This is a genomic window from Aliidiomarina sp. (assembly GCF_022565475.1).
In the GTDB taxonomy this organism is placed as follows: domain Bacteria; phylum Pseudomonadota; class Gammaproteobacteria; order Enterobacterales; family Alteromonadaceae; genus Aliidiomarina.
In genome coordinates, this window is the sequence record NZ_JAIUMR010000010.1 from 1 (window position 1) to 107,732 (window position 107,732).

General features: G+C 48.6%; 94 protein-coding genes, 2 tRNA genes, 1 rRNA gene and 1 pseudogene. 56 read left to right on the plus strand and 42 right to left on the minus strand.

Going from position 1 to position 107,732, the window contains the following annotated elements; genetic code table 11:
* The 7 genes from rrf to LAT77_RS09440 all read left to right on the plus strand — a co-directional run.
* Positions 1–104 (plus strand): 5S ribosomal RNA (gene rrf / locus LAT77_RS09410); the annotation flags it as partial.
* 335 nt (positions 105–439) lie between these two features.
* On the plus strand, positions 440–1,780 hold the full coding sequence (locus LAT77_RS09415; protein ID WP_290564310.1) for an FAD/NAD(P)-binding oxidoreductase: 1,341 nt from the start codon (positions 440–442) through the stop codon (positions 1,778–1,780).
* A gap of 8 nt (positions 1,781–1,788) precedes the next feature.
* Complete coding sequence (locus LAT77_RS09420) at positions 1,789–2,130, plus strand: hypothetical protein (protein WP_290564311.1); 342 nt, start codon at positions 1,789–1,791, stop codon at positions 2,128–2,130.
* 85 nt (positions 2,131–2,215) lie between these two features.
* Positions 2,216–2,758, plus strand: coding sequence for a YaeQ family protein (locus LAT77_RS09425; protein WP_290564312.1), 543 nt, complete (start codon positions 2,216–2,218; stop codon positions 2,756–2,758).
* Between the two features lie 18 nt (positions 2,759–2,776).
* Entirely contained in the window at positions 2,777–3,769 is a 993-nt protein-coding gene (murB, locus tag LAT77_RS09430; RefSeq protein WP_290564313.1) for a UDP-N-acetylmuramate dehydrogenase, read from the plus strand.
* Positions 3,766–4,755 carry a bifunctional biotin--[acetyl-CoA-carboxylase] ligase/biotin operon repressor BirA gene (gene birA / locus LAT77_RS09435; protein WP_290564314.1) on the plus strand — a complete coding sequence of 330 codons (990 nt, stop codon included), beginning with the start codon at positions 3,766–3,768 and terminating at the stop codon, positions 4,753–4,755. Before murB ends, birA begins: the two co-directional genes overlap by 4 nt.
* Positions 4,733–5,476 carry a type III pantothenate kinase gene (locus LAT77_RS09440; RefSeq protein ID WP_290564315.1) on the plus strand — a complete coding sequence of 248 codons (744 nt, stop codon included), beginning with the start codon at positions 4,733–4,735 and terminating at the stop codon, positions 5,474–5,476. The genes birA and LAT77_RS09440 overlap by 23 nt, the downstream gene beginning before the upstream one ends.
* A gap of 103 nt (positions 5,477–5,579) precedes the next feature.
* Here LAT77_RS09440 and nspC read toward each other — a convergent pair whose 3' ends face one another.
* The 7 genes from nspC to LAT77_RS09475 all read right to left on the minus strand — a co-directional run bounded on the left by nspC (position 5,580) and on the right by LAT77_RS09475 (position 16,311).
* A complete protein-coding gene (nspC, locus tag LAT77_RS09445) occupies positions 5,580–6,716 on the minus strand; it encodes a carboxynorspermidine decarboxylase (RefSeq protein WP_290564316.1) in 1,137 nt (378 codons plus the stop codon).
* 60 nt (positions 6,717–6,776) lie between these two features.
* On the minus strand, positions 6,777–7,979 hold the full coding sequence (locus tag LAT77_RS09450) for a saccharopine dehydrogenase family protein (RefSeq protein ID WP_290564317.1): 1,203 nt from the start codon (positions 7,977–7,979) through the stop codon (positions 6,777–6,779).
* 93 nt (positions 7,980–8,072) lie between these two features.
* Positions 8,073–10,220, minus strand: a complete 2,148-nt coding sequence (locus LAT77_RS09455) for a prolyl oligopeptidase family serine peptidase (protein ID WP_290564318.1) — start codon at positions 10,218–10,220, stop codon at positions 8,073–8,075.
* 72 nt (positions 10,221–10,292) lie between these two features.
* The gene (locus LAT77_RS09460) at positions 10,293–12,212 is read right to left on the minus strand and encodes a GNAT family N-acetyltransferase (protein ID WP_290564319.1); all 1,920 of its coding nucleotides are present in this window, start codon (positions 12,210–12,212) and stop codon (positions 10,293–10,295) included.
* An 11-nt stretch (positions 12,213–12,223) separates the two neighbouring features.
* The gene (locus LAT77_RS09465; RefSeq protein WP_290564320.1) at positions 12,224–12,697 is read right to left on the minus strand and encodes a hotdog fold domain-containing protein; all 474 of its coding nucleotides are present in this window, start codon (positions 12,695–12,697) and stop codon (positions 12,224–12,226) included.
* A 134-nt stretch (positions 12,698–12,831) separates the two neighbouring features.
* Entirely contained in the window at positions 12,832–15,006 is a 2,175-nt protein-coding gene (locus tag LAT77_RS09470; RefSeq protein WP_290564396.1) for a M3 family metallopeptidase, read from the minus strand.
* Positions 15,007–15,123: 117 nt separating this feature from the next.
* Complete coding sequence (locus tag LAT77_RS09475; protein ID WP_290564321.1) at positions 15,124–16,311, minus strand: multidrug effflux MFS transporter; 1,188 nt, start codon at positions 16,309–16,311, stop codon at positions 15,124–15,126.
* Between the two features lie 153 nt (positions 16,312–16,464).
* On the opposite strand from LAT77_RS09475, the gene LAT77_RS09480 reads away from it, so the two are divergent.
* Positions 16,465–16,803, plus strand: coding sequence for a zinc ribbon domain-containing protein YjdM (locus LAT77_RS09480; protein WP_290564322.1), 339 nt, complete (start codon positions 16,465–16,467; stop codon positions 16,801–16,803).
* A 104-nt stretch (positions 16,804–16,907) separates the two neighbouring features.
* Positions 16,908–17,501, plus strand: coding sequence for an outer membrane beta-barrel protein (locus tag LAT77_RS09485; RefSeq protein ID WP_290564323.1), 594 nt, complete (start codon positions 16,908–16,910; stop codon positions 17,499–17,501).
* Positions 17,502–17,503: 2 nt separating this feature from the next.
* Here the strand turns inward: LAT77_RS09485 and zapE are convergent, their stop codons facing one another.
* The 3 genes from zapE to LAT77_RS09500 all read right to left on the minus strand — a co-directional run bounded on the left by zapE (position 17,504) and on the right by LAT77_RS09500 (position 20,402).
* On the minus strand, positions 17,504–18,607 hold the full coding sequence (gene zapE, locus LAT77_RS09490; RefSeq protein WP_290564324.1) for a cell division protein ZapE: 1,104 nt from the start codon (positions 18,605–18,607) through the stop codon (positions 17,504–17,506).
* 177 nt (positions 18,608–18,784) lie between these two features.
* Positions 18,785–19,918, minus strand: coding sequence for a PQQ-dependent sugar dehydrogenase (locus tag LAT77_RS09495; RefSeq protein ID WP_290564325.1), 1,134 nt, complete (start codon positions 19,916–19,918; stop codon positions 18,785–18,787).
* Between the two features lies 1 nt (position 19,919).
* Positions 19,920–20,402: a hypothetical protein gene (locus LAT77_RS09500; RefSeq protein ID WP_290564326.1), complete on the minus strand. Its 483-nt coding sequence runs from the start codon at positions 20,400–20,402 to the stop codon at positions 19,920–19,922.
* Between the two features lie 203 nt (positions 20,403–20,605).
* Between LAT77_RS09500 and LAT77_RS09505 the strand changes: the two genes are divergently transcribed.
* Positions 20,606–22,624, plus strand: a complete 2,019-nt coding sequence (locus tag LAT77_RS09505) for an NADPH-dependent 2,4-dienoyl-CoA reductase (RefSeq protein ID WP_290564327.1) — start codon at positions 20,606–20,608, stop codon at positions 22,622–22,624.
* 50 nt (positions 22,625–22,674) lie between these two features.
* Complete coding sequence (locus LAT77_RS09510) at positions 22,675–23,964, plus strand: Glu/Leu/Phe/Val dehydrogenase (protein WP_290564328.1); 1,290 nt, start codon at positions 22,675–22,677, stop codon at positions 23,962–23,964.
* A 72-nt stretch (positions 23,965–24,036) separates the two neighbouring features.
* Here the strand turns inward: LAT77_RS09510 and LAT77_RS09515 are convergent, their stop codons facing one another.
* Positions 24,037–25,611 (minus strand): cryptochrome/photolyase family protein, encoded by a 1,575-nt coding sequence (locus LAT77_RS09515; protein WP_290564329.1) that lies wholly within the window; start codon positions 25,609–25,611, stop codon positions 24,037–24,039.
* 116 nt (positions 25,612–25,727) lie between these two features.
* Here LAT77_RS09515 and rsuA point away from each other — a divergent pair, with 116 nt between their 5' ends.
* Complete coding sequence (rsuA, locus tag LAT77_RS09520) at positions 25,728–26,414, plus strand: 16S rRNA pseudouridine(516) synthase RsuA (protein WP_290564330.1); 687 nt, start codon at positions 25,728–25,730, stop codon at positions 26,412–26,414.
* Here rsuA and LAT77_RS09525 read toward each other — a convergent pair.
* From LAT77_RS09525 to LAT77_RS09535, 3 genes are all read right to left on the minus strand, one after another.
* Positions 26,411–27,694, minus strand: coding sequence for an anti-phage deoxyguanosine triphosphatase (locus LAT77_RS09525; protein ID WP_290564331.1), 1,284 nt, complete (start codon positions 27,692–27,694; stop codon positions 26,411–26,413). The genes rsuA and LAT77_RS09525 overlap by 4 nt on opposite strands.
* A 127-nt stretch (positions 27,695–27,821) precedes the next feature.
* Positions 27,822–28,277: an N-acetyltransferase gene (locus LAT77_RS09530; protein ID WP_290564332.1), complete on the minus strand. Its 456-nt coding sequence runs from the start codon at positions 28,275–28,277 to the stop codon at positions 27,822–27,824.
* Positions 28,278–28,332: 55 nt separating this feature from the next.
* Entirely contained in the window at positions 28,333–28,917 is a 585-nt protein-coding gene (locus tag LAT77_RS09535; RefSeq protein ID WP_290564333.1) for a YceI family protein, read from the minus strand.
* Positions 28,918–29,013: 96 nt separating this feature from the next.
* Between LAT77_RS09535 and LAT77_RS09540 the strand changes: the two genes are divergently transcribed.
* The 3 genes from LAT77_RS09540 to LAT77_RS09550 all read left to right on the plus strand — a co-directional run bounded on the left by LAT77_RS09540 (position 29,014) and on the right by LAT77_RS09550 (position 34,204).
* Positions 29,014–29,928 (plus strand): LysR family transcriptional regulator, encoded by a 915-nt coding sequence (locus LAT77_RS09540; protein WP_290564334.1) that lies wholly within the window; start codon positions 29,014–29,016, stop codon positions 29,926–29,928.
* 136 nt (positions 29,929–30,064) lie between these two features.
* On the plus strand, positions 30,065–31,078 hold the full coding sequence (locus LAT77_RS09545; RefSeq protein WP_290564335.1) for a WYL domain-containing protein: 1,014 nt from the start codon (positions 30,065–30,067) through the stop codon (positions 31,076–31,078).
* A 108-nt stretch (positions 31,079–31,186) separates the two neighbouring features.
* The gene (locus LAT77_RS09550) at positions 31,187–34,204 is read left to right on the plus strand and encodes a ligand-binding sensor domain-containing diguanylate cyclase (protein ID WP_290564336.1); all 3,018 of its coding nucleotides are present in this window, start codon (positions 31,187–31,189) and stop codon (positions 34,202–34,204) included.
* Between the two features lie 49 nt (positions 34,205–34,253).
* Here the strand turns inward: LAT77_RS09550 and LAT77_RS09555 are convergent, their stop codons facing one another.
* Together LAT77_RS09555 and LAT77_RS09560 are read right to left on the minus strand one after the other, a co-directional pair.
* A complete protein-coding gene (locus LAT77_RS09555) occupies positions 34,254–35,984 on the minus strand; it encodes a thiamine pyrophosphate-binding protein (RefSeq protein WP_290564337.1) in 1,731 nt (576 codons plus the stop codon).
* A complete protein-coding gene (locus LAT77_RS09560) occupies positions 35,984–37,609 on the minus strand; it encodes an FAD-binding dehydrogenase (protein WP_290564338.1) in 1,626 nt (541 codons plus the stop codon). The genes LAT77_RS09555 and LAT77_RS09560 overlap by 1 nt, the downstream gene beginning before the upstream one ends.
* Before the next feature lie 156 nt (positions 37,610–37,765).
* Here LAT77_RS09560 and LAT77_RS09565 point away from each other — a divergent pair, with 156 nt between their 5' ends.
* Together LAT77_RS09565 and LAT77_RS09570 are read left to right on the plus strand one after the other, a co-directional pair.
* The gene (locus LAT77_RS09565; RefSeq protein ID WP_290564339.1) at positions 37,766–38,491 is read left to right on the plus strand and encodes an SGNH/GDSL hydrolase family protein; all 726 of its coding nucleotides are present in this window, start codon (positions 37,766–37,768) and stop codon (positions 38,489–38,491) included.
* A gap of 2 nt (positions 38,492–38,493) precedes the next feature.
* Positions 38,494–38,940, plus strand: a complete 447-nt coding sequence (locus LAT77_RS09570; RefSeq protein ID WP_290564340.1) for a VOC family protein — start codon at positions 38,494–38,496, stop codon at positions 38,938–38,940.
* Between the two features lie 9 nt (positions 38,941–38,949).
* Here the strand turns inward: LAT77_RS09570 and LAT77_RS09575 are convergent, their stop codons facing one another.
* On the minus strand, positions 38,950–41,400 hold the full coding sequence (locus tag LAT77_RS09575) for a heavy metal translocating P-type ATPase (protein ID WP_290564341.1): 2,451 nt from the start codon (positions 41,398–41,400) through the stop codon (positions 38,950–38,952).
* A gap of 60 nt (positions 41,401–41,460) precedes the next feature.
* Positions 41,461–41,859, minus strand: a complete 399-nt coding sequence (locus LAT77_RS09580) for a MerR family DNA-binding protein (RefSeq protein ID WP_290564342.1) — start codon at positions 41,857–41,859, stop codon at positions 41,461–41,463.
* A gap of 78 nt (positions 41,860–41,937) precedes the next feature.
* Here LAT77_RS09580 and LAT77_RS09585 point away from each other — a divergent pair, with 78 nt between their 5' ends.
* Entirely contained in the window at positions 41,938–42,393 is a 456-nt protein-coding gene (locus LAT77_RS09585; RefSeq protein WP_290564343.1) for an isoprenylcysteine carboxylmethyltransferase family protein, read from the plus strand.
* Between the two features lie 41 nt (positions 42,394–42,434).
* On the opposite strand, the gene LAT77_RS09590 is transcribed toward LAT77_RS09585, so the two are convergent.
* From LAT77_RS09590 to mutY, 6 genes are all read right to left on the minus strand, one after another.
* Positions 42,435–43,052: an outer membrane beta-barrel protein gene (locus LAT77_RS09590; protein WP_290564344.1), complete on the minus strand. Its 618-nt coding sequence runs from the start codon at positions 43,050–43,052 to the stop codon at positions 42,435–42,437.
* 185 nt (positions 43,053–43,237) lie between these two features.
* Positions 43,238–43,313, minus strand: a tRNA-Phe gene (locus LAT77_RS09595).
* 123 nt (positions 43,314–43,436) lie between these two features.
* On the minus strand, positions 43,437–44,693 hold the full coding sequence (locus LAT77_RS09600) for a glutamate-5-semialdehyde dehydrogenase (protein ID WP_290564345.1): 1,257 nt from the start codon (positions 44,691–44,693) through the stop codon (positions 43,437–43,439).
* A complete protein-coding gene (gene proB, locus LAT77_RS09605; RefSeq protein ID WP_290564346.1) occupies positions 44,690–45,805 on the minus strand; it encodes a glutamate 5-kinase in 1,116 nt (371 codons plus the stop codon). The genes LAT77_RS09600 and proB overlap by 4 nt, the downstream gene beginning before the upstream one ends.
* A gap of 288 nt (positions 45,806–46,093) precedes the next feature.
* Entirely contained in the window at positions 46,094–46,366 is a 273-nt protein-coding gene (locus LAT77_RS09610) for an oxidative damage protection protein (protein ID WP_290564347.1), read from the minus strand.
* Positions 46,367–46,506: 140 nt separating this feature from the next.
* Positions 46,507–47,565: an A/G-specific adenine glycosylase gene (gene mutY, locus LAT77_RS09615; protein WP_290564348.1), complete on the minus strand. Its 1,059-nt coding sequence runs from the start codon at positions 47,563–47,565 to the stop codon at positions 46,507–46,509.
* Between the two features lie 86 nt (positions 47,566–47,651).
* Between mutY and trmB the strand changes: the two genes are divergently transcribed.
* Complete coding sequence (gene trmB / locus LAT77_RS09620) at positions 47,652–48,386, plus strand: tRNA (guanosine(46)-N7)-methyltransferase TrmB (RefSeq protein ID WP_290564349.1); 735 nt, start codon at positions 47,652–47,654, stop codon at positions 48,384–48,386.
* A 55-nt stretch (positions 48,387–48,441) separates the two neighbouring features.
* Here trmB and hemW read toward each other — a convergent pair whose 3' ends face one another.
* Both hemW and rdgB read right to left on the minus strand, forming a co-directional pair.
* Positions 48,442–49,590 (minus strand): radical SAM family heme chaperone HemW, encoded by a 1,149-nt coding sequence (gene hemW / locus LAT77_RS09625; RefSeq protein ID WP_290564397.1) that lies wholly within the window; start codon positions 49,588–49,590, stop codon positions 48,442–48,444.
* 8 nt (positions 49,591–49,598) lie between these two features.
* Positions 49,599–50,264 (minus strand): RdgB/HAM1 family non-canonical purine NTP pyrophosphatase, encoded by a 666-nt coding sequence (rdgB, locus tag LAT77_RS09630; RefSeq protein WP_290564350.1) that lies wholly within the window; start codon positions 50,262–50,264, stop codon positions 49,599–49,601.
* A 109-nt stretch (positions 50,265–50,373) separates the two neighbouring features.
* On the opposite strand from rdgB, the gene LAT77_RS09635 reads away from it, so the two are divergent.
* Entirely contained in the window at positions 50,374–52,110 is a 1,737-nt protein-coding gene (locus LAT77_RS09635; protein WP_290564351.1) for a potassium/proton antiporter, read from the plus strand.
* A gap of 33 nt (positions 52,111–52,143) precedes the next feature.
* Here the strand turns inward: LAT77_RS09635 and LAT77_RS09640 are convergent, their stop codons facing one another.
* From LAT77_RS09640 to LAT77_RS09655, 4 genes are all read right to left on the minus strand, one after another.
* Positions 52,144–52,650: a DUF4426 domain-containing protein gene (locus LAT77_RS09640; protein WP_290564352.1), complete on the minus strand. Its 507-nt coding sequence runs from the start codon at positions 52,648–52,650 to the stop codon at positions 52,144–52,146.
* Between the two features lie 7 nt (positions 52,651–52,657).
* On the minus strand, positions 52,658–53,191 hold the full coding sequence (locus LAT77_RS09645) for a YggT family protein (RefSeq protein WP_290564353.1): 534 nt from the start codon (positions 53,189–53,191) through the stop codon (positions 52,658–52,660).
* 30 nt (positions 53,192–53,221) lie between these two features.
* A complete protein-coding gene (proC, locus tag LAT77_RS09650) occupies positions 53,222–54,049 on the minus strand; it encodes a pyrroline-5-carboxylate reductase (protein WP_290564354.1) in 828 nt (275 codons plus the stop codon).
* Positions 54,050–54,147: 98 nt separating this feature from the next.
* Positions 54,148–54,828, minus strand: a complete 681-nt coding sequence (locus LAT77_RS09655) for a YggS family pyridoxal phosphate-dependent enzyme (RefSeq protein WP_290564398.1) — start codon at positions 54,826–54,828, stop codon at positions 54,148–54,150.
* Positions 54,829–54,916: 88 nt separating this feature from the next.
* On the opposite strand from LAT77_RS09655, the gene LAT77_RS09660 reads away from it, so the two are divergent.
* Both LAT77_RS09660 and tsaD read left to right on the plus strand, forming a co-directional pair.
* Positions 54,917–55,945: a type IV pilus twitching motility protein PilT gene (locus LAT77_RS09660; protein ID WP_290564355.1), complete on the plus strand. Its 1,029-nt coding sequence runs from the start codon at positions 54,917–54,919 to the stop codon at positions 55,943–55,945.
* Between the two features lie 62 nt (positions 55,946–56,007).
* Positions 56,008–57,021: a tRNA (adenosine(37)-N6)-threonylcarbamoyltransferase complex transferase subunit TsaD gene (gene tsaD / locus LAT77_RS09665; RefSeq protein ID WP_290564356.1), complete on the plus strand. Its 1,014-nt coding sequence runs from the start codon at positions 56,008–56,010 to the stop codon at positions 57,019–57,021.
* A gap of 1 nt (position 57,022) precedes the next feature.
* Here the strand turns inward: tsaD and plsY are convergent, their stop codons facing one another.
* Positions 57,023–57,628 (minus strand): glycerol-3-phosphate 1-O-acyltransferase PlsY, encoded by a 606-nt coding sequence (gene plsY / locus LAT77_RS09670; protein ID WP_290564357.1) that lies wholly within the window; start codon positions 57,626–57,628, stop codon positions 57,023–57,025.
* 144 nt (positions 57,629–57,772) lie between these two features.
* On the opposite strand from plsY, the gene folB reads away from it, so the two are divergent.
* Together folB and folK are read left to right on the plus strand one after the other, a co-directional pair.
* Positions 57,773–58,156 (plus strand): dihydroneopterin aldolase, encoded by a 384-nt coding sequence (folB, locus tag LAT77_RS09675; protein WP_290564358.1) that lies wholly within the window; start codon positions 57,773–57,775, stop codon positions 58,154–58,156.
* Positions 58,153–58,704: a 2-amino-4-hydroxy-6-hydroxymethyldihydropteridine diphosphokinase gene (folK, locus tag LAT77_RS09680; RefSeq protein ID WP_290564359.1), complete on the plus strand. Its 552-nt coding sequence runs from the start codon at positions 58,153–58,155 to the stop codon at positions 58,702–58,704. Before folB ends, folK begins: the two co-directional genes overlap by 4 nt.
* On the opposite strand, the gene LAT77_RS09685 is transcribed toward folK, so the two are convergent.
* Positions 58,652–59,839, minus strand: coding sequence for a hypothetical protein (locus LAT77_RS09685; RefSeq protein ID WP_290564360.1), 1,188 nt, complete (start codon positions 59,837–59,839; stop codon positions 58,652–58,654). The two genes, folK and LAT77_RS09685, sit on opposite strands and share 53 nt — an antisense overlap.
* 105 nt (positions 59,840–59,944) lie before the next feature.
* Here LAT77_RS09685 and LAT77_RS09690 point away from each other — a divergent pair, with 105 nt between their 5' ends.
* The 3 genes from LAT77_RS09690 to LAT77_RS09700 all read left to right on the plus strand — a co-directional run bounded on the left by LAT77_RS09690 (position 59,945) and on the right by LAT77_RS09700 (position 65,477).
* Positions 59,945–62,056 (plus strand): AAA family ATPase, encoded by a 2,112-nt coding sequence (locus LAT77_RS09690; RefSeq protein WP_290564361.1) that lies wholly within the window; start codon positions 59,945–59,947, stop codon positions 62,054–62,056.
* Positions 62,057–62,156: 100 nt separating this feature from the next.
* Complete coding sequence (locus LAT77_RS09695) at positions 62,157–63,935, plus strand: acyl-CoA dehydrogenase C-terminal domain-containing protein (RefSeq protein WP_290564362.1); 1,779 nt, start codon at positions 62,157–62,159, stop codon at positions 63,933–63,935.
* A gap of 120 nt (positions 63,936–64,055) precedes the next feature.
* Positions 64,056–65,477 (plus strand): diguanylate cyclase, encoded by a 1,422-nt coding sequence (locus LAT77_RS09700; protein ID WP_290564399.1) that lies wholly within the window; start codon positions 64,056–64,058, stop codon positions 65,475–65,477.
* Between the two features lie 24 nt (positions 65,478–65,501).
* On the opposite strand, the gene rlmD is transcribed toward LAT77_RS09700, so the two are convergent.
* Positions 65,502–66,932 carry a 23S rRNA (uracil(1939)-C(5))-methyltransferase RlmD gene (gene rlmD, locus LAT77_RS09705; protein WP_290564363.1) on the minus strand — a complete coding sequence of 477 codons (1,431 nt, stop codon included), beginning with the start codon at positions 66,930–66,932 and terminating at the stop codon, positions 65,502–65,504.
* A 147-nt stretch (positions 66,933–67,079) separates the two neighbouring features.
* Between rlmD and LAT77_RS09710 the strand changes: the two genes are divergently transcribed.
* Positions 67,080–67,259 (plus strand): PLD nuclease N-terminal domain-containing protein, encoded by a 180-nt coding sequence (locus LAT77_RS09710; protein WP_290564364.1) that lies wholly within the window; start codon positions 67,080–67,082, stop codon positions 67,257–67,259.
* 50 nt (positions 67,260–67,309) lie between these two features.
* Here LAT77_RS09710 and putA read toward each other — a convergent pair whose 3' ends face one another.
* Complete coding sequence (gene putA / locus LAT77_RS09715) at positions 67,310–70,474, minus strand: bifunctional proline dehydrogenase/L-glutamate gamma-semialdehyde dehydrogenase PutA (RefSeq protein WP_290564365.1); 3,165 nt, start codon at positions 70,472–70,474, stop codon at positions 67,310–67,312.
* A gap of 233 nt (positions 70,475–70,707) precedes the next feature.
* On the opposite strand from putA, the gene LAT77_RS09720 reads away from it, so the two are divergent.
* Complete coding sequence (locus tag LAT77_RS09720) at positions 70,708–71,337, plus strand: inorganic triphosphatase (protein WP_290564366.1); 630 nt, start codon at positions 70,708–70,710, stop codon at positions 71,335–71,337.
* A 1-nt stretch (position 71,338) separates the two neighbouring features.
* Positions 71,339–74,206 carry a bifunctional [glutamate--ammonia ligase]-adenylyl-L-tyrosine phosphorylase/[glutamate--ammonia-ligase] adenylyltransferase gene (glnE, locus tag LAT77_RS09725; RefSeq protein ID WP_290564367.1) on the plus strand — a complete coding sequence of 956 codons (2,868 nt, stop codon included), beginning with the start codon at positions 71,339–71,341 and terminating at the stop codon, positions 74,204–74,206.
* Positions 74,207–74,220: 14 nt separating this feature from the next.
* Here the strand turns inward: glnE and lpxL are convergent, their stop codons facing one another.
* Entirely contained in the window at positions 74,221–75,201 is a 981-nt protein-coding gene (lpxL, locus tag LAT77_RS09730) for an LpxL/LpxP family Kdo(2)-lipid IV(A) lauroyl/palmitoleoyl acyltransferase (protein WP_290564368.1), read from the minus strand.
* Between the two features lie 98 nt (positions 75,202–75,299).
* Complete coding sequence (gene tolC / locus LAT77_RS09735) at positions 75,300–76,655, minus strand: outer membrane channel protein TolC (RefSeq protein ID WP_290564369.1); 1,356 nt, start codon at positions 76,653–76,655, stop codon at positions 75,300–75,302.
* 321 nt (positions 76,656–76,976) lie between these two features.
* On the opposite strand from tolC, the gene nudF reads away from it, so the two are divergent.
* From nudF to rraB, 6 genes are all read left to right on the plus strand, one after another.
* A complete protein-coding gene (nudF, locus tag LAT77_RS09740) occupies positions 76,977–77,600 on the plus strand; it encodes an ADP-ribose diphosphatase (protein WP_290564370.1) in 624 nt (207 codons plus the stop codon).
* Entirely contained in the window at positions 77,593–78,033 is a 441-nt protein-coding gene (locus LAT77_RS09745; protein ID WP_290564371.1) for a DUF1249 domain-containing protein, read from the plus strand. Before nudF ends, LAT77_RS09745 begins: the two co-directional genes overlap by 8 nt.
* A 97-nt stretch (positions 78,034–78,130) precedes the next feature.
* Entirely contained in the window at positions 78,131–80,020 is a 1,890-nt protein-coding gene (parE, locus tag LAT77_RS09750; protein WP_290564372.1) for a DNA topoisomerase IV subunit B, read from the plus strand.
* Between the two features lie 65 nt (positions 80,021–80,085).
* Positions 80,086–82,365 carry a DNA topoisomerase IV subunit A gene (gene parC, locus LAT77_RS09755; protein WP_290564373.1) on the plus strand — a complete coding sequence of 760 codons (2,280 nt, stop codon included), beginning with the start codon at positions 80,086–80,088 and terminating at the stop codon, positions 82,363–82,365.
* 125 nt (positions 82,366–82,490) lie between these two features.
* The gene (locus LAT77_RS09760; protein WP_290564374.1) at positions 82,491–83,249 is read left to right on the plus strand and encodes a 1-acylglycerol-3-phosphate O-acyltransferase; all 759 of its coding nucleotides are present in this window, start codon (positions 82,491–82,493) and stop codon (positions 83,247–83,249) included.
* Positions 83,246–83,602, plus strand: a complete 357-nt coding sequence (rraB, locus tag LAT77_RS09765; protein ID WP_290564375.1) for a ribonuclease E inhibitor RraB — start codon at positions 83,246–83,248, stop codon at positions 83,600–83,602. The genes LAT77_RS09760 and rraB overlap by 4 nt, the downstream gene beginning before the upstream one ends.
* 86 nt (positions 83,603–83,688) lie before the next feature.
* Here the strand turns inward: rraB and LAT77_RS09770 are convergent, their stop codons facing one another.
* The 3 genes from LAT77_RS09770 to pepA are packed head-to-tail and all read right to left on the minus strand — an operon-like array spanning position 83,689 to position 88,499.
* Positions 83,689–86,529 carry a valine--tRNA ligase gene (locus LAT77_RS09770; protein WP_290564376.1) on the minus strand — a complete coding sequence of 947 codons (2,841 nt, stop codon included), beginning with the start codon at positions 86,527–86,529 and terminating at the stop codon, positions 83,689–83,691.
* A gap of 15 nt (positions 86,530–86,544) precedes the next feature.
* Entirely contained in the window at positions 86,545–86,991 is a 447-nt protein-coding gene (locus tag LAT77_RS09775) for a DNA polymerase III subunit chi (protein ID WP_290564377.1), read from the minus strand.
* Between the two features lie 2 nt (positions 86,992–86,993).
* Positions 86,994–88,499, minus strand: a complete 1,506-nt coding sequence (pepA, locus tag LAT77_RS09780) for a leucyl aminopeptidase (protein WP_290564378.1) — start codon at positions 88,497–88,499, stop codon at positions 86,994–86,996.
* A 223-nt stretch (positions 88,500–88,722) separates the two neighbouring features.
* Between pepA and lptF the strand changes: the two genes are divergently transcribed.
* Both lptF and lptG read left to right on the plus strand, forming a co-directional pair.
* Positions 88,723–89,832 carry an LPS export ABC transporter permease LptF gene (gene lptF, locus LAT77_RS09785; protein ID WP_290564379.1) on the plus strand — a complete coding sequence of 370 codons (1,110 nt, stop codon included), beginning with the start codon at positions 88,723–88,725 and terminating at the stop codon, positions 89,830–89,832.
* Complete coding sequence (gene lptG, locus LAT77_RS09790) at positions 89,832–90,899, plus strand: LPS export ABC transporter permease LptG (RefSeq protein WP_290564380.1); 1,068 nt, start codon at positions 89,832–89,834, stop codon at positions 90,897–90,899. Before lptF ends, lptG begins: the two co-directional genes overlap by 1 nt.
* 44 nt (positions 90,900–90,943) lie before the next feature.
* Here lptG and LAT77_RS09795 read toward each other — a convergent pair whose 3' ends face one another.
* Complete coding sequence (locus LAT77_RS09795; RefSeq protein WP_290564381.1) at positions 90,944–91,474, minus strand: RDD family protein; 531 nt, start codon at positions 91,472–91,474, stop codon at positions 90,944–90,946.
* A 140-nt stretch (positions 91,475–91,614) separates the two neighbouring features.
* On the opposite strand from LAT77_RS09795, the gene LAT77_RS09800 reads away from it, so the two are divergent.
* A tRNA-Leu gene (locus LAT77_RS09800) sits at positions 91,615–91,702 on the plus strand.
* A 114-nt stretch (positions 91,703–91,816) separates the two neighbouring features.
* On the opposite strand, the gene LAT77_RS09805 is transcribed toward LAT77_RS09800, so the two are convergent.
* Complete coding sequence (locus LAT77_RS09805; RefSeq protein ID WP_290564382.1) at positions 91,817–93,679, minus strand: DUF885 family protein; 1,863 nt, start codon at positions 93,677–93,679, stop codon at positions 91,817–91,819.
* A 268-nt stretch (positions 93,680–93,947) separates the two neighbouring features.
* Between LAT77_RS09805 and rnr the strand changes: the two genes are divergently transcribed.
* The 9 genes from rnr (at position 93,948) to alr (ending at position 101,783) form a co-directional block, all read left to right on the plus strand.
* On the plus strand, positions 93,948–96,314 hold the full coding sequence (gene rnr / locus LAT77_RS09810; protein WP_290564383.1) for a ribonuclease R: 2,367 nt from the start codon (positions 93,948–93,950) through the stop codon (positions 96,312–96,314).
* Positions 96,315–96,406: 92 nt separating this feature from the next.
* A complete protein-coding gene (gene rlmB / locus LAT77_RS09815) occupies positions 96,407–97,159 on the plus strand; it encodes a 23S rRNA (guanosine(2251)-2'-O)-methyltransferase RlmB (protein ID WP_290564384.1) in 753 nt (250 codons plus the stop codon).
* 2 nt (positions 97,160–97,161) lie between these two features.
* Positions 97,162–97,563, plus strand: coding sequence for a hypothetical protein (locus tag LAT77_RS09820; RefSeq protein WP_290564385.1), 402 nt, complete (start codon positions 97,162–97,164; stop codon positions 97,561–97,563).
* 196 nt (positions 97,564–97,759) lie between these two features.
* Entirely contained in the window at positions 97,760–98,128 is a 369-nt protein-coding gene (rpsF, locus tag LAT77_RS09825) for a 30S ribosomal protein S6 (protein ID WP_126794476.1), read from the plus strand.
* A complete protein-coding gene (priB, locus tag LAT77_RS09830) occupies positions 98,128–98,454 on the plus strand; it encodes a primosomal replication protein N (protein WP_290564386.1) in 327 nt (108 codons plus the stop codon). Before rpsF ends, priB begins: the two co-directional genes overlap by 1 nt.
* 12 nt (positions 98,455–98,466) lie before the next feature.
* Positions 98,467–98,694 carry a 30S ribosomal protein S18 gene (rpsR, locus tag LAT77_RS09835; RefSeq protein WP_007419241.1) on the plus strand — a complete coding sequence of 76 codons (228 nt, stop codon included), beginning with the start codon at positions 98,467–98,469 and terminating at the stop codon, positions 98,692–98,694.
* A gap of 14 nt (positions 98,695–98,708) precedes the next feature.
* Positions 98,709–99,158: a 50S ribosomal protein L9 gene (gene rplI, locus LAT77_RS09840; protein WP_290564387.1), complete on the plus strand. Its 450-nt coding sequence runs from the start codon at positions 98,709–98,711 to the stop codon at positions 99,156–99,158.
* Positions 99,159–99,268: 110 nt separating this feature from the next.
* A complete protein-coding gene (gene dnaB, locus LAT77_RS09845) occupies positions 99,269–100,666 on the plus strand; it encodes a replicative DNA helicase (protein WP_290564388.1) in 1,398 nt (465 codons plus the stop codon).
* A 25-nt stretch (positions 100,667–100,691) separates the two neighbouring features.
* Positions 100,692–101,783 carry an alanine racemase gene (gene alr, locus LAT77_RS09850; RefSeq protein WP_290564389.1) on the plus strand — a complete coding sequence of 364 codons (1,092 nt, stop codon included), beginning with the start codon at positions 100,692–100,694 and terminating at the stop codon, positions 101,781–101,783.
* Positions 101,784–101,792: 9 nt separating this feature from the next.
* Here alr and zur read toward each other — a convergent pair whose 3' ends face one another.
* Positions 101,793–102,239: a zinc uptake transcriptional repressor Zur gene (gene zur, locus LAT77_RS09855; RefSeq protein ID WP_290564390.1), complete on the minus strand. Its 447-nt coding sequence runs from the start codon at positions 102,237–102,239 to the stop codon at positions 101,793–101,795.
* Between the two features lie 155 nt (positions 102,240–102,394).
* Between zur and dusA the strand changes: the two genes are divergently transcribed.
* From dusA to rplD, 8 genes and pseudogenes are all read left to right on the plus strand, one after another.
* Entirely contained in the window at positions 102,395–103,405 is a 1,011-nt protein-coding gene (gene dusA / locus LAT77_RS09860; RefSeq protein WP_290564391.1) for a tRNA dihydrouridine(20/20a) synthase DusA, read from the plus strand.
* Positions 103,402–103,821, plus strand: coding sequence for a VOC family protein (locus LAT77_RS09865; protein ID WP_290564392.1), 420 nt, complete (start codon positions 103,402–103,404; stop codon positions 103,819–103,821). The genes dusA and LAT77_RS09865 overlap by 4 nt, the downstream gene beginning before the upstream one ends.
* A 202-nt stretch (positions 103,822–104,023) precedes the next feature.
* Positions 104,024–104,317, plus strand: a complete 294-nt coding sequence (locus LAT77_RS09870; protein ID WP_290564393.1) for a hypothetical protein — start codon at positions 104,024–104,026, stop codon at positions 104,315–104,317.
* 62 nt (positions 104,318–104,379) lie between these two features.
* Positions 104,380–105,588 carry a dipeptidase gene (locus LAT77_RS09875; RefSeq protein WP_290564394.1) on the plus strand — a complete coding sequence of 403 codons (1,209 nt, stop codon included), beginning with the start codon at positions 104,380–104,382 and terminating at the stop codon, positions 105,586–105,588.
* Positions 105,589–105,729: 141 nt separating this feature from the next.
* Positions 105,730–106,341, plus strand: coding sequence for a DUF6445 family protein (locus LAT77_RS09880; protein WP_290564395.1), 612 nt, complete (start codon positions 105,730–105,732; stop codon positions 106,339–106,341).
* 293 nt (positions 106,342–106,634) lie between these two features.
* A complete protein-coding gene (gene rpsJ / locus LAT77_RS09885; RefSeq protein ID WP_007419233.1) occupies positions 106,635–106,946 on the plus strand; it encodes a 30S ribosomal protein S10 in 312 nt (103 codons plus the stop codon).
* Between the two features lie 35 nt (positions 106,947–106,981).
* The gene (rplC, locus tag LAT77_RS09890) at positions 106,982–107,620 is read left to right on the plus strand and encodes a 50S ribosomal protein L3 (protein WP_126794499.1); all 639 of its coding nucleotides are present in this window, start codon (positions 106,982–106,984) and stop codon (positions 107,618–107,620) included.
* Between the two features lie 18 nt (positions 107,621–107,638).
* A pseudogene (rplD, locus tag LAT77_RS09895) lies at positions 107,639–107,732 on the plus strand (50S ribosomal protein L4); the annotation flags it as partial.

A 107,732-nucleotide genomic window follows, 5' to 3' on the forward strand; every position in this document is an offset into this window, starting at 1 on the left:
AGCGACGTGGAACCACCTGAATCCATTCCGAACTCAGAAGTGAAACATGTCAGCGCCGATGGTAGTGTGGGGTCTCCCCATGTGAGAGTAGGACACCGCCAGGCACCTAATACGGAAAAGCCCTTCGCTATTATGCGAAGGGCTTTTTTCGTTTGAGCTCGCCGTGTGTCCTACTCTCGCGTAGGGCGAAGCAGAATTCATATGCGAACTCTATAATTTTCCCGATGATTTCTGAACTGCGACAAAACGCCCAAGGACGCCTCCTCTAGCTGTAGGCCTTAAAATGCCTGCTCTTCTTTTCATTTGGTTCTACCACGTCAAGATTCGTCGAAATTAAAACGTCGCAAACTTCAATAACTCTTTTATATTAGTCTATCCTAATAGATGCAAGCTCAGCATGGGTATAGAGTTCATATTTGATTGTCCTGGAGTAACACGAATGTTGCATAAAGATAAGACAGAGCAAGAGTCAATTCGAATTAAGCGACGGCATTTTCTTCAGTTATCGACAGCAGGTTTAATTGGTGCAGGGCTAATAGGTCTTAGTCCATTTACAACGGTTGAGGCAAAGCCAGTAAATACGACATCAAGAATTGTGATATTAGGCGCTGGTGCGGCAGGTATCTCTTTAGCGAATCGACTTACTCGAGAAACTAAGGGGGCATCAATAACCATTATTGATGACCGCGAACGACACTTGTATCAACCTGGCCTGACGTTAGTCGCAACCGGCATTTGGCGAACCGCCGCAATGCTTGATCAAAATAGCCGCTACATACCAAAGGACGTAAATTGGGTAAAATCCGTTGTACAGTCTGTCGATCCTGATCGAAACCAAGTTCTTTTGGTTGGTGGAGAGCTCATTCACTATGACTACTTATTGATTGCCACTGGTCTGGAACTTAATTTCTCTGCGATAGAGGGCATGCGCGCCGATTTAATTGGCCGTCACGGCATTGGTTGTGTCTATGACACCCCGGAGAGCGCTGAAGGCACATGGAAAGCGATTGACGAATTTGCTCACTCTGGTGGTGTCGGTATTTTTACGCGTCCGCCGGGGGCGATTAAATGTGCCGGAGCGCCGCTCAAAATAGCGATGTTAACCGAACACCTCTTACGTCAACGAAAAATGCGCGAGCGTGCCGACTTCTTTTATACAGCGCCAGGAACCGGGATCTTCTCACAACCCGACGTAGATACCTTCTTAAAGGTTAACTTTCCTGAACGCGGAATAGATATTCATTGGAACCAACAGTTGGTATCGATAGAGCCGGAACGGCAGCGTGCTACTTTTTCAACGGAACAAGGTATTGTGCATAAAGATTACGACTTTATTCATGTTGTCCCGCCCATGCAAGCCGTACAACCGATTCGTGAGAGTAATTTGAGCTGGCAGACTGGCCCATTCTCAGGTTGGTTGGAAGTGGATCGTCATACATTACAGCATAAGCGCTATGCGAACGTGTTTGGTGCTGGTGATTGCGTAGGAACGCCGATCGGTAAGACTGCAGCAAGTGTTAAAGCACAAGTACCTGTCGTGGTGCATAACTTGTTGCGAGTCATAAACGATGAAACCCCGGATGCGCATTACAATGGCTACACGTCGTGCCCACTCATTACTGAACGCGGGCAAGCGATGCTTGTTGAGTTTGATTATGACCTCAACATGGTACCGTCCTTTGGATTTATTGATCCACTCAAGGAGCAATGGGTGCCATGGATTATGAAAGACAAAATGTTACGCGGCGCTTATAACGCTATGTTGCGCGGTCGCGTATAGGAGCACGTATGAGCTTTTCATTCTTAGGTATTATTGCCGTAATTCTTGAGGTGCTTCGTCCCTACTGGCCGTTATTTGTGATGTTGGTAATCATTGAGGTGGTTTTATTGATTTCAGCGAGTGCACGCAGTCATAAAACTCATGTCACTGAGGTACGGAAGGAGTTAATCCTGACAGGGTTGGTTAGTTTCATCCTTTTGTTGCTATTGGCTCCTCTGCTCACTGGCGCACGTCATCACAATCTTGGCAGTCTCGTTGACTATGCTGCTCTGTTTGGAGCCTCCTTCGCGGGTGCTATCGTTATCACACTACTCACCGTGCCAGTATGGAAGGTATTCAAAAAGGCGTAACTGGATCCATCGATTGTCTTCGGTCAACATGAGCTTTGGCTAAAAAGGCGCTATAATGCACAATTCACTTTAGAGAACAGGCATTATGGCGCTTTCGGCTACTCCGTATCGATTTTTAGTTTCCTTATCCAATACCGACTCGCATGTATACGCGGAGCTCAAGTTTGTGGTCGCAAGACATCCATCGGAAACTGAAGACCGAATGTTGACACGTTTGCTTGCCTATTTGCTTTGGTATCATGAACAGGTCGAATTTGGTCGCGGGCTGTCCGATAGCGACGAAGCAGCTTTATGGCAAATTGGTCTCGATGGCCAGATTGAACATTGGATTGATGTCGGCTTGCCGGATGCGGAGCGGATGACAAAAGCCGCTAGGAAAGCCAAGAAGTATTCACTGCTTGTTTATGGTAATCGTCGGATTTGGCAAGAAAAAGAGCTACCGAAAGCTATCAAAAGCGAAATGGAAATCTTGGCGGTACCAGAGGACGTTTTTGCGGAGCTTAAGCCTCTGCTCGGCCGCAATATGAAAATCGAATTAACCGTTGCTGATGGTACGTTTTATTTAACGGTTATCGATGGTACGGAACATCACTCGATCGTTTTTCAATTTATCGCTTTGCATTCTTAATTTCCAAAGAGGTTGCTCTTGTTTCCTTTAAAACAAAAACATAGTTTCGCTGTTGATGTGAACGCAAAGCAGGTCATTGAAATTGACTCTATTGGAGCGCTTCAGTCGCTGGTGTGGAAGAATGATACGTATATTCTTGGGGAAGGAACCAATACAATATTCACTGAAGACTTCAATGGACAGTTAATAATCAATCGATTGTCTGGCATAGAGATTAAAGAAAGCGAAACTGGCTGGCATGTTTACGCTGCTGCAGGCGAGAATTGGCATAAGTTGGTGGTGAAACTCATCGGACTCGGTATTTACGGGAGTGAAAATCTAGCGCTGATACCGGGCAGTGTAGGTGCAGCACCAGTGCAAAACATCGGTGCCTACGGTGTTGAAGTTGCAACATTTATTGACCGAGTCGAGGTTTATGATTGTAAGTTGCATGTGCAAACCACTTTAAGTCACGAAGAATGTGAATTTGCTTACCGAGACAGTATTTTCAAGCGGCCAGCGCATTGGCATTGGTTTATCACTGGTGTTCATTTCTTTTTTCCAAAAGCTTGGCAAGCGGTACTGGGTTATCCTGACCTTGCTAGCTTAGCGTCTGATGCTACAGCAGAGCAGATTATGTCGCATGTGATCAAGATTCGCCAACAGAAGCTTCCTGATCCTGCTCGGGTACCCAACGCAGGCAGCTTTTTCAAGAATCCTGTTATTCCTCAGGCTGACTGTCAGCGTTTGCAGGCCGATTTCCCGGGGATACCGGTATTTTTGCAAGCCAATGGAGAATGTAAACTGGCTGCCGCATGGTTAATTGATAAAGCTGGGCTCAAGTCACTGAGCGTTGGCGGTGCGGCCGTTCACGAGCGCCAAGCCTTGGTGTTAGTGAATCGCAACAATGCATCAGGTGCTGATATTCTATCGCTTGCAGAACATATACAAACCAATGTGCGTGAACGCTATGGTGTTGAACTCGAACCCGAAGTGCGTTTATTGAATGACTACGGATTAATATACTCATGAGCTATGATCACAACGAAATCGATTCTTTGCTGATTCAAAAGCTTGCCGATGGTCAATTCCATTCCGGACAACAGTTGGGCGATGAGTTCGGACTCTCGCGTGCAGCAATCAATAACCACATTGAAAAGCTGGCAAGTCTCGGCTTAGATATCTATCGAGTGACGGGAAAGGGCTATAAACTTGCCCACCCGATTCAGCTGCTCGATACCAAGAAGTTTCAATCCCATTTACCGCCTCAAGCCAGTGAAGCTCTGGTCACGCTTAAGCATGTTACTGAATCGACTAATGATGACATCAAGCATCAGCTGACGACGAACAGTACGCTGCAGGCAGGAACCGCGGTCTTGGCGGAAATGCAAACAAAGGGGCGAGGGCGGCGTGGCAAGCAGTGGTTTTCGCCATTTGGCAACAACCTTTATATGTCGGTCTATTGGCCATTGCCTCAAGGCTTAAACAGCGCTATCGGCTTAAGTGTTGTTCTTGGCATTGCTGTCGCTGAAACCATCATCGATGCTGGTGTCGATGGTGTCAGTTTGAAATGGCCGAACGACGTGTATATTCATCGTCAAAAGGTCGCGGGTATCTTGGTTGAACTTGAAGGACAGGCTCAAGGCGAGGGGCACGCGATTGTCGGGATAGGCGTTAATTTAGCACTGGCAACTAACGCGCCGATTGACCAACCCTTTACTGCAATTCAAGAGCATCTTGACAGTGAACTCGACCGCAATCAATGGGCAGCAAAGCTTTACAGCCATTGTCTCCAGTTACTTCATGAACATGACCTACAAGGCCTCGGTCCATTTATTCAGCGTTGGCGAGCGCTTGACCACTTCTATCAACAGCCGATTAAGTTGTTGTTAGGTCAGCATGAACAGGTTGGCATCGGACTCGGTATCGATGATTTGGGCGCGTTCTTGTTGAAGCAAGGCGATGAAGTAAAACGTTATTTTGGGGGCGAAATTAGTGTCCGTGACATTACTGCTTGAAGTCGGCAATACCGCTTGGAAATTGGCTTCTTACCAAGCGGCTAGCAGACCCAAATTTCTCAACCGTGGTCAAGGCTTCGAAGCGCTTGTGGCATTGTTGCAGACTTTAGACTTTGACCACTTAGCGGTCGCGTCAGTTGCTGAAAGTGACTTTATTGAAGCGTTACGGCAGTTTTCTGCTCAGTACAAAAAGCAGTTATCGATTGCCGAGACCCAAACCGGCTTTGATGTAACGCAATGCTATGCGAACCCGAGCACCTATGGCGTCGATCGTTGGTTAACCTTATTAGTCGCTCGTGCCGAACAAACCAATGCGATGATCATTGATGCCGGCACAGCGATTACGCTCGATGTCATTAATGAAGAAGGTCATCATTTAGGTGGTTGGATAAGCCCCGGCTTTCGTCTTATGCAAGAGTCTTTAATTCAGCGCAGTAGCAAACTCCGAATGACTGCTGAAAAGCCAGCAGAGGCACTCGGTACGAGTACGGAATATGCTGTTTACCTCGGCTGTCAGGCGGCACTGCGCGGCTTTGTCGAGCAAGCGTTGCAGCACAGCAAGCACGTGTTTGGCGATCGTGGTTTCACTTGCTATTTAACGGGTGGGGATCATGAACATATCAACGCAGCGCTATTGGACCGCTTTAATTGTCGCGTTGAACGTCGACCGGATTTAGTCTTAGAAGGCCTCGCTCGTTGGTATGAGCAGAAGCCTGTTTAAGAAGCATGTTCAAAAAGACCGTGCTGACAAGCTAGTTACGATCGCTTCGGCGATGATACCTATCCTCACGCTGGACTAATTTGTATTCAACATAAAAGCACGCTTACGATAAGCGTGCTTTAAAGTCTTCGTAGCCAAATTTACGCACCAACTCAAATTCGCCATTGCTGCGTAAGATACCGATAGACGGATGTTCAACCCCATTAAAGAACGACGTTTTCACCATCGTATAGTGAATCATGTCTTCAAAAATGACGCGGTCACCTGGCTTTAACTCATGGTCAAATGAATATTCACCGATGACATCCCCAGCCAAACAACTATTGCCACCTAAACGATAAGTAAATGGTTTAACACCAGCGTCGGCAGCGTCGGTAATCGCTGGGCGATAAGGCATTTCTAAAACGTCTGGCATGTGTGCTGTCGCAGAGATATCGAGGATAGCGATCTGGCCATTATTCTCGACAATATCGACGACTTCAGACACCAGCGGACCGGTTTGCCATGCGACTGCAGAGCCCGGCTCAAGAATAACTTCAATATCGTAGGTTTCGCGCAAGCGTTTGAGCTGGGCAATTAAGTGATCGACGTCATAGCCTTGGCGTGTCATTAAGTGTCCGCCACCAAGGTTTAACCACTTCAATTGCGGCAGATACTTGGCAAAGCGTTTCTCGACAGCCGCCAACGTGCGCTCGAGGGCATAGGAGTCACACTCACATAAATTGTGCACGTGGAAGCCTTCGATTCCAGTCAGATCCACACCTTCTAATTGCGCCGCAGGCACGCCTAAACGTGAACCCGGGGCAGAAGGGTCGTACAATTCAGTTTCTGCTTCACGATGTTCTGGGTTAATCCGCAAGCCCATAGAAACACCCGCTGCAGTGCACTGATCACGATAGCGTTGCCATTGAGTCAGGCTATTGAACGAAATGTGATTACAGTGCTTCAGAATCACTTCGATGTCGTAGTCTTTATACGCTGGCGAATAGGCATGCACTTCGCGGCCGAACGTATCTGCAGCCAGTTCTGCTTCCCAAGCTGAGCTAGCGGTACAGCCTTTCAGGTACTGACGCACCACAGGAAACGAACTCCACATGGAGAAACCTTTCAGTGCCAGAATAATATGTGCACCACTTTCTTTTTGCACGCGCTCCATGAGCTCGAGATTCGCAATAAGCTTATTCTCGTTCAGCACATAACACGGCGACGGAATCGCCGGTGACAGGTATGGATTCGACATACGACTATAACTCCTGACAAAAACCGGCTCCTAAGAGCCGGTTATTTAACTTAAGCAAGATCACTCAGCAAGTGGGTTGCGGTCAACTTCAACAACTTGCCATGGCAAGCCATATTTGTTGAGGCGCTCCATAAACGGGTCTGGATCGAACTGTTCCATATTCCAAACACCCGGTTTCATCCACGCACCTTCCAGCATTAATGAAGCACCGATCATAGCGGGTACGCCTGTGGTGTAAGAAACCGCCTGCGCGCCCACTTCAATATTACAGGCAGCATGGTCACAGTTATTGTAGATAAAGATAGTTTTTTCTTTACCGTCTTTGATACCTGTGATGTAAGTCCCAATACAGGTTAAGCCTTCGTAACCTTCAGCTAGTGAGCCTGGGTTTGGTAACACTGCCTTAAGGAATTCAAGCGGTGCAATTTTCTGACCATTGAAGTCGATTGGCTGAATTGAGGTCATGCCAATGCCTTCTAATACACGTAAATGGTTCAGGTAAGCGTCACCAAACGTCATCCAGAAGCGCGCGCGTTTAATCGTTGGGAAATGCTTCACCAATGACTCAAGCTCTTCGTGGAATAGCAAGTACGATGCGCGAACACCAACGCCTGGGTAGTCGAGGTCTTTGCGTACGCTAATCGGATCGGTCTCAACCCACTCGCCATTCTCCCAGAACTTACCACGTTGGGTGATTTCACGAATATTGATTTCTGGGTTGAAGTTGGTTGCGAATGCTTGACCGTGGTCACCGCCGTTACAATCAACGATATCTAAATAATGAATTTCGTCGAAGTAGTGCTTCGCTGCATAAGCAGTAAAGACGTTGGTCACACCAGGGTCAAAACCAGAACCTAACAGGGCCATTAAACCCGCTTCTTTGAAACGCTCATGATAAGCCCACTGCCAGCTGTATTCGAATTTCGCTTCGTCTTTTGGCTCGTAGTTCGCTGTGTCTAAATAGTGAACGCCAGTCGCAAGACATGCATCCATGATTGGCAAGTCTTGGTAAGGCAGCGCCACGTTAATGACAAGTGCTGGCTGCACTTTCTCGATTAAGGCGACCAGTGCATCGACATTGTCTGCGTCGACAGCATAAACACCGACTACGCGGTCTTTACCAGCTTCTTCTTGTAACTTTTCACACTTAGAAATCGTGCGCGAAGCCAAATGAATTTCGTCGAAATATTCCGGCAACATCGCACATTTTTTTACAACGACGCCGCTAACTCCGCCGGCACCGATAATCAAAACTCGAGACATAATATTCACCCCTTTTTATGCTTGGGTCGTGTATATAAAACGGGCGAGATTTTGCCTACGCCCGTGTTTAAATGCAATGATTATTCGCGAAAACTACTCTTTTTCCGCCTTATCCATTCCTAAATATTTGTGCATGAACGCCCATTGGTCTGCGATCTGTTCAATGGCCATCCAGGTCGGTGTTCCAGCGCCGTGTCCAGCACGGGTTTCAACGCGCAAAAGAACAGGATTATCACAGCCTTGATCGCGTTGCAGCACCGCTGCAAATTTATAACTGTGCCATGGTACCACACGATCATCGTGATCGCCTGTGGTGATTAACGTCGCTGGGTAGCATACGCCAGGCTTGGTATTATGAATCGGAGAATAGGCATACAGAGCCTCGAATTCATCTGCATTTTCACTCAAGCCGAAGTCACTGCTCCAAGCACGAGCGTTGGCACTCGGCGTATGGTAACGGAGCATGTCGAGTACACCCACGGCCGGCAAAGCAACGGCAAAAAGCTCTGGGCGCTGAGTCATCACTGCCGCCACCAATAAGCCGCCATTCGAACCGCCTTGAATAGCAAGTTTTCCTGGTTGTGTGTACTGCGCTTCAATGAGGTATTCGGCGGCAGCGATAAAGTCATCAAAAACGTTTTGTTTGTCCAACTTGGTGCCCGCACGATGCCAAGCATTACCGTACTCACCACCACCACGAAGATTTGGAATTGCAACGATTCCACCTTGTTCGAGCCAAGCGGTTCGGGCGACGCTAAATCCTGGTGTTAAAGAGACGCCAAAGCCGCCATAGCCATAGAGAAGTGCAGGATTGGAGCCATCTCGAGGTGCGTCCTTATGGCGAATGATAAACATGGGCACACGGGTACCGTCTTTGCTTTCGAAAAATACTTGCTCGGTGATCAGTCCTGCTAAATCAGCATTCACTTCAGTTCGGTGATGTAACTTCAAATGCTGATTCGCGATATCATAGTGATAAATATTACTTGGCTGAGTAAAACTGGTCAGACTAAAAAATGTTTCCATATGCTCAGGGTCGCCGGTAAACCCTGAAACTGTGCCAATACCGGGCAAATCTAGGGTACGCAAGTGACGACCATGAGCCGAATAAATTTCAATCTGTGACTGCGCATCTTTCAAATAGTTGGCAAAAAAATGTCCGCCCACGTAACTCACACTATCCAAGGTTTCTTCGCGCGCGGGTATGATTTCTTGCCAATGCTCAGGTTCAGGACGAGTGATATCGACAGCAATAACCCGGCCCGTTGGTGCATTATTCGTTGTATTGACGTAAAAGATATTGCCATCGGTTGCAATGACGCTATACAGCGCATCCCAATCGTCAAACAAAGGCTGCCATTCTGCATCGTCTTGACGGCGATTAAGTACATGAACCGCATTGGCAAAATAACCTTCCCAATGATTCGCAATTAAGAAACGTCCATCGTTGGAGATTTGTGGATACGGATTGATAGGCCGCCCGTCGTCGACGGCATAAACGAGTAAGTCACGATCTTGCGGCGTACCAAGGAGGTGAAAGTAGATTTCTACGGTTTGTTGGTCATCTGGACGCCCATCTTCGCCATCTGGATAACGGCTGTAAAAAAATCCGCTTTCATCCGGTAGCCAAGCGAGATTGGTAAATTTAGTCGCTGAAATCAGCGTTGACAGGTCTTCGCCCGTAGTAATGTTGCGAACTTTAAAGTCCACCCAATCCGAGCCGCCATCAGAGACGCCGTAGGCAATATAATTGGCCCGTGGGCTGATATAAACCCGCGACAGGGAAATGGTTCCGTCGCTGCTAAACTGATTGGGATCGATCAGTTCACGCGCTGGTCGATTGAGATTCTCGCTCACATACAAAACGGCTTGGTTTTGTAGCCCGTCATTCCGGTAATAAAAATAACGTGAACCTTTTCTGAAGGGCGTGCTGACCCGCTCGTAGTTCCAAAGTGCGGTAAGCCGCTCTTTGAAGTGTTCACGACTTGGCAGTGCGTTTAAGTATGGTTGGGTAAATTGATTTTGTGCCTGTATCCAGGCACGAACTTCGCCGCTGTCCATATTTTCTAGCCACCGATAGGGATCCGCAACCTGAACACCGTGATAGTCATCAACTTGGTTAACGGTGCGTGACAGAGGATACTCGAGACTCGTGGTCGGTGTGCTAGTGGTCGTATCAATTTGACTACAGCCAGTCATTGCAAACACTCCTGCGGTCAGTAATAACGATCGTATTTTCATGGACTAAGTTCCTTTTGGAATTACCTGTCGCTGCGTTAGAGGGCAGGCTAAACACTGACGTTAAGAAGAAGACTATATCTTGAGATTCAAATCTCGACAAATGATCCTAAGTTCCGCTTCAAGCTCTTTCTTGCCTTGGAATCCAGTTGTTTTGGCAAGGGCTGCGAGATCTGTTTGGCATGCTTTTGACAGCAGCTCAAAATGTTTTGAGGGTATGACCTGAGGTCGAATGTGTAACAGCGCAGCCAGTAAAGCTTGGATATAATCAAATGGAGTCCAGCCATGGACAAATGCTTGCAGACGCTGTTCAACGATGGGCATGAGTTCATCCCAATAGAATTCAGATGGCGGAGGGACTTGTGCGATTAACTCTGCCTGCAGAGTTGGTAGCGTCTGAAACACCAGAGCATGTTGAAGTGAATACCAAAATATGGTTCGCGCTTGGTCAAGTTCAGCTTGCAGAGCTCTATTTTGTACTCCACTGGCATCGACATAAAGGCCTGCCGGCAATCCTGCTGCTGAGTCGATATGATTGCCCATGCGCACTGGCAAATAATTATTCCGTTGCCAAAATCGATGTAAGTCAGCATTTAACCCGAAACTTGTGCCGCGTAAATGATTCGGATAGTGAAGCTTTATCTGCTGTAAAAGACGAGAGCCCAGACCAAGATCTTGCAACGCGTCGCCAATGGTAATGCGTACAATCCGTACACATGCGCTCATCAACGCTGACTCGACTCGCAGCCCAAATGCTAAAGCCTGCGGTAGCAAAGCCCCTGGTGGACGTCGCTTACCCTGTAGAATAGCGTGATGAATAGACTGCGGCAGCGGCCCCTCTTCGCATAGCCAGCAAACGCCGACAACTTGATCTTGATAAAATTGAATCAGTAGCTTTTGCTTGGCATCGTCGAGCAGCAGTTTGAGATCATTTGGACTGGTCTGATAATGCGCCGCCATAAGCAATTGAAAAGCAGCTTCTATGACTTCCGGTTCGAGCGCGGAGGCGTGACAAAATTGGTAATCAATGGACGGATCGTCATCGTCGAGTTCGAAGGCAGGCGAATTCGATTGTTTTGCAACATAAGTGTATTCCGTCGTAGTCAAACAAAACGACCGATTGATCACCTTTTCTAACGAGTCAGCGCTTGACCAGCGCACGGGTTGTCGCAGGTTAATCGAGTTGATACTTGAATAGTGATCCGGGAGTTGTTTAAGGAATCGAAATAGGAAACCACGACCTGCACTCTCATAGCCTTCAGTCGTTGAGCTAAGCACGAGCCGAGGATGCTTTAAGGCAACATTGAGTAGAACATGAGCGGGAACAGAAGCAGCTTCATCAATCACAAGCCATGTACTCGGATCGAGCTTGACGGTGAGCAGCTGATCAGGGGCAATAAATTTAATGGAACGCTGGTCAAGGTATTGAAACACGCTCTGCGCCTGTTTTCGTGATGGCGCGCACAGTACAAAGCTGGACGTCGCTGGTGCGCTTTTCATCCACAAGCCTAGGACGGTTGATTTTCCCCGTCCCCGTGGTGCTAAGATAACCGCAGCTGCCTGTGGCTGTTCGAGTCCTTGATTTAATGCGTTTAACGCTTGTGTTTGATCGTCAGTGAGTTGAAAAGGCCGAGTCGCTATAGCGCGAGGTGCACCGTCGTGGAATAGGCGATAAGCGGGGTAAATTTGTTTAGCGATCGTTAAGAAACGTTGCATAGCTGGGGTTATCGAGCTTGTCAGCCAAATTACTAACGTGCCACCAGCGATTAATGTTCCCGCCAGTGCCGCAATGGCGTTGGCATGAAAGCTATCGCGACAGTCAAGTTCTACCCAGGCAAACTCGCGGCCCAAGTAGTGTCGGTAATGCGCAATTTGCGTACTGTTCAAACTCAAGCAATGTGCGAGATTTAAAGAGTCAAACCCGAGGTCCGGTCGTTGACAAAATGGCGCGTCGGTCTGGCGAATGATCAGTTGGCGGTCGGCTGCAATTGTCATTAGGTTTGGCTTCAACGCGGACGCGCCGGTTTTTCCGATACATAAACAATAATCTGGCCACGAATGACTGCGCTACCGTCGTCACGGTAACCGGTCACGTCGATGGCGACATCACCCGCAGACCAAGCGTCGGCAGATACTTCAGCAGTAATGCGAATGTCACTATTTGCTTTCGCGGTATACTCGACGTTCATGCCTTTCGGAATCCAGCGCAGATGATTTGGAATCGAGGCTTCTGCGACTGCACCCATGGCCATTTCTAGGCCATTACACAAGGCAATGGCATGGACAGTACCAATATGATTCTCGACCGACTTGCGCTTGCGGAAGGTTAACTCGCAAAAGCCCGGTCGTAACTCGGTGACCAGCGGCCTTATGGTGCGAAAATAAGGCGCCTTGCGGGCAAACATGGCTGAAAAAATCTTCCGGCCGAAAGGCAGCTTTAAAGTCTTCGCATACAGCGAAAGCAGGTAATTATTTGCCATTGAATATCTCATTTAGGTTCAAGTTGCGTGAGTGAATCCTAGCATAATCATCAAGCAAACATGCATCAGCGAGGAAAACAAATAAAAACGCCCTCGTTAGCGAGGGCGTAGTTTCTTTTACGTTAAGAACGCTGTTAATCGACGCTTAATTTGAGGCCACGTCGAATTAACAATGCATCAGTCGTCGGCTCTTGGCCACGGAATTCAATGTAAGATTCCATGGTTGGACGTGAGTTACCTACTTCAAGAATGTTGCGACGATAATGGTTACCGTTCTCACGCGTCAGACCACCTTGGCTTTGCACATAAGCGAACGCGTCTGCAGCCAAAATTTCGCTCCACATATAGGCGTAGTAGCTCGCAGAATAACCGCCGCCCATCGAGTGGCTGAAGAAGGTCGTTTTATAACGCGGAGGAACAGCTTCAAGATCGACACCGTGCTTGGCTAGCGCTGCGGCTTCAAACTCATTGACGTCTTGCAACTCGGAATCAGCAGATAATGAGTGCCATTCCATATCGAGCAACGAAGCAGAGATGTACTCTAAGGTATCGAAACCTTGGTTGAAGCTACGTGATTGAATCACACGCTCAAGTAATTCTGTCGGAATTGGCTCACCAGTTTCGTGGTGTTTAGCGTAGTTACCGATTACTTCAGGGTGAGCAGCCCAGTCTTCTTCGAAGGTTGATGGGAATTCCACGAAGTCACGTGACACCGAAGTACCTGCTAAGGTTGGGTAAGTGACGTTAGAGAACATACCATGAATACCGTGACCTAACTCATGGAAAATGGTGGTTACATGGTCATAGCTCACTAATGTTGGCTCACCTTCCGGTGCTTTTGGAATGTTCATGACGTTAACCACCACTGGTTTGCTGTCGAGCAAATGTGACTGGCCAACGAACGAGCTCATCCAAGCACCACCACGTTTACCTTCGCGAGCGAAATAGTCTGCATAGAAAATCGCCAGACTGGTGCCGTCATGGTCAAATACTTCATAAACTTCCACGTCAGGGTGGTAAGTTGGGAGGTCAGGACGCGGCTCAAACGTAATACCGTAGAAACGGTTCATGGTATAGAACACGCCGTCATGCAAAACGCGATTAAATTCGAAATACTCACGTACTTCGCTTTCATCTAAGTCGTAAAGCTCTTGGCGAACGAATTCAGCGTAGTATTCCCAGTCCCATGGCTGGACTTCAAAATCACCACCACGACGCTCGATCATTTCCTGAATTGCATCTTGTTCGGCTTGCACGTTGGCAACGACCGCTGGCAGCATACTGCCGAGCATCTCGAAGACGGCTTCCGGCTTCTCCGCCATTTGCGTTTCAAGATTGTAGTCTGCCCAACTGTCATAGCCGAGTAAGGCAGCGCGTTGCGCTCGGATTTGTGCTAAACGAGCGGAAATTGGGCGGTTATCATAGTCGCCTGACTGCGCGCGATAGGCTGAAGCTTCCCAAACCCGCTGGCGAAGTTCGCGGTTATTTAATTGAGTCAGAATCGGCTGGCGCGTCGTATTCGTGATGCTAAGTAAGTACTTACCTTCATGACCACGATCAGCAGCAGCGTTGGCTGCCGCTTGAATTTGTGAACGAGATAAGCCATCGAGCTCTTCAACCGTATCGACGACCACAGCGATGTTGCGAGTTTCTGCAAGTAGGTTCTGGGCAAATTGGTTGGTTAACCGCGAATGCTCTTCGTTCAATGCACGAATTTGCTCTTTCTCAGCTTCGGTGAGTAAGGCACCAGCACGAACAAAACGCTGATGATAAACTTCGACTAAGCGTTGCTGTTCACTGTTTAAGCCTAAGTTTTCGCGCTGCTCGTAGATTGATTTGACGCGTTCAAATAATGCTGGGTTGAGGTTGATATTGTCCGAGTGTGCCGCCATTTTCGGCGCTAACTCTGACTGAATCGCGCGGCGCGCTTCATTACTATCGGTACCAACAAGGTTGTAGAAAACGCGTGATACTCGAGTCAGCAACTCCCCACTGCGCTCCATCGCTTCGAGCGTATTCTCAAAAGTTGGTGCTTCTGGATTATTCGCAATCGCTTCAATCTCTGCGATTTGCTCTGCCATACCGCGCTCAAACGCTGGCAGGAAATGCTCGTCTTCAATGATGCGGAAATCAGGTGCTTGGTATTGCAACGCGAAAGGTTGGAAGAATGGGTTTTCCATCGACACGGTGTCGTTCGCAGATTCGCTCACCTGAGCTGATTCAGTTGCGGTCGGCGCCGGCGCTTGTTCAGCACAGCCAGTGATTGCTAAGGCGGCACCGATTAGTGATGCCAGTAAAGTTTTTTGCATGGTATGCACGGGAATATCCTCTCTCAACGATTGTTGTATAAGTGCAGATCGCTTCGAGTATGCAACAAATGGAAGCGAAATGCAGTTGCTTTAGCAGAGCAAAATAGGCATTTGGTCTTATTTTTTTACTTTACCATGAAAAAGTCGTCTTAAGGTTATGCCAATCAATGGACAGCAGGCCATGACGGCGACCATTGCCAATGGTGAGCCATCACTTAAAAATGCACTTATAGCGCCGGTAAAGGCACCCAAGGTGAAACCGCTGGCACTTATTAGCGCGGTTGCTGTGGCTGAGTTGTAAGGAAACTCATCGGTGACTGCGGACATGCCATTGGCGACGACAAAGCCCTGTAAGCCGACAAATATCATGATTTGCGGCACGAGTAACCAAATGGGTAAAGAAAAAAGCAGGACGAGCACTAACATTATCGCGCCGACTATTAATTGTAAGCTTTGGCCACGGCGTAGTATGTTTGCCGGTGAATGATGGCGTAATAGGCGAATATTGACCTGGTTACAAATACTTAAGGTCACAATATTAAGCGCAAACAAAACCGGATAGAGGGTTGGACTAATCTGATAGTAGCCCATGTAAACGCCTGGCGAGCTGGTTAAGAAGGCAAACATGCCGGCATTGCTGAAGGCGACTGCGAATAAGAATCCAGCCGCTCGTTTGTTTTGAATCACACTGCGATAGCGTTGCCAAACCGACTGCTTTTGAGCATGTTGTTGAATTTTGCGTGTTTCAGGGAGATAACGACGCAGTAAAATAAGCAACAAAACCGCATATAGGGCTAAAAACCAAAAAATGCTGCGCCAGTCGCTGACGAGTAAAAGTAGGGCGCCAATAAAGGGAGCCAATAATGGCGCTGCCATCATGATCGTGACGATTTGCGAAAGAATTTTCGCACTCTCGCTACCCGCATAGCGATCACGCACGACTGCCATGGTATTGACCACCCCCATACCGCCGCCGAAGGCTTGCAAAACACGTCCAACCCAAAGCAATTCAATGCGTGAACCAAGCGCAATAAAAACAGAGCCGAGAATGAACAGGCTTAAGCCGACGAGAATGGTCAGGCGTCGCCCAAATCGGTCAGAAAAAGGGCCACCGATTAACTGTCCTGCCGCAAAGCCGACGAGAAAAACGCTTAAGGTGATTTCGATATTGTGTAGTGAAGTGCCGAGATCCTTTGCCATTTCTGGCATGGCAGGCAAATAGGCGTCAATCGCTAAAGGGCCCAAAGCCACCAGTGCAGCGAGTAGCCAAGCAAATCCTCGAATGGGTTGAGTTGATGCGGTCACGATACCTTCTCTAGCTTGCGGTGGTTATAGCATGTCGTTGAAACTTCAGAGTAGACATACAGGAAACACGAACAGTGGCTGTTCGGATGCATGGAGAAAACTAACGATTTCGGGCATTATACGGCACTGGTTAATCGAAAGGATGAAAATGAGATGAGTGGTCTACCGAATTGCCCGAAATGCAGCTCTGCTTATACGTACGAAGATGGACTCATGTTTGTTTGCCCTGAATGTGGTCATGAATGGGCACAAGAGGCAAATGCAGAAACAACTGAAGCGCAAGGGATTCGTGATGCCAACGGCAATGTTTTGCTCGACGGCGACACGGTGACGGTCATTAAGGACTTGAAAGTCAAAGGTTCTTCTTTAGTGGTGAAAGTCGGAACGAAAGTTAAGAATATCCGCCTTGTTGATGGCGATCATGACATTGACTGCAAAATTGACGGTATTGGAGCCATGAAGTTGAAGTCAGAATTTGTCAAAAAAGTCTAATTGTGGTCGATTATTTTGACAACTTTTGACGATGTTCAAGTGGCACTCTCAGTTCTGAGCGGCTAGTTTATTTATTAGATTTTAATGTAACGAAGGAGCGAGTTATGCGTTTTATATCGTTCACATCAGCGTCTTTGTCCGCCCTGACTGGACTTATTTTGGTGGGCGTCACCTATGCCCCAGCTGCAAGTGCTCAAGCTTTCGAAAAAGATTGGATGTTTAGTGCAAACGTAGCGCGCACGTCAATCGACCGTGAGACATCTGGAACCCCGTGGCATGCGGTTACCGATCAAAGTAAAACCAGTTTTATTGGCTCACTTTCCTGGTTCGCGACACCCAATTTAAGTATTCGTGCCAGTTATGAATTTGGCGCTGAAATGCGCAGTTCGAATCGCTGTCCGCCCGATACCGCCTGCACCTTAATTGCAGTTCATGAGCAAGGTGACATGGAGAGTTTGCAGTTGGTGCTGGTGCCCGAGTTCGATTTGACCGATACCACCTTTGTTTTTGCCAATCTCGGTATTGCGCGGACGACGGTCGATACCCAGCAACAACTGCCGCGGTATAGTTCGACAGATTTTATCTACGGTGCTGGTGTTGGCTATCGGTTATCGCGAAACTGGCGTGCTTCGCTGGAATATGTTACCAGCGGCGACGATTATCAGTCAGTACGTTTGGGCTTAGCATTACGCTTTTAAGTTTACTCGGACGGCAACGGCCACGTTTGCATTTCATGTAAACGCGACGCACAGCGAGCGAAGGGTTGGGCTAACTCCTTGCCTTGATACAACTCGTCAATCGCTGTGTCACTACTCACTACAACCAAACACGATTGTTCATAGCACTCATCGACCAAAGCCATGAATCGCCTAGCGGCGTCATCACGTTGACCAAATTGTTGTTGGCTGTCTTCACGCTGATACGTTTCTTCAACACCGTGAACAATGGCTTTAGTCGGAGTGTAGCTAAAACGCGGTACATCGATCACCACCATGACTTTGTATTGCGCTGCGAGCTCCATGTAATCGCGTTGACTGCGCGGACCCATACATAAGGCCTCGAACGAAAGCGCAATCGCAGTCTGCGTACGCCATAGAAAGGGAACTTCGCGACCTAGTAAATCAAGATGTCCGGGCTCTATGGGTGATGATAGTTGCAGGCTCTGGCGAATTTCAGCCATGAGCTCTGTACTGGTTGGTGTTGACGACTGCCAATAATAGTTCAACGTGCTTTCAGTGTTATTTGCACTTCGGCGGTAATCAGTTGGATGATCGAGTGATAACACAGTGCAATGCTGGTTGAGTAAGTGAATCGTGGGTAAAAAACGGTCGCGACCCAGTCCATTTTTATAGAGTTCCTCAGGTCGGCTGTTCGAGGTTGTGACCAAAGTCACCCCGTTGTTAAATAGCGCTTGCCAAAGACGCCCAAGAATCATTGCATCGCCCATATCTTCGACAAAAAACTCATCCAAACAGATTAACCGATAGTCTTCAGCCCATTGTGCGGCGATGACAGTGAGTGGGTTTTCTTGCCCGCTTATCTGATTTAAGGCGAGATGAACGCGCTTCATAAAATGATGGTAATGCAGTCGGATCTTGCGGGGTTCGGAACAATGTTGAAAAAACAAATCCATCAGCATGGTTTTGCCGCGGCCAACTGGCCCATAAAGATATACGCCTTTCTGTGACGCATTCTGTTGATTTAAATTCTGACCAAGCCGATGCAACGACAGCAGAATTAGCGCCTGATGGCCATCAAAGCGCAATGTTTGAGATTTTGAAAGCTGCTGATAAGCATTCAACATCGACGGATTCCTTGCGTGTTTACACGGCGATTAGGCGACGAGGCTAGCATACCCAACCTGTAAAAAAAGAGCCAGCAGGGGATGCTGGCTCAAGCTCGTTGCTAGCGAACCATGAGCCGGCAAACTCATGGTCGTTTTTTAAAACGTGAGCGCGTCATCTTCGGATCAAAAAAAGCTTTACTGACGAGTGACTTTGATTATTTTTCCATCAGGTGCATCGATAAGTAGATAGATATGGCCAGTGCGCGGATGGACTTGAATCGCGCGAATTCGTGCATCGAGGTCAGTAAATAGCGTTGCAACAGACTCGACTGCGTCTGCATCGGCGCGTAATAAGGCCACATGCTTGCCGGCGAGTGCAGGTACCAGTAAATGGTCTTGCCATTGTGGGAACTCAGCGCCGGAATAGATGGCAAGCCCACTTGGTGCAATCGACGGCGTCCACTCAAAATCAGCTTGAATTAGGCCGGGTAAGTCTCGATAGGGAGTGACTTTTGCGCCGGTATAGTCAACACCGCCGGTTAGCAGCGGCCAGCCAAAGTTGCCACCTGCACGCAGGCGATTAACTTCGTCGCCACCGCGAGGCCCATGCTCACTGATAAAAAGTGCTTGTAATTGCGGATGCCAAGCAATGCCTTGTACGTTACGATGGCCGTAACTGTATATTTCCGGTAATGCTTTAGGGTTAGCGACAAATGGATTGTCACTGGGTATATCACCGTCCAACGTTAGACGAATGGTCGTGCCTAAATGGTCGCTCAATGATTGTGCCCGTTCGCGATAATCAAAGCCATCACCTAAGGTTAACACTAAGGTATCGTCGGGTAGAAACGCGATCCGACCACCATAATGTGCGCTCCCTCGTTTTTCCGGATAGGCTTGAAAGAGAAGTTCAGTCTCGACGAGTTCACGACCCGTCCACCGAGCTCTGGCGAGACAAGTATTGTTGTGACGTAAATCCCCACACGCATAAGTTAGGTAAACATAAGGCTGACTGTCAAAGTGAGGGTGAAGGGCAAGATCAAAGAGACCTGCTTGGCCATCGACCCATAAGTTTTCAAGTTCTGGGAGCACGTTCGTCATCTGTTCGTCGGTCGTCTGATAGTGCCACAATGCGCCGCTGCGACTGCTAATCAGATAATCATCGTTGGGTAGAATTGCGATTGCCCAAGGAAATTCAATTTGTTCAACCATGACTTCGTATTGCCAGAGCTTACCGTCCTGTTCTTCAGTGTGACTTTGTACAGCTGCCGAGGAAAAGGAAATTGCAGCGGCTAGCGTCATGAGTAGGCGTTGCCAGGTAACATTCATCCTATGTTCCTTGTCTTGCTCGGGGCAAATAACGGCGTAGGATCCGACTAAGCCACGCATAAAAAAGGCCACCCAGAAAACTACTAAAAATCATCAACAAGGTGCCAGGTGTTGTCCGTGTTGCGGCAATGAGAGTCGGCATCGGGGCAAAATGATCAATGACACGAAGAGCGACCCAAAGGCCAATCGCAGTGGCGACAGCACACCACGCGTAAATCTGCCGCTTCTGCATACGAACCACCAGATGCGCAACCGGCAGGGCGATGAGGTAGACCAAAAAAATAATCGCGGTATAAACTGGGCCAAAATGACGAAGGTCATAGAGCGTTGTTTCTAAACGCGTGGCAAAGTCGATGGCCGGCCCAATGGAGCCGATCGCAAGCAAATTGAATTGGGTTTGAATCACAGAACCGAGCACACCCGCCAGCAGAACAGCAGGTATAAAGGCAAGCAAATAACTTAGCGTTCGCCGCCGAGTCCTCATGTGAACAACCCTTCTATTATTTTTTGCTAAACGTGTTTTTATTTTAAGCCTATTAAACTACCTAATTTCTTTCAAATTAGCCAGTATTCAGCTTGTTTGCCCGCATGATTAAACGCAGCTCAGCGTACAGGTGTGCTTGCTCGAGTTCACAACTGCGGCTACAGTGAGGGTATTCAAGAGGTTAGACCAGAAGGTACATTGGCATGAACAAGCATTACCCAAAATTATTTGAGCCACTCGATTTGGGCTTCACAACGTTGAAGAACCGCGTCTTGATGGGATCAATGCATACCAATTTAGAAGAAGAGCGCGGTGGTTTTGCGAAGTTGGCTGAATTCTATGCAGCTCGCGCGCGCGGCGGTGTTGGTTTAATTGTTACCGGTGGCATTAGCCCGAACGTTCGTGGTCGCCTAGCACCGTTTGCAAGTCAGCTCAGCTATCCTTGGCAGATTGGCAAACACCGACAGGTCACCGATGCTGTCCATGCCGCCGGCGGAAAGATTGCGATGCAGATTCTTCATGCAGGGCGTTACTCCTATCATCCCCTAAGTGTCGCGCCAAGCGCCATAAAAGCACCGATTACCCCCTTTAAACCCTCAGAGTTGAGTGAGCGACAAATTCTGACCACGATTCGCCACTATGCGCGCGCGGCCAAGCTGGCGCAAAAAGCAGGCTATGACGGCGTCGAAATTATGGGGTCAGAAGGTTACTTAATTAATCAATTCATTTGTCAGCGAACCAATAAACGAACGGATCGTTGGGGTGGCAGTTACGAAAACCGTATGCGTTTTCCATTGGAAATTATGAAAGCGGTGAAAGCGGCCGTCGGTGACAACTTCATTGTTATCTACCGGCTCTCCATGCTCGACTTGGTTGAAGATGGTAGTACGCTCGAGGAAGTGATCACGCTTGGCAAACAGATTGAAAGCGCTGGTGCGACGATTATTAACACGGGGATTGGTTGGCATGAAGCGCGGGTACCGACCATTGTCACGTCTGTGCCTCGCGGTGCATTTCGGTGGATTACCGCTCGTCTGAAACAAGAGCTGTCGGTGCCGGTTGTCGCCACAAACCGAATCAACACACCGGAAATTGCCGAGTCGATTCTCGCCAATGACGAGGCCGACATGGTTTCCATGGCGCGACCTTTCCTTGCTGATGCGGATTTTGTGCGCAAGGCCGAGAATGGTCAGGCGGATCGAATTAATACGTGTATCGCTTGTAATCAAGCGTGTTTAGATCATGTGTTCGAGAACAAAAGGGCGAGCTGCTTAGTTAACCCATTAGCTGCATACGAGACTGAGTTGCGTATGACACCAGCAACACAGGTTAAAAAGCTTGCGGTGGTAGGTGCTGGACCCGCTGGTCTATCATTTGCTTGCTTTGCTGCCGAGCGAGGGCATGAAGTGCATCTTTTCGACCGTAGTCATGAAATTGGTGGTCAATTTAATTACGCCAAACAAATTCCCGGAAAAGAGGAGTTTCACGAAACGATTCGATACTTCCAAAATCGCCTCGTGGACGCCGGAGTGCATGTGCATCTTAACACTGAACAAACGGCTGAAAGCCTCGCGAACGGCTTTGATGAAGTGATTCTCGCCACAGGTATTCAACCGCGAAAAATTGATCTTCCAGGCGCGGAGCAGGATAAAGTCTTAGGTTACTTAGATGTCCTGCGGGACCATAAGGAGGTGGGTAAACGTGTCGCCATCATTGGTGCTGGTGGTATCGGCTTCGATGTTGCTGAGTTTTTGACGACGGAACATTCGCCGAGTTTAGATAGCAAAGAGTGGCATGGGATCTGGGGCATCGATACCAATTATCAGAATCGCGGAGCATTGACTCAGCCGCTACCAGACCCGTCGCCTCGACAGGTTTACTTGCTGCAACGGAAAGAGAGCAAAGTCGGAGGTAATCTCGCTAAAACATCCGGGTGGGTTCATCGTTCAACGCTGAAACATAAAGGCGTCAAGATGCTCAATGGTGTCAGTTACAAAGCGGTAACTGAACTTGGACTTGAAATTGAACGTAATGGCAAGTCAGAAACGCTTGAAGTTGATCACATTGTCGTCTGCGCCGGACAAACACCGATGCGTGCCTTGCAAGAGCCATTGCAACAAGCTGGTGTTCGCGTGCATCTCATCGGCGGTTCTGATGTTGCCGCTGAGTTGGATGCAAAACGAGCGATACGTCAGGGAGCAGAGCTGGCGGCACAGATATAATTGGAGAGCGTGAAGGACACGATTTAAAAACAAAACCGAGGAGTTTCGATATGGTGCAACCCAGTGATATCCCGAAGGTCATTCAAGAAGCCCAGCAACGCTTGGACTTAATCTTTGAACGATTGTCCGTGTGCCCAGATACGAAACAACGACTGAGCGTGCCGCATCGCATGGTCGAAGCGGCTATTCCAGTGCGAATGGACGATGGTTCATTGCAAGTATTCCGCGGTTGGCGTGTGCAATTTGATTTGACTCGAGGGCCGGGTAAAGGAGGGATTCGTTTCCATCCGAGCGTCAATCGCGACGAAGTCACCGCACTCAGCTTTTGGATGGCGATTAAATGTGCCGTCGTCGATTTACCTTATGGTGGCGCTAAAGGCGGCGTCCGAGTTGATCCGAAAAAGCTATCATTGCTTGAATTAGAGCGCTTATCACGCGGCTACATGCGTGCGATGGCGGATGTTATTGGTCCAGAAGTGGACATTCCTGGGCCCGATATGAATACCGACGAACGCATCATGGGCTGGATGTCGGATGAATATGACACCTTAATACGCCAACGCCGTCCTGCTGTGATTACTGGAAAACCGGTGGCGATGGGTGGCTCACGCGGACGCACGTCGGCAACGGGAGAGGGGGCAGCGCAAGTCCTGCAGATCTGGACAGAACAACAGAATCAACAACCCGAAGACTTGAACATAGCAATTCAGGGCATTGGTAATGCTGGTTATTATTTTGCCCGTGCAGCCAAGCGTTTAGGTTTTAATGTGGTCGCGGTCTCGGATTCGAGCGGTGCGGTTTATAGTGCAGATGGTTTGGATGTTGATGCCATTTATGAACACAAACGTAAGCATCGTGAGCTCAAAGGCGTGAGTGCGAAAAAGGGCGGTGAAGTTTCATCACTGTCAAATAGCGAGCTACTCGCACTGGACGTGGATATTCTGGCACTTGCTGCCCTTGAGAACCAAATAACTCAAGACAATGCGGGGAATGTGCGGGCGAAGTGGTTGTTAGAAATCGCGAATGGCCCAGTTGCTGCCGATGCTGACTCGATTCTGCTTGATAATGATATCGTTGTCATCCCGGATGTACTGGCGAACACGGGCGGTGTGATTGTCAGTTATTTTGAGTGGCTACAAAATCGCAGTGCTGACTATTGGACTTCGGAGCAAGTCACGGAACGGATGCAAGAGGTAATCCGTACGCAATCTCAGCAGTGTTTCGAATTGGCAGAAAAAGAGCAACTCGATCTGCGCAGCGCCGCCTACATGCAGGGTATTCGACGGATTGCCGAGTCGATGGATGCGCGCGGGACACAGAGTGACTTTAAAAACAAATGAGTTTCACTTGACGCAGTTTGATTGAATGACGCTGAAGAACGCCGAATAGCACTCACTATTCGGCGTTTCGCGTTAAATCTCATCGAGATTGAGTAGCCACGTTGAAGCTTGGGCTAAAATTGCATTTTGCTCGTCTGCGGGGCGCTTATCCCATTGTTTATAGATCACGGCCAGTCGCGGATTGTGTGCTAGCTTGTCTCTTTGTTGGACAAGAAAACTCCAGTAAAGACTATTCAATGGACAGCTCCGAGGACCCGTTTTCAGCTTCACATCATAATAGCAATGTTGACAATAATTACTCATCTTGTTGATGTAATTCCCGGACGACACGTAGGGCTTAGTCGCCAGTAAGCCACCATCTGCGAACTGACTCATGCCCCGCGTGTTTGGCAATTCAACCCATTCGATTGCATCGGCATAAATGCCCAGATACCAAGCGTCGACTTGGTCAGGGTCAATGCCCGCTAGTACGCTGAAATTCCCAGTCACCATGAGTCGCTGAATATGATGTGCGTAGGCGGTCTCGAGTGACTGCTCAATGGTCGCATTGAGACATTTCATTTTCGTTTCTGCATTCCAAAAAAAGCTCGGTAAGTCGTTCTTAAATTTGAAAAAATTAAGCGTTTTGTAGGTGGGCATTTCACGCCAATAGATCAGTCGTACATACTCGCGCCAACCGATTATTTGGCGGACAAAGCCTTCAATTTGCGCCAAAGAAATTACATTCTCTTGCTCCTCAAAGGCACTAATGGCGGCTTCGACAACTTCTTGCGGGCTAATCATTTTGGTGTTCAAACTAAACGACAGGCGGGAATGAAAAAGCAAATAGCCGCGTGTACTCATCGCGTCCTGATAGAGTCCAAAGGCAGGCAAAGCATGTTGAATAAAGTGCTTGAGTAGCTGGCGTGACTGTCGGCGACTAATCGGCCAGTCAAGATAGTCGGCAACTGGCTTGCCAATCGTTTTCGTTTGCATTTGCTCAAGCATTTCGGCAATGTGCGTCACGTCATTTTTAAAACTCACGGGCTCAGGGACGATGACATCATCGGGTAAGCGGTTTCGATTTTCTTGATCAAAGTTCCAGCGATCACCAAGCGGTTTATCTTGCTTCATCAGATAACCGGTTTTGCGTCGAACCTTGCGATAAAAAGTTTCCATTAATGGTTTTTTATCTGTGGGTAGAAACACAGGAATATCCGAGCGCTCGAGCAGAAAATGTTCACTGGAGACCATGGATTTATTGCAGCCTAAATCGCAGTTGAGCAATTGCTGATCCAGCCGGTACTCATCGGGTTGTTGATAGCTAAACTGGGAAACGTTCGGCAATTGAGCAAGGATTGTCTGTATGTTGGTCACGAGGTCATGTTGATTTTCCGCGCTGTCTAAACGGATATAAAGAACGTCGACTAAGGTGCCAAGTACATCGGCAAATGCCCGCATGGCTGCAAAGAAAGCGAGAACTTTCTGTTGATGATGCGTCACGTAATCGATTTCTTGCTGCATCTCAAACATGACATAGAGAACCGGTTGTTCATCATCGAACCATGAGTGACTCAAATTGAGCTGATCGCCAAGGATGAGACGAACTTCTTGGTATTGGTTCTTGATCGCAGCTGGAACGATATCGAGACTTTTCCATAGAGACATACGACGAGTATTCCTTGATTTAGACTACCACGACTGAATTTCATAGGCAGGAGGCGAATGGTTCAGTAGACTAATGAGTACTTACGAAGAAACACTCATTAAGGTTCTCTTATATTATGCGTATTGATCGATATCTATCTGAAACCACGGGTATGAGCCGAAAAGAGGCCAGCAAAGTGTTGCACCGAGGCGAGGTGACCCTCGATGGCGAGGTGGTCAAAAAGGGCGCTGTGCAGGTACCATCGGCGGGGTTGGTGGAGTGGAATGGCGTAACGCTCGAACGTTTAGGTCCTACGTATATTCTGTTTCATAAGCCGTTAGGCTGTATCTGTGCCAATGATGACCCTCGGCATCCGACTGTTTTTGTCTATCTTGATTTACCGAATCCGGAGAAATTTCATACCGTAGGACGCCTCGACCTCGATACCAGCGGACTATTACTGGTCACCAATGACGGGCAGTGGTCGCACCGAATTACGTCGCCGAAACATGCCTGTGAAAAAGTTTACCGCGCGCAGCTCGCGGATCCGATCAGCGAAGAAGCGGTAGAAAAATTTGCTGCGGGGATTAAATTGCATGGCGATGTGGCGCTGACGAAGCCAGCGAAATTGACGATTGTCAACGAACGTGAAGCTTTAGTGACCTTGTCTGAGGGTAGGTATCATCAGGTTCGGCGTATGTTCGCTGCGGTTGGCAATAAAGTTGAAGGCTTGCACCGAGAGCAGGTCGGCGAACTCACACTCGGTGACTTAGAGCCCGGCGAGTATCGTCATTTAAGCGCCGAGGAAGTCGCGCTGTTTTAGCTGAATAATCGGCGATACATATGACTGGCGTAGTCGTCGGTCATCCCGGCGATGTAGTCGCATAAGACGCGGTCGGCAGCGATTTGGCCTTCTCTGTTGAATGCTTCAGTCCAGCGAGCCCGAGTATTTCTCGGCAGTAAGCGCAAGGGTTCCGCATGAAATGCAGAGAAAAGATCTAGCAGCATATTCTGACTGCGATAGCGTAATTGCTGAATAGCTGGATCGTTGATAACGTGCTCAAACACCACGCCTTTTAAGGCGTCTAGCAATGTCCGCTGTTCTTCCGGTAGGATTGCGTTAAAACGAATTAGCGGCTCTTCAGTCTCAGGCAGTACATCCTTCGTTGTGATTGCAGTGACGAAAATGTTCACCAGTGCACCGATCGCGTTTTTCCGTTGATAATGTGTACCGGAAAACAATTGCTCACCGAGCTCAATCATGAGTTGCTGTAAGTCGTTAGATAAATTTGCTAAGACACTATCCATATGGGTATGCCACTGCGAAGACGTTAAGGTTCCAGTGACGACAGCGTCCTCGAGATCGTGAACACCATAGGCGATGTCGTCTGCGAGTTCCATTAATGAGGCATCGAACGATTTATGTAACGACTTCTGCCATGGCGATTGGTTTAGTTGAATGACGCTTTGAAACTGCTCTCTGTCTGAATCACTGAGTGGCTCGAGGACCCAGTCAAGCAGCTCTGCATCAGCCTTAAATATAGCTTTTGCCGGCTTCCAAGCGCTTAAACTTGCTGGCGTACCTTCACTTGGCGACTCGAGATCAGGCATGAGTACTGGATATTTTAATAGCCCTAATAGGGTTCGACGGGTTAAATCCATACCATGAGTTTCATGATAGGATTCGAGTCGACCGACAATGCGGAACGTTTGGCCGTTACCCTCAAAGCCTCCGGAGCCAAGCATTTTATAATTGAGCGCAGTTTCACCACCATGGCCAAAGGGCGGATGACCGATATCATGCGCCAAACATAAGGCTTCCATTAAATTTTCATCAGGGAGGAGTGCTTGTATCGACTCAGAACTGGTGTGCGCTAATTGATTAATGAGTGAGGCGCCGATTTGGGCGGCTTCGAGTGAGTGGGTCAAACGCGTGCGATAAAAATCATTTTCACCAACGTTCATGATCTGAGTTTTTGATTGCAGCCGACGAAATGCAGCGGAATGCAATATACGGGCGCGATCGCGCTGCCAAGGATTACGTCGATCTCCAGGTCTTGCTGGCGCTGCACCTGACCGCCGCGCTTGCCAAATCTTCTCCATGGTTGAGGCTCCGCTCTGAATGATGTAATGCTAATCTAAGGTTATCATTTTTTTATTACAGTACGTTGCTTTCAGAAACAATTCTTCACTTTTTTGTCAACTGCAGTGGTAAAAAGCTTTCGGCGCACTAGTCAGTTAGCGGCAGGCTCATTAAATAACGATCTTGACCGGGACCTAAATAATCTTTTTTCTCAGTGAGAATGCGAAAGCCAAGCTGCTGATACAGTGAAATTGCCGCACGATTCGCAGGTGATACCGTCAACAGTACTTCTGCGTACCCAGCGAGTTGTAATTGCGTGATAATCGCGTCCATGAGGCGGCGACCTAAACCTTGTCCGCGTCCTGCCGGAACGGTTAACAACGACATGATCCATGCTTGGCCGGCAGTCTGGCCAGGAGCAGCAAGAACATAAGCAAGTGGCGCGTTTGCCGAGGATTCATTGCGCGCGATGAGGAGTAGTGATGGCCATTGGGCCAATGCTTGCCAAAAAAACGTTTCGGGATAGCCTTCAGCACCATACTCGTCACGCTCTAGTTTGGCGATTGTGGGGATGTCAAAAATTTGAGCAGAAGAAATTTGCATGGGATTCTCGTCTTAAGTACCACAGGTGTGTTTCACCGGTGGTAGTATACAAGAATTATTGGCGGATGCCTTCGACATGCAGGTCAAGGTACACAGTTTGCGCGGCCGGACCGAGATTAAAGTCCATACCAAAGTCGCCAACATTGATGGCGAGTTCGCCTGTGAAACCTGCGCGATAGCCACCCCAAGGATCTGCACCTTCACCATACTTAGCAACGTCAATGGTCACTTCTCGAGTCTCACCGAAGAGGGTAAGATTACCGATGACTTGCCCTTTACCTTCACCTAAGTCGACATACCGGGTGCTGACGAAGCGTGCTTCGCTCCAGCGTTCGACATCAAGATAGTCACTGCTACGGACATGGTTGTCGCGCTCAGTGTGGTTCGAATCCACGGACGCGGTTTTGACGGTAACTTCGATCCGATTGTTGTCTGGGTTTTCCGAGTCGAAAGTAAATGTACCGGTAAACTCATTGAAACGACCGACAACATAGCTCACGCCTAGGTGATCAATTTTAAAGTTAATTGACGCATGTGCGCCTTCGGTGTCGATGACATAATCGGCAGCATTTGCTGTAGTCACTAACAAGGTTGAGCCGGCAAGAAAACTTGCTAAAGCAATTGATTTAAAAGTACTCATTGTAGGTCTCCAGTCTAAAAGTTGCACAAAGAATAGCGAAAGGGTATATATTCATCCAATGCATGATTTATATAAAAGCTATGCACGGGGCGCATAATGCGAAGTCAAAAATTACGAAACTTAGATTTGAATCTACTTGTCGTGTTAGATGTTTTGCTCGAAGAGCAACACGTGTCGCGAGCTGCAGAGCGTTTGGCGATGAGTCAACCGGCGGTGAGTCGCGCACTTGGGCGGTTACGAGAAATGTTGGGCGATCCGCTCCTCGTGCGAACTTCCCAAGGATTTGCCTTGAGTGCTCGAGCTGAGCTTGTTCGACAAGAGCTGGACACAGCTTTACGCGATATTGAGCGTGTGATTGAACCACCAGAGTTCAATCCTGCGATTGACGATAGCGTCATCCGTATAACCGGGTTAGATATGGAGATCGGCTTGTACGTCCCGAAACTGATTCGGCGAATTCGCCGCGAAGCTCCGCATATGCGATTCGAAATTGTGCGTCAGGAAAACGACTCGTTTCCCATGCTGGAGAACGACATCGTGCATTTTAGCCTTAGCGGTTTGGCACCGATGAGTGCACAGCACAGCTTACATCGCCGGCCAATCGATGACATGGAAGTGGTTTGTTTAATGGCTGAATCGCATCCACTCGCACAGCAGCCGATGACAGCGGAGGATTATGCTGCGGCACCGCACGGACTTGTCTCAATCACTGGTCATGGCCCGGGGAGTATGGAGCAGGTGCTAGCAGGGCACGGCTTAAAACGTACCGTTGCACTGCGTTTAGCTGGATTTACGTCAGTTGCGGATTTTCTTGAAGACAGCAGATTAATCTTTACATTGCCGGCACGCATCGCTGAGAAAATTGCAGCTGGGCGAGCGTTATGTATTCGCAAACTGCCCGCACCGCTAACGGCAGAGCGGGTGAGCTTTTATATGTATTGGCACGACCGCTATCACCGAGATCCGAAGATCAAATGGATTCGCGAACATTTCAAACATGTTGCGACGTAAAATGACGTGACTGTACGATAGGGTTAAATAAGCTTGGCGTCATATAAAAATTTATGCAGAATGGGAATATTGATAATTCATTTAAGTAAGCTTAAATGACATTTGGCTTAGGAAAGCAAACAAAAATGGAGTTTGTATGTCAGCAAATGGAACGCGGATGACTTTAGCTCGGCAGTGGGAGATATTAAAATTCCTGCCGTCGCGGTCGCCGGGATTAACGGTAAAAGAGATTACAAGTCGACTGGACGCGGAAGGTTTCAGTATTAGCAAGAGGAGTGTTGAACGCGACCTCACGGAGCTGAGTCGGATCTTCCCTATCGTCTGTAACGATAAAAGTAAGCCCTTCGGTTGGTACTGGAGTCGCGATGCCGTCGTTGACTTACCAGGTCTGTCGCTGGCCGAAGCACTGTCACTCACTATGGTTGAGAGCTTGATCAAGCCATTGCTTCCGGCGAGTGTACTCACCGCAATTACGCCGCGTTTCCGCCAAGCGCATGCCAAGCTTAAATCCCTACAAGAAGAGCATAAATTAGCCTCTTGGCAAGACAAGGTTGCTGTGGTGAATCAATTGCTGCCGCAAGTGAGTCCAGAGCTTAACCCCTTCGTTCTCGAACAAATTCAATCAGCCTTGCTGCACGAGCGTTGTCTGCAAGCGAGTTATCGTTCGCTCAAAAGTGATGTCGAAAAGCAGCTCAAATTGCACCCTTTAGGTTTGGTGCAGCGGCGGACGATGACATATTTAGTGGCCATCGCAGAGCCTTATAATGAGGCGCGTCAATTTGCGTTGCACCGATTTGTCGAGGCAACGGAGTTGGACGAGCCGCGGCAGAACCCTGTTGGATTCTCATTACAGCGGTACATTCAGGACGGAGCATTTAGTTATGGCAGCGGCCAGAGCTTTGACTTGAAGCTGCGAATTTTCAGCGAGGAAGTTGCTCGTAATTTAGCAGAGTCACCGTTGTCGAATGAGCAAGTGTTGCTCAATGGTGAAATTCCGGCGGAGCTTTCCGCAAAAGTTGATGATTCGTGGCAGTTACGCTGGTGGCTATTGTCGCTTGGAGAATTGGTTGAGGTTGTGCATCCGACGGAGTTGCGGGAAGAGATTTCGAATCGGTTACAAGAGGCGAGTCAACGCTATTTGACTGAGTAAAAAAATAGTCGAGCGAATTGAAATAGTCATTGGTTGTGAACAAAAGGGTTGCTATAGTAAAAATCAACTAATTATTAACAATCGTCGTGTGAACTTTTGCCGAATCAAATGCTTGAATCAACCACAAAGTGTCAATTGCGTGAAGTTGGACATGGGCGATTTTCTTTGCTCTGGCTCATGCTGAGTTTTGTTGTCTTGGTTAATTTGTTTACTTCTTCGGCTCTGGCGAAGGGAGATGTTCAAGCATTTCCGTTTCCAAAATTTCCAGTTATTGAGAAGCCGGTTAAGCAATATACGCTAACCACCTGGAATAGCCGAGATGGACTTCCGCATAACTCGGTCAATAAAATTACGCAAACAAAAGACGGCTATCTGTGGTTGGCAACATGGGAAGGTCCCGTTCGCTTCAACGGCCGCGAATTTCAGGTCTTCGATGATTTAGTCGAACTAGAAATGGAAGAAACGGGCGTCATTGATATTCAGCGCGATGAGTCCGGTTATGGTGTTCTTGCTGCTGGCCCTCGTGGTGGGATTACCCATTATCGTAACGGTCGTTGGCAGGCATTACCGAATGCGCCAGATTTTGTTAATGAGACCGCAACTACAAGTTCAGGTGAGGTTTGGGCCGCTGCTTCGGGCGCGGGTGTGATTCGTTATTTACCCGATGGTACAGTTCGTCAATACACAGTGAATGATGGCTTACCCGATCGCTTCGCTTTTCGCGTTCACGTGCTGCATGGCAATTCAGCAGATAATTATCAGGTTGACCAAGACTATTATGACGATGTTTGGATTGGAACCCAGCGCGGAGTTTCGCGCTATGTACCTGAAATCGATACATTTGTCCGTATTACTCACCTGCCACAAGAAATTTATCGTGACGTCATTCGATTACAGTCCGGGCACATCGCTGCGGCCAGTGCATCCGGCATCTACTTTTGTACGCCAGATGTCCAACAATGCGCTCGCTACCCAGAACAACTCGAGGGGGTGGTAACCTCGTTGCATCAAGGCATGCAAGGTGAGTTATGGTTTGGTACGTTTGCTCATGGCCTTGGCCGTATTAGTGACCATGGTGTGGATTATTTTACCGTTGAACACGGTTTACCAAATCAGCATGTTCTCGATGTATTTCAGGACTCAGAAGCGAATATTTGGGTTTCCACGCACGGCGGTTTAGCGCAATTACGTGATGCATTATTTACCAGTTTCACACGTATCCAAGGCGTGCAAGGTAATTTCATTCGCGCCGTGCAGCAAGCACACGATGGTTCCATCTGGATCGGTTCGAATGAAGGTTTAACTCGGGTGGAAGGAAATAATTTACACCCAGTCATCCCTCCTGATTTTGAAAGCATTTCGACGCTTAGTATTGCACCTTATCGTGATGCGGCCGTGTTGATTGGGTCATACACGGATGGCCTCGTATTACTTGAAGAGGACCGGGTACTGTCTCAGTTTGGCCGCGCCCAAGGTCTATCACTTCCAGAAGTGCGCGCAGTCGTTTATGACCCTGCGCAGGGGCTAGTTTGGGCGGGCTCGCCGGAAGGACTGTTTGCCTTGCGGCTGGTCGACAATGAATTTCAAGTTGAGCAAAAATTTAATGCGGCGAATGGCCTGACAGCTGATTTTGTGTCCGCACTTAAATTAGACAGCTACGGCCAGATTTGGGTCGGTTCAATTACCGGGTTAACGCGCTTGCGCGAAACGGATGCCGGCCAATGGTCTGCCGAAAGTATTGAACTGAGTCAATTTACTGTGGCGCAGAATTTTTTCGCCATTAATGAATTTGCTGGTCGCATTTGGTTTGCTTCGGATCGCGGCGTTCTCGTTCATGAATTAGATACAGAAACTTGGCAGTGGATATCGAGAGCAGATGGCTTGCCTTTTGATAAATACTTTTCAGTGACGTTTAGTGACGACGAATCGCTGTGGCTGGGCAGTAGTCGAGGAATCGTGCGAATCGAAGCAGAACAGTGGCATGGACTTCTTGCTGGTAGGTTGCACTCCCTTAGCTATACCCTGTTCGGCAGTACCGATGGCATGGTGAGCAATCAGATTAATAGCGGTGGTCCGTCGTCGATTCGTGATCAGGCAGGTAACCTATGGTTTGCCAGTGCCGAGGGTGCGGTGCGGCTCGATCCAAGGCAGTTAGTTGATCATGGTATTATGCCGCCACCTGTCGTCATTGATGGTGTGATTGTTGACGGTATACCGATTTCTGCGGCCGCAGATATGCCAGCCCGATTCGCGCGAATTGGCTTTCGTTACAGTGGACTCGGTTACCGAATGACTCGTCAGTTGCAATATCGAGTGCAGTTGCGTGGCTTTGACACGGACTGGATTCGTCGCGATCAGCAAACCTACTCGGAGTACACAGCCTTACCTTCAGGTGAATATGAGTTTATCGTACAAACGCGCTACCCTGGCTCTGAATGGTCTGAGTCAGTCAGTTATAGGTTCACCGTCGCGGCTCGTTTCTATGAATATCCGATGTTTTGGTCTGCTATTGTTATCGGTTTAATAGGCTTCTTTTATGTATTAATGCATGCGCGCTTGAAGTCTCTGGAGCGGTCAAAAAATGAGCTCAAGCGGTTAGTGCGTGAGCAAACGAAAGAGCTACAGCTGCTCGCGCATGAAGATACTTTGACACATCTGCCGAATCGCAGAGCATTTGATTTGCACTTGAAGAACGCACTAACAAAAGCTCGAAAGCTGGATCATCCGCTATGTTTAGCTATTGTCGATCTCGACCATTTTAAACAGATCAATGATGCATATTTACATGCAGCAGGTGATCGTGTGCTCATTCGTGTGGCAAGAATAATTCAAGAGAATATTCGTGAGCAGGACTATGCAGCGCGCTGGGGTGGTGAAGAGTTCGCGATTGTCTTTACGAATACGACTGAAAAAGAAGCGCTGGCAATTTGTGAACGAATTCGTTTGGCGGTAGAAAGCGCTGATTACTCAGATATTGCAAAAGGTATTAAGCCAACCTTAAGTGCTGGTTTAGCGTGTCGACAAGGTCAGCAAGATCATAGTACCTTACTGATTAACGCTGACAAGGCGCTCTATCAAGCGAAAGAGAACGGACGTAATCAGGTGTGTATTTATCGTCGTAATTAATCCTTGCACTGAATAAAGATAGTCGTTCTTCAGTGCAAGGAAGTCCGTGTTAACCGGTTACTTTACGAATCAGTGCACGGCTTATCGCACGAAATTTATCGCGTGGTGTAAACCGCTTCAAGGTACTTTTCACAACACCTTTCGTGAACCGGGTCCGTTTCGAGTAATCAATTTTCACGTCAACAAGGACAGTTTCACCGCTGCGCGCCGCCGCTAATGCTTTGTCGATCACTGAATCGATCGCTTGATTGTTTTCGAGACTGAAAAATGAACAGTCGGTCGTTTCTGCGAGTGCTTTGATGTTTAATGGTTTTAGCACGGTACAGGTTTTTCGGTTATAGGGAATCTGCTGTGCTTGAGCGATTTGTGAAAGTTCACCGTCGTTAAAGACAAAAACAACGACACCAAGACCAAGTTGACTGGCAGTGCTTAACTCTAGTCCTGTCATCTTCAACGCGCCATCACCAACGACACCGATAACTTCTCGATTGGGTTGCGCTAATTTGGCACCAATGACTGCAGGAACACAGTATCCCATCGCATTAAAATCGCTCGGCGAGATGAATTGTCGAGGGCCATGAACGGGCATTAACTCCGCCATCAAAAAGGTATGGTTACCATCGTCGGCAACAAGAATGCTGTCGTCTTCGATTGCTGAGCGGAGTTTATTAAAGAATGCTTTTGGATTGACCCGCCCGTTACTTTTGTGAGCCAGCCATTCCTCATTGTAAGCTCGTTTTTGTTCAAGAATGAGCTGGCTTAGCGCACTATTATCGCGCGCCGTGCTCTGTGTGGTGATGAGTTCTGCAAGTACAGGCAAGGCGTTTGCCGCATCACCTTGTATGGCAATCTGCGCAGGGAAGTTGGCACTAAAAACGTCAGGGTTGATATCGATGTGGATAAGCTTTTCCGGAACCGGCATGCTATAGCTTCCGGTCGGTATTTCGGCGAAGCGAGTGCCGATAGCAAGTAAGCAGTCACACTCTTTGAAAGCTTCGGTTGCTGCTGGTACCGCGTATTCACCAAAGCCCATCCCAGTATGTAACGGATGGTTGCCGGGAAAGGCACTAAGCCCTTGAAGCGTGGTGCAAACCGGCGCAGACAAATGTTCGGCAATCGCCTTGACCGAATCAACCGCATTGATGGCACCCCAACCGACAAAGATGCCGGGCTTCTTGGCTTGCGCTAATAAGTCTGCAGCCTGTTTGAGTAGTGTCTTGTCAACCTGAGCCGATGCAGCGTGGGTATTAAATGCTGGCATACCCTCGATGTCGCCAAGGAAATTACCAATATTATAGGGTAACTCGATAAAAACAGGTCCCGGCTCACCGCTCGTGGCGATACGATAGGCTTCGTAAATGGTCGGAATCACTTCGTCATGTGATTCAATCCGAAATGTTGCTTTGGTAATGGGCGACAATAACGTGTGTTGATCCATATCATGCAATTGATACTTGTGACCACTTTCGCTATGAATTCCACCGGAAATCACCAGCATGGGAATACCATCGAGACCGGCTTCGCCAATCCCACTGGCCGCGTGGGTAACGCCAGCGGCGGGAACAATGACCATAGTTCCAATCGACTCACCCATGCGGCTCACTGCATCCGCCATAAAAGCACCACCGCCTTCATGGGCAACTAATACGGGCTGGATCTGCTCAGATGCATTCAGTTCGTCATAAAGCTCGGTATTATGCACGCCGGGAATCCCAAACGTATGTTTCACGCCGAGTTGCTCGAGTGCGTATCGAGCTAATGCAGCTCCTGATTTTCTCATTATAATGCCTCGCGTTTAATAATGGCCTGTGCAGCTCGACGTCCATTCAATATACAGTTGGATAAAAACGTTCCTTCTAACGAGCGGATACCAGCAATTCCGCCGCCACCAAAACCAGCAGCTTCACCTGCGGCGTACAAGCCAGGAATCGGTTGTTGAGCATGATCCAGGACTTGAGACTCCAAATTGGTCAACATGCCGCCCATACTTTTTCGGCTAACGATGCGCTCGCGAATGGCAATTAAAGGGCCTGCTTTCGGGTCAAGAATAGGTTGAAATTTACAGGTTCTCAATTTGTCGCTGCGCCAATTTCGTAACTGCTGCAGCTTGCGCAATTGCTCATCATTCCAAAACGTTGGGCCGCGCTTAATCATCGCGTCATAAGACTCGACAGCTTGCTCAAGATCACTTTGATTGAGCAGACTATCGCCAGCGACGTGCTGCATTTTCGGCACTAACTCAGCCAAAGAATCAGCACAGACAACGTCTTCACAGTGATCGACAAGCCAGCGGATCAAAGCGTGATTACCACGTAGAGTTTGCCAAATCAGTGGTAAAAGCTTCTTGTCACGAAATAATGGGTTTTCGTCAGTTCCCGAAATTGCTAATTCTTTTGCGGCAATTTTCCAGTTCATGATTTGCCACGTGTATTGGCCGGGCTGTTTGCCGGTGCGTTTACATAAATCGTGAGTATCAAAGCCGGTGACCATGGGTTCAGGGCCAATTCGCTGACCATAAGCGTTGAGCCAGAGCGCTGAGCGCGGCGGTATTAAACTTAAGCCATGGCGTTCAAATTGCGGTTGTGGATGACTAATCCCAGCAGCGTAGTTCCACATTTGATTCAAGTTCACGACTTGACCACCGACGGCCGCAACCTGATCGTGAACACTACCGTCAGCAGCTGGAGAAACGCCATTTAGAATGTTTTCGGGAAAGGGACCGTAACACGGATCCCAATGTTGCTTCACGCGCTCAAGATTACCATTTATACCGCCACTGCAGATGATAGTTGCCTCCGCCTTCACTGCAAATGGTTGATCTAAATAAGAGCCAGTGCAGCCAATAATATGACCACTGGACTCATCGCGGCATAAACCGGTTACGCGGTGCTGAAAACAAATGCGCAGCCGACTCGCATGTTGATGTTGGCGTAATCGTTTGATCAGTGTCTGCACGACACCTCGGCCGCAGCCCCACGCGATGTGGTAGCGTGGCAGCGAATTGCCATTGCCGTGGTTGCCGCGTTCTACCCACTGGACGGCAGGAAAAAAAGAAATGCCGTACTGTCGCAGCCAGTCATAGACGTCCGTTTTACAGTGGTAGGCATATTCTCGCGCCCAGCGCTGTCCCCAGACATCGTCGTCATTAAACTCACCTGCGGTTAACCAGTCGTTCAATAACAACTCAGGTGAGTCATGGATTCTGTTTTTTTTCTGTTCATCGGTATTGATTAACAGCATGCCGCCAAACGCGTTATTCGCTTGTCCGCCGAACGCCTCTGCATGATCAGCGTCGAGCAGTGTGACGGATTTCCCATGGTTTAACAGCTCTAGCGCCGTTACAATGCCGGCGAGGCCACCACCCACGACCAAACAGTCGCTTTCATAATGTCGTTCTGTAGTCATCGTCACGAATCACTTCAATCGAGTTGTGAAGGCATTGGTTTATCTATTGAGTTTAATTTAGCAGATATTGCTAACTCATTTTTAACATTTTGCGCTAGTACGTCAAAATAGTAGGATAAGGACAGCCCCTTTATGTTCCTGAGGAAATGAATACTGATGTTTAATTTTTTCGTCAAGCTCGCGCTGGCGCCAGTGCTTCTCGTGCAAGGCCGTCGCGTGAAAAGAGAAACCCCGCGGTTACCGGAAGCCACTGGGTGTCGTTTGGGTACCATCGCGGCGACGAGCAACGATTCTAAGCACACGAAGTCACTACGTATACTTATTTGTGGTGACTCGGCTGCAGCTGGAGTGGGTGTGGAAAACCAGCAACAAGCACTGGCGGGTTGTCTTGAGCGTGAGTTACAGACTCGCTTCCCACAGTATGATATTCATTGGACTTTATGGGCAACTAACGGTGACACTAGCGCGGTTGCGTTGATTAAATTGCATCTGCGCCAAACACAGGAGTTTGATCTGGTCATTACTTCATTAGGGGTAAATGACGTGACTCGTGGGTTGGCGGACTATCGTTTCTTCCGTCAGCAACAGGCATTAGTACGCTTATTTCGAGAAAAATATTCTGCACGGCAAATACTCCTCACAGCCGTGCCGCCCATGCGTCATTTCCCAGCCTTGCCGCAGCCTCTGCGCTGGTATCTCGGTCGCCAAGCAGAACGCCTCAATGCTCAGTTGCAACGAGTTGCTCAACTTGACAGTATGGTGGAGGTTGTCGATGTTAATTTTCCACTGCAAGCGGATGTGATAGCCAGTGATGGCTTTCATCCCGGGCCGGTTGGTTACCAACTTTGGGCCAAGGCAGTTGCTGATCGAGTGAGGCAGTGAACATGCATAAATTTTCAAATTCAATGAGTTATGTCACGCTTGGTGTTGATGATTTAGAACGAGCAGTGGTCTTCTACCGCGATGGCTTAGGGCTAAAAACGAAAGGGATTGTCGGCTCTGAACTTGACCATGGGGCTGTAGCTTTCTTTGATTTTCAGCCGGGTTTAAAGCTTGCCTTATGGCCACGTAAAAGCATTGCTGAGGAATGCAATGTTTCGGCTTCGAAGCCTGATCCGGCAGCGTTTATGCTAGCGCATAATGTGCCAACGCGTGCACATGTCGATGACATTATTGCCCAAGCTCGAGACGCTGGGGCTGTGATTGTTAGGCCCCCCAAAGGATTCGCTTGGGGTGGTTATGGTGGTGTCTTTCAGGATCCAGACCAACATCTTTGGGAAGTGGTCTGGAATCCTCATGATGGCTCGGGTGAACCGGATGAAGTTTGTTGAACGCTTGCGCTAAGCTCGTTTCAGGCGTAACGCGTTGGTGAGGACAAAAATACTCGATAATGCCATCGCTCCAGCGGCCAACATGGGTGAAAGCAAGATCGCAAAAGTCGGGTAAAGTACGCCTGCGGCAACGGGGATCAAGCTGGTGTTGTAGGCAAACGCCCAAAACAGATTCTGCTTGATATTGCGAATGGTTTTGCGGCTTAAAGTGAAGGCCGTGACAACGCCACGGATGTCACCACGCATGAGCACGACATCGGCCGACTCAATCGCGACATCGGTGCCGCTACCAATAGCAATACCGGTATTCGCTTCTGCAAGCGCGGGTGCATCGTTGATACCATCGCCGACAAAAGCAACGTCGCCAAATTGTTGGCGTAATTGCTGAACGGCGTCAACTTTGCCCGCAGGCATTACTTCAGCAATAACTTCGTCAATACCCAGCTGCCGCGCGATAGCTTTCGCGGTGCGCTGGTTATCGCCGGTAATCATGGCTACTTTCAAGCCTGCGTCATGAAAAGCAGAGATAGCTTCAGCAGTACCTTCACGGATTGTATCCGCAACTGCAATGACGGCAGCGAGGCGACCGTCGATGGCAACATACAAAGGTGATTTTCCTTCGTGACCGAGTCGTTCAGCTTGTTCATTGAATGCAGAGATATCGATTTCCTTCTCAACCATCCACCGATCGGCACCAACAAACACTTCGTGGCCACGAACAGTTGCGGTGACACCCATACCGGTAACACTGACAAACGCATCTGTAACCGGTACCACAATACCTTCGTCGTCGGCCGCGGCAACAATTGCCTGAGCGATCGGATGTTCGGAGTTGCTTTCAACCGCTGCGACTAAAGCCAGCGCATCTTCGCGTTGAAAACTATTCGTGACCACAAAGTCAGTGAGGGTAGGCTTACCCTCGGTCAAGGTACCCGTTTTGTCGAAGGCTATGACGCGGCTATTTCTGAGCGTTTGTAATGCTTCACCTTTGCGAAAGAGAACTCCTTTTTCAGCAGCGCGTCCGGTCCCGACCATAATGGATACCGGAGTAGCAAGGCCCATCGCACACGGGCAGGCGATGATTAATACCGCCACTGCATTGACAATGGCGAAGGTTAAAGCGGGTTCCGGCCCAAAAATCATCCAGACGACAAAAGTGAGGGCGGCGAGACTGATGACAACCGGTACGAATACAGCTGTCACTTTGTCAACCAAAGCCTGCACCGGTAACCGCGCACCTTGTGCTTGCTCCACGAGGGCAATGATTTGTGCCAGCATGGTGTCAGCGCCCACTTTCTCGGCGGCAAACGTCAGTGTTCGGTTGCCATTCAATGTGCCACCAACAACCCTATCACCGACGGCTTTTGCGACCGGTATTGGTTCACCAGTGAGCATGGATTCATCGACAAACGACTCACCTTCACGGACGATACCATCGACCGAGATTTTTTCACCGGGCTTGACGAGAATGACATCGCCAACTTGAATGTCTTCGATGGCAAGGTCAATCCATTGCCCGTCGCGTTGCACTCGAGCTTGTTTGGCTTGTAGTCCAATCAGGCGTTTAATCGCGTCACCAGTGCGGCCTTTGGCACGCGCCTCAAGAAAACGTCCAAGCAGTATGAGCGTTATAATAACAGCAGCGGCTTCATAATAAACATGCTGGGTATTGTCTGGCAGTATGCCGGGCAGATAGGTCGCAACGACGGAGAAACTCCAGGCCGCCGCGGTCCCTAATGCGACTAATGAATTCATGTCGGGTGAACCGCGTAACAGAGCAGGAATACCGACTTGATAAAAACGACGGCCGGGAATTACTAGAACGAGGGTGGTGAGGATAAATTGCAAGTTCCAGTTGATGGTTTGACCGAGGTTATGCTCAACCCAGTGGTGAATTGCAGGAACAAAATGACTGCCCATCTCGAGCACGAATACAGGCAAAGTCAGCAAAAATGCGAACCAAAAAGAGTGTTGTAAGGACTTTAGTTCTTTTGCCTTCTGGCTTTGAACTTGTGACTCGCCGTTCTCATAGCGGTGAACTTCAGCTTGATAACCACTTGCCTTTACTGCGGCAATCAGCTGTTCAGGTGGACATGTGCCGCTAATCATAGTGACGGTTGCGGTTTCACTGGCTAGATTAACCCGAGCAACAAGTACTCCGGGGAGTTTGGCTAAAGACTTTTCGATTTTATTGACACATGAAGCGCAATGCATGCCGATTAGACTTAATTCAATACTTTCGGTGCGGGTCGGGTAACCTGCGGACTTGAGCGCATTCGCCACCGCAGGAAGTGTTGCTGGATCAGTATAACTGAACTGCGCTCGTTCAGTGGCTAGGTTAACCGAGACATTTTCGACGCCAGAGACCTGGTCAATGGCACTCGTCGCTCTTCTGACGCAGCCTGCGCAGGTTAACTTGGTAACGGGAATTTGAATGGTGTTGACTTGATGATCAGACATAAACAATGAGCTCCTGCACAATAGTTTAGATCAACCATAAACCTTGACACTAGGTGAAGGTCAAGCCGATCCATTCAGTTTGTTTAGAATCGGACAACTCGGCGACTGATCGCCGGGGCAGAGCTCAATCAATAGGTTTAATTCTTTCGCAAGCCATTGTAGTTGGTCGATCTGTTGTTGCACCTTCGATAATTGTTGATTTGCGAGTTCTTTGACTTCTCGGCTGGCACGTTGCGGATCCGCACGTAATTGGACGAGTTGCTTGATGTCACTGAGCGAAAACCCAAGGTCACGCGCATGCGCAATAAACCGGTAAGTAGAAATATCACTCTCGCCATAGGTTCGATAATCTGCGGCAGTCCGCTGCGGTGCAGGCACGATTTGATTCGCTTCATAATAACGGATCATTTTGGCAGTCAAACCCGTCGCATTGGCGAGCTGGCTAATGGTTATATTCATAAACTGGTCTGTGTCAATTATTTGTAATTCCGGCCTATACTATAGAACTTATTCGCGAGGAAACCTAGTTGAGGAATAATGAGAGACTTAGAACTAAAGATACCCCCCTTAGTGCTCGTGGTGATCTGTGCTTTGGACATGTGGTTGCTCAGTTGGATTTTTTCGTTCTGGAGTTTCACAGTCGCTAACCTGTGGATCGTGTTGAGCTTTGCCATTGGCACATTGTTCGCATTCTTCGGCGTTGTTGAGTTTAAACGGAAGCAAACTACGGTAAACCCGATGCACCCAGAAGAAACGTCACAAATAGTCGCGACCGGCGTTTATCGTTTGACAAGAAACCCAATGTACTTGGGGATGTTACTTTGGTTGCTGGCTTGCGGTTTGTATTTAGGGAGCTGGGTCGGTTTGCTGATGCTGCCGATTTTTGTTGCTTATATGACGCAGTTTCAAATTAAACCCGAAGAGCGTCAATTAAAGTTTTTATTCGGCGATGAATATCGGCGTTATCAACAACGAGTTCGGCGTTGGCTCTAAAAGAAGAAAAGGGAAGCAGGATTCTGCTTCCCTCAACAAGATTAGAATGCGTAACTAAGACCGATACGCATTGAGGTCTCTTCTGAATCACGCGAAACACCAACCAATCCATGGAAGTTATTGGTGAAGCGATAACGACCTTGAACACCGAATTCAGTCTCTGAGGTGTCAGCGATATCGGTATAGCGAACAAATAGACGCGATTCAAAGTTCGGGGTGAGCATGACATTGATACCGGTGGCGCCAAAGAAGCCGGTATCATCATAGCTTTCGCGGAATGAGCCAACGCCAGTAGCGGAAACTCGAGCTGATGCGTCAATGTAAGCTAAACCACCTTCGACAAACCAATCCATGTTGCTTTGCATTGCGTGACGATAACCAAGGCCGAAGCTCAATAAATCGGCGTCAAACTTCACGCGCACGGTCTCACCGCTAAAGCTTTCAGAATAGCTGTCAGAAACATTGGTGTATGAACCTGACAGGTAAAGGTTTTCGTTGAGAAGCTTGCTGAGTTCAAAATTAAAGCCATCTAAACTATCACTACCGGTGCCAAACTTCACATAGTTGAAATTTGCGTAGTCGTAGGTGAGGTCTGTTGCTAAAGCATTACCTGACAACAATAAGGCGCTCGCTAACGCAGAGATTTTTAATAATTTCATATTAACTTCCTTTTCAATTACTGGGGTTGAGAATGAATCACAGTGTGATTGTGTTGCTTGGCGAGAAATGTAGAGGATTGTTAAATGAACGGCAATAGCGTTTGACAAATGCTGACAAAGTTATGCCGTGAGAAGGAGTGAGAAAGCAAAAAGCCCCGCTATTGCTAGCGGGGCTTTTCAAATAATGGTGCCCAGAGGCGGAATCGAACCACCGACACGGGGATTTTCAATCCCCTGCTCTACCGACTGAGCTATCTGGGCATGCCGTTGCATCTTGCGATGCGGGCGGTATTAGACTCGTTTTCGCTGAAAGAGTCAAGGCTTGAGCAGCAAACAGATAGAAAAACCGAACTGCTTGCTGCAAATTTCGCCAAGCGCTCTGACTTACGGGCGAATTTGTCCATTGCCGGTGACAACGAACTTCTCAGTCGTTAATGACTGCAAGCCCATTGGGCCGTATGCATGTAATTTCGACGTTGAAATACCAATTTCCGCACCGAGGCCAAGCTGGCCGCCATCAGAGAAACGCGATGACGTATTCCACATCGTCACTGCGGAGTCGATATCGGCAATGAAGCGACGGGCGGTTTGCTCATTTTCAGTGCAAATGACATCGGTATGACCACTGGAAAACTGGTCTAAATGCTCGACTGCATGGTCATAGTCCTTGACAGTACGAACTGCAATTTCGAGCGCTAGGTACTCCTCACCAAAGGCATCATCAGCAATGACTTCGGCCCCGTCAAAGTGTGGCATTGACTGAGCACAGGCATGTACTTTGACGTCTTTTTCGGCGAGTGCAGCTGCTGCCATTGGCAGGAAGCGATCGGCAACGTCAGCATGCACCAACAGGCCTTCTAGGGCATTACACACGCCTGTCCGTTGGGTTTTACCATTCAACAGAAGCGCCAGAGCTTTGTCGAGATCCGCATCTTTGTCGACGTATAAATGGCAAACGCCTTTGTAGTGCTGTATCACAGGTATTTTACTGTTGTCGCTGACGTAGTGAATTAAGCCTTCGCCGCCGCGCGGGATCACTAAGTCGATATGGTCACTTTGCTTTAAAAGTTCAGCCATCAAGTCACGGTCTGGCGTCGGCACCACGGTCACTACGTCTTTTGGCAAGCCGCTGGCTTCGATGGCACTATGCATGGCCTCAGCAATGATTTTACTGGTACCGATTGCTTCGCGACCACAACGTAGAATGACGGCATTGCCTGACTTAAAGCACAGGGCACCAGCGTCGGCAGTCACATTTGGGCGCGCTTCGTAAATCATGCAAATCACGCCAAGCGGAATGCGCATTTTGTCGACGCGCATGCCATTTGGACGTTCTTCCAGCAGATAGCTTTCACCAACAGGGTCGGGTAAAGCAATAATCTCTTCAATCGCACTGGCCATGTCTTCGATTCTAGCTTCATCGAGCGCGAGGCGATCCATCATTGCTGCATCAAGACCTTTTTCTTGACCAGCGACGAGATCATCGGCGTTTGCTTTGAGAATCGCCGGAGTATGCTGGCGAATGGCGTCGGCCATTTTTTGTAACACCGCATTTTTTTCGGCTGTTGGTAAAGTAGCGATAGCGCGAGCCGCTTTGGCAGCACGCTGTGAAATTTCTTGGGCTAGTATTTGGTTACTCATTTTTTGCTCCATAACATTAAATCGTCGCGGTGAATGACTTCGCTGATTGGGCTATACCCATAGGCTTCAGCGATGGCGGTGTCGGTCTGTCCTTTAATATGAATCAGCTCATGGGAGCTATAACGACAGATACCTTTTGCGATCGTTTCCATGTTTTCTGCACTACGGATGAGTACTGCATCGCCGCGATCGAAATTTCCTTGTATATCGACGATACCCGGACTGAGTAACGAACTGCCTTCTTCACGCAGGGCTTTAATCGTGTCTGAATCGACTAAAATTTCGCCCTGAGCAATTAAGGTGTGGCGCAGCCAATGTTTCTTATTACTCAATGGGTTTTCTTTGGCTTTAAATAAGGTGCCGGGGTTTTCATTACGCAGCAAGACTTCAAATTTACTGCCTTTCCGGCCGTTGAGGATATAGGTGTCAATGCCATGGGTCGTTGCTTTCTCTGCAGCTTCCACCTTAGTGCGCATGCCACCTGTACCCACTGCACTTGCCGAACCACCGGCGAGTGCGTAGATGTTCTGATCAATTTCATCAACCACAGGGATGAGTGTAGCGTCCTTATGCTTGTTCGGGTCTTTGTCAAACAAACCATCGATATCAGAGCAAATGAAAAGTGCATCAGCGTCAACGACGGTCGCAACCATAGCAGCGAGATTGTCGTTGTCACCGACTTTCAAATCATCCGTTGCAAGTGCATCATTTTCATTGGCAATCGGCATGATGCCATGCTCGAGTAATGCGTTAACGGTATTACGGATGCTGATGTAACGCTCGCGGTCACGAAGATCGTCATGCGTCATGAGGACTTGAGCACAGGGGAAATCAAAAAAGCGCGCCCAGCTTTCCATTACTTGGGTTTGTCCAACAGCCGCCATGGCTTTTTTGAGGACAACCGGAACCGTTTTTTCTTCGTGGTTAAAATGATGTCGGCCTGCTGCAACGGATCCAGAAGAAACCAAGACAATTTCTTGTCCGCGCTCACGGCATTCATTAATGAAGCGAGCGATGGCTAAAAGATATTTTGAACTGCAACCGTTACCATCTGGCGCGATTAGAGCACTGCCGACTTTAATCACTGCTCTTCGCCAGGCTGGGATTTTCATAGGGACTCCCTGTTAGTCAATCGAGCTGTATATACTAGCAAAATTGACCTTTGGCCTCTACCGCAAACGCGGTTAAGAGCAGGTAAACGCCATTTTCATTGCTTATAGGGGGTATTCATCAGATTTTTGCTATGCATAGGCTGGATGTGTTAATGAATCGCCAGTGCCTGAGTAATTAAGCAAGCGAACTGCATAAATGTGATATATGGCTAAAACACGAGTTTTCGTGGCGAGCTGCAATGGTTTGCAGCTCTGACAGTGAATATCGGCTGTGAAGTCGGTGTTACGCTATTTACTTGGCGGCGTGTAACCTTCAATATCGACGTCTTTGCCTTCAAAAAGAAACCCTTCCATTTCTCGCTCAAGGAAAGCCCGTGCATCGGGATCCATAAGGTTAAGCCGTTTTTCATTAATCAACATTGTTTGTTTCTTCTGCCACTCAGCCCATGCTTCTTTAGAGATATTCTCAAAGATTCGCTGCCCTAAATCGCCGGGGTAGAGTTGAAAGTCCAGTCCATCGGCTTCTTTCTGCAAGTATTGACAAAATACGGTACGTGCCATGATTTAATTTCCTCATTACCAAGCGCTGGTGAACGCGGTGGATAATTCGCCGCTGTAATCGAGGCTTGCATCTTAGCATAGCCAAAGCTTCTGAAGCAGCAGTTGTTGGTCAGTTTCTGCGTCTGAGTCGCGCGCTGTTGTTATTCTTGCAACTGTTGCTGAATAAACTTCCGAATCGGTGTGGGCATCCCCACTTGTTCAAGCTGCTCTTGATCAATCGCCTTTAGATCACGTGGCTGCGACAAGGTTTCATTGAGTTCAAGCGCTTGCACTTGCCAAACCTGAGCGCGCAGCTTGTAGTGGCTAAACGTGTGGAGAAATTCGCCAACTAAATTGGCGTTTTCCGGAGCACTCTCAAGTTCAGGGAGGGCCCATAACGTCGCCCAGATGCCTTGTTCTGGACGACGCTCGAGCCACAAACCATCGCGTTCGAGTTGCCAGAGAAAGTGGCCATGACGTGTTGGCAGTGTCTTTTTTGTTTTTGGGTTGGGAAACTCCGCCACCCGATTCTGCAGTTTTGCTTGGCAATGTCGCACGAAAGGACATTTTTCACAGTTTGGACTTTTGGGTTTACAGACTGTTGCGCCTAAATCTAAGAGACCTTGAGCAAAGTTGCGATTGTTTTGGTTTGGTGTGAGATGCTCTGCAAGTTGCCAAAGTGTTTTATTGACAGCGGTACTCAGCGGCTGTCCGGAAATGGTGAAAAGGCGACAAAATAGGCGCCGAACATTGCCGTCGACAATGGGTCCATAGGCGTCGAATGCAAATGCGCGAATGGCGCCTGCAGTATAGCGACCGACGCCGGGGATTTTCTCCAGTTCAGTAAGCTCCTGAGGAAATTGACCGTCGTACTCATTCACCAGATACCGCGCAGCTTTCTGCAGATTTCGCGCCCGCGAGTAATAACCTAGACCTTGCCATAAGGCCATCACCTGATCTTCTTCCGCGGCGGCTAACGTCGGCAAATCAGGAAACGTTTCCATCCAGCGCTGGAAATAGGGAACGACAGTGCTCACCTGTGTTTGCTGCAACATAATTTCGCTTACCAGAACACGGTAGGGTGTCGCGGGTTGCTGCCACGGCAAATCGTGGCGACCATGTTGTTGTTGCCAAGCGAGCACACACTGAGCGAAGCCATCGGCTGTCAGTGAGAATGCTGGTAAAACGGACTTTTCATTACTTTTTTTCGGTGAACTCATGGAATTTGCTTGTTTTTTCGGCAGCGAGTTGGATAATGGCGACCCATTTTAGACTTCATCCGACGAGTGTAACAGGTTCAATGACCATGGCAGAGCAAAAATCACCATTAATGACCAACGACGAACAGCAGTCAACGGGCGAACGCTACATGCGGCAGATTCGCAGCTTTGTTCGCCGCGAAGGCCGCCTCACGAAAGGACAGGCTGGTGCGCTCGAGCGCCAGTGGCCGACTATGGGTATTGAGTTTCATGGTGAAGTGCTTAACCCGTCGACCTTGTTTGGCAATGACCATCCGGTTGTCCTCGAAATCGGTTTTGGCATGGGTAAGTCACTTGTGGCGATGGCGAAAGCAATGCCAGAGAAGAACTTTATTGGTGTTGAAGTGCATCGACCGGGCGTCGGAGCCTGCTTGCTTGAAGCAGAAAGCCAAGGCGTTAGTAACTTAAAAGTGATAGAGCATGACGCGGTTGAAGTGCTGAAAGACTGGCTTCCAGATCATTGTTTAGACGGCGTGCAGATCTTCTTTCCTGACCCATGGCATAAAAAACGTCACCATAAACGCCGCTTAATTCAGCTTGAGTTTGTAGCGTTATTGCGGACTAAATTGAAAGAGGGTGGTGTTCTTCATTTGGCAACAGATTGGGAAAATTATGCGGAGCATATGCTCGAGGTGATGAGCGCAGCGCCGGGCTTCGAAAACCAAGCCGCAGATGGAACCTATATTCCGCGCCCAGATGAGCGCCCGCTGACAAAGTTCGAGCAGCGTGGACACCGGTTAGGCCATGGCGTGTGGGACATGAAGTTTACCGCGACTGTCTGATTAAACTGATTGTATTCTATGGAGTCCCAAGCATGCAGATACAGCTTGGGATTTTTTAATCGTCGAGGAGATCACTCAGGACTTGGTTTAAATACAGTCGACCTAATGCTGTGGTTTCCCAAGACTGCTTATGGCTAACGATAAAGCCACGTTGAATTGCGTCGCTCAATGCATTTTCGGCAGCTTGAATCGGCAGTCCAGTAAAGGCGGTAAAGTCCGACTTTGGCACAGGTTCAAGGAGCCGCAGTCGATTCATGAAAAACTCGAAACACAAGTCGCTGTCACTGACCTGCCAATGCTTATACAGATAAGGTCGCGTTAAGTCTAAGTAACCGCGTGGATGCTTTATTTTTTCGCTGCGCATAATTCGTCCTTCGGCTGGCAGCGTGATCTTGCCATGCGCACCACAACCAATTCCTAAGTAGTCACCAAAGCGCCAATAATTAGTGTTGTGGCGACCTCGATGACCCGGCCAACCATAAGCACTGACTTCGTATTGCTCGTATCCTGCCGCCGCTAGGCGTTGATGCCCTTGTTCATAGATTTCCCACAAGAGATCGTCATGCGGTAACTGCGGCGGTTGACTGGCAAATAATGTATTTGGCTCGATGGTGAGTTGATACCAGGAAATGTGGGGTGGGTTCAGCGCGATAATGCCGTCTAAATCAGCCATTGCTGTCGCCAAAGTTTGATCGGGAAGGCCGTGCATTAAATCGAGATTAAAACTTTTTAATGGCAAGATGCTTGCGTGTCGAGCTGCCACTCGTGCCTGTTCGGGGTCGTGAATTCGACCCAAGCGCTGAAGCTGTTCGGTTTGAAGGCTTTGAACACCAATCGACAAGCGATTAACACCGGCGTCGACAAACCCTGCAAAACGTTCGGTTTCAAAGGTTCCAGGGTTGGCTTCCAATGTGATCTCGATATCATCAGCAAATGGAATTCGTTGTTCGATTCCTTGTAAGAGACGCTGAATGCCGGCCGCAGAAAATAAGCTCGGTGTGCCACCGCCGATAAAAATTGAGTGCAGTTCGCGCCCTTGTACGAAGGCTAGATCTTGCTCGAGATCATCCAGCAAACAAGCAATGTACTCGGCTTCCGGTATCACATTCGGTTGCGCGTGCGAATTAAAATCGCAATATGGGCATTTTTGTACGCACCAAGGAATGTGCACATAAAGACTGAGTGGAGGCAGTTGCAACACCATCGGTGAACTCACACTAAGCTGTTCATGAGCAAGTTAAGTGCTTGCCCACGGTGACTGAGTTGTTTTTTTAAATCGGCAGTAAGCTCAGCTGCGGTGCACTGTTGCTCAGGCACCCAGAAAATGGGGTCGTAGCCAAATCCGCCTGTACCAGCGGCTGCAGTGGTAATATATCCAGGCCAACGACCATGACAAACAATGGGCGTGGGATCATCTGCTGAGCGCATATATACCAAGACACAATGGAATTGAGCTTGCCGTTGTTCCTGAGGAACCCCCGCAAGTGCCGCCAATAATTTCGCAATATTCGCTTGGTCTTTTGTCAGCAGCTGGCCATCTTCGTCGGTTGTCGAAAACTTCACGTTATCATCAAGTTGTGCGTAACGCGCTGAGTAGATGCCGGGAGCACCGGATAAATAGTCAACTGCAAGTCCAGAATCATCCGCGAGTGCTGGTAAACCAGTTGCAGCACAGGCATGACGTGCTTTAATGATGGCATTCTCAATAAAGGTTTTACCGGTTTCCTCGGCATCGCTTACCTTAAACTCGGTTTGTGGGATCACGTCCCAGCCGAAAGGCGCGAGTAAAGCAACCAGTTCCGCTACTTTCCCTGCATTTCCGGTGGCTAGTACCAGTTTTTTTTTAGGTTTATCATTAATATTTTGATTTTCTGGCATAATTTTCATCAATGACGCAAATAAATTTATGCGGCGAATTATAGCGCACTTCTTTGCCTGTGTTATTATCTATTGCCCTGATATTAAGAGAAGGAACGAGTGAGAACCTATGGAAGCCGTGAACTTTCTTATATTAATTGCAGGCGCAATGTTGTTTCTCAGCATCGTTGCCGTGCAATTTTCGGTTCGCATTGGTGCTCCACTGCTTTTAGTGTTTCTTTCCATAGGTATGCTGGCGGGTGAGGAAGGACTGCTTGGTTTAACCTTCAATAATCCCGATATAGCATTACTTATCGGCTCTGTGGCCCTCGTCATTATTCTTTTTGATGGTGGCTTGCGTACCCATCCGGAACGTTTTCGCGTCGCACTTGCACCAGCCGCTATGCTGGCCTCGGTGGGTGTCATTATCACCTGTATCATCACCGGAATTGCTGCCGCTTACTTATTTGGTTTTTCGTGGGTTGAAGGACTCTTACTGGGTGCAATCCTGAGTTCGACTGACGCAGCTGCAGTATTCTCAATTTTCCAGTCGCAAAAACTGCGGATTAAAGAGCGTGTTGCTGCAACCTTGGAAATTGAATCGGGGAGTAATGACCCGATGGCCGTCATTTTGACGGTAACGCTTGTGAGTGTGTTAGCGCAGCCCGAGTTACCGGTTGGTTTCGGCGTTGTCGTTGTCTTTCTGCAACAAGCTATAGTCGGAGCGCTTTTAGGTTATCTCGGCGGGAAACTTTTTGTTTTAACCTGTCGAAAATTACAATTGCATGTCTCGTTTTTCCCTCTCTTAGCGGTTTCCGCAAGTATCTTAGTCTTTGGGCTAGCAGCTAATTTAGGCGGAAGTGGCTTCTTAGCTGTGTATTTGATGGGCTACTTGGTGGGCAATGCGAAGCTACCCCAAGTGATGCATATTTTAAGAGTTCATGACGGTCTCGCTTGGTTGTCACAAATCGTCATGTTCTTGATGCTTGGCTTGTTGATGACGCCAAGTTCAGTATTCAATATTATTCTACCGGCCTTGGGGCTAGCCCTTGTGCTGATTTTTGTTGCTCGTCCAGTTGCGGTGTTTATAAGTTTGGCACCGTTCCGTTTTCCTTGGCGGGATCAGGTTTTTATCAGTTGGGTCGGTTTGCGCGGCGCGGTACCGATCGTACTCGCGTTATTTCCATGGATATCTGGCCTGGAAAACCAACAACTCTACTTTGAAATAGCCTTCGTTGTTGTCCTCGTTTCTCTCGTAGTTCAGGGTTGGAGTATCTCCTATACCGCGAGAAAAATGGGGCTGGAAATTCCACCGGAGGCTGAGCCTGATTCTCGGACACCGATTGAGTCAATCCGTGCCGATGATGTAATGGAAGTAGCCGTGTATCGAATTACCGAAGATTCAGCAGCGGTAGAACATTTCTGGCATGAAATTAACTTACCACGTGACGCTGACTTTGTGGGCTTAGTACGTGACGGTCATTGGCTGCGATCCAGTAATAATCCACAGCTGTTAGCCGGTGATTTTATTATGGTGCTAACGCGCACCTCTGACGTCGCCAAAATTAGTGAAGTACTTGCATCGTCAGGCAGCGATCAACGGGTGAATAAAAAGTCGTTCTTTGGTGATTTTATATTGAATGCAGATATTACCCTTGCTGATTTGGCCGGCTTTTACGCGATTCCTGAGGACAGCGGCGAAGAGTTAGACACGGATATTCGCGAGATCTTTCGGCGTCGCTTCCATCGCCGCGTGGTTATCGGCGATCATATTATTATCGGGAATTTGATGTTTACTGTGCGCGAAGTAAGCGAAGAAGGCACGATTTTGAAGGTTGGTGTGAAGGTGGTTGAACAACGCAAATAAGCGTTGTTCAACCGAGCCGCTTTCAAGTCATGCTTAATCTCGATAGAAGGTGTGTGTGAAGCGCAATTCTCGAGTTTCATCGCCATGGCGGATGGTAATAAAGAAGCGTATCCGATCGTCATCGCTATGGCGGACTTCCGAAATGAAATAAATCGCGGGCTCTTCAATAAACCGGCGGAACTGCAGTTCCTGCCGTTGTCCGGCACTGTTGAGTGCATAGCCTTGAATTTGCGCACGTAAGGCAGGTTTATCTTCTCGGCTGGCGTCCAAAACAGAAATATTCACTAAGCCGCGAGCATTACTGCGACGGATATTGTAGCGGTTGGCAATATCGGCCTGTAAAAAGGTACTCGCGAAAGCAATATAATGAACTTCCCAATCGCCGAGCTCGACAAACTGTCCACCTTGTGGCTCGCTTGTCTGCGTCGTGGTTTGACTATGAGCCTGCCATGATAGCAGCATCAAAACCACGAGAGTCACGATCCAAGCGATGGTGGTTGCCTTGCACAAGAGCGAGCGATAGAGCTTCAATTGGGTCATCGATGACTTAGCCTCCCAATGAAATACGCAGGAATTGGACAATAATAATCAGGACTAAAACCGACAAGTCGAGACCGCCAATGGGTGGGATAATACGGCGAATCGGTGCAAGTAATGGCTCCGTTAATTGCGCCATGACAAACTCCATCGGATGACGCCCTTGGCTAAACCAGCTTAAGATCGCGCGAATCAGTAAGATCCAGAAAACCAACGTTAGCGCTGTCACTATCGTTGCTTGGATGGACGTAACGAGCAGTTCAATAACACCAAAGGGAAAACCGCCTAACTGCAAGTGAACGATAATAAAGAATTTAAGTGCTGACAAGGCCACAGCAAGAAATGCAGCGGCAATGTCAAAACGTCCAAGAGTCGGTAAGATCTTTCGCAACGGAGTTAAAATCGGGCTGGTGATCTTGACGATAAATTGTGACACTGGATTAAAATAGTCCACGCGTGCAAGTTGCATCCACAAGCGCAAGATGACCACCATGATGTACAGGTTAAAAACGGTAACAATTAAAAACTGAGCACCTTCGCCCATAGCTATTTCCTTATCGACCGTTGGTCGTGATTAAAATAGTTTCGCCATTTCTCGATTTCGTGCGACAGCCGCCGCGACTGCTTTTTTCGAAACTTCGTTGAGTTCACCTTGTTGATAGGCTTCGATACCTTTTGCGGTGGAACCGCCTTTACTGGTGACTTGTTTGCGTAAATCGACCAGCGATAGCTCACTTTCACAGGCCATTTTTGCCGCACCTAAGGCAGTTTGCTGAACCATAGCACGTGCTTGTTCTGGACTCACTCCAAACTCTTCGGCAGCGCGTTGCAAACCGTGCATAAACTCGAAAAAGTAAGCCGGTCCACTACCTGCTACAGCACCCAGTACATCAATTGCGTCTTCATCTTCAAGCCATAAGGTAATGCCGACGTAGTCAAAGACTTGCTGCACAAACTCTTTTTCTGCAGCTGTAACTTTATCATCGGCAACAAGACCAGAAACACCTTCACCCACCAACGACGGTGTATTTGGCATAACCCGGATAATGCGGATGTCATCGCCAAGAAAGTCATAATAGCTTTCAAAACGAAGTCCAGCAGCGATGGTAACAATCAATTTGTCAGCGAGATTGCTCACATTTTCTTTTAAATCTTCACAAACCTCCCGCATTAACTGCGGTTTGACCGACAATACGATGACGTCGGCAGCATTTGCGACTTCATGATTATTTTGCGAAGTTCGCAATCCGTATTTTTCAGATAGGAGATCGAGCTTGGGGCGACTCGGGTTGCTAACCAACACAGATTGTGCTGGGAATCCGCCTTTGATCATGCCACCGATAATACTTTGTGGCATATTACCAGCTCCGATGAAGCCAATTGTACGAACGTCATTTTGCATACGAAAAACTTCCTCTAATACGCGCAGAATTTGATTATAGTCTACCGTGAATGGCGATACTTTTCCTGCTTTTCAAGCGTTAACCCGCATGATTCTGGCTATTTCTCTCGTGCACCAAACAAGGCTGTACCAATTCGAACCATGGTAGAGCCATGTCGGACTGCGGCCTCTAAGTCATTACTCATGCCAAGCGATAAGGTGTCGACCGTCGGATGGCTTTGTTGTAATTCAAGAAATGCATCGTATAGGGTTGAGTAGCTTTGTGCTTGCTGTTCCGCTGTCGCGTTGGCAGCTGGAATAGCCATCAAACCACGCAACGTCAGACGCGGAAGATCTTCGACTGTTTGCGCAAGGGCAGCGATATTAGCCAGCGCGACCCCAGACTTACTCTCTTCATCATCAATATTCACTTGGATTAAGACTTGCAGGGGCGGCAGTGACAGTGGCCTTTGGTCATTGAGGCGGCGGGCAATTTTTTCACGGTCGAGACTTTGCATCCAAGTAAAATGTTCGGCGACATCCTTGGTTTTGTTCGATTGCAGAGGGCCAATGAAGTGCCACTCAAGATCCGTGAGCGCGGCTAATTCATTGATTTTCTCAATACCTTCTTGGACGTAGTTTTCGCCGAATGCGCGCTGTCCGTATTGATAAAGCTCAGCAATATCTGTTGCCGGTTTGGTTTTGCTGACAGCAAGCAGCTTTACTGAATTTTGCGGACGCTGGCATTCTTCGCACGCGGCATCGATTTGCGCGGACACCAATTGAAAGCGCGCGCTCATTGAGTTGCTTTTTTCTTGAGTCTCGGGATTCATCAGCGTAACCTCATTAAATCATCTCAATCTGACTTTCGGCCGAAGAGCATATCATATGGATATTAAACAATTATTAGAATATAGCGTAACGAACGGGGCTTCGGATTTACATCTATCGACAGGTACAGTCCCCCTTGTTCGTATTGACGGCGACTTAACACCGGTTCACGACGCAAACCTCGACTCGGAAGCGGTCGCCGCGATGGTGAAATCGGTGATGAATGAGCGTCAGCTGGAACAATTTGAGAAGCAACTCGAAGTTGATTTCTCGTTTGCGGTGAAGGGATTAGCGCGATTCCGTGCCAATGTCTTTATGCAGCAATATGGACCAGCGGGCGTGTTTCGGACGATTCCGGATCGCGTCCTCACCTTAGAAGATATCAATGCACCGGATATTTTTAAGCGTATTTCCGATTATCCTCGTGGTTTGGTGCTTGTTACTGGACCTACCGGCTCAGGGAAATCAACGACGTTAGCGGCAATGGTGGATTATATTAACGCCACTAAGCCGCAACACATTCTTACTATTGAGGATCCGATTGAATTTGTTCATGAGAGTAAAATGAGCTTAGTCAATCAGCGCGAAGTTTTTCGCGATACCTTGAGTTTTAGTAATGCGTTGCGTGTCGCATTACGCGAGGATCCTGATGTCATTCTTGTTGGTGAGTTACGGGACTTAGAAACCATTCGTTTGGCCTTAACCGCTGCAGAAACTGGGCACTTAGTGTTCGCAACCCTTCATACCACATCAGCACCGAAAACCATTGACCGTATTATTGACGTGTTTCCAGGTGATGAGAAGTCGATGGTCCGTTCGATGCTTTCGGAATCGTTACGAGCCGTCATTTCGCAACAACTGGTCAAAAAGAAGGGCGGCGGACGGGTTGCCGCGCATGAAATCATGTTAGCGACACCGGCAATCAAGAACTTGGTTCGCGAAGCGAAAATTGCACAAATGTACTCGGCAATTCAAACCGGCGCTGCGATCGGTATGCAAACACTGGAGCAATCGCTGAATCGACTGGCACAATCGGGACTTATTTCAGAAGAAGTTGTGCGTAGTAAGCTGGGGCAAATTGAATAGTCCTAGGACAGGGTTTTTGCTAGAATACTAGCCCTTTGAATGTGAGTGGATGAAGAATTGTAATGCGTGTACTTGGAATAGAAACGTCCTGTGATGAGACCGGTATTGCTATTTATGATACCGAGCAAGGTCTGCTCTCACACGTCCTTTATAGTCAAGTGAAACTGCATGCTGATTATGGTGGCGTGGTGCCAGAGCTGGCCTCACGCGATCATGTTCGCAAAACCTTACCCTTGATCGAACAAGCACTGCGTGATGCGAATCTCACCGCCACAGATATCGATGGCATCGCCTATACGGCGGGTCCTGGACTCATCGGCGCGCTGTTGGTTGGCGCAACCATTGGTCGCAGTTTAGCCTTTGGTTGGCAGAAACCAGCGATTGGTGTGCATCATATGGAAGGCCATTTGTTGGCACCGATGCTTGAAGCGACACGTCCAGAATTTCCTTTTATCGCGTTACTTGTGTCAGGCGGACACACTCAGTTAGTGCAAGTAAATGGCATTGGCGAATATGAACTTCTTGGTGAGTCGGTTGACGATGCAGCGGGAGAAGCGTTCGATAAAACCGCCAAGCTGTTAGGCTTGGACTACCCTGGCGGACCGCGGCTTGCAAAGCTTGCAGAGCAGGGCGTTGCTGGCCGCTTCATCTTTCCTCGGCCAATGACGGATAAGCCAGGTCTCAACTTCAGCTTTAGTGGGCTAAAAACGGCTGCTGCAATTGCCATTGCGGAAAATGGTAACGACCTGCAGACCCAAGCTGATATTGCTTTGGCTTTCCAAGATGCGGTCGTTGATACACTTTTGATTAAATGTCGTCGTGCATTAGAACAAACTGGCCTCAAGCGTATCGTTATGGCGGGAGGCGTGAGTGCAAACGTTCGGCTGCGTGCAGCGCTGGCTGAAACTATGGCCGAGCTTGGTGGGCAAGTATTCTACCCGCGACCAGAATTCTGTACAGACAATGGCGCTATGATTGCTTTTGCTGGTGCGCAACGATTAGCGGCTGGACAACATGCAGATCCAGAGGTCAAAGTAAGACCGCGATGGCCTCTTACCGAATTGCCGCCGCTTTAAACTATTTCTTCTTACGCTTCGTGGTTGTGCGGAATGCGACTTCGGTACCGTTCCATAAACGAACAATGTTGGTTCGATGACGCCAGATAATCAGCGCCGCAAGCATGATGGCAGGGATGGTATATTGAGGTTTGATCAGAAACGCATACAGCGGTGAAAGGGCAACGGTGATGAGTGCCGCGAGCGAAGACACACGGCTTACCCAAAAAACCAAAAGCCAAGTGATGATCAACAAAATGGCCATTTCTGAGGCGACAGGGAACATGGTGCCCAGCGCGGTGGCGACTGCTTTACCACCTTGGAATTTAAAGTAAAGCGGATATATGTGCCCCAAACAGGCTGCAATCGCAACAAAACCAAGTTCAATCGGTGTCAGTCCTAGAAAGTAACCAGCCCAGACCGGAATCATCCCCTTAAGAACATCGCCAAGTAAGGTCAACCCAGCAGGAACGGGACCACCCAAGCGATAGACATTGGTTGCCCCTGGATTGCCAGAGCCACGGAGGCGAGGGTCGTCGAGGCGAAATGCTTTACAAATTAAAACCGCACTGCTTACCGAACCAAGCAGATAGGCAAGCACGATCATGAGTAGGGCCAGAGCAGACATCGGCTTTTTTGCAGCTTCCTATTACGTTACACTTGTAGCTTGTGAGCATACGTTGTTTTTTCGTTGAATGCTATCCGACCAGAGTCGCCTCAAGGCGTTAGAATTGTTTAAATTTGTAAATATCAAAAGGTGTTAGGTGAAGGTATGCGACAAATTGCCGGGGTCGTGATTAGCGATAGTGTGTTGATAGAGGGCTTGGAAGTGCCAGCAGTGATTGGCATTTATGATTGGGAACAACAGATTACCCAACCATTGTTTATTGATGTTGAGATGGCTTGGGATAATCGTCGACCAGCCGCGAGCGGCGCGATTGGCGATGCGCTTGATTACGAAGCCGTGTCCAATGCTATCCATGACGTGGTTAGTCGCCGGAGTTGGGGGCTGATAGAAGAAGTTGCCGAAGCTTTAGCGACGCTCATTCTAACGGACTTTAAAACCTCGGCAATTCGTCTGAAAGTCGCTAAACCAACAGCGATTGAAACCGCAAGAAGCGTCGCAGTCCTGATCGAAAGGAAAGCTCAAGAATGAGCTCAGCCGCGCAAAAAAACGTGCGTGTGTTCCTCGGGTTGGGGAGTAATCTCAATCGTGAACACAATATCGTGTGCGGCGTAAGGGCGCTAGAGTCTGAGTTTCGTCAGGTTTCATTATCGCCAATTTACGAGAGTGAAGCTTTCGGTTTTGAAGGTCCGGCATTTTTTAATCTTGTCGCCGAAGTGCAGACCCAGGCCTCTTTGTCATCGATCCAGTCGATTTGTAAAGCGATTGAACTTGAATATGGTCGCGTTGAGTCTGATAGCAAATATAGTTCACGAACGCTCGATATTGATATCTTACTCTACGGTGACCTTGTGCAAGCGAAGACAGCGCAAGAGCCTGCGCTACCGCGCGCTGACGTGTTAACCCGTGCTTATGTGCTGAAACCACTGGCAGATTTGATTCCGTTCGCTCACTACCCTCATTCAGACAAGACGTTCCAACAGTTATGGCGCGAGTTTCAGCATACAGATATCGGGCATCAGCAGCCTATTCAGCGGCTGGCGATGAGCTGGTCGCAATTGCTTGCTGCAATCGACTAAGTCGTTGTCGGTTTAATTCTGCACCGATGGCTTGGTGGCTAAAGCCTTGGGCGATGATGCTTTGCACGTCAATATCCACAAACAGTGAATGGGCTGCACGAAATACTTGAAAGTCAGCTCGAGAGACAACGTCTAAGCGACCGCTACTCTGCAAAATCGCCTCAACACAGGCCAATGTCTGGTGATAAATTTCAGGTCGTCGAAAACTATCTAGCTGTTGCAATACAGCAAGCAGAGATGAAGGATCCAAGACCTCGGCGCTCGTTGTAAACGCTTGGTGTACTGCGACGGTGGCATCCGCGATACGTGCGAACTGACTTGGAACGCGCCACATTTGATGGACTGATGTACTGGTCACAAAAGCTTGAAGGATGGCAAAGTGAGCCAAACTGTAGCGCCGAATAAGGTCATTTTGACCCTGTTCTGTAACCAATTCGCGGTGTGTTAATACGGACTTGGCTTGGACGGCAAGCGCTGAGAAATCAGCCGTTGTTTGTGGTTTACGTTGCCCTTGAGTTAATTCCTCTAGGGCTTGGTAATTGATCAGAAACTCGAAATAAAGCGACGGCTTTGCGGTGCAAAGTGCCTTGCGGGTTTCCATCCAAATTCGTTCTGGCGTGAGATGCCTAAGTTCTTGACTGTGCACTATTTTATCGAGGAGCAACTTTGTTTCCGCAGCGACATGAAAATCAAAAGCGGCAAAGCGCGCAGCAAAGCGAGCAAGACGCAGCACGCGCAATGGATCTTCACTAAATGCAGGTGAAACGTGGCGAAAGATACGCTGCTGAATATCTTGCACACCGCCGTAGGGATCGATAATGTTGCCATGCTCGTCTTTGGCTATCGCGTTAATCGTCAGGTCTCGGCGCAGTAAATCTTCTTCTAAGGTTACCTCGGGTGAGGCGTGACATTCAAAGCCTGTGTATCCTTTTCCAGACTTTCTTTCGGTGCGTGCAAGCGCATATTCTTCTTGGGTTTTTGGGTGCAGAAATACCGGAAAGTCACTGCCGACTTGCGTGTAACCATGGGCGAGCATCTGTTCCGGCGTCGCGCCGACAACAACGTAATCACGATCGTAGACAGGTAGACCTAAGAGTTCGTCGCGCACGGCGCCGCCGACCAAGTAGATTTTCATCTCGAATTGAGTACTCCGCTTTCCATGGTGTTTGATTGCACGGTGCTGTGATGCCTGCTAACTTGCAGGTTACTAAAGTATCATAAGCTTAGGTTAAGTGTGCTCATGTATCACGATTATTTTGGTTTTTCCCAAGTCCCATTCTCCATTGCGCCAGATCCTGAATTTCTATTTTTGGGGCCGCGGCATCGTGAGGGGCTTGATCATTTGCGCAGTGGTCTTAGCGGAAGTGGCGGTTTTCTTCTCTTAACGGGAGAAGTGGGAACGGGCAAAACGACACTGTCGCGTGCGGTGATGGCTGAATTTGGCGATAAGCTAAAGGTCGCATTTGTCGTCAATCCACTACTCAGTGAGCGGGAAATGCTCGCTACCGTTTGCGACCAGTTTGGCATACCCGGACGCCATGAAAAAGCATCGCTAAAACGCTTAACGGACCACCTCAGTCGTTTTATTTTGACCTGCAGCGCCGAAGGCTGTCACCCGGTAATTCTGATTGACGAAGCTCAGCATTTATTGCCGTCGGTACTTGAGCAACTGCGACTACTCACCAACTTAGAAACCAATTCGCGCAAACTTCTGAGTATCGTTTTAATTGGTCAACCAGAACTGCAAACCTTGTTGCAGCGCCGCGAGCTTCGTCAGGTCGCCCAGCGTATCGTCGCCCGCTATCATCTCTTGCCGTTAACTGAACGCGAGGCTCATGATTATATTCAACATCGATTACATCGGGTTTCTGATGTCGAGATTAATGTGACTGATGTTTTCACCACTTCAGCATTGAAGGCAATTTATCAATTCAGTCAAGGAACGCCGAGATTAATTAACTTGGCGTGTGATCGTGCGTTACAAATGGCAGCGCGAGCACAGACCAAACAAGTTGATCGTCGACTTGCTCGTGACGCGATACGCTCGCTAAGCTTGGAGCCGATGCAAAGCCACCGACGTGTGGTGGGCACGAGAAAACGAGTGGGGGTAGCGAGTGGCCTTGCGGTTGTATCACTCCTGTTCGCCATTGTCGCGTGGTGGCAGTGGCTAGATCAACAATCACCTGAACCGGTTGCTGATCATCAGAGCGAGCAGGTGCGGTTAGATTTCGCCGGTCTTGCCTTACCAACAGCATTAATGGCGCTGGCGGACCTTTGGCAAGTGACTTCTTTTATGGATGATGAGGCACCCTGCACTAGTATTCGTGACGTTCGACTTGCTTGCGGCCAAGCCCAATTAACACTGGATCAAGTCATTGCGTTTGATTTGCCCGTGGTTCTGAAACTAATACCAGGGGACGACGAGAGTACCGCTGCGGATGGCAATTTTTTGCTTCTCGTTGGCTATCAACAGGACGATCGTGGTTCTCGAATGTGGCGCGTAGTAAGTCGTTCGGGTCAGCAGGAAATGACCGAGATTGATTTGCGTCAGTATTTTCCGAGTGACGTCGTTTTTCTTTGGCAACTACCGGGCCAAGACAGCGATAGATTTTTGCAGTCGAGTCTTGCTGAACGAGCACCGTACTCGCTGAAAGATGAGTCAACAGAGGTACATCGCCGTTGGTTGCGTCGACACCTCGCCGCAATTGCGCGCGCGGAAGAACACCCAGAAGATGCGTTGGATGCGATAGAGTTAGCCTATCTCAGTGCTGCGGCATTTGCGCAAGGGCCACGTTTGAGTCATGGCGGTGGCTCCATCAGTGGGCTGAGCATAGATCGTATTCGTCATCTCGCTGTAGAAGAATTGTCGATGTTGGATATTGAGCCAGTGACGCTTGCATTGCATGGTGCAAACGAGTCAGCATCGGCGAATCGTAATGCCGACGTTGAAGGCGAGCGCTTGCGTCCAGAGGCAGTCGATGAAGAACTCGAATATGTCTCTGATCGTGTTCGGAATCTATTTGATAGTGTCGTTGCGGAGTTAGGTATCGATGATGTTTTGCCTGCGGAAGCGCCCGAGCAAACAGCCGTCAACGCGACTGAAGTGCATTCGTTGCTGACGTTACAGGAACTGACGGCAGAGCAGCGTCGGCGGTTGCCAAGCTTTAGTTATGATTCACATATGTATAGCGGTCGTAATCAAGATCGCTGGGTACGCTTTGACGGCCGCATGCTCCGTGAAGGTGAGCAATTCCGGGAGTTGCGCATCATTTCAATAGAACCGTCGCATGTTGTCCTTGGTTTTGATGATTTTCTTTTTCAACTGGAAGCCCTTGAACATATTCACAATTGAAGACTTGCGAACTCATCCATCCTTTGCGATGATGCGTACAAAGTTAAACGGCTGTTTGAAATTTTCATGCCGCAACAACATTGTGTGACGGGAGTTTGAAATGAGTGAATATCGTGTAGCGCTACAGGACATGAACTTTGTTCTGTTCGATGTACTGAATATTGCCGATGACTGGGCCAATATGGACCAATTAAGCGATGTCATTGATGCTGACACAGCAAAGGCAATCCTTGATGAGGCTGCAAAATTAACCTCGACCTTGATTGCGCCGAACGCGCGAGCAGCTGACGAAGAAGGGATTCATTTTAAAGATGGCGTCGTCACGACTCCACAAGGATATAAAGAACAGTTTAAGCAGCTTGCCGAAGGCGGTTGGGTCGGTGTGACGGCTAATCCTGAATACGGCGGTATGGGCATGCCGAAAATTCTCTCTGCGCAGTACGAAGAAATGATGTGTGCCGCAGATATCTCGTTTTCACTGTATTCTGGTTTAACGGCTGGCGCCATCATGGCGATGGACTTGCACGCCAGTGACGACTTGAAAGACCAATATTTGCCACGCATGGTGTCAGGCGAATGGACAGGCACTATGTGTCTCACCGAACCACATGCAGGTACTGATTTGGGAATTATTCGCACGAAAGCAGTTCCTGCTGAAGACGGTAGCTTCGCTATCACCGGAACCAAAATCTTTATCACCGGCGGCGAACATGACTTGACCGATAACATTATTCACCTAGTCCTCGCGAAATTGCCCGATGCACCAGCCGGAACGAAAGGAATTTCATTGTTTCTAGTGCCGAAATTCCTAGTCAATGCAGACGGCACTCTTGGCGAGCGCAATGCGGCAGTTGCCGGCTCGGTTGAACATAAAATGGGTATTCACGCCTCAGCCACGTGCGTGATGAACTTTGATGGCGCGAAAGGTTGGTTAATTGGTGAGCCACACCGCGGTTTAGCGGCTATGTTTACCATGATGAACTATGAGCGCTTAGGTGTAGGGATTCAGGGCCTCGGAGCAGCTGTTCGCTCCTATGGTACCGCATTGGATTATGCCTTAGACCGTCGCCAAGGTCGCGGAGCGAAGGCGACTGTTGATCAAAGTGCAGAAGCCGATCCACTTTTAGTCCATGGCGACGTTCGTCGGATGCTGCTGACCATGAAAGCTTTTGTTGAAGGTGGTCGCGCTTTTTCTAGCTACGTCGGTCAACAGCTCGATCGGGCAAAATATGCGAACACGGCCGAGGAACGAGCGGCCGCTGAAGCGCAGGTACAATTATTAACTCCGGTGGCGAAAGCATTTTTAACGGATACCGGCTTAGAAGCGACTATTGCTGGACAACAGGTGCTCGGTGGTCATGGCTATGTGCGTGAATGGGGTCAAGAGCAACTCGTTCGAGATTGTCGCATCGCGCAAATCTATGAAGGTACAAATGGTATTCAAGCGCTCGACTTATTGGGGCGTAAAGTCGTTGGTTCGGGTGGTAAATTATTGTTGCCGTTAGGCGCCGAAATCAAACAGTTCCTCGAGCAAGACCCGGGGCAATGGGGAGCAGAGTTTAAGCAGTTGGCGCAGGGTTTATCAGAACTTGAACGCGTCTCGAAAGATGTCATCACTGGTTTCCAGAATGATGAGAATCTCATTAATAGCGTTGCTGTCGATTACTTGAATTTGCTTGGTTACGTGGCGTTTGGTTATTTATGGCTGAGAATGGCGAAAGCTGCGGAAGCTAAACCTGAACTCGGTGTATTTGCAACCGGCAAGGTAAAAACAGCAAAATTCTACTTTGCGAAGCTATTCCCTCGTGTGCAGGGGCACGTTGCTGCAATCGACGCTGGTGCTGATTGCTTATTTGAGTTTGCTCAAGACGAGTTCTAAACGCTGCAGATCGTACCTGATGAAAGAAAACCCCAATTACCCAATAATTGGGGTTTTTTGTTGTTTCACGGTTATAGTTGACGTATGTTGAGATGAAAGAGTTCAGAGTTATTAAAGATGATGGCCGAGAGCGAAAAATCAACTCAACTAGTTAAAAACACTGATGTATTTCAATTAACCTTGCTAAGGGCTCTGGTGCTGAGCGTGGTTTGGGTGTTGCTATGGCGCTTCTCTGCCATACTCGAATATGCCCCATATGCCAGTATCTGGTATCCACCTGCCGGCCTCACGTTTGCGGCACTCATTGTTTACGGTTGGCGGACTATTCTGCTGATTACGCCAATTGCCTTTCTGATGAACTACTGGCTAACCCACATGTATGAGCTCTCGCCACCTGCCGGAGAACTCTTCTATCATAGTGCTTTGTTTGCGATTGCGCACATTTCAGCGTACGCGATAGGCGCTCTGTTTTTGCGTCAGTTTATTCGCTTGCAAGTCATTCAGACCCTTCCAGGGTTTGTCATGGGCTTTGTTTTAATGGGAGCAGTGACCGCATTACTAGCATCGTTCTTCGGTAGCCAAGTGCTGTTGACGACGGGACTTATCACTGTTTTTGATTTATACGAAGTTTGGTTGCCTTGGTGGATTGGCGATTTGGTCGGTGTTTTGGTGCTTTCTCCATTGTTTGTCGGCATTATGTTTTGGCGCAGTGCGCTTTATTCTGTATGGCAACGACGTTTACGTTTTAGTACTTTTGAGTCAAGCGCTTATCAATACGGTTTGAAAGTTGGTTATACCGTTGCCGGTGTTTTCGTTCTATCGCTGTTCATTTGGTGGTTTCAACGCCCAGAAATTGCATTTTTATTTTTCTTTTTTGTGTTGCCGCAAATGTGGATTGCCTACACCGAATCGGCATTTCGCTCGGCGCTGAGTTTAGCGATTTTAAGTCTGGCGATGGCTCTTGGTTTGTTTTTATTCCGCATCGGTGAAAGCGCACTCATCGTTCAGTTCGCTATTTCGGTCATTGCCGCCAGTGTCTACTTCAGCATTGCGGTGCCAGCGATGTTAGCCGAGCGTGAGCGCTCGCAATATCAGCCTTATTTAGATCATTTGACGAAAGTAGCGAGCCGAACTTACTTTCTTGAAGTAGGGCGCGATGAAATAGATCGTGCGTCGTATCATGGATATCCGGTTGCTTTAGCCATTGTCGATATCGATAACTTTCGGAATATTCAATATTCAGCAGGCCATGAAGTCGCAGACAGGCTATTGCAGAAAGTCTCCGAAAGTCTGCAAGGACATTTGCGGCACTCGGATATCTTAGCCCGCGGACGGGGTGCTACTTTTCTGCTTTTAATGCCGGATACAACCAAGGAACATGCTGAACGAGCGCTCAATCAAATGCTAACCAGCTTGCACTACTTGAACATACCGCAGCTCACCTTTGCTATGGAGTTGCAGTCGGCGACGGTTGAGATTGACACGGATGAGAGCATCGAAGGCGCTCTTGATCGCGCAGCGAGTCAACTCAACCCGCGCTGAGCGTGTAAATGCTGAATGTCTAAATTAACTGCGCTTAAATAAAATCATCGTTTCGCTATGTGCTGTTTGCGGAAACATATCCATAACACCATAACGTTCGATTTCATAGCCTTGTGCAACTAACTCAGCAGCATCCCGAGCGAGGGTAGCAGGGTTGCACGACACATAGAGAATCCGCTTTGTATTTAATTCGGTGATTTGACGGCAAATATCGATGGCGCCCGTGCGCGGCGGATCGAGGAGAATAAAGTCATAACTTTGACTTGCCCAGCGCGCTTTACTGAGCGGCTGCTGGAGGTCACTGGCAATAAACTCAGCATTACTTATTCGATTCAGTGCTGCGTTACTTGTTGCTCGGTGAACTTGTTCGGTTACACCTTCTACGCCGGTCATCTTTTTTACATGTCGTGCTAATGGCAAGGTGAAGTTACCGAAGCCACAAAATAAGTCTAAACCAACTTCATCGGGTTGCGGTTGCAACCAGTCCATCGCTTGCGCGACCATTTGTTGATTAATCACCGCATTGACTTGGAGAAAGTCGTGCGCCTGAAACTCCAATTTAATGTCGCTGATTGAATACATGAGCGGGAGCAACTGAGCTGAGTCCAACTGTCGATAACGCAATGACTTCTTGCTCTTATCTGTACTTTCAGCGAAAACAACCGTCACGCGATGTTGTTGTGAAAACTCGCGCCAAGATCTTTCATCATGGGCGCTGAGAGCTCGCAATAGCCTGACCAGAATCCGAGGCTGTGGCTCTGCTGCGATAAGCTCAACATGGCCAATATGGGCGCGTCCTTGTAATTGCGGCAAGAATGCTTGCAACTGTGGTAACAAAGGTTGCAGCTCTGCGCACAAAACAGGGCAATGATGAATCGCAATTATTTGCTTTGAGTCGCGCGCGCGAAACCCAGCGGAAAATTTTTGCGAACGTGTTTCCGTCAATGCGAGTCGAGCTTTGCGTCGATAGCCATATTCAGCGGCAACTAATGGCGTGTCTTGCTCTGGCAGAGGAAGTACCGCACGGGTTTCAGTCTGATGTTGTAGTTGTTCTTGGGTGATTTTTTGCTTGAATTTGACTTGCTCATCGGCAGCAAGATGCTGCAACGAACAACCTCCACAGACAGAAAAGTATTCGCAATGTGGCGGACGGCGATGTGGTGAAGCGACTTTTATGGTGCTTGCCAGTCCTTCATTGAACCGACTATGACTGGCACTAATTTGGACATTCACTTGTTCGCCTGGTAAAGCACCTGCAATAAACGTGACTTTACCATGCTGATCTTTTGCAACGCCGCGACCGTCGTGACTTAAGCGCTCGACAGTTAGTGTGGATATACTGTCTGGATTGCTTTCAACAGAAGAACGTGACTGCTCTATGGGTTGGCGCTCACGCTTTTTCGCTTTTGCTTTTTCACGTTTTTCTTTCAAATGACGGTCGAACAAGGATGCCATAACAAGCTCTCATACAAAGACGTAAGCTTCTAGTTTACCATTAATTAACCTTTCGGTTTCCAATTCTTGTGCTATCTTTAATAACGTATTAGAAACAAGCATTTCCTTTATTCGAATAAACGTTTAATTCTTAACAAGGAGTAGACAATGGGGGTCGAAGTGAGCGGATTACTAGGACTGATTGTTTTAATTTTAAATATTTATGCGATTGTTAAAACGGTTCAAAGTGGTGCAGGAACAGGCTCGAAGGTACTGTGGATTGTTTTAATTATTTTACTGCCAGTTATTGGTTTTATTCTTTGGTTTTTACTCGGGCCGAAAGGCTGACATTGCTCGTGATAAAAAGGCCGCTTCACTTGAAGCGGCCTTTTTGTTGGTTAGTCACCCAGTGACAAGAGTGTCGCATTACCGCCAACGGCAGTAATATTGTCGGTAAATGTCTTTTCGGTCATGAACGCATAGAGGTAGTGTGGACCACCGGCTTTCGGCCCGGTACCAGACAATCCTCGGCCACCGAACGGTTGCACACCAACGACAGCACCCACTTGGTTGCGATTGATGTAAACGTTACCAACTTGAATGCGCTTAGCGATATCGTAGGCAAATGATTCATTCCGGCTATGAATACCAAACGTTAAGCCAAAGCCGGTATTATTGATATCGGCCACCACTTGATCCAAGTTATCACGCTGGAAGCGAATAACATGCAGGATTGGTCCGAAGTTTTCACGGTGTAACTGGTTAATTGAATCGATTTCGATCGCTGTTGGCGTGACGAACGTGCCGCCATTGGTATAGTCCGGCATTGGCGCTTCGGCAAGTAATTTACCAACATGCTGAATATCAATAATGTGCTGCTCTAGGTTGGTCTTGGCAACACCGTCAATGACTGGACCAACATCGGTTTTGTGATCAATCGGGTCACCAACTAATAGTTCTTGCATCGCACCTTTGAGCAATTCAATGACGCGGTCGGCAACATCATCCTGAATATACAGAACACGCAATGCAGAACAGCGTTGACCGGCGCTCTTGAATGCGCTGCCAACGATGTCGGTGACGGCTTGTTCAGGTAATGCGGTCGAGTCAACCAGCATTGCGTTCTGGCCGCCAGTCTCGGCGATCAATGGCACCAAAGCACCAGTGCGCGCAGCTAGAGCGCGGTTAATGGCTTGTGCAGTGTTGGTCGAACCGGTGAAACACACACCAGCAATTTCATCTTGGCTGACTAAGAAGGAGCCGACTTCCGCACCTTTACCCGGCAGGAATTGCAATACATCGCCAGGAATACCCGCTTCAAGCGCAAGTTGCACCGCACGATAAGCGACTAAACCGGTTTGCTCCGCCGGTTTAGCGATGACGCAGTTACCGGTGGCTAATGCTGCAGTCACTTGGCCTAAGAAAATCGCCAATGGGAAGTTCCAAGGACTGATACAAATAAATGTACCGCGGCCCTGAACAAACAGCTCATTAGTTTCACCTGTTGGACCCGGTAGTTTCTCGCCGGCACCCATTAGCTTGCGTGCTTGAATGGCGTAGTAGCGACAGAAATCAACCGCTTCGCGCACTTCGTCGATACCATCTTGCAAGGTTTTTCCGGCTTCGAGAGTACAAAGCGCGATTAATTCGTGCAGATTTTCTTCGAGCAAGTCAGCGAGTTTTTCTAGTGCTTCGGCACGGATATTGACGTCCGTATTCGTCCACCGCGAATAGGCTTGGTTCGCCGTTTGCAAGGCTTGAGCGGCAAGCTCTGTATCGGCCCAGCCGATTGTACCGATTTGATGCGTACTTTGTTGTGGTGAGGTCACACCGACACGTTGAATCGTTTCAACGAGTTTCCCGTTAACAATTGGACCACCTTGCCACTGATTATTCTGGAAGCTGCGAACCTTATGGAAGAATTCAGCACCCTGAGACTCAATATTCATGTTTAACCCCAGTGAATTTTTGCGTTGGCCGAAGATCTGTGTCGGCAATGGAATTTGGTCATTGGCTAAGCTCGGCTTTTTGCGCAGGTTTAGCAATGGATACTCGACCAGACTTTCAATGGGCACCGAAGGGTCAAGTAATTTGTGAACGAACGAGCTATTTGCACCATTCTCGAGGAGTCGGCGAACCAAGTAGGGCAGTAACTCTTTATGGGCACCAACAGGTGCATAAATCCGTACGGTCTTACCTGGATTCTTCAATAAGAACTCATCGTATAAGTCTTTGCCCATGCCGTGTAAGCGCTGGAACTCATAGCGACGATCGCCCGCTAAATGTTGAATGCTGACAATCGTTTGCGCATTGTGAGTGGCAAACTGAGGATAAATCTGGCCATTGGTATCGGCGCTTAACAAGTACCGTGCGCAGGCCATATAGGACACATCTGTGCTGGCCTTGCGGGTAAAGACTGGATAGCCGGGTAAACCGAGCTGCTGGCAATGTTTTATTTCGGTATCCCAGTAAGCACCTTTCACCAGACGCACCGGAATCTCGTCGCCGCCATCTTTGGCCAGAGCATTAATCCAACATAAAACTGGTAGCGCGCGTTTTGAATAGGCTTGGACCACTAAACCAAAATAGGGCCAATCTTTGCAGACACCGCTGCGATAAACTTTCTCAAATAATTCGAGCGAGAGTTCAAGGCGATCCATTTCTTCAGCGTCGATACTGACACCAACATTGGCTTGTTTTGCCAACGTAATAAGGTCAGTCAATGTCGCTGCAAGTTCACTCAGTACACGCTCTCGATTTGCAACTTCATAACGAGGGTGCAAAGCCGACAGTTTGATCGAGATAGTCGGACGCGGGACATTTGGGTTGTTGAACGACTCTCGACCCACACGCTGAATTGAATTTACATAGGCTTGCTTATAGCGCTCGGCGTCTTTGCTCGTTAATGCGGCCTCGCCAAGCATATCGTAGGAGTGGGTATAACCGTCGTCACGGTTTTTGCGACTATTCTTTAACGCTTCATCAATCGTGCGGCCAAGAACGAATTGCTTACCCATCAGCTTCATCGCTTGATAGGTTGCTGTGCGCACCATTGGTTCGCCGATGCGCTTGACCAATCGACGGAAACGGGAAACGGCGGTGTCGCGTTGGCGGCCATGCGGATTAATCACGTTATTCGCGAGATTGAGTCCCCAAGTGCCGGTGTTGACCAAAATCGACTCGCTCTTTTTGCGATAGTCGCTCCAAGCACCTTTACCCAGTTTGTCTTGAATTAATGAGTCTGCGGTGAAACTGTCAGGAATCCGCAGGAGTGCTTCGGCGAGGCACATCAAAATAATGCCTTCTTCGGTGTCGAGGCTATATTGTTGCAGGAATGCATCAACACCATCGCCACCCTGGGTCTTTTCGCGCACGCGATGGACCAAGTCATGAGCCGAATGAGTTAATGCGTCAATGGTTTCCTGGTCTTCTGGAACCAATTGAATTAACTCCTCCAAATAGGCATTTTCATCGACTGAATAATTCTCAGTAATTGCCTTGCGCAGCTCAGCTAACTGGCTCGCCTGATAGTGTGTCGACAACACTTGACTGGCTTTAAACATTGCCTCTCCTGTAACCTAAAATCCGGAGTTAACCGGTACTGCGGATCCCCTCGGGACATGGCCGCCATTGTATGATTATTTTGCGCCGCGTAAACCCTTGTGTGCACGATTTTTCGACTTTTTCCGGGCACAATGCGGTGAATGCTTGATAACCATCAAGAAACTTTGTTGACCTAGGTTCAAACGAAGCCGCAGAATAGAACTTTGTTAGGACTGAAATTGGGATGTATTCGATGTCGCAGGACTTCGCTGAAATTGAGCTTAAGTATCTAATAGAGAAGAATAAAATAAATGACTTGCAGAGCTATCTGAACACCCATTTGTTGCCGCAAACGACATTGCAACTGGCTAATATTTACTTTGATACCCGTACTACTGATCTGGGTAACGCCAAAATAGGTTTGCGTATTCGGCGCTGGAATGACCAGTGCGAACAAACGATAAAATTTGCGGGACGTTCCGCTGGGGCGTTGAGTGAGCGGCCAGAGTATACGGTTCCTTGCACGACTAAAATTCCAAATTTAGCGCTATTCCCGACCGCTATTTGGCCGGAGAATTGGAACCTAGATTCGCTGCAAGAAGAATTAATTGAACAGTTCCGTACCGACTTTACGCGCCAAAGGTGGTTATTAACGCGTGGCGATTCAGTCGCGGAGGTGGCCTTAGATCGCGGCATGATTCTGGCGGCTGAGCAAGCTGAAGAAATTGCTGAGCTTGAGGTTGAAATGCAACGCGGTCACCTTGCCGAACTGTTACCTGCGATTGAACATATTCGTGCCGAATTTTCGCTGTTACCGGGTAGCAAAAGCAAAGCCCAACGTGGCTATGCCTTGTTAGCGCGGAGTCAACGCAAGGAACTTTGAAATGCTCTTAATGCCAACTATCGATTTGAGCCCAGACCAAGGCTTTAAGCTGGATCAGAGTATTGCAGCCGATAGCCAACGCGATCTTGAGCGACTAGGTGCCTTGCTGTCCGACTCTGAGCAACAACAGCAGCTTAAATGGCTGGTGCAGGTTAGCCCCTTTCTTGCCCGCACGATAATGCGTTATCAAACCTTGGCGCTCGACCGAATCTTGGCTCCTTCTGCCGCAAATCGTCAAGACCTGCGTGAGCAATTACAGGCCGCAGATAGTGAACAAATGGTCATGAAGGTTTTGCGACAGTTTCGCCATGTCGAAATGGGCCGAATCGCGGCACTCGACTTGCTTGGCTTAATGCCTTTGGCACGGGTACTCAATGAATGCTCGGCAATGGCCGACATGATGATTGAAGAAACAATGGAGCATGTGCAGGAAGCACTTGCACCGAGGTACGGTCGCGCCCTAAATGCGCATGGCGAGATCTTGCCACTTGTCGTTTTTGCGATGGGCAAGTTGGGAGGCCAAGAGCTTAATTTTTCTTCCGACATTGATTTGATTTTTTGCTTTCCTGAACACGGCGAAACTCAACAAGGTCGTCAAGTAGTCGCCTTTGATGTCTATTATCAGAAGGTTGCGCAGTTGTTTTTAAAGCTGCTCGGTCAGCAGACCGCTGATGGTCAGCCATTTCGAATTGACATGCGGTTGCGGCCATTTGGTCAATCCGGTCCTATGGTTGCGAGTTTAGATGCGCTCGAGGACTATTATCACGAACAAGGACGAATGTGGGAGCGTTATGCACTGATAAAAGCGCGTGTGCTTAATGCGTCAGCTGATTTGGTCGAGAAAGTGAATCGTACGCTGCGACCTTTTATATATCGCCGTTATCTGGATTACAGTGCGATTGACGCGCTGCGAAAAATGAAGTTGTTGATCAATCAGGAAGCTCGCCGCAAAGGAGTGGCGGATAATATAAAACTGGGTCAAGGCGGAATTCGCGAAGTCGAGTTCGTTACGCAAGTGTTTCAACTGATTCGCGGTGGCCGTGAAAGCGAACTACAAACGCGCTCGTTATTGGCCGCTTTGTCGGTCTGCGAAGAACAGCAACACCTTGATGCTCAGGCAGTGGCCGAACTGCTTCAAGGTTATGCCTGGTTACGCAAGCTCGAGCATACGTTGCAAGAGATCAATGACGAGCAAACACAAACTTTACCGCAAGATGAGCTTGGGCGATGTCGGGTTTTAGCCATTTGTGGATTTCCGCAAACGGCTGCAGGCTGGGATGAACTAATTGCAAAGACCCAACAACACATGAACAAAATCCATCAACATTTTCTTGATGCGATTGGTGGTGAAGACGATCTCCGCGCAATGGATGAAAGTGAGTTTGCGATCTTATGGCAAGACTTGCTGGCGGACGAGACCGCGCTCGATGTTCTTACTGAGGCTGGCGCTGCGGATCCGCAAGCGTGCTGGGATGCAATTCAAGCATTTCGTATTCAATTGCGCAAACGACCCTCCGGTCCCCGTGGTCGAGAGCTACAAGCAAATCTTGTCCCGGCGTTAATCGAGGGGGTACTCAAATATCCTAATGCCGATCGGGTACTGCAACGCGTGTTCGAAATCGTCGGGCAAATCGCTTCGCGGACGACGTATCTTGAGTTGCTGGCAGAAAACCGTGATGCGCGCAAACAATTAACCTTTCTTTGTCAGGCGAGTCCGTGGATTGCCCATTTATTGGCGAAATTCCCGCTGCTACTCGATGAGCTAATCGATCCAGTACAGCTCTACCAATTACCTGAAGTAGAAAGTTACCGTCGTCGTGTAAGTGACTACTTGCTCCGGTTACCAACCGATGATGCCGAGGCACAGATGGATGCTTTGCGCCAGGTCAAGCAGATTTTCCAGCTCAAAGTCGCTGCCGCAGATCTCAATGAAGGCGTGCACTTGATGCGCGTCAGTGACCACCTCACCTTTTTAGCTGAAGCCATTATCGAACAAGTGGTCTTGCTGGCTTGGCGGCAATTAACGGCCGTTCATGGTTGCCCACCGGGACGGGATGAAAGCGATACCGGATTTGCAGTCATAGCGTATGGCAAACTCGGTGGCTATGAGCTCGGCTATGGCTCCGACTTAGACTTGGTTTTCATGAGTGCGGATGATAATCAAGGAGAGACTGACGGCAAGAAGCCCCTTGATGTCCAGCAGTTTTATCTGCGCTTGGCTCAGCGTGTATTGCATCTATTTACGACGAGAACCCTCAGTGGTGTTTTGTATGATGTCGATATGCGCCTACGTCCTTCCGGTCAGGCCGGATTGCTCGTCGTTCGCGCCAGCACTTATCGTGAGTACTTGCGCAATGATGCCTGGACTTGGGAGCTGCAAGCATTAGTCCGAGCCCGAATGGTGTTTGGCCACCCCTCGTTGTATGAACAATTTTCAGCAATACGCAAGAACACCCTTTGCCGCAAGCGCGACCACGATTCACTGCGTGCTGACGTCATCGCCATGCGGGAAAAAATGCGGGGACACTTGTGGCAGAAAAACAATGGGCGCTGGGATGTGAAGCAAATGCCCGGGGGTATTGCTGATATTGAATTTATCACTCAGTATTTAGTGCTTGCGTATAGTGAAAGCTATGAAGATTTGGCGATATGGACCGATAATATTCGAATTCTTGAGATTGCCGCGGGTAATAAGCTACTCAGTGAAGCTGATGTTATTCAGTTGATTGACGCCTATCAACAATACCGAGTTGAGTTGCATCGACTCGCCTTAGCCGAGCAGGGACGCATGAGTGAGCGCGACTTTGCCGAGCCTGCTGCGCAAGTGACACGTATTTGGCAGCAGGTCTTTGCTGATAGCGTACATTAAGTGACTACGATTGTTTATGCTGAGGTTTTGTTGCTGTCGTAATAGCTTGGCAGATCGTCAGTCGGACGTGTTTTGAAGCGCCGGTGCATCCACATATACATTTCGGGATCGGCTTTTACCGCGCGTTCGACCTCGAGATTAACGCGACGCGCATCTTCTTCCTCACTGCCACTCGGAATGTCCGCCATTGTCGGATGAATTCTCAGAACATACCCTTGCGTTCCGGGCAGCCGCTCGCAGGTACTAATGAGCGTGATACAGTTCGCGCTATTCGCAAACAAGCTTGTGCCAGTTGTGGTTGCTGCGTCTGGTACCTCGAACAGTGGCACGTAGACCGCTCGGTTGCGGCCATAGTCTTGATCCGGGAGATAGCCACAGACTTCGCCTTGGTCCAAAGCGGCGATCATGCCGCGTACATCTTTTTTGCGCAGCATGTACTTATTACTGCGACTGCGGCCACGGGTCTGAAGATATTCCATTAAGGGATTATTATGGGGTCGGTAGAGTCCCACTGAAGGTCGAATTAAACCAAACACGCGGGCATGCACTTCTAAACACAAAAAATGAAAGAGCAGCAGAAACACGCCTTTACCTTCTTTTTCTGCAGCCTCAATATGTTCCCAGCCTTCGACTTTGAGTTTTCGGCGCATACGCCAGTCAGGCCACCACCAAGCCATTCCTGTTTCCAACAACGCAATGCCGGTGTTTTTAAAATTTTCTCGAATCAGACGCTCGCGCTCCGCGGCTGGCATGTTGGGAAAACAGAGCTCTATATTGCGTCGAGCAACTCGAACGCGTTTCGGGAACAGACGATAAAACAAGCGTCCAATCAGGCGGCCTAAGGCTAATTGCAGCCGAAAGGGTAGCCATGACAATAGATACATGAAGCCAATGCCCAACCAGGTTGGCCAAAACTTTGGATGCAGATAGAAGGCGCGAAAGCGCGGCAGCTCGACAGAATGCTTGGTCTTGTGCTGGGATGATTGCTGGGTCACGCAAGTTACCTTTTAGTTTTGCTTGATTGTAACTGAGCAGTACCAGAAAAAGCAAAGCCGACCAATGGCCGGCTTTATCGATATACGGAAGGGATCATTTACTGTTGCGGTGCAACAAGACCGTCGTTAATAGTGAGTAAGTCGCCTTCAGAAATAATACCAGCAGCTTGATACAGTGCCAAAATTCGATTGACGTATGTATAACGGGCTTCTGACAGGTTCCGACGCGCATTAAACAGGTTCCGCGTACTTTGCAGTACATCGACGATTGTCCGCGTACCCACTTCTAAACCGACTTGGGTCGCGTTTAAAGCGCTTTCAGCAGAAATAACTGCTTGTTCGAACGCACGAATACTCGAAATGCTGGCGACCACGTCAAAATAAGCACTGCGAACTTCACGCTCTACTGCACGACGATTTTCTTCCAACGTTTGACTGACTGAGACATAGTCGGCGCGCGCTTGCTCAGTGCTTGCCACTGTACGGCCACCGGAATACAAGGGTAAGGTCAGTTGCAAACCAATGTTCCGTGAGTTTAAGCCACTAACACTGCGGCTTCCTGCAGCACTACTGGTGTCCTGATCACGATTGGAGTAGCTTGCGTTTAAACTGACGCGTGGATAATGGCCTGCCCGCGCTAGCTCGATGCGCTGCTCGGCGATTTCTAAACCGCTGCGGCTAATCAGCAACTGAAGGTTACGATCGTGGGCGAGTTGAATCCAACGCTCTACGCCTTGTGGGTCAGGGCGTACTGGATCAAAACGGTCGGTGTTTAAACGGTGGATGTCTGCATGCTGACGACCGGTGATTTCACGTAGCCCTTCAAGGGTGATTTCAACTCGGTTCTGCGCTTGGATTTCTTGAGCGACGGCATTGTCAAATTGCGCTTGCGCTTCATGAACATCTGTAATTGCCGTCAAACCAACTGAAAATCGATGCTTGGTTTGCTCTAGCTGCCGTTCAATTGCTCGCTTTTCTGCTTGCACAAACTCGAGATTATCCTGGGCTTGTAATACCGCAAAGTAAGCATTGGTCACGCGTAACATGAGTTGCTGACGAGCCAACAAATAGTTTACTTCGGCTTGATAAGCTTGCTTTTCAACAATGCCAGTACCGCGCCAAGTGCCAAGGTTAAATACCGTTTGCGACAATGACACTTCTTGACTAAACGACGTGCTATTGGTGGTGCGTACCACGAAACCGTCATCTGTTGTATTAACACCATCAGACTTACTGTCCGAGTAGTTCATGCCAAAATTAATTTGTGGCCACCAATCTGCTCGAGAAACGTCTACCCCAGCTTTTGCGGAGTCACGGTCAGAAGCAGCACGCAATAGGCGGGGATCGTTTTCTAAAGCGAGACGATAGATGTCGGTAAGGTCAGTTGCTTGGGTCGGAACAATGGCTAGGCCCAAGCCTAGGGAGAGTGCGACAGCTAAACATTTAATCTTCATCGGTTGTCGATTCCTTTATTAAAAAGGTACAGCTATGAGTACAAATCGGGTTCATGCGGCCAGTGTAGCCCGAGAGCATACAGGAGGTCATCTTTTAAACACGCATTTTTGATGCGCTAAGTGTAACAGAATATTAGCTCATGTATATTAGGCGTGTCTAATACAGGCCCATCCTGCGACATATGGCTTCAGCATTGAGATAACTTGCAGCTTTTCTGCTCGGCAGGTAGGCTTTCGCACAGATAGAACGGCGTGAGCACCGATCTTATTCCTCGTGCCAGCGTAAATGACGATGGAATAAGTACAACGTAGGAGTGAGATGTGGATCAGTTCAATTATGAAGATGTAGAAATTCGCGAAACGCATGAAGTTTATCGCGGTTTCTTTCGTGTCAACGTAGCAACCCTTCGCCACCGGTTATTTGCTGGGGGCTGGAGTGACTGGATGAAACGTGAAATCATGGATCGCGGTCATGCGGTTGTGGTGATCCCCTATGACCCGGTGAGTGATCAAATCGTCATGCTTGAGCAATTTCGAGTCGGAGCTATGGCCACGAGCACTACGCCTTGGCTGCATGAATTAGTGGCAGGCATGGTCGACGAGGGCGAAACCCATGAACAAGTCGCCCGTCGGGAGTTGCAAGAAGAAGCTGGCTTAGCTGCGAATTCATTACATTATGCTTTAAGTTACTTATCGAGCCCTGGCGGCATGACTGAACGTATCTACATTTACTTAGCCCAAGTTGACGCAGACTCAGCTTCGAAGTTTGGTGGCTTGGCCAGTGAACATGAGGATATCAAAGTGACCCCGTTAGCGCGCACGCAAGTCATGAGCATGTTAGAAGCCGGTCGGATGGATAACGCAGCGACCGTAATTGGGTTACAATGGTTGGCAATTCACTTAAACCGATTCCGCCACCAATGGGGGTTTTCTGACGTTGAATAAAAAGCGCTACGTACCAGATTTACAACGTCTACATAGCTTGGCGGAGCGCAACTATGCCGCGCTGCAACGCTTGTTAACGCAGAGCCCAGACGAACCCTTACAACGAGAAATTTTGGTGGGTGACCAGTTGCGTTTCCAGATTGCAGAGAAGACGTCTGCACGTTACACCACGGATTTGGCCATCGCGCAAACCGCGCCAGACACGCATGATTTTGTCAAAGCGTCATTTATTGTGCGTTTATATCACGACGCTCGGATGGCTGAAATCATTGATTGCCAGGGTCAAGAGCGTTTAACCGCTTTAACTTTAACGGCAGAAAATCCAGCATATCCGCGCGATGAGAAGCTGCAATTGAATCAGCATCTGGCGGATTGGCTCAAGCTCTGTTTTCAAACTGGACGGATACAATACGAATTTAACTATGCTGGCTAGTGACATCCGCACCTAGTATCTGTATTAATAAGATCTACAGCGTTGTGACCACACGAATTCGCGTACAACTATAACAACAGTCGAGCTTTAACTACCTATGACAACTGATTACAAAGCGGACTCGATAGAAGTTCTTAACGGCCTCGAGCCAGTTAAACGTCGTCCCGGCATGTATACCGACACGACACGCCCGAACCATCTTGGTCAAGAAGTTATTGATAACTCAGTCGACGAGGCGCTCGCCGGACATGCGCGGACAATTACCGTGATACTTCATGCCGACCAATCGCTTGAAGTTCTTGATGACGGTCGTGGTATGCCGGTCGATATTCACCCGGAAGAAGGTATTCCGGGCGTCGAGTTGATTATGACGAAACTCCATGCCGGCGGTAAATTCTCGAACAAAAACTACCAATTTTCCGGAGGTTTACACGGTGTCGGTATTAGCGTTGTTAACGCGCTTTCGACGCGCTTGGATGTGACGGTAAAGCGCGATGGTCAAATTTATGAAATGGCTTTCGAGCATGGTGACAAGGTCACTGATCTTGCGGTGACAGGCACTGTTGGCAAGCGCAATACGGGAACACGGGTGCGTTTTTGGCCGGATGCTAAATATTTTGATTCAGCTAAATTTTCTGTGAGCCGTCTGCGCTATCAATTGCGTGCAAAAGCGGTGCTCTGTCCAGGGCTGACCATTACCTTTAAAGATCATGTGAACAGTGAAGAAACGACGTGGTTTTATGAAGACGGTTTGCGTGATTATTTAACTGAAGCGTTACGCGATCTCCCGCGCTTACCCGATGACCCATTTATTGGCCAGTTTCATGCGGCTGAAGAAGGCGCTGAATGGGCGGTCACTTGGCTGCCGGAAGGTGGTGATGGGATTGGTGAGTCGTATGTGAACTTAATTCCAACCCCGCAAGGAGGAACGCACGTAAATGGCTTGCGTCAAGGTATGTTGGAAGCATTGCGTGATTTTTGTGAGTTCCGCAACCTGCTGCCGCGCGGCGTGCGTTTGACGCCGGAAGATATCTGGGACCGCTGCAGCTACATCTTGTCAGTGAAGATGAGTGATCCGCAATTTTCCGGACAAACCAAAGAACGCTTAAGCTCACGGCAAATGGCAGCATTTGTTAGCGGTGTCGTTAAAGACGCCTTCAGTTTGTGGTTGAATGAACACACGGATTTAGCCGAGCAAATTGCTGAACTCTGTATTTCAAGTGCTCAGCGGCGGATGCGCGCTGCGAAAAAGGTGGTTCGCAAGCGTGTCACGCAAGGACCAGCACTGCCTGGTAAACTGGCCGATTGCGCTAGTCAAGATCCGGATCGCAGTGAGTTATTTTTGGTCGAGGGTGACTCGGCCGGAGGCTCGGCGAAACAAGCGCGCGATCGTCAATTTCAAGCGGTAATGCCACTGCGTGGGAAAATCTTAAACACGTGGGAAGTCGATCCGGATCAGATCCTCGCATCGCAGGAAATTCATGATATTTCGGTTGCGCTGGGTGTCGACCCCGGAGCCCTCGATTTAAGTAATTTGCGCTATGGAAAAATCTGCATCCTTGCCGATGCCGACTCCGATGGACTGCATATAGCGACGCTGCTCTGCGCCTTGTTTGTGAAACACTTTTTACCCTTGGTAGCGGCAGGGCACGTGTATGTCGCGATGCCACCTTTATATCGAATTGACGTTGGCAAAGAAGTTTATTACGCGTTGGACGATAGTGAAAAACAGGGCATTCTTGATCGTATTGAAGCTGAGAAAAAACGCGGAAAAGTCAACGTTCAGCGGTTCAAAGGACTCGGTGAGATGAATCCGTTGCAGTTACGCGAAACGACGATGGATCCGAACACACGCCGTCTTGTGCAATTGACCGTTGATGATCCGCAGCAGACCGACATTCTGATGGATATGTTACTGGCTAAAAAGCGCTCGAGTGACCGCCGCGACTGGTTGGAAAGCAAAGGCAACCTTGTCGAGTTAGCGTAACTTAGCAAGCACCGAAATGTTGCGTGAATGAAACTGGATAATAATAAAGTGAAACAGGACTGGCTATGAGTACGGCATTGGAAAATATTGAACAGCAGCCATTACATGCATTTACCGAGCAAGCGTATCTCAATTATTCGATGTACGTGATTATGGATCGTGCTTTACCACACATTGGTGATGGCCTTAAGCCGGTTCAGCGCCGCATTATCTACGCCATGTCAGAGCTTGGTTTGTCTGCGTTGGCAAAATATAAAAAATCAGCCCGCACGGTCGGTGATGTGTTGGGTAAATTCCACCCACATGGTGACTCTGCTTGCTACGAAGCCATGGTATTAATGGCACAACCATTTTCGTATCGTTATCCGTTAGTCGATGGGCAAGGGAACTGGGGTTCCGCCGATGATCCTAAGTCGTTTGCTGCCATGCGGTATACCGAAGCTCGCTTGTCTCGTTTTAGTGAGGTATTGCTCGCTGAATTAGCCCAAGGAACGTCAGACTGGGTGCCGAACTTCGATGGAACCATGGACGAGCCGAAGATCCTACCGGCGCGCCTACCGCATATTTTATTAAATGGTGTGACCGGTATTGCTGTCGGCATGGCGACTGATATTCCACCGCATAACGCTCGCGAAGTCGCTAATGCGTGTGCATTGCTACTCGATCAGCCCAAAGCCACGCTAAGCGATATTATGGCGCATGTGCGCGGACCAGATTATCCGACTGATGCGGAAGTGATTACCGCGGCAGACGATATCGAGAAAATATATGAAACTGGGCGTGGCAGCATCAAAATGCGCGCTCGCTATGTGATGGAAGATGGCGAGGTTGTCATCGACGCTTTGCCACATCAAGCCTCTGGTGCGCGCATACTTGAGCAAATTGCCGCGCAGATGCAAGCCAAAAAGCTGCCGATGGTTTCTGACTTGCGGGATGAGTCAGATCATGAAAATCCGACGCGTTTAGTCATTGTTCCGCGTTCGAATCGAGTTGATGTTGAACAACTCATGGCGCACTTATTTGCCACCACGGATCTTGAGAAGAACTATCGCGTCAATTTAAACATGCTCGGACTTGACGGGCGTCCGCAGGTTAAACCGTTAGTCTCTATTCTCCAAGAGTGGCTTGATTACCGTCTGCAAACCGTGACACGCCGGCTGCAGTTTCGTTTAGACAAAGTTGAACGCCGCCTGCATATCCTTGACGGTCTCCTTATCGCGTTTCTGAATATCGATGAAGTGATTGAAATCATTCGTCACGAAGAACAGCCGAAAGTGGAGTTGATGCGTCGGTTTGAGCTCTCAGACACGCAAGCGGAAGCAATTCTCGAACTGAAATTACGCCACTTGGCGAAGCTCGAAGAAATAAAGTTGCGTGCTGAACAAGATGAGCTCGCTAAAGAACGTGATCAATTGCAAACGTTACTGAGCTCTGAGCGGCGAATGAAAACGCTCATTAAGAAAGAATTGTTAGCGGATGCGGAAAAATACGGTGATGACCGTCGCTCGCCTCTGGTCGAACGGAAAGAGGCCAAAGCGTTGTCTGAGCGTGAGTTAACGCCGTCAGAAGCCGTGACTGTTGTGCTCTCGCAAAAAGGTTGGGTACGCGCAGCAAAAGGGCATGATATTGATGGCGCCGCGCTTGGCTACAAAGCAGGGGACAGTTTCCTTGCCCAAGCTTCCGGTCGCAGCAACCAGCCGGTCGTGTTTATTGATACATCAGGCCGCAGTTATAGCTGTGAAGCGCATACATTGCCTTCAGCACGCACGCAAGGTGAGCCGTTGTCAGGTCGCTTTAGTTTAGTGGCGGGCGAGAGTGTTTCCCAAGTTCTGATGAGTAAAGACGAGCAATTATGGTTGCTTGCATCCGATGCTGGTTATGGATTTGTGGCCAAGTTTAGCGATATGCAAAGTCGCGTGAAGAATGGTAAAGCCTTACTTTCTTTGCCAAGCTCTGCACGAGTACTTGCACCGCAGCGAGTAAATGCAGTTGAATCAGATTTGATCGTGGCTGTGTCCAATGAGGGACGACTACTAGCGTTTCCAGTGGCTGATCTTCCGCAATTAGCCAAAGGTAAAGGCAACAAGATTATTAGCATTCCATCTAGTCGAGCTAAACTGCGTGAAGAGTATGTGCAAGCAGTGACGGTAATGCCAGCAGATGCGACCTTAGTGGTTCATGCAGGTAAGCGGAAGTTACAACTCAAACCCTCTGATCTTGAGCATTATCGAGGCGAACGCGGACGACGTGGGAATAAGTTACCGAGAGGCTTGCAGCGCGTTGACGCGCTCGATTTTGAATTATCGGAAAAACCTCAAGAAATTCAGGAAAATGACGCAGAATAGCTAATTTTTAATACAGCTGTACGCTAAAAGGGACTTACTCGTTAAAGGTAAGTCCCTTATTTTTATTGGTCAAAATAAGACCTTTCAGGTTATACTGCGAGCCTAATTTTCGATTGAGAGTACACATGTTAGCTGTAATTAGATTACTGATTCTGGGTGTTTTTGTTGTGTTAGCGGGTGTTTTGGGCTCGTTATTTTGCCTAGTTAGGCCGTTTCATCGCAATAATACGGCGCTTTTTGCGCATTTGTTTGGACGGATGCACAAATTACTCGGTGTTGACTTGGAGATCCGGGTGCCAGAAGAGGTGAAGCAAGGCGGTCCTTTTGTGTATATTGCTAATCACCAAAACAGTTACGACATTTTCACCATGAGTCGAAGTTTATTGCCGGGTACCGTTACAATTGGTAAAAAGAGCCTAAAATGGGTTCCTTTTTTCGGTCAGCTGTATTGGCTGTCTGGAAATATCTTGATTGATCGCAAAAATAGTTCACGGGCACACGGAACAATAGGGACTGCTGTAAACGCAATTCAGCAGCGTAATTTATCGATCTGGATGTTCCCAGAAGGAACGCGCAGTTACGGCCGCGGTTTGTTGCCATTCAAGACCGGTGCCTTTCATACAGCGGTGCAGGCTAAGGTTCCGCTTGTTCCCGTGTGTATGTCGACAACCCATGAAAAGATCAAGCTCAATCGTTGGAATAATGGTAAAGTAATTATCGAAATGATGCCGCCGATTGATACGCTAGGTTACTCGCGCGAGCGCATTCGCGAGCTGATGGCGACAAGTTATGAGCAAATGCTTGCTAAAATTAATCGCCTCGATGAAGAAGTTAAATCTGTCAATTCTCGGATTAAGTCGAGAGAGGGAGTACGTTCGTCGTGAATGATTTAGAAGCCTTATTAGCCCAAAGTGATGAGACGATTGATATTTTGTTAGAAGCTGGACTTGAAGCTGATGAGGAATTAGAAATTGAACATCACTTGGTTTCATCAGACTTTAGCAAGTTAGAGAAGGCAGCCGTGGAGCTTGTGAAGCTTGGCTATCATGTCGAGGACGCTGAAGAGTTCGAGCTCGATGATGGACAACCGGCGTTTTACTTTGCAGCGTTAACTTATTGCACTGTTGAACGCGCGAAGCTCGCTGCACAAACTCGTGAAATTACTGAAATTGCTGACCATTGTGGTGTTGAGTATGATGGTTGGGGTACATTTATTGGTGACGAAGAAGAAGAGTAAATCTCTGCTTCAAGCGTCAAAAAAACAGCCGTGGGTGGAAACCGACGGCTGTTTTGTTAGCGGGCAACGAACGCTGCAGATCAAGATTAAATGGCGGCGATCCGAGCTCGTTGTTGCTGCAGTTGCTGGAGGAGTTCTTCAGCTTCTGCTAATTTTTCACGCTCTTTGGCAATGACTTCAGCAGGTGCTTTGCTGACAAAGTTGTCATTACTAAGCTTGCCAGCTAAGCGCTGTTTGTCCTTTTCAGCTTTATCAATCGTTTTGTCTAAACGTGCAAGTTCAGCGTCCTTGTCGATTAACCCAGCCATCGGGATATGTATTTCCGTACGACCGACAAGTGCTGTAGCACTTGCTGGCGCGTCTTCTCCGGCAGCTAGGAAGGTCACACTTTCAAGTTTCGCAAGTGCGCTGAGGAAACTTTCGTTTTGCTGCAAACGACGCGTTGCTTGCTCGTCCGCATTAACAATGATGACTGGTAACGCTTTATTTGGTGATAAATCCATTTCACCACGGATATTGCGGATCCCGATAATGACTTGTTTGAGCCACTCCATGTCGTCAGAAGCGGCGGCAAAACGAGTTTCCTTAACCTGCGGATACGGCTGCAGCATTATTGTGTCTGCGCTAACGCCGGTCAGTGGTGCAACGCGCTGCCAAATTTCCTCGGTAATAAACGGAAGTAGCGGATGCAACAAGCGTAAAAGTTGCTCCAGCACGTGCACAAGTGTGTGACGCGTACCGCGTTGCTGTGCTTCGCTACCATTTTGCAATACCGGCTTGGTCAACTCGAGATACCAGTCGCAGAATTGATTCCAGCTAAATTCATAGGCAATTGCAGCAGCTTGGTCGAAACGGTACTGGTCGAGTGCGCGGCGGAAGTCTTTGACGGTCGCGTTCATGCGCTCAATAATCCATTGATCCGCAAGTGAGAGCTCCATATCGCCAGCGGATAAGCCGCAATCTTTCTCTTCCGTATTCATAAGGACATAACGACTGGCGTTCCAGAGTTTATTGCAGAAATTCCGGTAGCCTTCGAGGCGCTTCATGTCCCAGTTGATATCGCGACCAGTGGAAGCCAGAGCAGCTAATGTAAAACGCAGAGCATCAGTACCATGCGCGCTAATTCCCTCTGGAAATTCTTTGCGCGTACGCTTGCTAATCTGCTCTGCGAGCTTTTCTTGCATCAAATTACTAGTGCGTTTTTCGACTAAGGTATCCAGTTCAATACCGTCAATCATGTCGAGCGGATCGATAACATTACCTTTCGATTTCGACATTTTATTACCCTGTTCGTCACGAATGAGGCCAGTGACATACACGGTTTTAAAAGGAACTTGTGGTTTACCATCTTCGTCTTTGAGGAAATGCATGGTCATCATGATCATGCGAGCAACCCAGAAGAAAATAATATCGAAACCTGTAACCAAGACATCGGTCGGATGGAAAGTCTTTAACGCTTCGGTATCTTCCGGCCAGCCTAGGGTTGAGAAGGTCCATAACGCGGAAGAGAACCACGTATCCAGAACGTCATTATCTTGGTGTAAAGGACGATCCGCAAGATTGTGTTTTGCACGTACTTCGTCTTCGCTGCGACCGACATAGATATTACCGGAATCGTCATACCAAGCTGGAATTCGATGACCCCACCACAATTGACGAGAAATACACCAGTCCTGAATGTCACGCATCCAGCTGAAATACATATTCTCATATTGTTTTGGCACGAACTGAATATCACCGTCCTCGACGGCCTTGGTGGCGGTTTCAGCAAGTGGGGCAACGCGAACATACCATTGATCGGTTAAGAATGGTTCTATCACCACGCCAGAGCGGTCACCGTAGGGGACTTTGTTGGCATGTGTTTCAATTTTATCCAGTAAGCCCGCCGCCTCGAAGGCAGCAACAATTGCTTTGCGCGCAGCAAAACGTTCTAAACCGGCAAACTCAGTTGGCAGGCTGGTCGAAATGTCATGACGTGGTTGACCTTTCAAATCAAACACCTCAGCAGCAGCCAAAATATGCGCATCGTCACTGAGGATATTAATTAAAGGTAAGTTGTGGCGTTTGCCAATTTCATAGTCATTAAAGTCATGAGCAGGTGTGATTTTCACACAGCCAGAGCCAAACTCTTGATCAACGTAGTCGTCGACAATTATGGGTATCCGACGACCGGTCAGTGGCAATTCAATGAATTGACCGTGCAAAGAGGCATAACGCGCATCGTCTGGATGTACCGCGACAGCCGCGTCACCGAGCATCGTTTCAGGCCGGGTAGTCGCGACAATGACATACGCTTTGCCATCGGCAGTTGTGGCACCATCAGCAAGTGGGTAACGCAAATGCCAAAGACTGCCTTGGCTTTCTTTGTTTTCGACCTCTAAATCCGAAATTGCTGTTTTGAGCTTCGGATCCCAATTGACTAACCGTTTGCCACGATAAATCAGGTTATCTTCATATAAACGCACGAAGACTTCCTGAACCGCAGCCGACAAGCCGTCGTCCATGGTGAAACGCTCACGTTGCCAATCCACGGAATCACCTAACCGACGCATCTGTTGGGTGATCGTGCCACCTGACTCTGCTTTCCATTCCCAAACTTTGTCGATGAAGGTTTCTCGGCCGAGACTATGGCGGTCAATCCCCTGGGCAGCAAGTTTACGTTCGACAACCATTTGTGTGGCAATACCGGCGTGGTCTGTGCCCACTTGCCAAAGTGTATTAAAACCGTCCATTCGCTTATAACGAACGAGCGTATCCATTAATGTGTGCTGGAATGCGTGGCCCATGTGCAGGCTACCAGTAACATTGGGTGGAGGAATCATAATACAATAAGAGTCACCCTCACCGGATGGACGGAAGTAACCCGACTGCTCCCAATGCTGGTACAGACGCTGCTCAATATTCTGTGGGGAATAGGTTTTATCCATAATGTCCTTCAATGCTTAGGAAAGAGGCTGAGTGTCTATATTCGCCCCAGTCCGTCGATAGGTTCGAAAACGTTCACGTGCAAGCTCTTTTTCGTCGTCTTGCAACGGAACAAAGTCAATAATTCGTTGTACACCGCGAACAAACGGCGCACAGTCACTGGCTAAGTTGATGACCAGTTGTCGACCGCTGCCATAATTCTCGAGCGGCTGATCCCAACCGATAACGACCGGCGCGCCGCCGTTCGGCCCTTCGCCAACTAAATTATGCGGAATAAAGCGTTCCGGAGGCTGTTGCCAGAGCAGCTCGTCAAAGCGTTCAGCTTGCTCTTGTGATTGGGCACGTATGGCAATTTTGCGGCGTTGTGAAAACTGCTCAGCAACAAGCTGACACACCTGAGACAACCAAGCGGACTCTTCCGCTTGGTTGAGCAAATAAAAAGTGACCTCAGGCGCTCTAGCCATAGTTATTCACCTGCCGCAGAGCCAGCTTTCGCCAATAGGTATTGGGTCAGCATTGGCACAGGGCGTCCGGTTGCCCCTTTATCTTTGCCACTTTTCCAAGCGGTACCGGCGATATCTAAATGCGCCCAATGGTATTTCTTGGTGAAGCGTGACAAGAAACAGGCCGCTGTAATTGTACCGGCTGGACGGCCGCCTAAGTTGGTCATGTCAGCAAATGGGCTGTCTAACATTTCCTGATAATCGTCCCACAAAGGTAACTGCCAAGCGCGGTCGCCACTTTGTTTTGAAACGTTCAGTAATTCATGAGCAAGTGGATTATGGTTGCTCATTAGGCCGGTCGCATGTGCGCCGAGTGCGATTACACAGGCGCCAGTTAAGGTGGCAATATCAATGACCGCCTCAGGGTTAAAACGCTCAACATAGGTTAATGCGTCACAAAGTACCAAGCGTCCTTCCGCGTCAGTATTGAGCACTTCAACGGTTTGTCCTGACATCGTGGTTAAAATGTCGCCTGGACGATACGCTCGGCCGTCAGGCATGTTTTCACAACCGGCGAGAATACCAATGACATTGATCGGCAGCTGCAATTCTGCCAGTGCTTGCATTGTACCTAAGACGCCGGCCGCACCGCCCATGTCATATTTCATTTCGTCCATGGCCTCGCCAGGCTTGATTGAAATACCGCCGGAGTCGAACGTTAGGCCTTTACCAACTAAAACAATTGGCGCGCGGTCGTCTTGGCTGCCACGGTAGTGCATGACTGTCATCACTGCAGGGTTTTCTGAACCACGGCTTACGGCTAAGTAAGAATTCATGCCAAGCTCGGCCATGTCCGATTCATTGACACGTTCGACAGTAAGGTTTTCATAACGCTCAGCGACTTGCTCTGCCTGTTCGGCAAGCCAAACCGGCGTACAAATATTTGGCGGCATATTGGCCGCGTCACGACATAATTTGACGCCTTTGGCGACGGCGAGACCATGTTGAACCGATTTTTCACCAATCGGTAGCTCGCGACGCGTAGGAACATTGAAGACCATTTTACGCAGAGGGCGACGAGGCTCTTCTTTGTGTGTTTTTAATTGGTCAAAGACATATAAGCTTGCCTGCGCAGCTTCAATTGCGTGGCGCACTTTCCAATAGGTATCGCGACCTTTAACGTGCAATTCGCTAAGGAAACAAACTGCTTCCATCGCACCCGTTTCATTCAAGGTTGCAATGGTTTTGCTGATAATTTGGCGGTACTGACGCTCATCGAGTTCGCGCTCTTTACCACAACCAACCAACAGAACACGTTCACTTAAAACATTGGGAATATTATGGAGCAATAAAACTTGTCCTGCTTTGCCCTCGATATCGCCGCGGCGCAGTAAGTTACTTAAATAACCATCACTGATTTTATCGATTTGTTCAGCAGCGGGGGATAAACGACGAGGCTCGAACACGCCCACGACAATACATGCTGAACGCTGTTTCTCAGGACTGCCACTTTTTACATTAAACTCCATGCCTGCTCCCATTTCTGGTTTATTAGGTCTGCTCATGGCATCATGAAAATATGATGCCAAGTTACTCGGCTTAGAACGAGCGTCTGTTAGGGTGACGATCGCTTAAAAATGGCTCGAAAACTTCTCGCCAAAACCTAGTAATAGCGATTAAACTTACTAAAATACAGAGTTTACTGAAATATTCACTGATTTCCAGTGAAAAACGAAGTTAAAGGTTCAAATAGTGCGCATTTTTCGTTACATAATTCGTGAAACATTCAAAGCGCAAATTGCCGTTTTCCTAGTCTTATTGACGATTTTTGTCAGTCAACAGTTCGTTCAAGTACTTGCACAGGCATCTGAGGGGCAATTGCCTGCGCAGCTCATCATTCAAGTTCTTGGCCTACAATTACCTAGCTTGGCTTCGTTAATTTTACCGATTAGTATTTTTCTCGGCATCCTTCTTGCCCAAGGGCGCTTGTATGCGGACCATGAAATGGCAGTTTTGCATGCCTGTGGGGTCAGTGAGTGGTATATCGCCCGCGTTACCCTCGTGTTTGCTGTGGTGTTGGCGATTCTTACCGCATTGCTTACCCTCTGGCTGGGGCCTTGGGCATTGTCGCAAGAGCAAGCCATTGCGGATCGCGCGCGCTCAGAAGCGGGCGTCTCAGTCATTCAAACCGGGCGTTTTCAGCAAGTTGCGCAACAGCGTGCGGTGATCTTTGTCGAAAGCCAGAATCGGGATGGTCTCCTTGAAGAGATTTTCGTTGCGCAATTACCCGCACGCAGTGAATTCAATGAAGACTCGCGGGCTAGTGTGGTTATGGCCGCACTGGGTCGCATTGAAACGCTCTCCAATGGCGCTCAGCAACTGGTGCTTGAGGATGGCCGTCGCTATTCTCAGTCGCTGGTTAATCTTGATCATCACGTCATGAGTTTTGACCAGTATCAGATGCAAATTCGTGAACAGGAGCTCGAAGAAGAGCGCCGTCGGCTGGAAGCAGTGTCAACGCTTGAACTTATGCAAACTCAGGGCAGCGAGGCTGCGGCTGAGTTGCAATGGCGACTGGCGATTCCTTTAGCGATTCCTTTATTGGCATTGATTGCTGTCCCCCTCAGTCGCGTTAACCCGCGGCAAGGCAAGTTCGCTCGAATGGCGCCGGCGGTGCTGATTTATCTCGGATATTTTATGGTGTTGATGGCGAGTAAACGCGCACTTGGTGATGGCTCATTACCGCAATCATTGGGACTCTGGTGGATTCATGCGGCGTTATTGCTGATCGGCGTTTCCTTGTTGATTCGAGAGCGACCGAGCGGCTATCGTCTGCGTGCAATGCTGCGGAGGCGCTCATAATGTTTAGTATTCTCGATCGTTACATCGGTAAAACGGTACTGATGACAACGCTGTTGAGCTTGTTGGTGCTGACTGGTTTAAGCGCGCTCATTCGTTTTGTTGAGCAAATACGGGCGATTGGTCGTGGTACCTACGATATGACCGACGTCATTGCTTTTGTATTATTAAGTTTACCGCGCGATATTGAGTTGTTTTTCCCCATGGCTGCGTTACTCGGCGGGTTGATTGGCATGGGACTGCTTGCAAGCAACAGTGAGTTGACAGTGATGATGGCGGCGGGACGCTCGCGATTGAATCTGATCGGTTCAGTGATGAAATCTGCAATTGTCATGATGATTGCCGTCCTCGTCATTGGCGAATGGATTGCACCGAATCTCGAGTCGCAAGCTCGGCAGCTGCGTGCCCAAGCCATCTCCGGAGGGAGCTTAATTAGCGGCGATCATGGTATCTGGGCGAAAGATGGCAATCACTATATTCATATTGGTGAAGTTGCTGATACTGGGCGACTGCACAACGTTACGATTTACCAGTTTAATGATCGGGTGTTGGAAAAAGTAGTGCACGGTGGCCGAGCAACCTATATCGGCCCTGAGTGGCGTGTACATGATGCGCAATACACGGAATTGCTGGATGACGAAGTTCGCAATTATCAGTTGGCAAGCTGGAGCTGGACCTCAACCTTAACTCCAGAAAAACTCGCGGTCGTGACCGTTCGTCCAGAGTCGCTTTCTATTAGTGGTTTGTATGGCTATGTCGCCTACTTACAGTCGAATCGACAGGATGCTAGCCGTTATGAGTTAGCCTTCTGGCGCAAGGTGTTAGTGCCCTTCACTGTCGCGGTGATGTTGCTCGTTGCGCTCTCGTTTATTTTCGGCCCATTGCGGTCGGTGACGATGGGCGCACGGATTTTGCTTGGGGTTATTACTGGCTTTGTCTTCCACGTTTTTAACGAAGTGTTTGGCCCAATTTCACAAGTGTATAATCTAACCCCTGTGCTTGGCGCTTTGCTGCCGGGGATCGTGTTTGCAACTGCGGCTCTGTATATCTTGACGCGGAATCGGACCTAGCGGAGCCGCTCGGGTGCCCAACCGCGCGGCTACAGTTCCTGTGATTATTTCCAATTTTTAAATTGATTGGCTTCTTTACTGAGGACAATGACTTCACACTTGGCGAGACGATCTTGCAGCGCAAGTTTTTGTTGACCGAATAGTACAGCAAAGTTACCCAAGCCGAGGACGGCGGTGAAGGCACGAATCAGTGCTTGCTTTTTACTGATGCGGCTGCCGTCTTCATTCTGTACTCGTAATCGCCACGTCCGCATTCCTAAGGTTTGCCCACCTCGCACCCAAAACCCTGTATAAAACCAGATAACCACAGCTATGAGATACAAGGTGTAGAGCCAGTTTCCTTGCAGCAAGCTCGCATGGTCTTGGCCTTCCACTAAGGTCACCAGCCCGACCATCGTCAACAAACCGACAAACCCAAGGGCAAGACCGCTTGCAAGCATGACGACAGCGGTTACGACTAGAATATCGTAGACAATAGCGCCAATTCGTCGCCAGAATCCAGCGCGGGGTGCTTTGATAAATTCAACATCGGAGTTTTGTGACGGAGAAGTAGACGATTGTTCAGTTGCGGACATAGATGCGTTCTTTTTATGGTTCAAATAACAAGCAAACAGTTTACCATGACTAAAAGTTTTTGTTCAGCCTACTTGCAACGAAATCAAGCTTAAGTATAATGCGCTGCGTTCGGTTCAAAACCGTAACGTTCGCACCTAATGCCTGGGTGGCGAAATTGGTAGACGCAGCGGATTCAAAATCCGCCGGGCTAATCCCCCGTGACGGTTCGAGTCCGTCCCCAGGCACCATTACTTCTTTCCATATAGCCCTGTCTATTTATCTGTTCTGTCGTTTTTTATTCAATGTTTTGTTGATATCAGCAAGCAGCTTCCCTGCATAGGCTTACTGATATTCGATTAAGATTAGCCTTGTACATCCGCAATCCATTGCTGGACACGGCGTTCAAGAATCGGTAATGGCAGTGAACCGCCACCCAAGACCGTATCGTGGAACGCGCGAATGTCGAACTGTTCGCCTAACGCTTCTTCCGCTTCCGCACGCAGCTCTTGGATGCGCATCATGCCGATCTTGTACGCTGTGGCTTGACCCGGCCAGACTAAATACCGTTGAATTTCGGAGCGAACAGAGCCCTCAGTAATGGGCGTGTTGACTAAGAAATAATCAACTGCCTGCTCTTCAGTCCAACCGAGCGCATGCATGCCGGTGTCGACAACGAGACGTGCAGCCCGCCAAATTTCGGCGGTTAAGCGTCCGAAGTCGGAATAATCGTCACGATAGCCGCCCATTTCTTTGGCCAGTAGTTCTGAATAAAGCGCCCAACCTTCAACATACACAGTATGGCGATCTAAGGTTCGAAATTGAGGAAGGCCAGTTAATTCTTGGGCAATTGAAATTTGCATATGATGGCCAGGATTACCTTCGTGGTAGGCAACTGACTCCATATCGACTTTCGGCATGGAACTCATGTCGGACAGGTGAGCGTAATAAATCCCGGGACGCGAGCCGTCAGGGGTGCCCGGGAAATAATGTTGAGCAGCGCCATCTTCTTCGCGGAAGGCTTCAACGCGACGGACGACTAAGTCGGCTTTTGGCAAGATACCGAAAAAGTTTGGCAACTCATCCGCAATCGCATCGAGATAGGCTTTACTATCGTCGAGATAGGCTTGTCGGCCGGCGTCTGTATTCGGGTAGAAAAACTGCTCATCGGTACGAATAAACGCAAAGAAATCTTGCAAGTCACCGTCAAATTCCACGCGTTGCTTAATTTCGATCATCTCGCCTTGGATGCGGGCAACTTCGTCGAGACCAATTTGGTGAATTTCTTCGGCGCTCAGATCAGTCGTGGTGTGATACCACAACATAAATTGATAATAATCGTCACCTCCTGGATATTTACTGACGCCGGTTGGGTTACTCTCGGCGTTCGCTTGATCAACCTCGAGCCAAGCAATTAGCTGTTGATAGGCCGGCCCGACATGGCGAGTGAGCGCTTGTTGCACTGCTTGGTGAAGTTCATCGGCTTGTTCAGCGTTTATCGCGTCGTTAGCGCGTAATTGTTCAATTTTAGCTTGCGCGTCAGCATAGAGCGGAGCGGATTCGTCACTTTCGCTGAAAGGTTGCCCAGTAACTAAAGCTTGTGACTGACGTAACGCGCCTTGATAGCCAAAGTCGGGAACGCGGATACCATTATCCGCTTTCTCTTTCGCTTGGTTTAGCAGAACCTGAATGGCACTGCCGAGTTGTTCAAGTCGACTAATATACGCTTGCATGTCAGCCAGAGAATCGACGCGATGAAATGAAATCAAAAATTGTGGTAAGTAAGCGTGCACGCTCGACATTTGGTGAAACACATAGCTCATGTGCTGGTACTCGAACGCACGGACGTCACGTTCGACTTGATACATCCATAAGTCATACGATGTTTGTGCTTCAGTGTCGAGCTCATCATAGTCAAAGTTGGCCGCTAGTTCTGCAGCAGTTTGCTGTAACCAGCGCACCATTTCGCGTTGACTTGCGAGGCTCATGTCATCAAGTTGGTCGTAGCGATCCTTGCGACCGAGCATGGTCATCTGCATTGGGCTCATTTGCAGGCGCTCTTCGAAGCGCTCGTCAAACCATTGATTGAGTCGTTCGCTGGTCGATGTCGCTAATTCGGCACTGGTGGTGCGTAGGTCTGCAGGACTTTCCTGTGTAGCGGGCGGCGCTTCACTACAGCCGGTAAGGGCTAAACTAAGCGCGCAAGCGAGAAGAGTATAGCGAATCATGAGTGGCTCCAAGAATGTTGTCAGTATTTTATTGTTGAACTATTAAACATACGCGGTGATCAGAAAATCAACAACTTTCTTCATTTTGAATGAGCATTATCCGTGGATGTTATCTATACACCCAAGTCAGTGGTATACTGACAATTGTCAAGCAATGGCGTGACAATGCGCCACTTGTCTGAATCACTAGGAGCGTCGAACATTGACCGACCTAGTTTTAAATAAAGGCCCATAGGCCGCAGAATAAAAGAGAAAGATTATTACTAAAATGAATGAAAAAAACGCTTCTGAGCAACCTCAATATGACGTGCAGATCCCGTCGCGCGAAGACATGCTTGAAGTTATTAAAAAGGCTTTAAAGCCAGTCGCATTTAGCGATATTTTAGCCCATTTCGGTTTACGTGATGAACGCGAGCATATTGGTGTAAAACGCCGCTTGCGGGCGATGGAACGTGACGGGCAGTTGGTGTATACGCGCAATGACTCCTATGGCATTCCAGAGCGTATGGATTTGAAAAAAGGCACCGTCATTGGCCATCGTGATGGTTTCGGGTTCGTTCAATTAGACGAAGGCGGTCAGGATCTGTTTTTGCCGTTTCATCAGATGCAACTTGTTATGCACGGTGACCGAGTCTTAGTTAAAGCGGGATCGAGTGACTCGCGCGGACGCCGTGAAGGCCGAATTGTTCGCACCATTGCTGAAGAGCCTCGGGAAATTGTGGGGCGCTACTTCGTTGAACAAGGTGTGTCGCTGGTTGTGCCTGACGACACGCGTTTAGCCCAAGACTTAATTATTCCTCCGGAGTTGGTCAATGGTGCGCGCCACGGTCAAATCGTCGTCGCAGAAATTGTCTCGCGGCCGAGTCGACGTAGTTCACCCGTTGCGCGCATTAAAGAAGTGCTTGGCGACCATATGGCTCCGGGAATGGAAATTGAAATTGCCATTCGCGAGCACAATATTCCCAACCAATGGCCAGATGCGCTCATTGCCGAAACGAAAAAGATTCCTGCCGAAGTTGCGGAAAGTGACAAGCAAGGACGCGTCGATTTACGTAAATTACCGCTGCTGACGATCGACGGTGAAGACGCCCGAGACTTTGACGACGCTGTCTATGCAGAGCCCGAAGGTAAAGGTTTCCGGTTATGGGTGGCCATTGCCGATGTCAGCCATTACGTGCGGGTGGGGAGTGCACTCGATCGGGAAGGCTTGAACCGCGGCAACTCGGTGTATTTTCCGAATCATGTCGTCCCGATGTTGCCAGAAGCCTTGTCTAACGGCTTGTGTTCATTGAACCCACAAGTGGATCGTCTCTGTATGGTCGCGGAAATGACCATTGGCGAGCGCGGTAAGCTGAACACCTTCAAGTTCTATCCAGCGGTGATGAATTCGCATGCACGGTTAACCTACAATAAAGTGGCGGCAATTCTTGATGGCGATGTCAAACTGCGTCAGCAGTACGACCATGTGGTGCCGCATTTAGAAACCTTACATGACCTCTACAAAGTGCTACGTACAAGCCGCGAGCAACGCGGTGCAATTGACTTTGATACCGTCGAAACACGCTTTATTTTCAATGCTCAGCGCAAGATCGAACATATTGTGCCAATCCACCGCAATCATGCGCACATGCTGATTGAAGAGTGTATGATTATGGCCAACGTTGCAGCGGCGCGGTTTGTTGAGAAGAACAATGGCGGCGCGTTATTTCGGGTGCATGACTTGCCGGACGAAGAGCGTTTGTTTGCTTTTCGCTTGGTGCTTGGTGAACTTGGTTTGTCGATGCCGTTACGAGATGAGCCGCATCCGTCAGATTTTGGCGCCGTATTGGCTCAGGTCGCTGAACGGCCGGATCGCGAGTTAATTCAAACCATGTTGTTGCGTTCGCTGCAACAAGCGATTTATTGCAGTGAGAACCGTGGTCATTTTGGTTTAGCTTTGGAAGCGTATGCGCATTTTACCTCGCCAATTCGCCGTTATCCGGATTTAGTGCTCCATCGTGAGATAAAACGGATTCTCGCCAAACAGTATCCAGACCTTGCTGGTTTAGAAGGTGCGCATAGTTACGCCGAGAATCAACTGGCTGAACTCGGCCCGCATTGTTCGCAGACCGAGCGTCGCGCCGATGACGCAACACGACAAGTCGATGAGTGGCTGAAGTGTGAGTTTATGCAAGATCACGTGGGTGACGAATTTGACGGTGTTATTTCGGCAGTTACTAACTTTGGTTTATTCGTGCGCCTGAATGACTACATGATCGATGGCCTCGTGCATATTTCCAATTTAACTAGCGAATACTTCCATTACGACGCGGAACGCCATTTGTTGATTGGCGAAAGCTCAGGAAATGTTTATCGTTTAGGTGACAAGGCACGGGTGAAGGTTGCCGCAGTCAATCTCGATGAGCGAAAAATTGATTTTGAGTTGTTATCGGTTGAGCAAACTTCAGATGCGATAGCACCTCGGCGTCGGCAGGAGAAAAAGACGCAACGTGGCAAGGGTGGTTATAAACCCAAAGCAGCGGAGAAAAGTGGCAAGAAGAAATCTGCCGGAAGCAAAGCCGCAAAAGCAAAGAAAGCCAAGAAAACAGCACCACCTGGTGCGAAAAAGCGCACGCCGAAAAATAAGAAACGTTGATCGCGTCAGCTCTGGTATCGCAACCGTGACGAAGTGCATGGGTTGCGAGGGTCTTTAAGACCATAGTTCATACAGTCATTGAGAAAGAGTTCATGAGTAAAAACGAAGCGGTATACGGCATTCATTCAGTGAGTGCCATTTTAGAGCACGCACCGGAACGCGCGGTTGAATTATTTGTACAGAAAGATCGCGACGATCCTGCGGTACAAGCGATTATCAAAGCTGCCCGTTCTGCAGGATTACGGCCGCAATTTAGTCAGCGCAAAACCCTCGACGAGCGTGCCGGTGAAGGCAATCACCAAGGTGTTTATCTCATCGTAACACCGGGCCGCTCGTGGCAAGAAAATGATTTACCTGAATTGGTTGCTAAAGCCGGTCAGCAAGCTCTTTTTTTAGTCTTAGATCAGGTGACTGATCCGCATAACTTAGGTGCATGTTTGCGCACAGCTGACGCTGCTGGCGCGACAGCAGTTGTTGTACCGAAAGATAAAGCGGCGGGTTTAACTAGTGTCGCCCGCAAAGTTGCCAGCGGTGCTGCTGAAGTGGTGCCTTTAGTGGTTGCGACCAATTTAGCGCGCGCCATTCGTATTTTAAAAGACGAGGGCGTTTGGGTGACGGGCACCGCTGGAGAAGCCACAAGTTCACTGTACGACAATAAGTTTATTGGTCCAACGGCATTGGTGATGGGTGCCGAAGGCACTGGCATGCGTCGTCTAACTCGTGAGTTATGTGATGACCTTGTGGCCATTCCATTAGCGGGAACGGTCAGTAGCTTGAATGTTTCCGTCGCCGCTGGCGTGTGTCTATTTGAAGTCGCTCGTCAGCGTCAGCAGCGCAAGGGCTAGTCATGTTAAAACGTTTGCTGCCAATTATTGGCGTCACGCTGGTTATTTTAGTGCTCGCATTGGGAGCGTTTTTTAGCGCGCCAGACGACGATACTAGCTCGCAACGTCCGCAAGTCTGGCTTGAATGGCAGTATGATGAAAGCAATCGGCTATTAACCAACGCCGCTGAAGATTTGAACTATCGGCTGCAAACGCATCATGAGTATCGCTTGGCTGCATCGCCAGATGTGGCTTCTCACCGTGTTCACGTTGAACTCCAGTTAGTGAACACGGAACAATTGGTTATTCGCGGTCGTCTCGGCGACCGCTTGATCGTTGTTGATGGACCGAGCGCAGTGTGGACCAGCTTAGTTCCGCAATTTTTTCGTTTGCTCAATGAAGAGATTCAGCAGCAAACCGATTAGATACGCATGGCGCTCAGTTGAAAAACGAGACTGAGCGCTATTTTCTGTGATTAATCCCCGCTTTTACTTGCGAACACTGCTTAACTTGCGTACAATTCGCCGGCTTGATCAGCCCACTAATCTATAGTTCAAGTTCCTTGCCTCCATGTCAGCCGGGCTGAGCTGTACTCAGGCTTTAATCCATAAGGAGCAATTAATGCGTCATTATGAAATCGTATTCATGGTCCATCCAGACCAGAGCGAGCAGGTTCCAGGCATGGTTGAGCGTTATAGCGAAACTGTGACTCAAGCGGGTGGTACGATTAACCGTTTGGAAGACTGGGGTCGTCGCCAATTAGCTTACCCAATCAACAAACTGCACAAAGCCCACTACATTCTGATGAATGTTGAAGCAAGTTCAGAAGTGATTGACGAGTTGGAAACCAACTTCCGTTACAACGATGCGGTACTACGCAGCCTGGTTATGCGTAAAGACGAAGCAATCAGCGAACCTTCACCTTTTGCTAAGCCAAAAGAAAGAGAAGATCGCCGTGAAGCGAAAGCTGAGACTGAATCTGCTGAGTGATGTCGGCTACAGCTCAGGAATCGGCCATTAACCAACTCACGATTCGCGGAATTTTAGTAAAAGAACCGCGATTGACTCGCAGCCCAGCAGGAATTGCACATTTGTCCTTGATGATTGAGCATCGCTCAATTCAACAAGAAGCAGGATTAACACGACAGTGTTATGCGCGCATTCAAGCGGTAGTGAGTGGAGATGGGGCAGATTTCTGGTCAACGAAATTAATTCTGGGAAGTGAAATAGAAGCAAGTGGTTTCATTCAGCGACATGAAAACGCAAATGGCATCGCCCGGCTTGTCCTTCACGCTCAGAACATAAAACAGGTTTAATAGGAGAACACCATGGCTCGTTTTTTCCGTCGTCGTAAGTTCTGCCGCTTTAAGGCAGAAGGCGTAAAAGAAATCGATTACAAAGATATCGCTACGCTGAAAAATTATATTACTGAAACTGGTAAGATCGTTCCAAGCCGTATTACCGGTACTTCAGCTAAGTATCAGCGTCAGCTGGCTCGCGCAATTAAGCGTGCCCGTTACCTGAGCTTGCTGCCATACACTGATGGCCACAAGTAAGGGAGACTTTAACAATGAATATTATTCTTCTCGATAAAGTTGCAAATTTGGGCGGTCTGGGTGACCAGGTTACCGTAAAGTCAGGTTACGCACGTAACTTCTTGTTCCCATCGGGCAAAGCAGTACCAGCGACCAAGTCAAACGTTGAAATGTTTGAACAACGTCGTGCAGAGTTAGAAGCTAAATTAGCTGCTGACTTGCAAGCTGCTGAAGAGCGCGCTGAGAAAATCAATGCACTGGACGCTATCGTAATCAGCTCTAAAGCTGGTGACGAAGGTAAGTTGTTCGGTTCAATTGGTACTCGCGACATCGCTGATGCAGTTTCTGCTGCAGGCGTTGAAGTGCAGAAGAGCGAAATTTTGATGCCTCACGGCACTATCCGTGAAGTTGGCGAATTCGAAATCGAACTGCAACTACACGCTGACGTTTTAGCGGCAATCACTCTGAAAGTAGAAGCAGAGTAATTCCGGACTTACACGTCTATTACACGAAAAGCAGCACCTCGGTGCTGCTTTTTTTTTATCTCCTGTGTATTATCAATCTCTGATTTCAAACAGAGCGAAAATGGTTCCTTGTGGCTAACGATAAGAAAAAAACAACAGATGCTAAGCTCGCAGCCCTGAAAACACCCCCGCATTCAATTGATGCTGAACAATCAGTACTCGGTGGTCTCATGCTTGATAATGAGCAGTGGGATAATGTTGCTGAGCGCGTGATCACGGATGACTTTTACTTACATTCGCATCGTTTAATTTTTGCAGCGATGGCGCGTTTAAGTGAGGAGTCGAAGCCGGTCGATTTAGTTACGCTAACGGAGCGACTTGAACAAACCAATGAACTCGATCGAGTAGGCGGTGCCCCTTATTTGATGGAGCTGCAGAAAAACACGCCAAGTTCGGCAAACATTCTTGCCTATGCCGATATCGTCCGTGAGCGCGCGTTAATCCGAGAAATGATTGGTGTTGCCAATCAGATTGCAGAGGCTGGGTATGACACCCAAGGGCGCAGCAGTAAACAGTTACTTGATTTCGCTGAGCAGCACGTGTTTCAAATCGCGGAAAAGCGCAGTACCGGTGAGGAAGGTCCGCAAGGACTGGTCAATATTCTCGACAAAACACTGGATCGGATTGAATACCTTAGCCGCCATGCGAATTTGAGTGGCGTCACTGGCGTGTCCTCTGGGTTTACTGATTTAGATAAAAAAACCGCAGGACTTCAGCCTTCTGATTTGATTATTGTCGCGGCGCGCCCATCGATGGGTAAAACCACGTTTGCCATGAACTTGGTTGAGCATGCTGCATTGAACGAAGAAAAGCCGGTGGTGGTCTTTAGTTTGGAGATGCCGGCAGAGCAAATTATGATGCGGATGTTGGCTTCATTAAGTCGCGTCGATCAAACCAAGGTCCGTACCGGACAATTGGACGATGCAGATTGGCATCGTTTAACCTCGGCAATGTCGGTTTTGAAAGACCGAGGTAAGCTTTATATTGATGATAGCTCTGGTCTCACTCCTACCGAAGTGCGCTCACGTGCGCGGCGTATAGCCCGAGAACATAAGGGCGTCAGTATGATCATGGTCGACTATCTTCAATTGATGACAGTTCCGGGCATGGCGGAAAACCGAACCCTTGAAATTGCCGAAATTTCGCGCTCACTGAAGGCATTAGCCAAAGAGTTGAAATGTCCGGTTGTCGCTCTATCGCAGTTGAATCGTTCATTGGAACAGCGTTCAGATAAACGCCCAGTCAACTCAGACTTACGTGAGTCAGGGTCAATTGAGCAAGATGCGGATGTGATTATGTTTATATACCGCGACGAAGTGTATCACCCAGACTCTGCTGATAAAGGATTGGCTGAAATCATTTTGGGTAAACAACGGAACGGTCCGATCGGACGAATTAAACTGATGTTTCATGGTCAATATTCACGCTTCGATAATTACACAGGCGCAGACATCGACGATGAGTATTAATGCATTGCGTGAGCTGAGGTAAAGCATGGCAGACTTAATGCGTCCCGCATGGGCCGCTATTGACTTAGCAGCGCTGCAGCATAATGTGAAAGTGATTCGCAAGCTTGCCGGCGGTAAACGGATTTTGGCTATTCTGAAGGCCAACGCCTACGGCCATGGCTTGCAACGTATTGCCCAGGCTTTAAGTGAAATTGACGCGATTGGTGTTGCCCGCGTGGACGAAGCATTACAATTGCGGAATGCCGGTGTAACCCGTCCGATCGTGTTACTTGAAGGTTTCTTCGATGCCTCGCAGATTCCGGTGCTAGCCGCGAGTAATATTCAGCCGGTCATCCATAATTTGCGGCAAATGAAAGAGTTAAGTCAGGTCGACCAACTAGGTGATACGTTGAAGGTGTGGTTGAAAGTCGATACGGGCATGCATCGATTAGGGTTAGAGCCGGATCAAGTGGTAAGTGCTTACCAACAACTTCTGGACTTGCCGCAAGTGAACGACCACCCAGTGGTAATTAGTCATCTTGCGTGTGCTGATGAACCGGAACACCCGCAAAATGAGCGCCAAATTGCATTATTCGCAAGTATTCTTGAGCAACTGCCACCGAGTTCAACGTCGTTGGTTAATAGCGCCGCCTTGTTAGCGCAACTCGCACCGCAATACGATTGGGTTCGCCCCGGACTCGCCTTGTATGGAGTGAGCCCATTTGCAACCAAGACTGGTGCCGATCATGACCTCAAAGCGGTGATGAATTTGCGCGCAAGTATTATTTCTGTGCGGCAAATTAAAGCCGGCGAGGCGGTTGGTTACGGCGGTTATTGGATTGCTTCCGAAGACACCTATATTGGTATAGTTGCGATTGGTTACGGTGACGGTTATCCGCGCCATGCACCAGAAGGAACGCCAATTTTAATTAACGGCAACATATATCCACTGGTCGGTCGCGTCGCCATGGATATGGTGACCGTCAACCTTGGGCGTCGTTTATCCGTGAAGCTTGGTGACACAGCTGAGCTCTGGGGCGCAAAACTACCCGTTGAACGAGTTGCTGAGGCGGTAGGAACGATCCCTTACGAACTGCTCTGTAACGTTGCTCGCCGTGTGCAACTTGATTACCAATAATGGCCTAAGCTAGGCGTGCTGACATTGCTTGCAAACGCCTAGAGCTTCAACCGTTTGGTGTTGAACTTGAAATCCTTTTTGCTCGGCTTGATTGATAAATTCTTGATGAATGCCACTGGAGTGAATTTCTTGTACATTGCCACACAGCGAACAAATCAGCATTTGCACCGGATGTTGCTTCTCGAAATGAGAACAAAGCACGTAGCTATTCGACGATGATACTTTATGAACAAACCCCTGCGCTTGGAGGAACTCCAAAGCACGATAAATCGTTGGTGGTTTAGCGTTGGGTACTTCAGCTTTCAGCATCTCAAGTAAATCATAAGCACCCACAGCGCCGTCTTGCTTGGTTAAAATTGCAAAGACTTCACGACGTGTTGGCGTTAAGCGAACGCCCCGGCGTTGACACATTATTTCAGCACGCTTGATGAGTTGTTCCGTTGATTCAGTTTGCATCAGGCTCATTTCCACACTATTGATCACTTCAATTCTTTGAAGTTCTTAGTGTGCGCTAATCGGACGCTGTAAACAAGCCTCAGAATGGCGTAAAATGTCTCGCTTATTCGTGTGAAAACCTATGGGCGCTGATTGCCCTCGGTTAGGAGTATTAGATGATTTCCGTAGCCCCGATGCTGGACTGGACTGATCGCCATTGCCGGTTCTTTCATCGCCAAATTAGCCAAACTGCATTGTTGTACACGGAAATGGTGACGACAGGGGCAATCTTGCATGGTAAACAGGACTTTTTAGCCTACCATGAGGCTGAACACCCAGTCGCTTTGCAACTCGGCGGCAGTGATCCAGCTGATTTGGCCGCTTGCGCAAAGCTCGCTGAAATGCGCGGCTATGACGAGATTAATTTGAACGTTGGTTGTCCATCGGATCGCGTTCAAAATGGCCGTTTTGGCGCTTGTTTGATGGCAGAGCCCGCGCTCGTTGCTGATTGCGTGAAAGCCATGCAAGACTCAGCACCAGAAACGCCCGTTACGGTGAAAACGCGCTTGGGTATTGATGAATATGATAGCTACGAATTTCTTCAGGCATTCTTACAGCCAGTTGTCGATGCTGGATGCAAACGCATTATCTTGCATGCACGTAAGGCTTGGCTCAGTGGTTTGAGCCCGAAACAAAATCGTGAGATTCCACCGTTAAATTACCAGCGGGTTTATCAAGCAAAACGCGACTATCCGAATATCCAAATCCATTTGAATGGCGGGGTTGACACAATTGCCGCTGCGCAAGCGCATTTACAGCACGTCGACGGTGTCATGATTGGACGTGCAGCCTATTCGAACCCATGGATCTTGGCCGACGTTGATAGTCTATTCGATGAGTCGGTCATGACTCCGAATAAAGAATCGGTGATTGAGACTATGGTCTTGTATATCGAAGAGCACATCAGAAATGGCGGTCGTTTCTGGCATGTTGCTCGTCACATGATTGGTCTTTATCAGAATTGTCCGGGTGCGCGACAATGGCGCCGTACACTGAGTGAGCAGGGACCCAAAGCGACAGATATTTCGCCACTTTTGCAAGCGCTGCAGGTGATTCATGATGAAGCCCGTCGTTTTGATGAGCATCAAGCTCTATTAGCTGCAGAAAAAAATGAGGTAAAAGTATGAAGTACTTACATACGATGGTTCGTGTCTCCGACTTAGACGCGTCACTGCGGTTTTATTGTGAGGGACTTGGTTTGCAAGAAGTCCGTCGTAAAGACGTTCCCGAAGGCCGATTTACACTGGTATTTTTATCTGCAAAAGAGACCCCAGAGGCCGAGATTGAACTGACCTACAATTGGGATCCGGAAACCTATACCGGTGGTCGTAACTTTGGCCATTTAGCTTTTTCTGTCGAGGACATCTACCAGACTTGCGAGCATCTGCAAGCGATGGGCGTCACGATTAATCGTCCGCCACGAGACGGTCGCATGGCGTTTGTGCGCTCTCCCGATGATATTTCAATTGAACTTTTACAAGCTGGTGGTGCGTTACCACCACAAGAGCCTTGGCAGTCGATGGAAAATACCGGCACTTGGTAATTCTGATTAACGGTTAGGCAAAAATACGACAAAGGGCTTGTGTAGACAGGCCTTTTTTCTTTTTTAAATGGAAATATCATATAAAAAACAAATAATTAAGAAACTTGGCACGAGACTTGAATATACCTAAGTACAGTTTGCCAGTCGAATTGACATGTTGTAGGCATCGGAACTGTATCGAACTTAAATGAGGATTCAGGTCATGAAAAAATTAATGCTATTAGGTGTCGCAAGCTTGTTCATGTTGTCAGTACAACCAAGTTACGCACAGTCGCAAAGTACAGAAGGTGATTTAGCTGCACTCGTGAACGTGATGGTCAAACAGCAAACTAGTCAGTTTACGCAGCAGTTACGCTCGACCTTTAAAACGATTGTGACAGCGCAGTTAGAGCAAAACAAAGCTGAGTTTCAAGCACTTGTACAGAACTCTAATGCCGAACACGACGAAGTCGTGGTCAAACAGGCTGAAAAAGCAGCGGATGAACTCGCACCTTAATTCGTTCTTTGATAATCTCGAATGAGAATTCGAATAACAATCACTGAACGGATGTGTGAACTATGCAACATTTAACCCGCTTTACCTTGGCAGCAGTTACCGCCGCAATGCTTGGCTTTACTGCAAACGCCGTGGCCACAGAAGTCACTGCGAGTGAGCAAGCATTGCGTATTGCCCAAGAGTCACTGATTATCGACACGCATATCGATGTACCGTGGCGTCTGATCAATGACTGGGAAGACGTAGCGAATGCAACGAAACGCGGTGACTTTGATTATGAACGAGCGGTGGCGGGCGGTCTGAACGCACCATTTATGGCGATTTATATCCCGTCGAGTTATGAGGACAATGGCGCTTATACGCTGGCGAATCATCTCATCGATTTTATGGAAGCTTTGGTTTATCGGGCACCAGAAAAATTTGCTATCCCGCACAGCGTTGACCAATTATTAGCGCAATTTGAACAAGGCTTAATGTCACTGCCTATGGGCATGGAGAACGGAGCTCCTATTGAAGGCAGCTTTGAAAAGTTACAACACTTTTTTGATCGCGGTGTCCGCTACGTGACGCTTGCGCACTCTGAAGACAACCATATTTCTGATTCATCTTACGATATTCGCGGTACTTGGGGCGGACTCAGTCCCTTTGGTAAAGAATTAGTCGTGGAAATGAATCGCATCGGCATGATGATCGATGTCTCCCATATTTCTGATAAGGCGTTTTATGACGTGCTTGAGATTACACAAGTGCCCGTCATTGCAACCCATTCTTCAGCGCGTCGATTTACCCCAGGTTGGCAGCGCAACATGAATGACGACATGATTAAAGCCTTAGCGGAAAATGATGGTGTCATTCAGGTGACCTTTGGGTCTACATTTGTGACACCACAAGCAAATCAACATCGCGCGCGCATTAATCGTTTAGCCCGAGAAATCAATGAGCGTCTTGGCGAAGGTACCGAAGCAGCGCAAGCCGCAATTGCACAAATGCGTGCTGATAACCCGTATCCTTTTGCAACGCTTGAAGATGTTCTTGATCATATCGACCACATCGTTGAATTAGTTGGCATTAATCATGTCGGTATCGGCTCAGACTACGACGGTGTCGGTGACACTTTACCTGTGGGACTGAAAGACGTTCGCACTTTCCCTAACCTTATTCAGGGATTGTTGGATCGCGGTTACTCAGAAGATGATATTGACAAAATTTTGCATGGCAATACCTTGCGTGTTTGGCGTGCTGCAGAAGCATTTGCCGCCGCCCAGCAGTAATCAGCTGTTCGCAGTTTAAACAATAGTGGCTCGCCGGTTGCAAGACTAGCGAGCCTTTTCTTTACGCGCGGGGTTGGGTTCACATGCGCTTGGAATGTGGTTAAACTGGTCCGATAAAATGAATAAATTGAGTAACCTGTTATGCCTACTTCGCTGATTGTTGTTGATGATTTTTTTAGTAACGCTAAAGCGCTGCGAGAAGCAGCACTGAAACTGAACTATCCGCAAGTGCAGGGGCCTTACCCTGGCCGAAATTCTGTGGAGAGAATCAATTTAGAAGGATTGAGCGAGGAAGTCTCAAGAATCGTTGGCGAACCATTAATAGCCATGGATAAAGACCAAGCGCATGGTAAATGTCGTATCGCCTTGGAGTCCGATGTTGGTAAAGCCAAAGTTCATGTTGATGCATCGCACTGGTCGGGAATTCTTTATTTGAGTAATCCTGAAGATTGTCGCGGCGGCACCGAATTTTTCCGCCACAAAGAGACCGACACTGAACGCGCGCCTTATAATGACCAGGAAGCCCAGCAACGATTTGGTGCAGCGTCGGCGAAACAGTGGGTGGCTGACCTCTTAGATCGCGATTCATTGGACGATTCGAAGTGGGACATGACGATGCGCGTACCGATGCGGTTTAACCGGCTTATTTTGTTGCGTCCATGGCTTTGGCACACTGCCGGCGAGTCGTTCGGTACATCGATCGAAAATGGCCGCTTAGTTTATTTAATGTTCTTTCGCTCAGCGAGAGCGTAAGCATTAATTGCTATATTCTAAATATGAGGATGCAGGTTATTCAAGCTCCAAATTATTTGACTTTGGTGTGCGTGTCTGTATAATCTCGCCCACGTCTATTTAGGCGTAAGTAATATTTCAGTGTTGAGGTTGTGAGCGACTTGTCGACTCATAAGCCAAAAAGCGCTGCAACAGCGGCCCCGATTGGGGGTCGAATGGTGGTTTAAAAGGCTTCATCTTTCGGCAGGAATGCGGGAAAGGTGCGAGTTTTTTTATGCTCTTTTTTAAATGCTCTTTATATGAGGCTTTGATTTATGTCTGGTCAAAGAATTCGGATTCGCTTGAAAGCTTTCGATCACCGCCTGATCGACCAGTCTACGGCGGAAATCGTAGATACAGCGAAACGTACCGGTGCACAGGTTCGTGGACCAATTCCACTGCCAACGCGCAAAGAACGTTTTACCGTGCTGATCTCTCCGCACGTAAACAAAGACGCCCGTGATCAGTACGAGATCCGCACCCACAAGCGTCTTATCGATATCATCGAGCCAACAGAAAAAACTGTTGACGCTCTGATGCGTTTGGACTTGGCCGCTGGTGTTGATGTACAAATCAGCCTGGGCTAAGTGAGCAACAAGATTCTGGATAAGAGGTTTTAACAATGGCTATTGGTCTAGTCGGTCGGAAAGTAGGAATGACCCGCATCTTCCAAGAAGATGGCGCATCTGTTCCTGTGACTGTGATCGAAGTGCTGGCAAACCGAGTGACTCAAGTGAAAGATCTTGACACTGACGGTTACCGCGCACTTCAAGTGACCACTGGTAGCAAAAAGGCCAACCGAGTCACCAAGCCTGAAGCTGGTCACTTCGCCAAAGCTGGCGTAGAAGCTGGTCGCGGTTTGTGGGAGTTCCGCCTGAACGCTGAAGAAGGCGCGGACTTTGCGGTTGGATCTGAGCTCACCGTGGAAATTCTCGCGGATACTAAACTAGTTGACGTTACTGGTGTTTCTAAAGGTAAAGGCTTTGCCGGTACCGTTAAGCGCTGGAACTTTGCAACTCAGGACGCTACACACGGTAACTCGTTATCGCATCGTGCTCCGGGTTCAATTGGTCAAAACCAGTCACCTGGTAAAGTATTTAAAGGTAAGAAAATGGCCGGCCAAATGGGTAACAAACAGGTAACTGTTCAGTCCCTTGAAGTCGTCCGTGTTGACGCTGAGCGCAACTTGATCCTGGTTAAGGGTGCAGTCCCTGGAGCTTCTGGTGGCGATGTCATCGTGAAGCCAGCGGTCAAAGCGTAACGTCTGAGGAGATTAGTGATGGAATTAGCATTAAAAGACGCGAAAGGCGCTCTTGAAGTTTCCGAAGCTACCTTTGGACGTGAATACAATGAAGCTTTGGTGCATCAGGTTG

Bases quoted from the DNA above. Each gene is read 5' to 3' on its own strand.
- LAT77_RS09530 (WP_290564332.1), bottom strand. From the start codon at position 28,277: ATGCAAATTTCTTCTGCTCAAATTTTTGACATCCCCACAATCGCCAAA.
- LAT77_RS09795 (WP_290564381.1), bottom strand. From the start codon at position 91,474: ATGTCCGCAACTGAACAATCGTCTACTTCTCCGTCACAAAACTCCGAT.
- trmB (WP_290564349.1), top strand. From the start codon at position 47,652: ATGGCAGAGCAAAAATCACCATTAATGACCAACGACGAACAGCAGTCA.
- LAT77_RS09465 (WP_290564320.1), bottom strand. From the start codon at position 12,697: ATGGCAAATAATTACCTGCTTTCGCTGTATGCGAAGACTTTAAAGCTG.
- alr (WP_290564389.1), top strand. From the start codon at position 100,692: ATGGCAGACTTAATGCGTCCCGCATGGGCCGCTATTGACTTAGCAGCG.
- LAT77_RS09510 (WP_290564328.1), top strand. From the start codon at position 22,675: ATGGTGCAACCCAGTGATATCCCGAAGGTCATTCAAGAAGCCCAGCAA.
- LAT77_RS09875 (WP_290564394.1), top strand. From the start codon at position 104,380: ATGCAACATTTAACCCGCTTTACCTTGGCAGCAGTTACCGCCGCAATG.
- LAT77_RS09660 (WP_290564355.1), top strand. From the start codon at position 54,917: ATGGATATTAAACAATTATTAGAATATAGCGTAACGAACGGGGCTTCG.
- LAT77_RS09695 (WP_290564362.1), top strand. From the start codon at position 62,157: ATGAGTGAATATCGTGTAGCGCTACAGGACATGAACTTTGTTCTGTTC.
- LAT77_RS09545 (WP_290564335.1), top strand. From the start codon at position 30,065: ATGTCAGCAAATGGAACGCGGATGACTTTAGCTCGGCAGTGGGAGATA.
- LAT77_RS09450 (WP_290564317.1), bottom strand. From the start codon at position 7,979: ATGTCTCGAGTTTTGATTATCGGTGCCGGCGGAGTTAGCGGCGTCGTT.
- LAT77_RS09550 (WP_290564336.1), top strand. From the start codon at position 31,187: ATGCTTGAATCAACCACAAAGTGTCAATTGCGTGAAGTTGGACATGGG.
- rplI (WP_290564387.1), top strand. From the start codon at position 98,709: ATGAATATTATTCTTCTCGATAAAGTTGCAAATTTGGGCGGTCTGGGT.
- LAT77_RS09470 (WP_290564396.1), bottom strand. From the start codon at position 15,006: ATGCAAAAAACTTTACTGGCATCACTAATCGGTGCCGCCTTAGCAATC.
- tolC (WP_290564369.1), bottom strand. From the start codon at position 76,655: ATGAAGATTAAATGTTTAGCTGTCGCACTCTCCCTAGGCTTGGGCCTA.
- nspC (WP_290564316.1), bottom strand. From the start codon at position 6,716: ATGTCGAATCCATACCTGTCACCGGCGATTCCGTCGCCGTGTTATGTG.
- LAT77_RS09760 (WP_290564374.1), top strand. From the start codon at position 82,491: ATGTTAGCTGTAATTAGATTACTGATTCTGGGTGTTTTTGTTGTGTTA.
- LAT77_RS09710 (WP_290564364.1), top strand. From the start codon at position 67,080: ATGGGGGTCGAAGTGAGCGGATTACTAGGACTGATTGTTTTAATTTTA.
- LAT77_RS09635 (WP_290564351.1), top strand. From the start codon at position 50,374: ATGGAAGCCGTGAACTTTCTTATATTAATTGCAGGCGCAATGTTGTTT.
- LAT77_RS09655 (WP_290564398.1), bottom strand. From the start codon at position 54,828: ATGAGCGCGCGCTTTCAATTGGTGTCCGCGCAAATCGATGCCGCGTGC.
- plsY (WP_290564357.1), bottom strand. From the start codon at position 57,628: ATGTCTGCTCTGGCCCTACTCATGATCGTGCTTGCCTATCTGCTTGGT.
- LAT77_RS09580 (WP_290564342.1), bottom strand. From the start codon at position 41,859: ATGAATATAACCATTAGCCAGCTCGCCAATGCGACGGGTTTGACTGCC.
- LAT77_RS09535 (WP_290564333.1), bottom strand. From the start codon at position 28,917: ATGAGTACTTTTAAATCAATTGCTTTAGCAAGTTTTCTTGCCGGCTCA.
- parE (WP_290564372.1), top strand. From the start codon at position 78,131: ATGACAACTGATTACAAAGCGGACTCGATAGAAGTTCTTAACGGCCTC.
- LAT77_RS09775 (WP_290564377.1), bottom strand. From the start codon at position 86,991: ATGGCTAGAGCGCCTGAGGTCACTTTTTATTTGCTCAACCAAGCGGAA.
- rlmD (WP_290564363.1), bottom strand. From the start codon at position 66,932: ATGGCATCCTTGTTCGACCGTCATTTGAAAGAAAAACGTGAAAAAGCA.
- LAT77_RS09570 (WP_290564340.1), top strand. From the start codon at position 38,494: ATGCATAAATTTTCAAATTCAATGAGTTATGTCACGCTTGGTGTTGAT.
- putA (WP_290564365.1), bottom strand. From the start codon at position 70,474: ATGTTTAAAGCCAGTCAAGTGTTGTCGACACACTATCAGGCGAGCCAG.
- LAT77_RS09455 (WP_290564318.1), bottom strand. From the start codon at position 10,220: ATGAAAATACGATCGTTATTACTGACCGCAGGAGTGTTTGCAATGACT.
- tsaD (WP_290564356.1), top strand. From the start codon at position 56,008: ATGCGTGTACTTGGAATAGAAACGTCCTGTGATGAGACCGGTATTGCT.
- rpsJ (WP_007419233.1), top strand. From the start codon at position 106,635: ATGTCTGGTCAAAGAATTCGGATTCGCTTGAAAGCTTTCGATCACCGC.
- parC (WP_290564373.1), top strand. From the start codon at position 80,086: ATGAGTACGGCATTGGAAAATATTGAACAGCAGCCATTACATGCATTT.
- LAT77_RS09880 (WP_290564395.1), top strand. From the start codon at position 105,730: ATGCCTACTTCGCTGATTGTTGTTGATGATTTTTTTAGTAACGCTAAA.
- LAT77_RS09770 (WP_290564376.1), bottom strand. From the start codon at position 86,529: ATGGATAAAACCTATTCCCCACAGAATATTGAGCAGCGTCTGTACCAG.
- LAT77_RS09540 (WP_290564334.1), top strand. From the start codon at position 29,014: ATGCGAAGTCAAAAATTACGAAACTTAGATTTGAATCTACTTGTCGTG.
- LAT77_RS09690 (WP_290564361.1), top strand. From the start codon at position 59,945: ATGTATCACGATTATTTTGGTTTTTCCCAAGTCCCATTCTCCATTGCG.
- LAT77_RS09525 (WP_290564331.1), bottom strand. From the start codon at position 27,694: ATGGAGAAGATTTGGCAAGCGCGGCGGTCAGGTGCAGCGCCAGCAAGA.
- LAT77_RS09460 (WP_290564319.1), bottom strand. From the start codon at position 12,212: ATGACAATTGCAGCCGACCGCCAACTGATCATTCGCCAGACCGACGCG.
- LAT77_RS09420 (WP_290564311.1), top strand. From the start codon at position 1,789: ATGAGCTTTTCATTCTTAGGTATTATTGCCGTAATTCTTGAGGTGCTT.
- rpsR (WP_007419241.1), top strand. From the start codon at position 98,467: ATGGCTCGTTTTTTCCGTCGTCGTAAGTTCTGCCGCTTTAAGGCAGAA.
- LAT77_RS09500 (WP_290564326.1), bottom strand. From the start codon at position 20,402: ATGAGGACTCGGCGGCGAACGCTAAGTTATTTGCTTGCCTTTATACCT.
- rsuA (WP_290564330.1), top strand. From the start codon at position 25,728: ATGCGTATTGATCGATATCTATCTGAAACCACGGGTATGAGCCGAAAA.
- LAT77_RS09805 (WP_290564382.1), bottom strand. From the start codon at position 93,679: ATGATTCGCTATACTCTTCTCGCTTGCGCGCTTAGTTTAGCCCTTACC.
- LAT77_RS09575 (WP_290564341.1), bottom strand. From the start codon at position 41,400: ATGTCTGATCATCAAGTCAACACCATTCAAATTCCCGTTACCAAGTTA.
- LAT77_RS09645 (WP_290564353.1), bottom strand. From the start codon at position 53,191: ATGGGCGAAGGTGCTCAGTTTTTAATTGTTACCGTTTTTAACCTGTAC.
- lptG (WP_290564380.1), top strand. From the start codon at position 89,832: ATGTTTAGTATTCTCGATCGTTACATCGGTAAAACGGTACTGATGACA.
- dusA (WP_290564391.1), top strand. From the start codon at position 102,395: ATGATTTCCGTAGCCCCGATGCTGGACTGGACTGATCGCCATTGCCGG.
- LAT77_RS09555 (WP_290564337.1), bottom strand. From the start codon at position 35,984: ATGAGAAAATCAGGAGCTGCATTAGCTCGATACGCACTCGAGCAACTC.
- LAT77_RS09515 (WP_290564329.1), bottom strand. From the start codon at position 25,611: ATGTCTCTATGGAAAAGTCTCGATATCGTTCCAGCTGCGATCAAGAAC.
- zapE (WP_290564324.1), bottom strand. From the start codon at position 18,607: ATGTTGAATGCTTATCAGCAGCTTTCAAAATCTCAAACATTGCGCTTT.
- LAT77_RS09685 (WP_290564360.1), bottom strand. From the start codon at position 59,839: ATGAAAATCTACTTGGTCGGCGGCGCCGTGCGCGACGAACTCTTAGGT.
- rdgB (WP_290564350.1), bottom strand. From the start codon at position 50,264: ATGCCAGAAAATCAAAATATTAATGATAAACCTAAAAAAAAACTGGTA.
- priB (WP_290564386.1), top strand. From the start codon at position 98,128: ATGTCGGCTACAGCTCAGGAATCGGCCATTAACCAACTCACGATTCGC.
- LAT77_RS09565 (WP_290564339.1), top strand. From the start codon at position 37,766: ATGTTTAATTTTTTCGTCAAGCTCGCGCTGGCGCCAGTGCTTCTCGTG.
- LAT77_RS09700 (WP_290564399.1), top strand. From the start codon at position 64,056: ATGGCCGAGAGCGAAAAATCAACTCAACTAGTTAAAAACACTGATGTA.
- birA (WP_290564314.1), top strand. From the start codon at position 3,766: ATGAGCTATGATCACAACGAAATCGATTCTTTGCTGATTCAAAAGCTT.
- LAT77_RS09640 (WP_290564352.1), bottom strand. From the start codon at position 52,650: ATGACCCAATTGAAGCTCTATCGCTCGCTCTTGTGCAAGGCAACCACC.
- LAT77_RS09610 (WP_290564347.1), bottom strand. From the start codon at position 46,366: ATGGCACGTACCGTATTTTGTCAATACTTGCAGAAAGAAGCCGATGGA.
- LAT77_RS09425 (WP_290564312.1), top strand. From the start codon at position 2,216: ATGGCGCTTTCGGCTACTCCGTATCGATTTTTAGTTTCCTTATCCAAT.
- rplC (WP_126794499.1), top strand. From the start codon at position 106,982: ATGGCTATTGGTCTAGTCGGTCGGAAAGTAGGAATGACCCGCATCTTC.
- LAT77_RS09505 (WP_290564327.1), top strand. From the start codon at position 20,606: ATGAACAAGCATTACCCAAAATTATTTGAGCCACTCGATTTGGGCTTC.
- LAT77_RS09480 (WP_290564322.1), top strand. From the start codon at position 16,465: ATGAGTGGTCTACCGAATTGCCCGAAATGCAGCTCTGCTTATACGTAC.
- LAT77_RS09600 (WP_290564345.1), bottom strand. From the start codon at position 44,693: ATGAGTAACCAAATACTAGCCCAAGAAATTTCACAGCGTGCTGCCAAA.
- LAT77_RS09720 (WP_290564366.1), top strand. From the start codon at position 70,708: ATGTCGCAGGACTTCGCTGAAATTGAGCTTAAGTATCTAATAGAGAAG.
- proC (WP_290564354.1), bottom strand. From the start codon at position 54,049: ATGCAAAATGACGTTCGTACAATTGGCTTCATCGGAGCTGGTAATATG.
- glnE (WP_290564367.1), top strand. From the start codon at position 71,339: ATGCTCTTAATGCCAACTATCGATTTGAGCCCAGACCAAGGCTTTAAG.
- mutY (WP_290564348.1), bottom strand. From the start codon at position 47,565: ATGAGTTCACCGAAAAAAAGTAATGAAAAGTCCGTTTTACCAGCATTC.
- folB (WP_290564358.1), top strand. From the start codon at position 57,773: ATGCGACAAATTGCCGGGGTCGTGATTAGCGATAGTGTGTTGATAGAG.
- LAT77_RS09495 (WP_290564325.1), bottom strand. From the start codon at position 19,918: ATGAATGTTACCTGGCAACGCCTACTCATGACGCTAGCCGCTGCAATT.
- LAT77_RS09415 (WP_290564310.1), top strand. From the start codon at position 440: ATGTTGCATAAAGATAAGACAGAGCAAGAGTCAATTCGAATTAAGCGA.
- rnr (WP_290564383.1), top strand. From the start codon at position 93,948: ATGAATGAAAAAAACGCTTCTGAGCAACCTCAATATGACGTGCAGATC.
- LAT77_RS09870 (WP_290564393.1), top strand. From the start codon at position 104,024: ATGAAAAAATTAATGCTATTAGGTGTCGCAAGCTTGTTCATGTTGTCA.
- LAT77_RS09485 (WP_290564323.1), top strand. From the start codon at position 16,908: ATGCGTTTTATATCGTTCACATCAGCGTCTTTGTCCGCCCTGACTGGA.
- LAT77_RS09560 (WP_290564338.1), bottom strand. From the start codon at position 37,609: ATGACTACAGAACGACATTATGAAAGCGACTGTTTGGTCGTGGGTGGT.
- LAT77_RS09865 (WP_290564392.1), top strand. From the start codon at position 103,402: ATGAAGTACTTACATACGATGGTTCGTGTCTCCGACTTAGACGCGTCA.
- hemW (WP_290564397.1), bottom strand. From the start codon at position 49,590: ATGGTGTTGCAACTGCCTCCACTCAGTCTTTATGTGCACATTCCTTGG.
- LAT77_RS09590 (WP_290564344.1), bottom strand. From the start codon at position 43,052: ATGAAATTATTAAAAATCTCTGCGTTAGCGAGCGCCTTATTGTTGTCA.
- pepA (WP_290564378.1), bottom strand. From the start codon at position 88,499: ATGGAGTTTAATGTAAAAAGTGGCAGTCCTGAGAAACAGCGTTCAGCA.
- LAT77_RS09585 (WP_290564343.1), top strand. From the start codon at position 41,938: ATGAGAGACTTAGAACTAAAGATACCCCCCTTAGTGCTCGTGGTGATC.
- zur (WP_290564390.1), bottom strand. From the start codon at position 102,239: ATGCAAACTGAATCAACGGAACAACTCATCAAGCGTGCTGAAATAATG.
- rpsF (WP_126794476.1), top strand. From the start codon at position 97,760: ATGCGTCATTATGAAATCGTATTCATGGTCCATCCAGACCAGAGCGAG.
- folK (WP_290564359.1), top strand. From the start codon at position 58,153: ATGAGCTCAGCCGCGCAAAAAAACGTGCGTGTGTTCCTCGGGTTGGGG.
- LAT77_RS09820 (WP_290564385.1), top strand. From the start codon at position 97,162: ATGTTAAAACGTTTGCTGCCAATTATTGGCGTCACGCTGGTTATTTTA.
- rlmB (WP_290564384.1), top strand. From the start codon at position 96,407: ATGAGTAAAAACGAAGCGGTATACGGCATTCATTCAGTGAGTGCCATT.
- proB (WP_290564346.1), bottom strand. From the start codon at position 45,805: ATGAAAATCCCAGCCTGGCGAAGAGCAGTGATTAAAGTCGGCAGTGCT.